At 58.9% G+C, this 107,634-nt stretch carries 123 protein-coding genes, 2 tRNA genes and 1 pseudogene (1 of these 126 only partly in view); 70 read left to right on the top strand and 56 right to left on the bottom strand.

Going from position 1 to position 107,634, the window contains the following annotated elements:
- Together HBJ59_RS24150 and HBJ59_RS24145 are read right to left on the bottom strand one after the other, a co-directional pair.
- Positions 1–1,447, bottom strand: the start of a protein-coding gene (locus HBJ59_RS24150) for a membrane-targeted effector domain-containing toxin (protein WP_256670886.1). It extends 1,871 nt beyond the left edge of the window; 1,447 of the gene's 3,318 nt are visible here — the first part of the coding sequence; the start codon lies at positions 1,445–1,447; its stop codon lies beyond the left edge, outside the window.
- A gap of 147 nt (positions 1,448–1,594) precedes the next feature.
- Positions 1,595–1,732: a hypothetical protein gene (locus HBJ59_RS24145; RefSeq protein ID WP_010171564.1), complete on the bottom strand. Its 138-nt coding sequence runs from the start codon at positions 1,730–1,732 to the stop codon at positions 1,595–1,597.
- A gap of 174 nt (positions 1,733–1,906) precedes the next feature.
- Here HBJ59_RS24145 and HBJ59_RS24140 point away from each other — a divergent pair, with 174 nt between their 5' ends.
- Positions 1,907–2,101, top strand: coding sequence for a hypothetical protein (locus HBJ59_RS24140; RefSeq protein WP_003207574.1), 195 nt, complete (start codon positions 1,907–1,909; stop codon positions 2,099–2,101).
- 1 nt (position 2,102) lies between these two features.
- On the opposite strand, the gene HBJ59_RS24135 is transcribed toward HBJ59_RS24140, so the two are convergent.
- The gene (locus tag HBJ59_RS24135; protein WP_076013904.1) at positions 2,103–2,480 is read right to left on the bottom strand and encodes a fe2+ zn2+ uptake regulation protein; all 378 of its coding nucleotides are present in this window, start codon (positions 2,478–2,480) and stop codon (positions 2,103–2,105) included.
- Between the two features lie 242 nt (positions 2,481–2,722).
- Here HBJ59_RS24135 and HBJ59_RS24130 point away from each other — a divergent pair, with 242 nt between their 5' ends.
- From HBJ59_RS24130 to HBJ59_RS24120, 3 genes and pseudogenes are all read left to right on the top strand, one after another.
- A complete protein-coding gene (locus HBJ59_RS24130; RefSeq protein ID WP_167664972.1) occupies positions 2,723–5,020 on the top strand; it encodes an acylase in 2,298 nt (765 codons plus the stop codon).
- A 214-nt stretch (positions 5,021–5,234) separates the two neighbouring features.
- Positions 5,235–5,308, top strand: a tRNA-Cys gene (locus HBJ59_RS24125).
- Between the two features lie 85 nt (positions 5,309–5,393).
- A pseudogene (locus HBJ59_RS24120) lies at positions 5,394–5,744 on the top strand (DNA adenine methylase); the annotation flags it as partial.
- A 6-nt stretch (positions 5,745–5,750) separates the two neighbouring features.
- Here HBJ59_RS24120 and HBJ59_RS24115 read toward each other — a convergent pair.
- Positions 5,751–6,452, bottom strand: coding sequence for an SOS response-associated peptidase family protein (locus tag HBJ59_RS24115; RefSeq protein ID WP_167664971.1), 702 nt, complete (start codon positions 6,450–6,452; stop codon positions 5,751–5,753).
- A 99-nt stretch (positions 6,453–6,551) separates the two neighbouring features.
- On the opposite strand from HBJ59_RS24115, the gene HBJ59_RS24110 reads away from it, so the two are divergent.
- The gene (locus HBJ59_RS24110; RefSeq protein ID WP_167664970.1) at positions 6,552–6,977 is read left to right on the top strand and encodes a LexA family transcriptional regulator; all 426 of its coding nucleotides are present in this window, start codon (positions 6,552–6,554) and stop codon (positions 6,975–6,977) included.
- The gene (gene umuC, locus HBJ59_RS24105) at positions 6,970–8,247 is read left to right on the top strand and encodes a translesion error-prone DNA polymerase V subunit UmuC (protein WP_167664969.1); all 1,278 of its coding nucleotides are present in this window, start codon (positions 6,970–6,972) and stop codon (positions 8,245–8,247) included. Before HBJ59_RS24110 ends, umuC begins: the two co-directional genes overlap by 8 nt.
- A gap of 93 nt (positions 8,248–8,340) precedes the next feature.
- Here the strand turns inward: umuC and HBJ59_RS24100 are convergent, their stop codons facing one another.
- Entirely contained in the window at positions 8,341–9,381 is a 1,041-nt protein-coding gene (locus HBJ59_RS24100; protein ID WP_167664968.1) for a hypothetical protein, read from the bottom strand.
- 70 nt (positions 9,382–9,451) lie between these two features.
- Between HBJ59_RS24100 and HBJ59_RS24095 the strand changes: the two genes are divergently transcribed.
- Positions 9,452–10,147, top strand: a complete 696-nt coding sequence (locus HBJ59_RS24095) for a hypothetical protein (protein ID WP_167664903.1) — start codon at positions 9,452–9,454, stop codon at positions 10,145–10,147.
- A 141-nt stretch (positions 10,148–10,288) separates the two neighbouring features.
- Here the strand turns inward: HBJ59_RS24095 and HBJ59_RS24090 are convergent, their stop codons facing one another.
- Positions 10,289–11,299: a hypothetical protein gene (locus HBJ59_RS24090; RefSeq protein WP_167664967.1), complete on the bottom strand. Its 1,011-nt coding sequence runs from the start codon at positions 11,297–11,299 to the stop codon at positions 10,289–10,291.
- A gap of 436 nt (positions 11,300–11,735) precedes the next feature.
- Positions 11,736–12,203, bottom strand: coding sequence for a hypothetical protein (locus tag HBJ59_RS24085; protein ID WP_167664966.1), 468 nt, complete (start codon positions 12,201–12,203; stop codon positions 11,736–11,738).
- A gap of 663 nt (positions 12,204–12,866) precedes the next feature.
- Between HBJ59_RS24085 and HBJ59_RS24080 the strand changes: the two genes are divergently transcribed.
- Positions 12,867–13,355 carry a DUF6030 family protein gene (locus HBJ59_RS24080; RefSeq protein ID WP_167664965.1) on the top strand — a complete coding sequence of 163 codons (489 nt, stop codon included), beginning with the start codon at positions 12,867–12,869 and terminating at the stop codon, positions 13,353–13,355.
- A gap of 91 nt (positions 13,356–13,446) precedes the next feature.
- On the opposite strand, the gene HBJ59_RS24075 is transcribed toward HBJ59_RS24080, so the two are convergent.
- The gene (locus tag HBJ59_RS24075) at positions 13,447–13,752 is read right to left on the bottom strand and encodes a DUF6124 family protein (RefSeq protein WP_178124286.1); all 306 of its coding nucleotides are present in this window, start codon (positions 13,750–13,752) and stop codon (positions 13,447–13,449) included.
- A gap of 376 nt (positions 13,753–14,128) precedes the next feature.
- Positions 14,129–15,061, bottom strand: a complete 933-nt coding sequence (locus HBJ59_RS24070) for an alpha/beta fold hydrolase (protein WP_256670885.1) — start codon at positions 15,059–15,061, stop codon at positions 14,129–14,131.
- Between the two features lie 186 nt (positions 15,062–15,247).
- On the opposite strand from HBJ59_RS24070, the gene HBJ59_RS24065 reads away from it, so the two are divergent.
- Positions 15,248–16,192 (top strand): GlxA family transcriptional regulator, encoded by a 945-nt coding sequence (locus HBJ59_RS24065; protein WP_076013954.1) that lies wholly within the window; start codon positions 15,248–15,250, stop codon positions 16,190–16,192.
- Between the two features lie 54 nt (positions 16,193–16,246).
- On the opposite strand, the gene HBJ59_RS24060 is transcribed toward HBJ59_RS24065, so the two are convergent.
- The 3 genes from HBJ59_RS24060 to HBJ59_RS24050 form a co-directional block, all read right to left on the bottom strand.
- Positions 16,247–16,651: a DUF1090 family protein gene (locus HBJ59_RS24060; protein WP_167664964.1), complete on the bottom strand. Its 405-nt coding sequence runs from the start codon at positions 16,649–16,651 to the stop codon at positions 16,247–16,249.
- 225 nt (positions 16,652–16,876) lie between these two features.
- Positions 16,877–17,104, bottom strand: a complete 228-nt coding sequence (locus HBJ59_RS24055) for a hypothetical protein (protein ID WP_076013956.1) — start codon at positions 17,102–17,104, stop codon at positions 16,877–16,879.
- Positions 17,105–17,199: 95 nt separating this feature from the next.
- Positions 17,200–18,156 (bottom strand): glycoside hydrolase family 6 protein, encoded by a 957-nt coding sequence (locus tag HBJ59_RS24050; RefSeq protein ID WP_167664963.1) that lies wholly within the window; start codon positions 18,154–18,156, stop codon positions 17,200–17,202.
- Between the two features lie 145 nt (positions 18,157–18,301).
- On the opposite strand from HBJ59_RS24050, the gene HBJ59_RS24045 reads away from it, so the two are divergent.
- Together HBJ59_RS24045 and HBJ59_RS24040 are read left to right on the top strand one after the other, a co-directional pair.
- Positions 18,302–18,820: a DUF1993 family protein gene (locus HBJ59_RS24045; RefSeq protein ID WP_167664962.1), complete on the top strand. Its 519-nt coding sequence runs from the start codon at positions 18,302–18,304 to the stop codon at positions 18,818–18,820.
- Positions 18,821–18,900: 80 nt separating this feature from the next.
- A complete protein-coding gene (locus HBJ59_RS24040) occupies positions 18,901–19,224 on the top strand; it encodes a helix-turn-helix domain-containing protein (protein WP_167664961.1) in 324 nt (107 codons plus the stop codon).
- Between the two features lie 34 nt (positions 19,225–19,258).
- Here the strand turns inward: HBJ59_RS24040 and HBJ59_RS24035 are convergent, their stop codons facing one another.
- Genes HBJ59_RS24035 through HBJ59_RS24025 form a run of 3 tightly spaced genes read right to left on the bottom strand, consistent with a single transcriptional unit; the run spans position 19,259 to position 22,966 of the window.
- Entirely contained in the window at positions 19,259–20,635 is a 1,377-nt protein-coding gene (locus HBJ59_RS24035) for a hypothetical protein (protein ID WP_167664960.1), read from the bottom strand.
- Between the two features lie 4 nt (positions 20,636–20,639).
- Positions 20,640–21,827, bottom strand: a complete 1,188-nt coding sequence (locus HBJ59_RS24030; protein ID WP_167664959.1) for a DUF6384 family protein — start codon at positions 21,825–21,827, stop codon at positions 20,640–20,642.
- Entirely contained in the window at positions 21,827–22,966 is a 1,140-nt protein-coding gene (locus HBJ59_RS24025) for a merozoite surface protein 3b (RefSeq protein ID WP_167664958.1), read from the bottom strand. The genes HBJ59_RS24030 and HBJ59_RS24025 overlap by 1 nt, the downstream gene beginning before the upstream one ends.
- 211 nt (positions 22,967–23,177) lie before the next feature.
- Between HBJ59_RS24025 and HBJ59_RS24020 the strand changes: the two genes are divergently transcribed.
- From HBJ59_RS24020 to HBJ59_RS24005, 4 genes are all read left to right on the top strand, one after another.
- The gene (locus HBJ59_RS24020) at positions 23,178–23,786 is read left to right on the top strand and encodes a LysE family translocator (protein ID WP_167664957.1); all 609 of its coding nucleotides are present in this window, start codon (positions 23,178–23,180) and stop codon (positions 23,784–23,786) included.
- 403 nt (positions 23,787–24,189) lie between these two features.
- A complete protein-coding gene (locus HBJ59_RS24015) occupies positions 24,190–24,477 on the top strand; it encodes a helix-turn-helix domain-containing protein (RefSeq protein ID WP_076013963.1) in 288 nt (95 codons plus the stop codon).
- Between the two features lie 354 nt (positions 24,478–24,831).
- Positions 24,832–24,918: transfer RNA gene (locus HBJ59_RS24010), tRNA-Leu, on the top strand.
- A gap of 176 nt (positions 24,919–25,094) precedes the next feature.
- Complete coding sequence (locus tag HBJ59_RS24005; RefSeq protein WP_076013964.1) at positions 25,095–25,742, top strand: hypothetical protein; 648 nt, start codon at positions 25,095–25,097, stop codon at positions 25,740–25,742.
- Positions 25,743–25,881: 139 nt separating this feature from the next.
- Here HBJ59_RS24005 and HBJ59_RS24000 read toward each other — a convergent pair whose 3' ends face one another.
- The gene (locus HBJ59_RS24000) at positions 25,882–26,223 is read right to left on the bottom strand and encodes an ASCH domain-containing protein (RefSeq protein ID WP_076013965.1); all 342 of its coding nucleotides are present in this window, start codon (positions 26,221–26,223) and stop codon (positions 25,882–25,884) included.
- Positions 26,224–26,395: 172 nt separating this feature from the next.
- Positions 26,396–26,827 (bottom strand): hypothetical protein, encoded by a 432-nt coding sequence (locus HBJ59_RS23995; protein WP_076013966.1) that lies wholly within the window; start codon positions 26,825–26,827, stop codon positions 26,396–26,398.
- Positions 26,828–27,106: 279 nt separating this feature from the next.
- On the opposite strand from HBJ59_RS23995, the gene HBJ59_RS23990 reads away from it, so the two are divergent.
- The gene (locus HBJ59_RS23990) at positions 27,107–28,132 is read left to right on the top strand and encodes an alpha/beta hydrolase (protein ID WP_167664956.1); all 1,026 of its coding nucleotides are present in this window, start codon (positions 27,107–27,109) and stop codon (positions 28,130–28,132) included.
- Here the strand turns inward: HBJ59_RS23990 and HBJ59_RS23985 are convergent.
- Positions 28,122–28,445: an adenylate cyclase gene (locus HBJ59_RS23985; RefSeq protein ID WP_167664955.1), complete on the bottom strand. Its 324-nt coding sequence runs from the start codon at positions 28,443–28,445 to the stop codon at positions 28,122–28,124. The genes HBJ59_RS23990 and HBJ59_RS23985 overlap by 11 nt on opposite strands.
- 238 nt (positions 28,446–28,683) lie before the next feature.
- Here HBJ59_RS23985 and HBJ59_RS23980 point away from each other — a divergent pair, with 238 nt between their 5' ends.
- The 5 genes from HBJ59_RS23980 to HBJ59_RS23960 all read left to right on the top strand — a co-directional run bounded on the left by HBJ59_RS23980 (position 28,684) and on the right by HBJ59_RS23960 (position 31,178).
- Positions 28,684–28,845, top strand: coding sequence for a hypothetical protein (locus HBJ59_RS23980; protein WP_167664954.1), 162 nt, complete (start codon positions 28,684–28,686; stop codon positions 28,843–28,845).
- A 5-nt stretch (positions 28,846–28,850) separates the two neighbouring features.
- On the top strand, positions 28,851–29,168 hold the full coding sequence (locus HBJ59_RS23975) for a hypothetical protein (RefSeq protein WP_167665023.1): 318 nt from the start codon (positions 28,851–28,853) through the stop codon (positions 29,166–29,168).
- Between the two features lie 105 nt (positions 29,169–29,273).
- A complete protein-coding gene (arr, locus tag HBJ59_RS23970) occupies positions 29,274–29,690 on the top strand; it encodes an NAD(+)--rifampin ADP-ribosyltransferase (RefSeq protein WP_167664953.1) in 417 nt (138 codons plus the stop codon).
- Positions 29,691–29,737: 47 nt separating this feature from the next.
- Positions 29,738–29,926, top strand: coding sequence for a DUF1737 domain-containing protein (locus HBJ59_RS23965; RefSeq protein ID WP_167664952.1), 189 nt, complete (start codon positions 29,738–29,740; stop codon positions 29,924–29,926).
- A 70-nt stretch (positions 29,927–29,996) separates the two neighbouring features.
- Positions 29,997–31,178 (top strand): MFS transporter, encoded by a 1,182-nt coding sequence (locus tag HBJ59_RS23960; RefSeq protein WP_167664951.1) that lies wholly within the window; start codon positions 29,997–29,999, stop codon positions 31,176–31,178.
- Positions 31,179–31,217: 39 nt separating this feature from the next.
- Here the strand turns inward: HBJ59_RS23960 and HBJ59_RS23955 are convergent, their stop codons facing one another.
- Genes HBJ59_RS23955 through HBJ59_RS23945 form a run of 3 tightly spaced genes read right to left on the bottom strand, consistent with a single transcriptional unit; the run spans position 31,218 to position 33,988 of the window.
- Complete coding sequence (locus tag HBJ59_RS23955; RefSeq protein WP_167664950.1) at positions 31,218–32,144, bottom strand: sugar ABC transporter substrate-binding protein; 927 nt, start codon at positions 32,142–32,144, stop codon at positions 31,218–31,220.
- A 36-nt stretch (positions 32,145–32,180) separates the two neighbouring features.
- A complete protein-coding gene (locus HBJ59_RS23950; RefSeq protein ID WP_076013970.1) occupies positions 32,181–32,969 on the bottom strand; it encodes a TIM barrel protein in 789 nt (262 codons plus the stop codon).
- Positions 32,966–33,988: a Gfo/Idh/MocA family oxidoreductase gene (locus HBJ59_RS23945; RefSeq protein WP_167664949.1), complete on the bottom strand. Its 1,023-nt coding sequence runs from the start codon at positions 33,986–33,988 to the stop codon at positions 32,966–32,968. Before HBJ59_RS23945 ends, HBJ59_RS23950 begins: the two co-directional genes overlap by 4 nt.
- Positions 33,989–34,186: 198 nt before the next feature.
- Between HBJ59_RS23945 and HBJ59_RS23940 the strand changes: the two genes are divergently transcribed.
- Positions 34,187–36,178 carry a sigma-54-dependent Fis family transcriptional regulator gene (locus HBJ59_RS23940; protein ID WP_167665022.1) on the top strand — a complete coding sequence of 664 codons (1,992 nt, stop codon included), beginning with the start codon at positions 34,187–34,189 and terminating at the stop codon, positions 36,176–36,178.
- Here HBJ59_RS23940 and HBJ59_RS23935 read toward each other — a convergent pair.
- Entirely contained in the window at positions 36,158–37,207 is a 1,050-nt protein-coding gene (locus HBJ59_RS23935; RefSeq protein WP_076013973.1) for a LacI family DNA-binding transcriptional regulator, read from the bottom strand. The two genes, HBJ59_RS23940 and HBJ59_RS23935, sit on opposite strands and share 21 nt — an antisense overlap.
- A gap of 183 nt (positions 37,208–37,390) precedes the next feature.
- Between HBJ59_RS23935 and HBJ59_RS23930 the strand changes: the two genes are divergently transcribed.
- The 6 genes from HBJ59_RS23930 to HBJ59_RS23905 all read left to right on the top strand — a co-directional run bounded on the left by HBJ59_RS23930 (position 37,391) and on the right by HBJ59_RS23905 (position 42,348).
- On the top strand, positions 37,391–38,491 hold the full coding sequence (locus tag HBJ59_RS23930; RefSeq protein WP_167664948.1) for a fatty acid desaturase family protein: 1,101 nt from the start codon (positions 37,391–37,393) through the stop codon (positions 38,489–38,491).
- Between the two features lie 38 nt (positions 38,492–38,529).
- Positions 38,530–38,850: a MocE family 2Fe-2S type ferredoxin gene (locus HBJ59_RS23925; protein ID WP_076013976.1), complete on the top strand. Its 321-nt coding sequence runs from the start codon at positions 38,530–38,532 to the stop codon at positions 38,848–38,850.
- 18 nt (positions 38,851–38,868) lie between these two features.
- Positions 38,869–40,110 (top strand): NAD(P)/FAD-dependent oxidoreductase, encoded by a 1,242-nt coding sequence (locus HBJ59_RS23920; protein WP_167664947.1) that lies wholly within the window; start codon positions 38,869–38,871, stop codon positions 40,108–40,110.
- Between the two features lies 1 nt (position 40,111).
- Positions 40,112–40,954, top strand: coding sequence for a sugar phosphate isomerase/epimerase (locus tag HBJ59_RS23915; RefSeq protein WP_076013978.1), 843 nt, complete (start codon positions 40,112–40,114; stop codon positions 40,952–40,954).
- Between the two features lie 175 nt (positions 40,955–41,129).
- On the top strand, positions 41,130–41,534 hold the full coding sequence (locus HBJ59_RS23910) for a TonB family protein (RefSeq protein WP_076013979.1): 405 nt from the start codon (positions 41,130–41,132) through the stop codon (positions 41,532–41,534).
- Positions 41,535–41,805: 271 nt separating this feature from the next.
- Positions 41,806–42,348, top strand: coding sequence for a hypothetical protein (locus HBJ59_RS23905; RefSeq protein WP_143503543.1), 543 nt, complete (start codon positions 41,806–41,808; stop codon positions 42,346–42,348).
- A 61-nt stretch (positions 42,349–42,409) separates the two neighbouring features.
- On the opposite strand, the gene HBJ59_RS23900 is transcribed toward HBJ59_RS23905, so the two are convergent.
- Positions 42,410–42,931: an N-acetyltransferase gene (locus tag HBJ59_RS23900; protein ID WP_167664946.1), complete on the bottom strand. Its 522-nt coding sequence runs from the start codon at positions 42,929–42,931 to the stop codon at positions 42,410–42,412.
- A 114-nt stretch (positions 42,932–43,045) separates the two neighbouring features.
- Here HBJ59_RS23900 and HBJ59_RS23895 point away from each other — a divergent pair, with 114 nt between their 5' ends.
- Positions 43,046–43,237: a hypothetical protein gene (locus HBJ59_RS23895; RefSeq protein WP_023658809.1), complete on the top strand. Its 192-nt coding sequence runs from the start codon at positions 43,046–43,048 to the stop codon at positions 43,235–43,237.
- 208 nt (positions 43,238–43,445) lie between these two features.
- Positions 43,446–44,081 carry a LysE family translocator gene (locus tag HBJ59_RS23890; RefSeq protein WP_076013982.1) on the top strand — a complete coding sequence of 212 codons (636 nt, stop codon included), beginning with the start codon at positions 43,446–43,448 and terminating at the stop codon, positions 44,079–44,081.
- A gap of 1 nt (position 44,082) precedes the next feature.
- On the opposite strand, the gene HBJ59_RS23885 is transcribed toward HBJ59_RS23890, so the two are convergent.
- On the bottom strand, positions 44,083–44,367 hold the full coding sequence (locus tag HBJ59_RS23885; RefSeq protein WP_167664945.1) for a hypothetical protein: 285 nt from the start codon (positions 44,365–44,367) through the stop codon (positions 44,083–44,085).
- Between the two features lie 233 nt (positions 44,368–44,600).
- On the opposite strand from HBJ59_RS23885, the gene HBJ59_RS23880 reads away from it, so the two are divergent.
- Positions 44,601–45,056 carry a GFA family protein gene (locus HBJ59_RS23880; RefSeq protein WP_167664944.1) on the top strand — a complete coding sequence of 152 codons (456 nt, stop codon included), beginning with the start codon at positions 44,601–44,603 and terminating at the stop codon, positions 45,054–45,056.
- A gap of 1 nt (position 45,057) precedes the next feature.
- Here HBJ59_RS23880 and HBJ59_RS23875 read toward each other — a convergent pair whose 3' ends face one another.
- Positions 45,058–45,585, bottom strand: a complete 528-nt coding sequence (locus HBJ59_RS23875; RefSeq protein WP_167664943.1) for a DinB family protein — start codon at positions 45,583–45,585, stop codon at positions 45,058–45,060.
- A 124-nt stretch (positions 45,586–45,709) separates the two neighbouring features.
- Between HBJ59_RS23875 and HBJ59_RS23870 the strand changes: the two genes are divergently transcribed.
- On the top strand, positions 45,710–46,429 hold the full coding sequence (locus tag HBJ59_RS23870) for a tellurite resistance TerB family protein (protein WP_167664942.1): 720 nt from the start codon (positions 45,710–45,712) through the stop codon (positions 46,427–46,429).
- 177 nt (positions 46,430–46,606) lie between these two features.
- Here HBJ59_RS23870 and HBJ59_RS23865 read toward each other — a convergent pair whose 3' ends face one another.
- The 6 genes from HBJ59_RS23865 to HBJ59_RS23845 form a co-directional block, all read right to left on the bottom strand.
- Complete coding sequence (locus HBJ59_RS23865; protein ID WP_167664941.1) at positions 46,607–47,410, bottom strand: hypothetical protein; 804 nt, start codon at positions 47,408–47,410, stop codon at positions 46,607–46,609.
- Between the two features lie 144 nt (positions 47,411–47,554).
- Positions 47,555–47,902 (bottom strand): DUF2493 domain-containing protein, encoded by a 348-nt coding sequence (locus HBJ59_RS23860; protein WP_010171459.1) that lies wholly within the window; start codon positions 47,900–47,902, stop codon positions 47,555–47,557.
- A gap of 31 nt (positions 47,903–47,933) precedes the next feature.
- The gene (locus HBJ59_RS23855) at positions 47,934–48,137 is read right to left on the bottom strand and encodes a hypothetical protein (RefSeq protein ID WP_256670884.1); all 204 of its coding nucleotides are present in this window, start codon (positions 48,135–48,137) and stop codon (positions 47,934–47,936) included.
- A gap of 138 nt (positions 48,138–48,275) precedes the next feature.
- Positions 48,276–50,990, bottom strand: a complete 2,715-nt coding sequence (gene mgtA / locus HBJ59_RS23850) for a magnesium-translocating P-type ATPase (protein ID WP_167664940.1) — start codon at positions 50,988–50,990, stop codon at positions 48,276–48,278.
- Between the two features lie 246 nt (positions 50,991–51,236).
- Complete coding sequence (locus tag HBJ59_RS31690; protein WP_256670883.1) at positions 51,237–51,530, bottom strand: hypothetical protein; 294 nt, start codon at positions 51,528–51,530, stop codon at positions 51,237–51,239.
- Between the two features lie 1,145 nt (positions 51,531–52,675).
- The gene (locus HBJ59_RS23845; RefSeq protein ID WP_167664939.1) at positions 52,676–53,287 is read right to left on the bottom strand and encodes an LpxA family transferase; all 612 of its coding nucleotides are present in this window, start codon (positions 53,285–53,287) and stop codon (positions 52,676–52,678) included.
- A 114-nt stretch (positions 53,288–53,401) separates the two neighbouring features.
- Here HBJ59_RS23845 and HBJ59_RS23840 point away from each other — a divergent pair, with 114 nt between their 5' ends.
- Both HBJ59_RS23840 and HBJ59_RS23835 read left to right on the top strand, forming a co-directional pair.
- Positions 53,402–54,367, top strand: a complete 966-nt coding sequence (locus HBJ59_RS23840; protein ID WP_167664938.1) for a threo-3-hydroxy-L-aspartate ammonia-lyase — start codon at positions 53,402–53,404, stop codon at positions 54,365–54,367.
- Positions 54,364–54,741, top strand: a complete 378-nt coding sequence (locus HBJ59_RS23835; RefSeq protein WP_167664937.1) for a RidA family protein — start codon at positions 54,364–54,366, stop codon at positions 54,739–54,741. Before HBJ59_RS23840 ends, HBJ59_RS23835 begins: the two co-directional genes overlap by 4 nt.
- A gap of 1 nt (position 54,742) precedes the next feature.
- Here HBJ59_RS23835 and HBJ59_RS23830 read toward each other — a convergent pair whose 3' ends face one another.
- Positions 54,743–55,369 (bottom strand): transcriptional regulator, encoded by a 627-nt coding sequence (locus HBJ59_RS23830; RefSeq protein WP_167664936.1) that lies wholly within the window; start codon positions 55,367–55,369, stop codon positions 54,743–54,745.
- Positions 55,370–56,295: 926 nt separating this feature from the next.
- On the opposite strand from HBJ59_RS23830, the gene HBJ59_RS23825 reads away from it, so the two are divergent.
- The 4 genes from HBJ59_RS23825 (at position 56,296) to HBJ59_RS23810 (ending at position 60,428) form a co-directional block, all read left to right on the top strand.
- On the top strand, positions 56,296–57,699 hold the full coding sequence (locus tag HBJ59_RS23825; RefSeq protein ID WP_167664935.1) for a sodium:solute symporter family protein: 1,404 nt from the start codon (positions 56,296–56,298) through the stop codon (positions 57,697–57,699).
- Between the two features lie 37 nt (positions 57,700–57,736).
- A complete protein-coding gene (locus tag HBJ59_RS23820) occupies positions 57,737–58,654 on the top strand; it encodes a pyridoxal-phosphate dependent enzyme (RefSeq protein WP_167664934.1) in 918 nt (305 codons plus the stop codon).
- A 125-nt stretch (positions 58,655–58,779) separates the two neighbouring features.
- Positions 58,780–60,207 carry a cytochrome-c oxidase, cbb3-type subunit I gene (gene ccoN / locus HBJ59_RS23815; protein ID WP_167664933.1) on the top strand — a complete coding sequence of 476 codons (1,428 nt, stop codon included), beginning with the start codon at positions 58,780–58,782 and terminating at the stop codon, positions 60,205–60,207.
- Positions 60,207–60,428: a cbb3-type cytochrome c oxidase subunit 3 gene (locus HBJ59_RS23810; protein WP_167664932.1), complete on the top strand. Its 222-nt coding sequence runs from the start codon at positions 60,207–60,209 to the stop codon at positions 60,426–60,428. The genes ccoN and HBJ59_RS23810 overlap by 1 nt, the downstream gene beginning before the upstream one ends.
- 110 nt (positions 60,429–60,538) lie before the next feature.
- On the opposite strand, the gene HBJ59_RS23805 is transcribed toward HBJ59_RS23810, so the two are convergent.
- On the bottom strand, positions 60,539–61,033 hold the full coding sequence (locus HBJ59_RS23805; RefSeq protein WP_076016168.1) for a hypothetical protein: 495 nt from the start codon (positions 61,031–61,033) through the stop codon (positions 60,539–60,541).
- 126 nt (positions 61,034–61,159) lie between these two features.
- Between HBJ59_RS23805 and HBJ59_RS23800 the strand changes: the two genes are divergently transcribed.
- A complete protein-coding gene (locus tag HBJ59_RS23800; protein WP_167664931.1) occupies positions 61,160–61,855 on the top strand; it encodes an aspartate/glutamate racemase family protein in 696 nt (231 codons plus the stop codon).
- Here HBJ59_RS23800 and HBJ59_RS23795 read toward each other — a convergent pair.
- The 5 genes from HBJ59_RS23795 to HBJ59_RS23775 all read right to left on the bottom strand — a co-directional run bounded on the left by HBJ59_RS23795 (position 61,852) and on the right by HBJ59_RS23775 (position 66,835).
- On the bottom strand, positions 61,852–62,364 hold the full coding sequence (locus HBJ59_RS23795; protein WP_167664930.1) for a GNAT family N-acetyltransferase: 513 nt from the start codon (positions 62,362–62,364) through the stop codon (positions 61,852–61,854). The two genes, HBJ59_RS23800 and HBJ59_RS23795, sit on opposite strands and share 4 nt — an antisense overlap.
- A gap of 37 nt (positions 62,365–62,401) precedes the next feature.
- Positions 62,402–63,121, bottom strand: a complete 720-nt coding sequence (locus HBJ59_RS23790) for a hypothetical protein (protein ID WP_167664929.1) — start codon at positions 63,119–63,121, stop codon at positions 62,402–62,404.
- Complete coding sequence (locus HBJ59_RS23785) at positions 63,118–64,392, bottom strand: AAA family ATPase (RefSeq protein ID WP_167664928.1); 1,275 nt, start codon at positions 64,390–64,392, stop codon at positions 63,118–63,120. Before HBJ59_RS23785 ends, HBJ59_RS23790 begins: the two co-directional genes overlap by 4 nt.
- A gap of 102 nt (positions 64,393–64,494) precedes the next feature.
- Positions 64,495–65,637, bottom strand: coding sequence for a glycerate kinase (locus tag HBJ59_RS23780; protein ID WP_167664927.1), 1,143 nt, complete (start codon positions 65,635–65,637; stop codon positions 64,495–64,497).
- A 91-nt stretch (positions 65,638–65,728) separates the two neighbouring features.
- Complete coding sequence (locus HBJ59_RS23775; protein WP_076016172.1) at positions 65,729–66,835, bottom strand: sugar diacid recognition domain-containing protein; 1,107 nt, start codon at positions 66,833–66,835, stop codon at positions 65,729–65,731.
- 159 nt (positions 66,836–66,994) lie between these two features.
- Between HBJ59_RS23775 and HBJ59_RS23770 the strand changes: the two genes are divergently transcribed.
- Positions 66,995–68,305 (top strand): MFS transporter, encoded by a 1,311-nt coding sequence (locus HBJ59_RS23770; protein WP_076016173.1) that lies wholly within the window; start codon positions 66,995–66,997, stop codon positions 68,303–68,305.
- 50 nt (positions 68,306–68,355) lie between these two features.
- Here HBJ59_RS23770 and HBJ59_RS23765 read toward each other — a convergent pair whose 3' ends face one another.
- The gene (locus HBJ59_RS23765) at positions 68,356–69,060 is read right to left on the bottom strand and encodes an SDR family oxidoreductase (protein ID WP_076016174.1); all 705 of its coding nucleotides are present in this window, start codon (positions 69,058–69,060) and stop codon (positions 68,356–68,358) included.
- A gap of 99 nt (positions 69,061–69,159) precedes the next feature.
- Between HBJ59_RS23765 and HBJ59_RS23760 the strand changes: the two genes are divergently transcribed.
- The 3 genes from HBJ59_RS23760 to rarD all read left to right on the top strand — a co-directional run bounded on the left by HBJ59_RS23760 (position 69,160) and on the right by rarD (position 72,234).
- Complete coding sequence (locus HBJ59_RS23760) at positions 69,160–70,062, top strand: LysR family transcriptional regulator (RefSeq protein WP_167664926.1); 903 nt, start codon at positions 69,160–69,162, stop codon at positions 70,060–70,062.
- 76 nt (positions 70,063–70,138) lie between these two features.
- The gene (locus HBJ59_RS23755; RefSeq protein ID WP_167664925.1) at positions 70,139–71,146 is read left to right on the top strand and encodes an aldo/keto reductase; all 1,008 of its coding nucleotides are present in this window, start codon (positions 70,139–70,141) and stop codon (positions 71,144–71,146) included.
- Between the two features lie 206 nt (positions 71,147–71,352).
- Complete coding sequence (gene rarD, locus HBJ59_RS23750; protein ID WP_167664924.1) at positions 71,353–72,234, top strand: EamA family transporter RarD; 882 nt, start codon at positions 71,353–71,355, stop codon at positions 72,232–72,234.
- Positions 72,235–72,294: 60 nt separating this feature from the next.
- On the opposite strand, the gene hppD is transcribed toward rarD, so the two are convergent.
- Both hppD and HBJ59_RS23740 read right to left on the bottom strand, forming a co-directional pair.
- Positions 72,295–73,371, bottom strand: coding sequence for a 4-hydroxyphenylpyruvate dioxygenase (gene hppD, locus HBJ59_RS23745; protein ID WP_167664923.1), 1,077 nt, complete (start codon positions 73,369–73,371; stop codon positions 72,295–72,297).
- 245 nt (positions 73,372–73,616) lie between these two features.
- Positions 73,617–74,540 carry a DMT family transporter gene (locus HBJ59_RS23740; protein WP_076016179.1) on the bottom strand — a complete coding sequence of 308 codons (924 nt, stop codon included), beginning with the start codon at positions 74,538–74,540 and terminating at the stop codon, positions 73,617–73,619.
- Positions 74,541–74,617: 77 nt separating this feature from the next.
- Between HBJ59_RS23740 and HBJ59_RS23735 the strand changes: the two genes are divergently transcribed.
- From HBJ59_RS23735 to HBJ59_RS23725, 3 genes are all read left to right on the top strand, one after another.
- Positions 74,618–75,490 (top strand): LysR family transcriptional regulator, encoded by an 873-nt coding sequence (locus HBJ59_RS23735; RefSeq protein ID WP_167664922.1) that lies wholly within the window; start codon positions 74,618–74,620, stop codon positions 75,488–75,490.
- Positions 75,491–75,601: 111 nt separating this feature from the next.
- Complete coding sequence (locus HBJ59_RS23730) at positions 75,602–77,146, top strand: EAL domain-containing protein (RefSeq protein ID WP_076016181.1); 1,545 nt, start codon at positions 75,602–75,604, stop codon at positions 77,144–77,146.
- Positions 77,147–77,342: 196 nt separating this feature from the next.
- On the top strand, positions 77,343–77,708 hold the full coding sequence (locus HBJ59_RS23725) for a histone-like nucleoid-structuring protein, MvaT/MvaU family (protein WP_076016182.1): 366 nt from the start codon (positions 77,343–77,345) through the stop codon (positions 77,706–77,708).
- A gap of 169 nt (positions 77,709–77,877) precedes the next feature.
- On the opposite strand, the gene HBJ59_RS23720 is transcribed toward HBJ59_RS23725, so the two are convergent.
- A complete protein-coding gene (locus tag HBJ59_RS23720; protein WP_076016183.1) occupies positions 77,878–78,414 on the bottom strand; it encodes a DUF4946 domain-containing protein in 537 nt (178 codons plus the stop codon).
- 194 nt (positions 78,415–78,608) lie between these two features.
- Here HBJ59_RS23720 and gloA point away from each other — a divergent pair, with 194 nt between their 5' ends.
- Positions 78,609–79,130, top strand: a complete 522-nt coding sequence (gene gloA / locus HBJ59_RS23715) for a lactoylglutathione lyase (protein WP_076016184.1) — start codon at positions 78,609–78,611, stop codon at positions 79,128–79,130.
- 51 nt (positions 79,131–79,181) lie between these two features.
- Here the strand turns inward: gloA and ahpF are convergent, their stop codons facing one another.
- From ahpF to HBJ59_RS23700, 3 genes are all read right to left on the bottom strand, one after another.
- Positions 79,182–80,735 (bottom strand): alkyl hydroperoxide reductase subunit F, encoded by a 1,554-nt coding sequence (gene ahpF, locus HBJ59_RS23710; protein ID WP_167664921.1) that lies wholly within the window; start codon positions 80,733–80,735, stop codon positions 79,182–79,184.
- 127 nt (positions 80,736–80,862) lie between these two features.
- Positions 80,863–81,426, bottom strand: coding sequence for an alkyl hydroperoxide reductase subunit C (gene ahpC, locus HBJ59_RS23705; RefSeq protein ID WP_003173835.1), 564 nt, complete (start codon positions 81,424–81,426; stop codon positions 80,863–80,865).
- A gap of 149 nt (positions 81,427–81,575) precedes the next feature.
- The gene (locus HBJ59_RS23700) at positions 81,576–82,502 is read right to left on the bottom strand and encodes a site-specific integrase (protein ID WP_167664920.1); all 927 of its coding nucleotides are present in this window, start codon (positions 82,500–82,502) and stop codon (positions 81,576–81,578) included.
- Between the two features lie 161 nt (positions 82,503–82,663).
- On the opposite strand from HBJ59_RS23700, the gene HBJ59_RS23695 reads away from it, so the two are divergent.
- Complete coding sequence (locus tag HBJ59_RS23695) at positions 82,664–83,671, top strand: DNA-binding protein (RefSeq protein WP_167664919.1); 1,008 nt, start codon at positions 82,664–82,666, stop codon at positions 83,669–83,671.
- On the opposite strand, the gene gorA is transcribed toward HBJ59_RS23695, so the two are convergent.
- Together gorA and galU are read right to left on the bottom strand one after the other, a co-directional pair.
- A complete protein-coding gene (gorA, locus tag HBJ59_RS23690) occupies positions 83,672–85,030 on the bottom strand; it encodes a glutathione-disulfide reductase (protein WP_076016188.1) in 1,359 nt (452 codons plus the stop codon).
- 103 nt (positions 85,031–85,133) lie between these two features.
- Positions 85,134–85,973: a UTP--glucose-1-phosphate uridylyltransferase GalU gene (gene galU / locus HBJ59_RS23685; protein ID WP_003212579.1), complete on the bottom strand. Its 840-nt coding sequence runs from the start codon at positions 85,971–85,973 to the stop codon at positions 85,134–85,136.
- Between the two features lie 307 nt (positions 85,974–86,280).
- Here galU and HBJ59_RS23680 point away from each other — a divergent pair, with 307 nt between their 5' ends.
- Both HBJ59_RS23680 and HBJ59_RS23675 read left to right on the top strand, forming a co-directional pair.
- The gene (locus tag HBJ59_RS23680) at positions 86,281–86,466 is read left to right on the top strand and encodes a hypothetical protein (protein WP_003212580.1); all 186 of its coding nucleotides are present in this window, start codon (positions 86,281–86,283) and stop codon (positions 86,464–86,466) included.
- 145 nt (positions 86,467–86,611) lie between these two features.
- Complete coding sequence (locus HBJ59_RS23675) at positions 86,612–86,896, top strand: hypothetical protein (protein ID WP_003212581.1); 285 nt, start codon at positions 86,612–86,614, stop codon at positions 86,894–86,896.
- Here the strand turns inward: HBJ59_RS23675 and HBJ59_RS23670 are convergent, their stop codons facing one another.
- The 4 genes from HBJ59_RS23670 to HBJ59_RS23655 form a co-directional block, all read right to left on the bottom strand.
- The gene (locus tag HBJ59_RS23670; RefSeq protein ID WP_003212582.1) at positions 86,897–87,127 is read right to left on the bottom strand and encodes a hypothetical protein; all 231 of its coding nucleotides are present in this window, start codon (positions 87,125–87,127) and stop codon (positions 86,897–86,899) included. It lies immediately after the preceding gene.
- Positions 87,128–87,190: 63 nt separating this feature from the next.
- On the bottom strand, positions 87,191–88,102 hold the full coding sequence (locus HBJ59_RS23665; protein ID WP_167664918.1) for a c-type cytochrome: 912 nt from the start codon (positions 88,100–88,102) through the stop codon (positions 87,191–87,193).
- Complete coding sequence (locus HBJ59_RS23660) at positions 88,099–88,749, bottom strand: cytochrome c (protein WP_167664917.1); 651 nt, start codon at positions 88,747–88,749, stop codon at positions 88,099–88,101. The genes HBJ59_RS23665 and HBJ59_RS23660 overlap by 4 nt, the downstream gene beginning before the upstream one ends.
- Before the next feature lie 197 nt (positions 88,750–88,946).
- Positions 88,947–89,297, bottom strand: a complete 351-nt coding sequence (locus HBJ59_RS23655; RefSeq protein ID WP_010171399.1) for a hypothetical protein — start codon at positions 89,295–89,297, stop codon at positions 88,947–88,949.
- A 213-nt stretch (positions 89,298–89,510) separates the two neighbouring features.
- Between HBJ59_RS23655 and HBJ59_RS23650 the strand changes: the two genes are divergently transcribed.
- The 5 genes from HBJ59_RS23650 to ada all read left to right on the top strand — a co-directional run bounded on the left by HBJ59_RS23650 (position 89,511) and on the right by ada (position 92,599).
- Positions 89,511–89,813 carry a DUF1883 domain-containing protein gene (locus tag HBJ59_RS23650; RefSeq protein WP_003212586.1) on the top strand — a complete coding sequence of 101 codons (303 nt, stop codon included), beginning with the start codon at positions 89,511–89,513 and terminating at the stop codon, positions 89,811–89,813.
- Positions 89,814–89,824: 11 nt separating this feature from the next.
- Positions 89,825–89,989, top strand: coding sequence for a hypothetical protein (locus tag HBJ59_RS23645; protein ID WP_167664902.1), 165 nt, complete (start codon positions 89,825–89,827; stop codon positions 89,987–89,989).
- Positions 89,990–90,071: 82 nt separating this feature from the next.
- Entirely contained in the window at positions 90,072–90,788 is a 717-nt protein-coding gene (locus HBJ59_RS23640) for a 2OG-Fe(II) oxygenase (RefSeq protein WP_167664916.1), read from the top strand.
- The gene (gene alkB, locus HBJ59_RS23635; protein ID WP_167664915.1) at positions 90,778–91,458 is read left to right on the top strand and encodes a DNA oxidative demethylase AlkB; all 681 of its coding nucleotides are present in this window, start codon (positions 90,778–90,780) and stop codon (positions 91,456–91,458) included. The genes HBJ59_RS23640 and alkB overlap by 11 nt, the downstream gene beginning before the upstream one ends.
- A gap of 76 nt (positions 91,459–91,534) precedes the next feature.
- On the top strand, positions 91,535–92,599 hold the full coding sequence (gene ada, locus HBJ59_RS23630) for a bifunctional DNA-binding transcriptional regulator/O6-methylguanine-DNA methyltransferase Ada (RefSeq protein WP_167664914.1): 1,065 nt from the start codon (positions 91,535–91,537) through the stop codon (positions 92,597–92,599).
- A gap of 6 nt (positions 92,600–92,605) precedes the next feature.
- Here ada and HBJ59_RS23625 read toward each other — a convergent pair whose 3' ends face one another.
- The gene (locus HBJ59_RS23625) at positions 92,606–93,190 is read right to left on the bottom strand and encodes an ABATE domain-containing protein (protein ID WP_076016194.1); all 585 of its coding nucleotides are present in this window, start codon (positions 93,188–93,190) and stop codon (positions 92,606–92,608) included.
- Between the two features lie 176 nt (positions 93,191–93,366).
- Here HBJ59_RS23625 and HBJ59_RS23620 point away from each other — a divergent pair, with 176 nt between their 5' ends.
- The 7 genes from HBJ59_RS23620 (at position 93,367) to HBJ59_RS23590 (ending at position 99,956) form a co-directional block, all read left to right on the top strand.
- Complete coding sequence (locus HBJ59_RS23620) at positions 93,367–94,245, top strand: alpha/beta fold hydrolase (RefSeq protein WP_167664913.1); 879 nt, start codon at positions 93,367–93,369, stop codon at positions 94,243–94,245.
- A 110-nt stretch (positions 94,246–94,355) separates the two neighbouring features.
- Complete coding sequence (locus HBJ59_RS23615) at positions 94,356–95,420, top strand: nitronate monooxygenase family protein (RefSeq protein ID WP_167664912.1); 1,065 nt, start codon at positions 94,356–94,358, stop codon at positions 95,418–95,420.
- Between the two features lie 128 nt (positions 95,421–95,548).
- On the top strand, positions 95,549–96,316 hold the full coding sequence (gene modA / locus HBJ59_RS23610; protein ID WP_076016197.1) for a molybdate ABC transporter substrate-binding protein: 768 nt from the start codon (positions 95,549–95,551) through the stop codon (positions 96,314–96,316).
- Positions 96,317–96,997 carry a molybdate ABC transporter permease subunit gene (modB, locus tag HBJ59_RS23605; RefSeq protein WP_076016198.1) on the top strand — a complete coding sequence of 227 codons (681 nt, stop codon included), beginning with the start codon at positions 96,317–96,319 and terminating at the stop codon, positions 96,995–96,997.
- The gene (gene modC, locus HBJ59_RS23600) at positions 96,997–98,082 is read left to right on the top strand and encodes a molybdenum ABC transporter ATP-binding protein (RefSeq protein WP_178124285.1); all 1,086 of its coding nucleotides are present in this window, start codon (positions 96,997–96,999) and stop codon (positions 98,080–98,082) included. The genes modB and modC overlap by 1 nt, the downstream gene beginning before the upstream one ends.
- Before the next feature lie 63 nt (positions 98,083–98,145).
- The gene (locus tag HBJ59_RS23595; protein ID WP_167664910.1) at positions 98,146–99,174 is read left to right on the top strand and encodes a DNA topoisomerase IB; all 1,029 of its coding nucleotides are present in this window, start codon (positions 98,146–98,148) and stop codon (positions 99,172–99,174) included.
- 77 nt (positions 99,175–99,251) lie between these two features.
- Positions 99,252–99,956, top strand: coding sequence for a YoaK family protein (locus tag HBJ59_RS23590; RefSeq protein WP_167664909.1), 705 nt, complete (start codon positions 99,252–99,254; stop codon positions 99,954–99,956).
- 141 nt (positions 99,957–100,097) lie between these two features.
- On the opposite strand, the gene HBJ59_RS23585 is transcribed toward HBJ59_RS23590, so the two are convergent.
- Positions 100,098–100,451, bottom strand: coding sequence for a hypothetical protein (locus HBJ59_RS23585; RefSeq protein WP_003212599.1), 354 nt, complete (start codon positions 100,449–100,451; stop codon positions 100,098–100,100).
- A 109-nt stretch (positions 100,452–100,560) separates the two neighbouring features.
- Here HBJ59_RS23585 and HBJ59_RS23580 point away from each other — a divergent pair, with 109 nt between their 5' ends.
- A complete protein-coding gene (locus tag HBJ59_RS23580; RefSeq protein ID WP_076016201.1) occupies positions 100,561–100,830 on the top strand; it encodes a hypothetical protein in 270 nt (89 codons plus the stop codon).
- A gap of 79 nt (positions 100,831–100,909) precedes the next feature.
- Positions 100,910–101,125: a hypothetical protein gene (locus HBJ59_RS23575; protein ID WP_076016202.1), complete on the top strand. Its 216-nt coding sequence runs from the start codon at positions 100,910–100,912 to the stop codon at positions 101,123–101,125.
- A 245-nt stretch (positions 101,126–101,370) separates the two neighbouring features.
- Here HBJ59_RS23575 and HBJ59_RS23570 read toward each other — a convergent pair whose 3' ends face one another.
- The 3 genes from HBJ59_RS23570 to HBJ59_RS23560 form a co-directional block, all read right to left on the bottom strand.
- Positions 101,371–101,682, bottom strand: coding sequence for an AzlD domain-containing protein (locus HBJ59_RS23570; RefSeq protein ID WP_063030469.1), 312 nt, complete (start codon positions 101,680–101,682; stop codon positions 101,371–101,373).
- Positions 101,679–102,374, bottom strand: coding sequence for an AzlC family ABC transporter permease (locus tag HBJ59_RS23565; protein ID WP_076016203.1), 696 nt, complete (start codon positions 102,372–102,374; stop codon positions 101,679–101,681). Before HBJ59_RS23565 ends, HBJ59_RS23570 begins: the two co-directional genes overlap by 4 nt.
- Positions 102,375–102,446: 72 nt before the next feature.
- Entirely contained in the window at positions 102,447–102,662 is a 216-nt protein-coding gene (locus HBJ59_RS23560; RefSeq protein WP_003212603.1) for a hypothetical protein, read from the bottom strand.
- A 177-nt stretch (positions 102,663–102,839) separates the two neighbouring features.
- Between HBJ59_RS23560 and HBJ59_RS23555 the strand changes: the two genes are divergently transcribed.
- From HBJ59_RS23555 to HBJ59_RS23530, 6 genes are all read left to right on the top strand, one after another.
- Entirely contained in the window at positions 102,840–103,196 is a 357-nt protein-coding gene (locus tag HBJ59_RS23555; protein ID WP_167664908.1) for a metalloregulator ArsR/SmtB family transcription factor, read from the top strand.
- Between the two features lie 18 nt (positions 103,197–103,214).
- Entirely contained in the window at positions 103,215–104,498 is a 1,284-nt protein-coding gene (locus HBJ59_RS23550; protein ID WP_167664907.1) for an arsenic transporter, read from the top strand.
- Between the two features lie 13 nt (positions 104,499–104,511).
- A complete protein-coding gene (locus HBJ59_RS23545; protein WP_076016205.1) occupies positions 104,512–104,982 on the top strand; it encodes an arsenate reductase ArsC in 471 nt (156 codons plus the stop codon).
- A 12-nt stretch (positions 104,983–104,994) separates the two neighbouring features.
- The gene (gene arsH, locus HBJ59_RS23540) at positions 104,995–105,675 is read left to right on the top strand and encodes an arsenical resistance protein ArsH (protein ID WP_167664906.1); all 681 of its coding nucleotides are present in this window, start codon (positions 104,995–104,997) and stop codon (positions 105,673–105,675) included.
- 51 nt (positions 105,676–105,726) lie between these two features.
- The gene (locus HBJ59_RS23535) at positions 105,727–106,518 is read left to right on the top strand and encodes an AraC family transcriptional regulator (protein WP_178124284.1); all 792 of its coding nucleotides are present in this window, start codon (positions 105,727–105,729) and stop codon (positions 106,516–106,518) included.
- 170 nt (positions 106,519–106,688) lie between these two features.
- On the top strand, positions 106,689–107,300 hold the full coding sequence (locus HBJ59_RS23530) for a LysE family transporter (RefSeq protein WP_167664904.1): 612 nt from the start codon (positions 106,689–106,691) through the stop codon (positions 107,298–107,300).
- Positions 107,301–107,634: the final 334 nt, after the last annotated feature.

The raw sequence follows: 107,634 nt of genomic DNA, 5'->3' as shown, positions 1-107,634 counted from the left end.
AGTTGTTTTTGTCATCCGGTGGAAGGTTGGCCAGGGCATTCAAGGTGGAATATTTTTTGACGGTTTTGTAGTCGCTTATGGTCTGGCTGATGGCGTTGTCAAAGGTGTCGGGGACTTTAAAGTGCGGCCCTTGGGTAAACGCTGCAAACGCATCAAGGTCGACGCCTTGCGATCCAGGCTTGAGCGCCCACTCGGATGCGTTTATTTTTTCGCCCTGCATGGTCAGGTCCAGCATGGAATAAGGACCACGAGTGGGGATCATCTTGTTGGCGGTTTTGTTGGGCTTGAGAAGCACCTTCTCTTCAAAGGGCACGCCTTTTCCGAATTTTTCCTTGAGCAAGTCCAGCGCTTGCTGCTGGCGGGTGGGCAGCGGGGCGTCAAGCAGGCTGGAGGCGTGTTTGAGTTTTTCCAACTGATGATTGAAGGCATCCATCGCTGTATCGATGTCCGCTTTTTCGTAAAGCGCAACGTCTTTCGCCTCAAGCACACCGTTGACGATGGCCCAATCCAACAGAGCGGCTGTCTTGGCCGACTCGGGAGCGGCGCGGCTGGCGTCGGCGGTAATCATGACTTCGGCAAAGCTCATGTTCGCCACCCTGCCGGGAGACTCGGCTTCGATGGCCGCCGCCGCGATGCACAGGTTGGCCCAAGCCTGGCTGCCGTACACCACGCTGTCGGGAATATCCTTGATCAAAAATTGTGGCGCTGTCCGCATCAGCAGCAGGTGGGCGCCAAGCGTGGCGTAAGGGGATGACGCTTTGCCGGTGTCGCTCAGGTGCTGGCGCAGGCCGGCGACAATCGACGAGACGGGTTTGCCCCAATGCTGTTTTTGTGTCAGGTCAAAACCGGCTACTTGATTGCGATGAGGTTGGGCTATGGACTCCTGATCCAGGTCCAGGTTGATGGCTGCGAGTACGTAATCACTCACACTGCTATCGGTCGAAATGCCCTCCAGCTTGATCTGCAAGGCCTCTCCCAATGCCTGGCCACGGTGGGAGCCGATAAGGGCTTCCAGTGATTTGACCGGGTCGATCGAGGCGTCGTTGGGGAGCGGCAGGTTACTGTTCAGAAACTCCAGCAGCCCTCCCTGCCGGCTGACTTGCGCAGAACCCGGAGCGTTATCGGCATGTTCTATGGCGGCTGCCAGCAACGCGTTCTGCTGACTCGTGCTCAGGGGCAGGGGCCAAGACAAGCCACCGCCCAGGTTTCCCCATGGATGAGGTTGTGAGCGTGCCGGCGTCTGCCAGTTTTTTCGGTCGCCCAGGGTGGTTTTCAGCGCTCTCGGGGCATCAGGATTCGGTGGCTCAGCTGCAGGATCCTCATGGTCCGTTGCGCTTTGTAATATTTCATCGGGGTATGACGGGATAACGGGGAGTGGTATCGGAGGAGGGGGAGGTGGCGGATAGATAGTGGAGGAAAGAACGGAGTTACTGACTATTGAGGTCATCGTGAACACCTTCAGGCACGCTCATTCAGGAATGCGCCTTTCAGGAAAACCTCCCTGCTTCCTGGACGCTCTTCCTGAGTGTCGGAAACAGGGGTGGCGGCTCCGCCTGGACAGTGTTCAAGTTGTCAGAAAATGTACGAATGACGATCAGCGATGGTAATACCCTGGTCCGCCGTCGTAGTAGCGATGGTCATGCCAACCGCCACCGCCGTGGGGGAAAATAATGCAGCCGCTCATGCTCAACATGATCAACAAGGGAATCAGCAGTGTGATTCGACGAAGCATTTCAAAATCCTCTAGGGTACTCACAGGTTCAATCAGGCGTTGGGCAAGCCAAAGTTTTTCATCGCCTGTAACATGAGACCCCGCCGACCCCATTCCATCCCCGCCAATGGGTATGTGCTTGGTGTGGTAGTCGATACAAAGTGGATACAATTTTTTTAGCTTCAGGACCCCGTCATGACCCAAAAGCAACGTTTGAAATACTCGATTCTGATTTCCCTGCTGGTGCTGGGGACGATGTTTGGCCTGTCCTACTTGCAGAACAATGGCGTCATCAGCGAAAAAACGTTCCAGTACATCGCCATTGCCGTAGCGGTGACGGTGGTGGTGATCAACGGCGTGATGCGCCGCAAGGTCAAGCCCAACCTTTGAGTCAGGCCCGGCTTTCCAGGACTTTGGCAGCCTGCTCGTGCAGGCTGTAGCTTTTGTCGGTGTTGAGGGTGATCACGCCCTCGGCGCACAGGCGCTTGAGCACCTCGCGTACGCTTAGAAACGACAGCGGGATGCCCAGCTCCAGCAAGTGGCTGTGCACGCCGCGCACGCCGAGGGTGCGCTGGTTATCGGCCGCAGTCAGCAGCGCGTCGATGACCTTCAGCCGAATCAGGCTGGTGCGCAGGCCGAAACACTTGAGCAAATGACGAATGCGCTGGTTGCCATGCTCCGGCGCCTTGCCGAACGCCTGGTTGCCGGTGCTGAAACCTCCGTCATGCATGGATGAGTGTCCTTCCGTGGGCGGTTGCGGGTTGTACATGCAAAAACTCCTTATCAGAGCCTGATCAGGAAAATGATGGCGCTCTTAGTTAATAAGACGTACGAGCAGCCGAAATCATGAAGCGCGGGATGTAGAAATTTTGTCGGTAACATCCTGGAGACATACCGACATGTCCGAATAAACATCTGCGGCTGCTAAATTATTCCCGGTTTTTACGTCTTAACTGAGGTGTTGGCGAAGCTGTCCCTCGTCACGGTGTTTAATTTGGCTGTGGAGTCTGCGTGATTATTTCCAACGGGTTGTTCAGAGTGTGCGTGGCTGGGGCGTTGCTGGGGCTGAGTGTTTCGGCCACGGCGCGGGTGCAGGAGCAACAGACCACCGCGGAGATTCGGCGTACCAGCTTTGGTGTCCCGCATATCCGGGCCAACGATGAGCGTGGGCTGGGTTATGGCATTGGTTACGCCTATGCCCAGGACAATCTGTGCCTGTTGGCCAATGAGGTGGTGACCGTCAACGGCGAGCGCGCCAGGTACTTTGGCCCTGAGCAGGCGACCCAGGAAGGGCGTAATAACCTGACCAACGACGTGTTCTTCAACTGGCTGAACACACCCGATGCCGTTGCGGCGTTCTGGAAGGCGCAACCCCCGGCGATGCAGCAGCGCATTGAAGGGTATGTTGCCGGCTATAACCGTTATCTCAAGGAACGCACGGCCCAAGGCTTGCCTGCACAGTGCCAGGCCGCGTGGGTACGGCCGATCACGGCCGAGGACCTGGTCAAGGTAACCCGCCGGTTACTGGTGGAAGGTGGCGTCGGGCAGTTTGCCGAAGCGGTGGTGGGCGCCACGCCGCCCAATGCCGTGGCTCAGGTGGATGCCAAGGCATTTGAGGTCGCAGCCGCCAATCAGCAACGTTTTGCCCTGGATCGCGGCAGCAACGCCGTCGCCGTCGGCCGCGACCGTTCGTTCAACGGCCGCGGCATGTTGCTGGCCAACCCGCATTTTCCGTGGATTGGCGGCATGCGTTTCTACGAGATGCACCTGACCATTCCCGGCCAGCTGGATGTAATGGGCGCCGCCTTGCCGGGCCTGCCGGTGATCAACATCGGCTTTAACCAGCACGTGGCCTGGACACACACCGTTGATACGTCCAAGCACTTCACCCTGTACCGCCTGACCCTGGACCCGAAAGACCCGACCCGCTACCTGCTGGACGGCAAATCCCTGCCCATGGAAAAAACCAGCATCAACGTGCAGGTCAAAGCCGCCGACGGCAGCACCAAGGAAAAGTCCCGCACGGTCTACAGCTCGCAGTTCGGCCCGGTGGTGCAATGGCCCGGCAAGCTGGACTGGGACAACAAATATGCCTTCAGCCTGCGGGACGCCAACCTGGGCAACGACCGCGTTCTGCAACAGTGGTACGCGATGAACCGCGCCGCCAACCTCAAGGAGCTGCAAGACTCGGTGCACACCCTGCAAGGTATCCCGTGGGTCAACACCCTGGCGGCGGACGATCAGGGACAGAGCCTGTACATGAACCTGTCGGTGGTACCGAACGTCAGCGCGAAAAAACTCGCGCAGTGCAGCGACCCCCGGGTTGGCCTGCAATTCATCATGCTCGACGGCTCCCGCAGCGCCTGCGCCTGGGACGTGGACCCGCGTGCCGCCCAGGCCGGGATCTTCCCGGCCGATCAACTGCCGCAACTGCAGCGCACCGACTACGTGCAGCACTCCAATGACTCGGCGTGGATGGCCAACCCCAAGGCGCCGCTGACCGGATTCTCGCCGGTGATCAGCCAGGAGAAAATCGGCCTGGGCCCACGTGCCCGTTTCGCTTTGCAGCGCTTGCAGGAACTCGACAAGCAGCCGATCAAGGCCGCCGACTTGCAGAACATGGTCATGGACAACCAGGTGTATCTCGCCAGCCAAGTCATGCCGGACCTGCTCAAGTACTGCGCGGGTGCCGACGCCGCCGTGAAATCCGTGTGCGACAGCCTCAAAAACTGGGACCAACGCGCCAACCTCGACAGCGGCCTGGGCCTGGTGCACTTCATCAACCTGGCGGAGCAACTGGCGCAAGCGCCCGACGCATGGAAGGTGGGTTTCAACCCGGCACAACCATTGACCACGCCGCGTGGATTGGCGATTGAACGCGCAGGCGTGGCCAAGGCGCTGCATGAAGCGATGCTCGCCTCAGCCGCCGACGTAGCCAAACGCGGGCTGACCGCCGACAGCCGCTGGGGTGACATCCAGGTCTCGGGCCAAACCCCGATCCATGGCGGCCCGCAAGAGCTCGGCGTGTACAACGCCATGCAAAGCGTGCCAAGGGCTGACGGCAAGCGCGAAGTCGTCAGTGGCAGCAGCTACTTGCAGATCGTGACCTTCGACGAGAAGGGCCCCAATGCCGAAGGCGTGCTGGCGTTCTCCCTGTCCAGCGACCCGGCGTCGAAATACTACAAGGACCAGACCCAGGCCTTTTCCGAGAAAAAACTCAGCCCGTTGCCGTTTACCGAACAGCAGATCAAGGCAGACCCGCAGTACCAATTGCAGGTTATCCGTGACAAGGAAGAAGCCGGGCGGTAGGGTAGCCCACCGGGAAACGATGCCCCTTGAGAGAATATTTTTTGAAATCAAGGGGTTGCAAGCCCTGGCAAATGAGTACATAATTGCGCCCATCGAACGCACTGAAGCATTAAAAACTTCAATGTTTTCAATGAGATAGAGTAGAGGCAAGCTTCACATAGCCCACTCAAGTTTGTATGCGGTGAATGTCGGTTGTAAGGCATTGATCGTTTGAGGCCGAGTAGCAAAATGGTTATGCAGCGGATTGCAAATCCGCCTACGCCGGTTCGATTCCGACCTCGGCCTCCACTCTTAGAAACCCCGTAGATTAGCGTCTACGGGGTTTTTTATTGGCTGGGATTTAGCAAGTGTTCCGCAACGCTACGTGATTTTGATCGAAGGCACCTACGTTGAAAACGTGGGCTGGCTTGATTGCACCGAGCGCTACGTCCGTCCCCATATCCTCCACTACATGGATCCGCCTTGCTGGCAGATGGCCGGTTATGGCGTAGATTTTCCCTTTGAGAATTACGAACGCATGGCCGACTTCATGCGGCGCTGCAAAGGGAAGGTGATGGTCAGCGTCAATGACCATCCTGACATTCGACGTGCTTTCGAGAGCTTTCATTTTGAGACCGTGGACATTCGGTACTGCAATCAAAATCAGCGGCAGGGTAAGGCCGAGGTTAGCGGCGAACTTGTGATCATGAACTGGGAGCCGGCGGCGTTAGGGGGGCTGTTCTGACGCTCGTTAAGAGTCCTCCGGCGGCAAGGGTAGCAGTAAGTTAGCTCCCTGATTTTTCACGTTACCAACAGCTTTACTTACCGCATACCACTCAAAGTCATCAACAGGCTGACAGCATTCCTTCGCTATTTCCTCGGCGCGACCCGGAGTAAGGCTGGGGTCAATCCATTCCCTGGCATGCTCGGGGGGCAGCACCAACGGCTTGCGGTCGTGGATATCTACCATTCCCTGGTCACTGACGGCGGTGATGATTACGAATCCGTCGCCATCATGGGGATCCAGGCCGGGGTGAACCTGTGCGAGTGCGCCAAAGAACATCGGTTTCTGACTCTTCAGGCGAATGAAGTAGGGCTGCTTTTTCTTCGGATCGCCCGGGTCTTTGACCCACTCATACCACCCTTCACTCGGGACCAGAGCTCGGCCATTCGGCCAAAGCTGTTTGAAGAACTTTCCCGTGGTGACCGTTTCTACGCGTGCGTTAATTGGGTCAGGGCGCTTGCTTTTGGCCCAGAACGGCGCCCATCCCCATTTGACTGCATCAATATGCAGTCCATCCTCTGCGGCGTGCAGCAACTGCACCCGCGTCGACGGAGCGACGTTGTAGCGATCAATGGGCTGAGCGTCGTAACCGCTGAACAGCTCTATCTGCGGGCTCAGTTCTTCGATGAAGATCGCCATCCCCTCGTACTGCACGAATCGCCCGCACATACGCACCTCCCGTCTGTCGAAATCCCCTACAGATAAATTGACCGTAAGCGTCCTACAAAGTTAACTGTACATTCGTACAGTATTTGCAAAGGCAGCATCATGAGCTTCACCATTTTAGGTCCCATTGCTGAGGTAGGCGCGAAGCTGCCTTTGTGCTCTTTCCAGGTTCCGGCCGGCTTCCCTTCGCCGGCAGCGGACCACATTGAGCAGCACATCTCATTGGATGAGGTTCTGAATATCCGTGCGCCGCATGTGTACTTGGTAGCAATCACAGGAGAAAGCATGCAGGGGGTTGGGATCTTCGACGGTGACCTCGCGGTGGTGGATCGCGCCATTGAGCCGGCCCATGGGCATGTGGTGGTGGCGCTGTTGAACAATGAGCCCGTCTGCAAGCGCCTTTGCAAGCGCGGCCGGGAGGTGGTTCTGCTATCAGAAAACCCCAAATATCCGGCGCGCTACGTTCTTGAAGGCGACGAGCTGTCAATCTGGGGCGTGATCACCAGCACAGTGCGCAGCCATGTCTAAGCAAGAGCCGACCTTTGCGCTGATCGACTGCAACAGCTTCTATGCCAGTTGCGAACGGGTATTCCGGCCAGACCTGGCGAAGGTGCCCATCGTGGTACTGAGCAACAACGATGGCTGTGTTATCGCCCGTAGCTACGATGCCAAGCCCTTCATCAAGATGGGCGAGCCGTATTTCCAGATCAAGCACAAGCTCAAGCAGCACGGCATTGTCCCGTTCTCCTCAAATTACGCGCTGTACGGCGACATGAGCGAGCGCGTAATGAGTCTGATTGAGGCGATGGTGCCGGCAGTTGAGGTGTATAGCATTGACGAGGCATTCGCTGATCTGACCGGTATAAGCGGGCTTGATGCTTTGGGCCGACAGATTCGTGCCCAGGTGCTTCGCTGCACAGGCATCCCTGTCGGAGTAGGTATCGCTCACACTAAGACTCTCGCTAAGTTGGCAAACCACACCGCGAAGCGCCTGCAGTCCCAAACCGGCGGGGTGGTCAATATCACCGATCCGGTTAAGCGTGACTGGGTGCTGCGCAATACGGATGTGGCAGAGGTGTGGGGTGTTGGCCGCAAAATGAAACTCCATCTCGGAGCCTTGGGCATCAAGTCGGCCATGGACCTCGCTAAGGCGGATCCGTGGACGCTCCGGAAGAGGTTCAGCGTTGTGATCGAGAAGACCGCCAGGGAGCTGGGCGGCACGTCCTGTCTGGAGTTAGACGAACCCGATCCTCCAAAGCAGGAGATTTGCTGCAGCCGAATGTTTGGCAAGCGGCTGACGGAGCTGACTCCGATCAAGGAGGCGGTGGCCACCTACATGATGCGAGCCTCCGAGAAGCTTCGCGTTCAGAACTCGCTGTGCAAGAAGGTGCGCGTGTGCATCCGTACTGGCATGTTTAACCCGGAGGAAGCGAAGTACGCGAACGGTGTGGTGGTGGATATGCCGTATCCCACTGACGACGTGCGCTTGCTCACTCAAGCAGCGGTTGGTGCGCTAGATCGCATATTTCGGCCAGGCTTTAAGTACAGTAAGGCAGAGGTTATGTTGCTCAATCTTTGCCAGCCAGGTGAGTACACTGATGATTTGTTCGCTACGTCTCAGCCGGTTGAGGCAACGCGGGTGATGAACGTCCTGGACCAGATTAACGAACGATGGGGCCGAGGAACTCTGCGTTCGGCCAGTGTACCGGTTGACCCGGATTGGGGGATGCGCCGAGATATGATGAGCCAGAGCTATACGACCAAAGTTGATCAGCTTTGGAGCGTTGAATGCAAATAGTTTGGTAAAGTAGGATCGTTTACTCTCTCAGGATCAATCGCTTTGATTTGATCAGTACCTGCGCAGATATCGAGATCTTACCTGATAAGGATTTCACAGAGGTCTATTGTCAATAACGTTGATGGTTATAATTTTAGTTCGAACGTCTAGAAATTCGTATATTGCTCGTCCTTTTTTGATCATTCCAATATCCGACGAATAAAGAGTGTCAGCGAAGGATGCTAATGCCACGTGGTTTGCATCACTAGTCGCAGAGGTAAAGCGACGGTTAAGCTTTAAGTCGCTGTCGTTAAAGTAGCCAATTACGTTTAATACATTATATGCAGAGATTATTTTGCTTGATGTGGGTATGCAGCCATTCAAGTTAGACGGGATGTAATTTATTCCTAAGAAATCTTCAATTGAAAAATTGCGCCCTTTATATCCATCAAGATCTTTGTGAAGGCTCCAAATTTTTTCAATTATTTTTGGGCCTTTAACGTTGTTTAGCTCTAGCGGTCCTATGCCAACCTTGGCTCTATAAGTATTTATCATTGAGGCGTTATCGTCTCTTTGATAGTTCAACATCATTTTGGTGGAAAGCTCTTGTATCGTTTTCTGGTGCTGGAGGGTTCTCGATATGTAGTTATTGAGCTTAGTTAATTGCTCGCTCGTAAGCGTGTCGGTATTCGACTTTTTTTGCATTAGCTCTTCTAAAATCATTATGAAGTCGGAGCTTTGTTGTTGGTCCAATTCTTCAATGCTCGGCAGAGATTTGTCTCCATGGAATTTTCTCAGAGTGTTATTGGTTGCGGTATAGATTTTGTCAATAATGTGTAGTTGTTCACATAATCTGGCGTACTGCTCAAAGGGATCTGCATCTGAAATAATCGCATCATTAGTACTTTGATGGTTTTCATCTACGAAAATTTTGAAGTGCATTGCGTTCAATTTTTTTAGTTTATTTAAGAAGTCATTCTCTTTTCCTTTACTTCGCTTGATTTCTCTAAGCGTTTCATCGGAGTACACTACTTGTTGTTCTTCGAAGATTTTCTCGAATGCGGATGTTTCGGGGTGGCGTAAAAAATAGTTTAAGATATTGTGATCTAAGTATGCGGTTGGTTTCCCCGTATAGTTATGTTTTGGTTTGATCATAATGAGCCCTAGGGTATGAGTTTATGGTACCTTAAGACTAGCACCTTAGGCTTACGACAAGGAAAGTCTGATGTTTCGAATGCTTGTGTTTTTGGTTGCGACCTTTGGGGCGGTTGCCAATGTGCACGCGGACAACGTTTCTCCGTGGGAGCCAGACCAAGATATTGAATTGTTTTACACTGAGTACTGCTCAGCACCAAATCTCGAAAAGCACTTCTTCCCATCGCTGGATCCGAAACAGTTGGCAGGAATTACACGACTCATTTCAGAGGTCTTGTGGGCTGACATATCGGAGGACTTAGTAGGGCGTCAAGGTGCTTCCACAAAGGTTGTTGACCGACTACGGGCGTTGGGGCACCCAGTGGCCCCTGCCTTCACAGACGTGCTCCATCAGGCTACTCAAGAACCTATGCGCAGCAAATACGTGTTTGCATACAACGCGAATGTGGACCAGCGAGATTACGCCATTGAAGCTTTTGGAAAATTGGGAAAGAGTGATGCTCAGTTAGGGGGGGCGATGGTCGCCGTGTTTGAGTGTCGTATCATTCGCAATGTGAAAACCATGGATCCGTTTGTGGCCCGGCGGGTGGGTCAGATTAAGGCTATATCACTCCCTAAAACTGCGACACGCTTGAACAACGTGAGCTCCGGTAACGGCTACTCGGAACGCGACTGCAGTTGCGGTGGAGGAAATTTTTGTTATGGGCCCCGGGGTGGGCATTACTGCATTACATCGGGTGGGAAAAAGGCTTATGTGAAGCACTAATAGAGCTGCAATAGTTTTCATGTCGCCCATCATCAGTATTGAATGAGCCTGGCATTATTTCTGGCCTATCGGGTGCATACCACTCATAGCTGACTGTCGATTCGTTCAGGTCTAGTGAATAAATAAATAATACTGAAGTTACTATGTTAATTGCATTCTTGTGATATCAATTGAGAGCCTATATCGAATTGGTAATGCCGAATTTATTTCGTCCTCAGGGATCTCTTGGATGAAAAAAGGAAATTTCTTGGAGATACGATGCATCAGAAGATGTATGAACATGCCCTCAGTAATTTCACGGACAAAATCTACAATTGCGACCACCTCTTCCCCGATGGGACGAGGCTCGGCTATACCTTGTCCTTTTAAGTACCATGATGGTTTTTGTATCTGACCATTCGGAAGGACCCGGAAATTTTCAACTACGGTTTTTGTTATTTTGGGGTGCTCGTGAAAGTTGCGCAGTTCAATCAAGTAGCGCACCCCTGCTGAGTTATCACGTACAAATGACAAAATAGGTGATGTCTCTCCTAGTACATCCGCTAGGCTCTGAGAGAGGTGATCAAAGTTAGAATCTATTTTCCTAAGCTGTAAAAATATCGCTGGTAATTCGCACACCAGCTTGATGGCTCTATTTATTTGTACTAAAAATGTTCCGCAATCAAGTTCTAAATCATCAACCTGGGGAAAGGGATTTAGGCCGCGGCCGTGATTATCTCTGGATATGCCATGCTCAGTGATTTTTATGATGATTTCATCAATGCGGCTAGAAAGTCTCGTAGCCAGTGTTTCGCATGCAAGCAGCAATTCTTTGCAGCCGTGCAAATGCAAGACCACTGCTGCTTTATCGAGATCTTCGTCGAACATTGCGGAGTCAAGCATCTCCCGGGCTTGTAAAAGTACACGGGCTACTGTCTGGTTGCTAGATCCCACATCGGCTACTGGGGAAACCACCCAAGGCGCGTCTGGATTCGTCTGGTCGGGATCAATTGATTCAGGCGACTGAACTCGAAAGGTTTTGTCTTGCTTGTAAATTTCCAAGAACGAGCCGCAGGAGCACATTGTTGTGATTGGCCCAGTTCCTTCTTGCAGCTCCATTGATCCCGCTGCGTTTCGAGAAGGTTTTGTCTTTGTGCGCGGTGTTTCGCTCATCGATAGCCCCACGAATAGACGTCAATTGATGGATAGCTGTATCTCCTCTATTTCAGTAGATACATTTAGGGTCGATTCCCGCTCACTGCACTCTATCACTTGGGTCTGCTTCTGGCTGAAAACGACCCGTCAGTAGGTTTGATATCGCCCATCATTAGGCTTGCCTGACGCGACCGAGAATTCTGGGCGTAGAGGCAGGTTGGTTAAGAGGTGATTGCTTGGCTCATCGTACTGCTTGGGCAGGCGGGAACCTAGACCGTCGCATGGGGCAAAAATGGGGCAAACCATGGGCCAATCTATGCCATTCAATGCCAAATATGCATTTATGCAATCTGCTATGAGTGAGTGACGCAGCCAGCAACCACGGGCCTTTCTCTTAAAATCTTCCACATACCCCTACACAATCGGGGTGTGCTTTGCCGCATGGTAGCGCGATTCATTTTTTGAGTATTGTGCATGAGCCAGCGTAAGAGTGAATGGCTTCAGACTCATGGTTATAGCCGTAGTAGCGTTGCTTGGTCCAGTCGATATAGAAGAATCCGGTTCCCATTTGACCACGTAGTATCAGGAAACCACTGCTGTCCGCCAATCCAGGATCTGAGTACAAATAAATGTCTCGCTGAATGTTTACGAAGTCTTTTGAGTAAGCTGTCTTTTCTTTGAAATTGTAAAAATTCTGCCCCTCCCCATACGAGTAGCTAGTTCGGCTGCCACTCTGGGTGATAGTGACCTTGCCACCATACTCGAACAAATGAGCTGCAGATCCTGGAAGGTCGAGTGTCTCAATGCCTGCGCGGTAGTGCTCATCGGGAGTACAGAGTATCAGCGCCGGAAGCGGTGAAGTCGCCGCGCTTGCGTCGATGCAGAGGGCAAAAAACGCTGAAATAGTGATGCGGCATTTCACTGTATGGGTCCTCACTGAAAGCTCTCGTTCTCGGGCAGGGCTTACCTCGGTTCTAGGCTTTGACATTAGCGCACCTTGAGCCTCGCTTTGACTGGTCCATCATGTTTGTCCTGAGGGATAGCAGGTTCAGCAAAGCAATGATTGCTTAATATTTGCTACAAGAACTGCGTTCAAGGGAAAAGCGACTAGAGAAATCAGACCATGAGCAGAGCCCTACGTCCAATCCATCATCGAATTGATTGAGCTGGCCGGGTACTTGGGTGTGTTGAGCTGGAAGCTTGTCCAGCGACGACTACTGTTAGGTTCTGAACCTCTAAGGGTCGTAATTCAATTCCGCAATCAAAATTAGGACTCGCGCCGGCCGGGCGCTCCAGTCTTCCTAGATACTCTCGCTTGCGGAATTTAACTGCCTCTAACTTATTGAAAAATATGAATATTTTATAGGGATTGCAAATCCGCCTACGCCGGTTCGATTCCGACCTCGGCCTCCACTCTTAGAAACCCCGTAGATTAACGTCTACGGGGTTTTTTATTGGCTGGGATTCCATGGGAATACCTCGGCGGGGACTTACAGGATGGTTTTTTTGAGAGAAACAGAGTATTCGTTTCGGGCCGGAATGACGCCGGATCTCAAAGTGCCTCACAGGGATGGAGACTAAAAAGATGCTTAAAATTACTGTTCTGCCGTTATTACTGGTTTTTTCGGTGACATGTTTTGCGGATTTAAAGCAATCGTCCCCGGAAAATGTATGTGCGTTCCTTTCTGACTCGGGGCTGAAGGGTCGAAAGTGGACTGATTACGGTGATGGTACATCGGGATGCGCCAGCAATTACAAGGACATCGGCGGCGGGGCTCCGCTGGCCAATAACTTGGCTTATTACGCGACAGGGAGCGGCTCGACGGTTGATCAGGTAAAGCTCGTGTTGAATTTCAACCAGCCCAAATCACCCGGTGCCTCAATACAAGCGCTCGGAAAAGCGGCGGAGAAGCTTGCACCGAAAGCGCTTGGAGCGCCGCTGCCAGCCTCAATCAAGAAGGCCATCGTGCTTGGTCAGCCGGAAACGGTAGAGGTCGGGACTGGAACAGTGGAAGTACTTCGGGACGAGTGGCCGACCGGAAAGGGCTATGAGGTTCATGTGGTGATGAAGTGACGGAGCAGGCTGCCGATTTGATGAGGGGTAAAGCGGGTAAAGGGGACTGATTTATTTTATTTCAAGTAGTTCAGCCCCCATGCTTGTTGTGTTAGCGCGGTTTTAAACAATCCAACGCCTGATCTGCCAACGTTCTAGCCATGTCTATCAAGTGAACGGTGGAACACGCCATGCCCCGGTTTTCACCAGTAGATCCCTGCACAGATCCTTCAGCCGTTGCGGCTGCACAGCGTAGCAATTCAGAGATTTGGGCGATTGCGTCTTCAAAGCTGACGTCTTGGTGAACGGTAAATATTGGGTGGGAGGCGGGATCGGGTCGGAGGTGGTGAGTTAAGGCGCGATCAAAGGCTTCGCGGTCCCGGGTGGTACGAGGTGGGTCTGGAACGATTTTGTCCATGCATAAGCTCCTACTGGTGGTGAGCCATCCTGGTGTCGGTCTCACTCGACAAAAGGTGGCAGCTATGTGCAGGGTGAGAATACCGGACAGTAGGACTCCGGCCAGACCGAAGTCTGCCCGCACACAGCCGCCATAGAGCATGCTACAGACGGTAGTGGCGCTTGGCGCCTACTGGTTCCGGATTCTCACACCCGATCGCTGATGTGCAGCGACGGAGCGAAGACTAGCCAGTGATTCCAGCGGGCACAAGGCCGAAAGATTCTCTAGGAAACGTCCCGCAAGTTAAAGCGATTTGCCTTGCCGGCCCTTAAAAAACCGAGAAGATTTTAAACAGTGGACGCGATTTTTATTGGGCTTGGAAAAGTGTCGGCACTGACTATTTACCGCCGGTAATCCGCGCCATAAACAGTCGCGTCAGGCTGGCAATCTGTTCAGTTTTCTCATCCAGTGCGAAATGCCCCGCATCCAGAACATGAACCTCTGCACCCGGCACATCATCCTTGTAACGCATGGCCCCTGGCAGAATGAACGACGGGTCGTATTTCCCCCACATGACCAGCATGGGCGGCTGATTGTCTTTCAACCATTGCTGCCATTTTGGGTAAGAGGCGACGTTGTTTTGGTAGTCCAGCAATAACGCCGACTGTATCGCCCGCTGGCCCGGGCGGGACAATGCGGCAAATTCGTCGTCCCAGGCATCAGGGTTGTAACGCTCGGGATGAGGGCTGGTGCCCAAGTGGCGCTGCTTCGTGCTTTCGTATCCGATGAACGCATCGACTTGCTCGGGGTGTCCGGAAGGGGCCTTCCAATACTTGGCAATGTTCGCCCACTTGGCTCCCAGGCCTTCGTTATAGGCGTTGGCATTCTGGATGATGATGCCGTGCAGTTTTTGCGGCGCATTGAGGATCATCCGGAAGCCTATCGGGCCGCCGTAGTCCTGCATGAACAGGGTGTACTCATCGATGCGCAATTGCGTGAGCAGCTTGCTCATGGTGTCGGCCAGATGGTCAAACGTGTAGGTGTAGGTCGCCACAGAGGGGGCGTCGCTTCTGCCGAACCCAGGGTAGTCAGGTGCGATCACGTGATACCGATCAGCAAGCAGCGGTATCAACGAGTCCCACATGCGCGACGAAGAAGGGTAGCCATGGAGCAGCACAAGGGTCGGCGCGCCTTTGGGGCCGGCCTCACGATAGAAAACCTTCACGCCTTCCACGCTGGTCCAGTGATAGCCAGTGGACTCGGTGGTATAGGGGATGGAGGGCACCGGTTCGGCAGCGTACGTCGGTTCGGTCATCGAGAGCGTCGTCATAAGTGCTCCTAGGGTGCAAAAGGTCGCGATGTTCATTGAGGCCTGGGCTCTGATTTGCGCATTTCCCGGCGAAATGCAGCTGGGATCAGAGTGGACGTATCCGAGAATGGGCACCATTGGCCCAATGACCATTTTTCATTAGAATCGGGCCAATCTTGATCAGGCCAGCCTCCGTGAAAAAAAAGTGTGAGCGTTGCAGTCATCGCGTTTAACCGCATCAGCCCCTTTCACCTGTCCGTGCCCTGCCTGGTGTTTGGTAAAGATCGCAGAGTGGGGGATTCGCCTTGGTTCGATCTGGTGGTCTGTGCAGGCGAGGAGGGCGTGCTGGTTACCAACGCCGGTTTCGCCATCCATTGCGAGCATGGTCTGGATCAGGTGGCCGGGGCCGATATCGTGATTGTCCCAAGCTGGAGGGACGTCGCCGAAACGCCGCCGGCTGCACTCCTCGAAACGCTTCAGGCCGCTCATGCAAGAGGCGCACTGGTCGTCGGCCTGTGTCTGGGGGCGTTCGTACTCGCTCATGCAGGTCTGCTGAGCGACAAGCGGGCAACCACGCACTGGGCTTGGGCGGCGCATCTGGCGCGAGATTTCCCTCGCATCGAAGTAGACCCCAAAGTGCTCTATGTCGAGGTTGAGCAAATCCTGACCTCGGCGGGCGTGGCCGCGGGCCTCGATTGCTGCATCCATATCGTCAGGCGCATTTATGGGCGGGGAGTTGCCAACGCATTGGCGCGACAGCTGCTTGTTTCCCCACATCGCGACGGCGGCCAGGCTCAGTTCATCAGTCAGCCTGTTCCGCAAGGCGCAAGCGACCAGCGCCTCGGCCAGTTGCTGGATTGGCTTCGGGCAAACCTGGGCCAACCTTTGTCAATCGATCAAGTCGCGACGAGGCTGGCGATGAGTCGGCGTAGTTTCACCCGGCACTTCAAGCAACTCACCGGCTCGACGTTTGGGAAGTGGCTTACGAACGAGCGAATCAAGGCAGCCCAATTGCAGCTCGAAACAACCGACCACAGCATTGAGACGATCGCGGGCTCCTGCGGGTTTGGTACAAGCTTGTCGTTACGTCAGCACTTTTTCTCGATCGTGGGCGTGAGCCCAACAACGTACCGAAAGGCTTATCAACGATAGGCTTGGCAGAAGAAAGGCCCGCAATCACGGGCCTTTCTCACAGGGCGTTCCAACCTATTTGAACAGGCCGCCAATCGCGTTGATCGCATCCGCAGCCTTGTTCACGGTTTGCTGGTGTTGGGGGTTGGTGCTCACTTGCGCCTGAGCGTTGTAAGTGCTGTTGCTGCAACTTTTGTTGGTTTGTGTCAGTGCCGCCTGGAACGCGGTCGCGCGCAAGGTATCGCCCTTGGCATTGGCCGCGTTGATATTCGTCTGCAGGTCGCGGATCTGTTGCTGGCAGGAGGCGTTATTGGCGCTGACGGTGCTGTTGCTGTTGCTGTTGCTGTTGCTGTTGCTGTTGCTGGCGCCACCCAGGGCAGATGACAGGGCGCCCGTGAGGGCTGACAGGTCGGCGGCTTGGGCGGTGAGGGTAAACAGGCTGAACAGGGCGGCGGCGGGTGCGAGTTTGGAAAGGCGCATGGCAAACCTCAATGTTTTATTGCCTGCGCAGTTCCGGGAGCCCGAGCAAGCGCAGAACAATATCCATATAGAGGTGAGCGCTCGGGTGAAGCGAAATATATTTGGTCAATTTTTGACCTTCAACAGCGGAGCTCCATAAGTGTGAGTTGTTTCACGTTGTTTCTTAGACGTTGATGGGTGTTACAGCGGTGTTTACTTGAAAGGATGCAAAATGAGGCAGCTACCTCACTTGGCGCAGTGCACACCCGATAGCCGCACCAGCAGCGTCAAAGCAACGATTGCCCAGCCAAAGTTGAGCGCAACAAACATCCATTCAGGTGGAGTTGCACTCAGGAAAATCATCGAGGTAATCGTTAAAAAAACCATCAAAAACCCAAGCGTAAGCCAGAACCAGCGATTCGCCTGGCGCGGACATCCCTCGATCTTCAACGGGTTGTCTTCAGGGAGCGTCATGTTCGTTCGGCCTCGGTAACGTGATGCTTCCTTGCCGGTGTTGAGCTCAAGATGGCCATCCTGAGCAATGGGGCAGCGCGATGCAAGGGGCGCTCTTAGTTCCCATCCATCAGGCGCATCGCCAGTTCGGGGCTGAACGTGCCTGCCGCCGGGCCGCCGTGACAATCGGTTTTTGTTGAAGACGCCCCGTCCGAGTTGCCCGGAAGTTTGATCCATAGGGCAACCAACTGCGGTGAAAGCACTTGGGGTGTCATACCGATCCTGCGACCCGTGGGGTTGCACCAGTCACCAGGCGTTGCGCCGTTGCCGTTGCGGCTGGTGTCTACCGCGATGGCTTTTGTATAGGTGTACTCGCTTAACAGCCTGGCATTGATCGCGTCACCGTAACTGCGCACCTGGGCGAGGGTGTAGAAGTTGGCGATATTCAGGGCAAACCCGCGGGCCTCTTTCACACCGGCTGCATTCAACGCCTCAGCCATGGCGCCTGGGGATTTCCAGCCTGGATTGCCGGCGTCCAGATATACATCCGTATGGGGCGAGCGCTGCTTGAGCCCCGAGACGGCGTAATTGATCAGCTGCAGCCGCTCGGAGCGCTTGTCCTTGTCCAGGCACTGCATATCGGCCAGCGCATCCGGTTCCAGAATGACCACCGCAGATTTGTCTCCAATACCGTTGATCAGTTGGTCTACCCAGGCCCGGTATGCTGTTGCATTCGGCGCACCGCCTGCAGACGCGCCGCCGCTGCAGTCGCGATGGGGCAAGTTGTAGGCCACCAGGATCGGCGTTTTATCCGCGCCGGCAGCGGCCGATACGTAACGATTGACTCGATCCGGGAGCGTGCCCGCAGCCTGGCTGGTGCGGGTCAGCCACAGGGCACTGGGCACCTCGGCAATGGTTGAGCGGATCCTTGCGGTGGCAGGCGTATCGGGGTGCTGCTGGACCCACTGTGCGGCAGTTGACTGCGGGTTGACGTAGAACCCATCGCTCGCCTGGGCAGCAGGCAACATCGACAGGCTGATAAAGCCGGCGGCAAGGGTAGCGATCTTTAGCACGCTCTACACCAGTAAGAGGGGCGGGTGGCCAAGGTAAGTCGGCTCGCCGCCGACGTCACGTGAAGCTGTATGAAGCTTGCCGGGTAGCCGCGTAGGCCGTGGCCATGGCATGCTCCCGCGCTCAGCATCCAGTCAAGGAAGAACGATGTCGATTTATGCAATCACCGTCCCCTGCTTTGCGCAGATGTTGCGGTCGCTCCAGGGGCTTTTGTCCAAAGGCGAAGCGCACGCCAGCGAGTTGGCCTATGACTCGCAAAACCTGCTGGACGCGCGGCTGGCGCCGGACATGCACACCCTCGCAACGCAGATCCGGTTTGCGTGCACCCAGGCCCAGGAATCGGTCCAGCGTCTCACCCATCAACCGCTGCCGGTCCTGAGCACACCCGTGACCTTGAGCGAGACGCATGGTTTGATCGAGCAAACTCTGCAAGCCCTCGCCTCGGCAGATCGCGAACTCATCGACAGCAGCGAGCGTACTATCTCGATAGCGCTTCCCGACGGCACTGTTTTCGACATGACTGCCCACGAATACGCGGTCAATTGGGCCATTCCCCAGTTCTATTTCCACCTGATGACCGCCTACAACATCCTTCGCCATAACGGTGCGCCGCTCGGCAAGGCCGATTACGTGCCGCATATGTTCGCCTTCGTGCGCGCGCAATAAGCAGCCACCCGAATGAATGGACCCCGGTTCTGCACATAAGCGTATGGTGGGTGTTAAACGCGCTTATTGAGGTACCCACCATGGACGATCTGCTCGGCACCCGCCTGAAAGAAGAACGCAAGGTCCTGGGGCTCTCCCAACAGGAGTTCGGCGCGATTGGCGGTGTCGCTGCGAATGCCCAGGTGCATTACGAGAGCGGTGCTCGACTGCCCAAATCCGATTACCTGATAGCCATCCGGCGCAAAGGCGTGGACATACTTTACGTGCTGACGGGGGAGCGGGCGGTTATCAATCTGGACACGCTCAGCGACAAGGAAACGTTGATCATCAACCACTACCGCACGCTGGACGGGATGGATCAGGATGCGATTGCGCAGATCACTTCCTCGTTGTCTGACAGCTAGCAACGAGGAAGTCCCGGATTTGCTTTGCGCCAGGCTAGAAGCTGTCGGTCGTCCTGAAGTTGCCGCCGCCTGTACTGCCTGACGACGAAAAGCTGACCGTGTTGTTATTGCTGTTGCTGTCGACGGTGATGACGCCGTAGCTGATAGGGCTGATCGATGCGCTGACATAGCCCCGCGTCGCGCCGGCGGCTACTTGGCTGCGGCGCACGATTTTAAGGCCTCGGCCAAGCACATCCACCACTTGCCCAAGTGTCACGTCCTGCGTCATGTAGCCGGCTACCAGTCGCTCGAAGTCTGTCGACAGGTCAAAGTAAACATCGCGACCGGTAAAGTCATCGGTGCGAACTCTACGCTCCAGGTCTTTGGCGCGCTGGTAGTCGCTCTTATACAGCTTGATTGCATCCTCGGCCTCCGCCAACTTCTGTAACACCATTACCAAGCGCAGATGCGAAGTTTGCAGTCGCTCCACGATCAGGTCGTCAGCCGCGTCCGGAGTCTGGCTGGCGAGGTCAATCAATTCGCCGATGCTGCGGGTTTTCAATTGGTCAGTGAGCAACTGCCGAGCACGCTGGTACTGCGGGTCTTCGTTGCGCAAGTAGCTACCGAGTTTTTCCTGGATAGCATTAGCCTGGCGCTTGGCGTTGTCGATCACCTTTTGCAGGGCGTCGAGCTCGGGTTGTATTGAGGCCTGCCCGAGTTGGTCTCGTGCCTGAGTCAGTTGCGCATCGACACTTGTGCTCAGGTTGCTGATCAGGGCGGCGCGTTCTGTCTGCAAGGCTTCGTTTCGCTCATCAAGGGCGATCAGGCTAAGCTCGTTTTTGCGGTTGGCGAGGTAATTCACCTTGGTGGCCAGCCAGTTGTCCATCCAACGGTTTAGACGGTTTCGCCGGTATTGGTCGGTGCCGAAAGCGTGCCCGCGCAGGTAGACGTAGACCAGGTTCGTATCATAGCCACGGCGCTTCAGCGCGCACTCCTGGCGCAGTTCCTCATAACCGCTGATGTGTTCGCGGTGGGCGGCTTGGGCCAGGTCCAGTTGCTCGACCTGCCGCGCATAGTCCGGGTTCAGCTCCAGAGATAGCCGGGCTTGTTGGTCAAGAGAGTCGGCTCGTGCTTGCAGCTTTTCCTTGTCTGCCAGCGCACGGGCCACGTCGTGCTCTGCCTCACGCAGCTCCCGGTGGAGCAAGTCCTGAGACTGTTGGCGCATTTTCAGGGCGGAGGCGACTTGCTCGTTCTGCGTGTCGCCCAGTTGCAGGTGCAGGGCGGCGATGTGGCCCAGGCGCAGGGTCAGATCCTGCTCCAGCGCCAGTTGCTCGCCGAGCAGTTCAGACAGTTGTCGCTCGGCCGTGCGAATCCTCAGCTCGGCGTTGCGGGAGTTACGTTCGGTGATGCCGATCAGGGTGTCAGGCGTCATGTCTTCACCACTCCAATATCGTTTCGAGCGGGTCGGTGGTCCGTTGGCTCAAATAGGTGACTTCCATCCTGCCGGCCGGCTTGCGGCCGATCACGCGGTGGGTCAGGTGGCCGTCGTCGAGTTTGTCGGCCTTGACCTTCAGGTATTCGGCCTGCGGCACCCGCACAGCGAACTGGCTGGCCCAGGCGCCGGTGCCGGTCTCAGTGCTGACGGTGGGCAGCAGCACCGGCCTGTCCGACAGGTCGACGGCTTCGACAACCAAATACCAGCTCTTGCCCTGGGTCGAACCAGGATTGGAATTACACAGCGCCTTGTCGTAGCAGCGCTCGACACCAGACGGTGTGCCGGGCCGGTCGACAACCCGGATGGTTACCTCCTTGGGGATCAGTTCGGTGTTGGCACGCAGTGCCCTGAGTTGGCCGCCGGCTTTTTCGATCTCGAATTTCCCGATGAGGTCTTTGATCATGACCAATTCGGCCTGCATGCCAAGCGTCGCTTTGCTGTCGGAGGCGGGCAGGTGAATATCGGCGACCTTGCGGGTCAACTCGTTGAGCTGGTCGGTCATCGGCTGGACCGCCTTGACCTTGGCCAAAAACGCTTCCAGCACGCCAATCTGTTCGTTGGCGTAATCGACCCCCGAGGTATCGACCATGGCCAAGGCATGTTCGGCCTTGGTGTTCAGGCGGGGCAGGGCACTGAACAGATCGCTGCCCTCAAGATAGGCCGGATCCTGTTGCACGGCGCTCAGACGAGCCTTCAGGTTGGCGATGTCTGACTGTTTTTGTGCCGCGTTCGTCTCAACGGCGATGGCTGCTCGTTGAGCCTCTTGGATTTCGTGCCTGGCGACCATCACCCGGCTGCATTGCACCACCAGCAAGGTGACCGCGATGAGCTGAATGACGAGTATCCCGCGATGGCGCTTGAGCAGTACCTTGCTCCAGAAACGGTCAAGCACACCCAGCTCCGGTGCCTCGAACACCAGGCGTTTGGAAAAGAATTCGCGCACGCCTTGGTCGATCTGCGCTTCGCTAAACTTGATGCCGTTGTTCTGGTAATACTCACGGATGCGCGCCGCCACTTCGGCACGGCGTTGGGGCAGGCTCAGGTCCTTTTCCACGGCCATCTGCTGGTGGCGCAGTTGATCCACCAGCGCCATCGCGCCGAGTTGCTCGGAGAGGAGAATGTCGCTCATCAAGCGGCCTTGGTCAGCAATGCGGCGAACTTGCGCTTGGCCTCTTCGACGGCTTCGGCGATGTCACGGGACGCGTTGCTGGATTCAGCGCGGTAGGTTTCCGTCAGGCCGTGCATGTCCGTCTGGAAACTCAGGGTGGCGTCGGCCAGGGCGCGCACCGAGTCGACCTTGATCGTGGTGCCGTAGCTGGCCTGGACCGCCGCTTCCAGTTGCGTGTTGCCGGTGCTGCCCAGGGCTTCAAGGCCCTTGCTGATGCCGTCGGTGGTGGCATTCAGCGTGTTGGTGGCTTCGGCCAGGCCGCTGTTGCTGGTGAACGACACGGCGAGGCCGGTTAACACCACTTCGTTGGTGGAGAAAAACGAGACCATGCGCTGGTACTGGCGCTCCTTGATCACATGCACCTGGTTGATCCGGGCGAAGACCATTTCGGCCGTGTTGTAGCCAACCTTGAGGTCATCGGCGATGTCCTTGACGATCTGATAGCGCTTGTCTTCGTCCTGCAGGGCGCGTACAGCTTCGTCGCGGCGCAGCTCCAGGGCCGCGCGCTCGGCCGGCGCCAGTGTTTCGGCAGCCGTGACTTGGGCGTTGGCCTCGTTCAAGGCCTGGGTCCGCTGCTCCAGCACCTGGCCGGCCATGGCGAGCACTTGCTGGGCATCGACCTCGGCGGCTTTCATGGCCATGCGGAAGTCCAGGTAGGCCTCCAGAATCACGGTTTCCCGCGCGATCTGGTCATTGGCCGACTTGCACACCTGCAGGTATTTTTCACGGATCTCGCTGAAGCGGCTGGGGATCGAGCCACGACGCAGGTTCATCCAGCTCAGCTTGAGTTTTTCCAGCGTGTCCAGGCGCCCGTCATCCATCCAGCCGGCCATGGCAGCGGCGTCTTCGCGGATCGAGGTGAAGCTCTGGGTGATGTCCATGAAGCGTGTGGAGATATCCATGCCGGTGATCTGTTCGCGAACCACGCTGTTGAAGGTGGTCGACTGTTGCAGCACGGCAGCGATAGCGGTGACTTTGGCGGTGTCGTACTGGGCCACGCGGTCCAGCAATACCAGGACCGGTGCATCTGGAACCGGCTGCAGAAGATTGATGCCCAGGGTCCGCAGGCCAGTCAGCGCGCGGTCGAGGTAGTTGCTCATCGAGTGTCCTTTCAGGATGTGTTCAGCACAGGGTGCAGATAGGTGCACAAGTATACCGATCAATGAAGGCAAACCAATGGCAGTTTGGTGGGAAGGCGCTTGTTGGCAGGCCTGACGAAGTGTATGCCTTTATCTGCCTGTAGCTGTACGGGGCGCAGGCTGGCGCAACGTTCTACTGTCACGGCCACAGTACTCGTTCGGATGTCGCGCCATGCTTATGTCTTCAAGCCTGTTGTCAGCCTTTGCGCTGTTCGCCTTTGTCTCCTCGATCACCCCTGGCCCGAATAACACCATGTTGCTGGCGTCCGGGGTGAACTTCGGTTTTGTCCGCTCGATTCCCCATGCATTGGGCATCAGCATTGGCTTCATGTTGTTGGTGATCGCCGTGGGCTTGGGCCTGGGGGAAGTGTTCAAGGCGTTGCCGTGGGCTTACACCGTATTGCGCTATGTGGGGGCGGCGTATTTGCTGTACCTGGCGTGGAAGATTGCAACCTCCAGTGCGATATCCGATGACACCGATGACAAGCGCAAACCCATGACCTTTCTCGGCGCTGCGGCGTTTCAGTGGGTCAACCCCAAGGCCTGGGTCATGGCGTTGGGCGCGATCACCACCTACACGCCTGCCGACGGTTATGTCACCAACGTGCTGTTGATTGCTGCGGTGTTTGCCCTGGTGAACCTGCCCAGCGTTTGTGTGTGGGCCGGCTGCGGTAGCGGCTTGCGCAATGTGTTGCGCGAGCCGCGCTGGTTGCGGCTGTTCAACTGGTCGATGGCGGGATTGTTGGTGCTGTCTTTGTATCCGATGTTTTTTGCCGGCTGAAGCTCCCTCTGACGTCAGGCGAGGGGGCGTCAGCAGGCCAGGGATCCTAGACCGGTGAGATGGTGGCAAGCAGACCAATCGCGATGGTCAGCGCAAGAAAACCGAACAGGAAAAATGCCATCTTAGCCATAAGGCCTCCGAAATGAACGGGCCGGCAGGACGGTTCCTGCCGGGCTCCACGGGCGTGTCGGGAGTGGGTGTATTGTCAGGGCAGGACGGTTTTCGATACAGGGTCAGATGCACAAGAAAAAAGCGTATCAGATGCTCCCTAACGTCGCAGGTGCCGGAGAACAGGGGGATGCTGGTTTTCGGGGATCAGGCAATAAATAGCGGGTCAGTTCGGTCAAGGAACTAACCTTTTGTGCGGAGTATCGTATTCACCATCCCACACAGGAGGTTTTTCATGAGCATTGGGGCGAGGTTAAAGGCAGAACGTGCCAGGCTTGGCTATTCTCAAGCGGCGCTGGGCAAGGTCGGAGGCGTTGAGACCAATGCTCAGGGGCGTTATGAAAACGGTGTGCGTTTTCCACGGGCAGATTACCTGGCGGCCATTGCCAAGGTCGGTGTCGACGTGTTGTTTGTCATCACCGGCAACCGGGCGGAAAATGGCAACGCCGATTCAGCCAAAGCGGCCGAAGCACTGGACAGCGCCACGGAGTGCCTGGAGAAGGCAAAAGAGTTGATTCACTGAAGCGGTTTGCATCGGGGCGAGTAGGCAAATGGGCAAAACGTTGGCTGCGCTGTCGTTTTTGATGACCCTGGTTTGGGTTTCAGTGGTCATTGCGGTAATGACTTATTTTTCCTGATGCACCTGGGGACGCGTGCGGTGGGGGCCGAAGCGGCCTGCGCTGCTATTGCCCACCACCGCGGCCGAAATCTGTAGATCACTGATCTGGCGAGCTTTTTTGTTTGCCGGGGTGCAGCTTGTTTGTTTGAAAAAGCCCGCGCTCGACCTTGCATCGAGGGGGCTGGATCTATATATTCCCTAGCCTGCTGCAACGCTCAAGGGCTGTTCAAGCTGCTTGGCTCGCTGTATAGCGCTACCGCCCGAATGGCGAAACTGGTAGACGCATGGGACTTAAAATCCCCCGCTCGTAAGGGCGTGCCGGTTCGATTCCGGCTTCGGGCACCACAATATTCAAGGACTTGCGTGATTTATCAGGCAGGTCCTTTTTTGTTTCCGCTCCGCAATTTCAACTGTTGCTCCGCAACTCACTTAGTTGGCGGATGCCCAGTCAGGCTTTTTACTGAGTGTTTTTAGTCTGGTTCGTACACGATGGATCTTAGGTAAACTCAAGGATGTAGTAGATGCGTAATACCTGGTTGCTGCTCTTTGTTTCGTCCATCGCCCTTGCTGGTTGTGGCGGGATCCCCTCTGTTCCCTATGTCGATCCACCTCAGGCCGACAATACGGCCCGAGTTCGTGTGATCACCAATTCCAATGTGTTTGGCGACAGTGTCACTGGCAGCTGTGCCCCGGATACTCGCCACAAAATGGCTGTAGCTGGTCGCTTCTCAGAGGATGGACAGCCGAGCATTAACTACCCTCAGTACCCACTTAAGCCGGCCGATCTTGGAATGCCGGGAAGGGTTTCACCCAAGCTTCAGCAGTACATCGGAGCCGTTCGGATGGCCGAAGGCTTGTACACCGAGATTGTGGCTGAGTACCGCGTTAAAACAGATGCACCCTTTCAGGTTGCGACATTAGGTGCGTCGGCCGGCAGCTACGGCAGCACTTACGCTGTGTGCCCAGGCCAGGCGAAAGTATTCAAACTGGAGCCCGGAAAAGACTACGAGGTTCTGGTGGGCCTCGGCAGCGCGCCCAACGCGGATGGAAATGCGGTGATTATGTGCGTGTTTGGCGTAGTCGAGCTTATGTCTATTCCTAATCTACCGATTGCATGGCCGAAAAAACTCACGGGCACGGAGTCGCCCCAGAAGCTTTGCAAGGGCTAAGTAGCACAGCTCATATTTTTTACTTGGTTGCCATATCTAAGCCCAGCGCGATTGCTGGGCTTTTTCGTTTTTGGCTATCCATCTCGGCAAGAGCGAGCGGGCATTGAAGATCTTGGCGCTATTGCTTGGAAGCACGCTCTCAAGAGCCTGAGGCAATCCGAATCTTTGTCTGCTCAGGTGTTTCATGCTCAACCACCTGAACCGTGTCCGATAGCTGAATGAGGGGATAGTGCTCGCGCATCCCCTCGAGCATCACCCTTGGTGGCCATTCGTCCTGCATACCGCAGAAAGCAGCGGCTTCGTTTAAAGGCATGTACGTGCAACGAGTAACCCACACGACGGTTGTCTTGCTCGGGTCGTCCTCACATTCGTAGCGCAAATAGCCTGGCTCTATATGCAGTTCGCCCATGCGGATCGTTGACCTCTTGCTGCCTTTGAGCAACTCAGGGAAAAGTCGAGGCACAATCCGCAACGTTTGCATGCACGAATCCTTAGAAAACACACATAAAAGGGAGTAATTGCCAGAGTCTTCCATGAGCCCTTTCTTTGATGCTTCCATTGCGATCTGAGCGCGTCACCGTAGCAGAGTAGGGCGCTCGCCAGAAATAAGAAGCCCGGCGCTGGGCCGGGCTTCGAGGTAATTGCGTCAGAAACTAACGATGCTTGTTCTTGTGTTTATGCTTGTTTTTGCCATTGTGCTTCTTGCCATCAGATCGATGATTGCTCTCATCGTCCGCCAGGTTGTTTCCTAGCGCGCCACCCGCGGCGCCGCCGAGACCTGCACCGATCGTCGAGCCAGTGGCGCCGCCGAGGCGATTACCAATAAGTGACCCGCCAGCCGATCCGACACCGCCACCTATCGCGGCTTCCGCTCTGTTGCCTCTTTGAGCGCCGACAGCACTGCCGGCAGCACCACCTACGCCTGCGCCTACTGCCGCGCCCGTCGAGCCGCCGAGCTGTTGACCTACGATATTGCCAAGTGCACCACCAACGCCGCCTCCAAGAGCGGCTGTGCCATCTCCGGCTGCCATCGCGCCTTGCGAAATGAGGACACCCAGAACCAGGGCGGGTAGTGTCATTTTCATTTTTTGAACCTCTATGGGTTGTCAGCAGGCGCTCACGGTTTAAAGCACGCCTGGCATTAGGACTAGAGTGAAAGTTTGAAGTTCTCTAAGGGCAGTGCCCGCAGGCGAATGGTTGTAACAAGATATGCCGTGTTGGGTCTGGCTGCAGATGGCAGGTACAGGACTGACAATGACGGGAAGCTGGCAAGCATCATAGGGATCGTTACGCTAGGGTTCAGATTCAGCGGTGATTCTGCCGACATGGCGCTTATGTCGGCCGGCCTAGCATGAGGAGATCCTATGTCCACTTCCAAGCTCCCTTCACGGGTTTTCAGCACGCCCCGTCACACGACGCATTATGTAGAGCAGGGGCCTGCCGACGGCCCATTGATGATGTTCCTGCACGGTTGGCCTGAGCTCAGTTTGATCTGGCGTGCGCAGATGGAAGCGTTCGCAGCTAAAGGCTGGCACTGCGTCGCACCCGACATGCGCGGTTATGGTGGCTCCTCTGCGCCAGCCACCATCGATGCTTACACGATTGAAAACATCGTGACAGACATGGCAGAACTTCATGACCATCTCGGCGCAATACCCGCAATCTGGGTAGGCCACGATTGGGGCAGCGTTGTGGCGGGTGAATTGGTCGCTCATGAACCTCAGCGCAGCCGCGGCGTGGTGCTGATTTCGGTCCCGTATTTCCCTTCCACGAACGCGTTGCCGACGCTGGTCCCGCTGGTTGACCGAGGGATTTATCCGGCGGACCAGTATCCAGACGGTCAATGGGACTATTACCGCTACTACAACACGCACTTTGCGTCCGCCGTCGCTGATCTTGATGCGGACAAAGCCGCGTCACTGGCGTCGATTTATCGGCGAGGCGACCCTGCGGGCATCGGCAAGGTTGCATCCAATGCCGAAGTGACCAGGAAAGGCGGGCGGTTTGGCGAAGCGCACCGGGCTCCACCCACCCGGCCAGACCCCGCGCTCTGGCCCGAGGCGGACTTTGCTGCACTGGTGCGGACGTTCGAAGAGCGGGGCTTCCGCGCGCCCTGCGCGTGGTACCTGAACGACGATGCCAATATCGAGTACGCCCACCGAGCGCCCAATGGTGGACGCCTGTCATTGCCCGTACTGTTTGTGAACGGCGATTACGACCAGATGAATACCATCAAGGGCAATCAACTGGGCGATCCAATGCGTGCGGCCTGCGCAGATCTCAGCGTTACGAGCGTGTCTGGCGGGCACTGGCTTCCGGTGGAGTGCAAGACAGAACTCGTAGTGGCCATAAGTACCTGGCTAGAAAGTAGAACGCTCTCTATACCTTAGTCAGCGAGCCTTCGAGTCGGTACAAGTCGAGGGTGGGAGTTGTGTAGAAAGAGAGCGATGTCTGTGCCGCGAAGTCGTCGATATGAACGACGGTCGCACCATCAGCTTCTTGCCAGGTGATCACGAAAGCGGTGGGCGAGATAGCCTTCCATTCGTAGTTGACCTCTCCTTTAGCGCCTTTGAGATCGCCGCCGATAATTTCATAGCTGAGGCTTTGGCCGTCTTCCGCATAAATATTGAGCGCAGTTAGACCGTCGTAACGCACTTCGAACGTTTTTCCGGCGAAGGGTGGTTTGGTAGCTGAAGTCGACATGAGGCAGGATCTTCCGGAGAGTGGTGATCGCGCATCATGTGCCTGTCCAGTGCTCCCTAAACAGTCGGGTAAACACAAAACATATTTGACGTACACGCACGAACGTTACGACTTTCGAAGTCTTTAGGCATGCTCAGCGTTCGGCTGTGCGGGTTGTTCGCAATGGCTGACGGAACGTATGATCGGAACGAGCCCCTTATTTGGGCGCTGAGACTCACACCCTTTGAAGGACATGAGCATGGAAAAGCACTTCGGTAATTCAGGCCTGTTCAAGGCTGCTTCGTATCACTGCAACACGCTCCTGAGCAGCGGCATTGCGCGCTGGGAGCTGAAAAATATTGCGTTGAATACGAAGGAGTTTTTGATATGTCCAAAGAACTACTCGGAGTTTCTGCTCTAGGGTTGATGGTGCTCGGTGAGTTTTGTGCAATCTACAGTGAGGTGGTAACCGCCAAGCTTGCCCAAACAGGGAATGGTTCATGGGAAGGGTTCGTCCTTCCCGTTGTGGTTATGTGTTTTGCCGGGCTTTGCCTGCTGGGTGCGTATTGGCTGGGGTACATGGCTGTCGGTGATATCTGGATCGTCACCGTGGTCTCAGTCACCTCTTTGTTGCTGCTTGAGCCAGTGGTGGTCTGGTCTCTGTTTCATGAAGCACCAGGACGTGGCGCACTCATCGGGTTCGTCCTGGGAGCCTTGGGTATGCTTTCCACTGTATTGCTTTAACTCAGCCCTCTGGCCCGGTGATCAAACGCCGGGCAGTTCACCGCCGCTGGGTTCCGTGCAACTCTCATTATTGATTTTGTCATTCATCCACGGAGCAGACAGCCCATGTCAAACACCGCTGGCATGTTTACCCGTCAGTTTTTTCACGGCACCCGGGCTGATCTGGAACCGGGCGATCTGATCCGCGTCGGCTACCCATCCAACTTCACAGAAGGTAAACCACTGTCGTGGGTCTACTTCGCGGGCACCCTGGATGCCGCCATCTGGGGGGCTGAGCTGGCACTCGGCAGTGAGCGGGAACGGATTTATGTTGTGGAGCCAACGGGGTCAATCATGGATGATCCCAATGTGACGGATAAGAAGTTTCCCGGTAATCCCACGCTGTCCTATCGCTCCGCCGATCCGTTGCGGGTCGTCGCTGAAGTGACGAAGTGGCAAGGGCATCCGCCTGAGCGGTTGCAGCAGATGAAGGACAACCTCGCGCGCTTGAAGGCCGAGGGTCGCGATGTGATCATCGACTGATATAGATTGCCCAGTGGTTTTCTTTAACTATTCCAGCAGGTGCCCCCATGCAGAGTTCTCCTCCTGAAGGCTTACCCACCTATCGGATTCTGACAGGCAAGGACGATGCCTCCTTCTGTCACCGAGTCTCTGAAGCCCTTGCTCTGGGCTACCAGCTTTATGGTTCGCCAGCGGCAACATTTAACGGCGAATACGTTGTCGTGGCACAGGCCGTCGTTTGGAATCCCGATAACTAGCCGGTCTCAGTGAGCGACGCGCGAGGTGGAGTCACGACGACTCAGCCATGAACAGGGAAGGACATTGCCGGTGATCAACTCAGCCTTGCGGATATGGTGTGCAGTCAGTGTGTTGTGCATCGCCTCGTTTACCATGGTGACTTCCGAGTTCGCCCCCATCGGTTTGCTGTCGCAAATATCTGCCGACCTGAATCAAGCCCCGTCTACCGTCGGGCTGACCGTAACCCTATACGCGTGGATCGGGGCGGCCAGCGGCTTGTTATCCAACTGGTTGAACCGCCGGGTTCCCCGCAAGGCGCTGCTGATTGCGTTGATGTTGATACTGGCCTTATCAAACGGCCTGGCAGCGTTGTCCCCTGAATTTTCCTCTCTGCTCGGTGCCCGCGCCGTCGGCGCGTTGGCCCATGGCGTGTTCTGGGCCATCGTGGCAGCCACCGCCGCGCATATTGTGCCGTCGCACCGCGTGGGACTGGCCACCTCGATTGTGCTGGGCGGCATCACGATCGCCACGGTCATGGGCGTACCGCTGATTAATCTGGTAGGCCAATACGATGGTTGGCGCACGGCCTTTATGTGCCTGGCCGTGATGTGTGTCGCCTGCGCCGGTGCGATCGCCCTGGTGCTGCCTTCAATGCATATTCCCTCGCTGGCCAAAGGTCTGGGGTTTGCGGTGGTGCTGCGGCGCAAGGACCTCTTGATCACCTACGTCATCACCGGCCTGACCGCCGCCGCGCATTTTGGCGCCTACACCTTTGTCGAACCGTTTATAGGCCAGGTACCCGGCATTACTTCGTATTGGATTGCTGTATTGCTGTTTGCTTTCGGCGCCGCCGGTTTTCTGGGCAACCTGCTGAGTGCGCTGTTTATTGATCGCTACTTGAAGGCGTTCATTTTGCTGGCGCTGGTTGCGATGGCATTGGCGTTGGTGACCTTGGGCATCTACGGTCCGCTACTGGGGCTCGCGCCCGTGGTGACGTTACTGGTGATCTGGGGCGTGGCCATTTCCGCTTTGTTTACCGGCCTGCAGACGTGGGTCTTGAGGATCGCCGGAGATCACATGGTACCGGCGACCGCCCTCCATACTGCCGTGCTGAACAGTGCGATCGGGCTGGGTGTGATTGTCGGAGGGAGCGTGCTGGACGTGGCCGGGTTCAAGGGGGCGATGCTGTCGGCCAGCGTGGTGATTGTTCCGGCTATTGTCCTGATGATAACCGTGGGGTTGCGTGCCCGCGCAGAGCCGGTTTTTTCGTGAGCGCCGCTGATCCCCAGCCGGGATCAGCGGCGGTCGGGGCTACTTGTAGTGCTGTTCAAACATGGCAACCTGCTCCGGTTTGATCAACTGAAACGGCACCCACACATCCGTCTCGACCGCTTCGCCCTTGATCATTTTGATGGCTGCTTGCACGGCAGCAGTGGCTTGGGCCTTGGGGTCTTGAAAGACTGAGGCAACCAGCATCCCGCGCTTGATCGCGGCGAGCCCGTCGGGCAAGCCGTCGATACCGACGATGGCGATATCGCCTTTGGCTTTTCCCGCTTGCTGCAACGCCATCGCAGCTCCAATGGCCATCTCGTCGTTGTTGGCCACGATGGCATCGAAGTGAGTCCCCGCCAGCAACCAGTTGCTGGTCAGGTCCATGCTTTTGCTGCGCTGCCATTCAGCCGATTGCTGTTCCACGATCTTGATATCGGGATAATCCTTGAGCACCTGTTTAACCCCTTCGGTACGGTCATGGGTGGCGTTTTGCGCCAGGTCACCCATGATAATTGCGAGCGTCCCTTTGCCCTGGAGCTTCTCGGCGAGGTAGCGCATCTGCAATTGCCCGGCCTCAATATCATTGGACGCCACCGTCACCACGCCTTTGGGCAATACGCGCTCGTCCGGGTGGCGGTTGACGTAGACCAGCGGCGTATTCGCCTCGACAGCGGCGCGGGTCATGTTGGCAGTGGCGGCGGTGTCCACCGGCAAGACGATGACCGCATCGACTTTCTGATTGATAAACCCCTGGACCTGATTGAGCTGGCGCACCACGTCGCCCTGGGCGTCTTCGAACTGGATCTGGACATTCTCCTGTTTGGCCGCATCTTCCAGGCCGCTGCGCACGTAGGTCATGAAATTGTCGTCAACCCTGGCAATGCTGACGCCTACGCGATAGCTGGCGGCGGCCCATTGGCTGAAGAGGAGTAACAGCGTGGCGAAAAGCAATGTCCTGCGACGCATGATGGTGTTCCTTTTATTGTTATGAGTTGAAAGGCATCAAGACAAGGTGAAGGCTTGCCGGAAGCGTGCCAGTGCCGCCTCGCTGTCGCCACTGGCCCAGCCCTCAAGACCCACGACACCGGTGTATCCCAGGTTGTACAAAGCGCTGGCAATGGCGGGATAGTGGATCTCACCCGTGCCGGGCTCCTTGCGGCCAGGCACGTCCGCCACCTGGATTTCACCGATGGCGCTGCCGGCGCGCTGGATCAGTTCGATCAGGTTTCCTTCGCCGATCTGCGCGTGATAGAGGTCGAGGTTCATCTTCAGATGGGGGCTGCCCACTGCTTCGATCAGCGCCAGGGTGTCGTCGGCGCGAGCGAAGGGGGTGCCGGGATGGTCCACCTCGGTGTTGAGGTTTTCCAGCAGGAAAACCCGCCCGGCGTCTTCGCCCAGGCGCGCGATTTTTTCCAGGGTCTTGCAGGCGCTCAACCACATGCGCCCGGTGGTGCGAGCCACCGGCTTGACCGGCAAACCCCGGTCACCCAGGCCGGTGCCATGCAGGTTGAGGCTTGGGCAATTGAGCTGGGCGGCGATGGCCAAGGATTCCCGGGCGCTGTCGAGCAGTTGCGCAATCTCCTCGGGGTCGGTCAGGTTGCCCGAGATGTAGCCCGTCATTGAGGTGAAGTCTGCGCCGGTGGCGGCCAGTGCCGGGATGTCCTTGGTCGTCCAGCCCCAGATTTCGGCGCTGAACCCCAGCGCATGGATCCGTTTGACACGCTCGGTGAAGGGCAGGTCGAGGAAGACCATTTCGGCACTGACCGCCAGCTTGAAGGGTACGAAGCTCATGAGCGACCGCCTTGCACACTTACGATTTTGCCTTGCTGGAAAGACTCGATGCACGCGCGGGCGATGGCCAGTGCGGCGCGGGCATCTTCGCCGCTGGCGAGAGGCTTCTCGCCGCTGCGCAGGCAACCCACAAAGTGGTTGAGCTCGGCCACGTAGGCGTCACGCAGCAGGTCGGTGTCCAGGCGCTGGGTGTCAGCCTGGATGCCGCCGGCAACGTAGCGAACCAGGTCAGAGTCATGGACGCCGCCCATGGTCAGCATGCCCGCGCTGCCGAACACTTCCCCGCGAACATCGTAGCCGTACACCGCCTGGAAGTTCGCTTCAGCTGTAGCGATGGCTCCGTTGTCGAAGCGGATCGTGACCACCGCGGTGTCCAGGAAACCTTTGCTTTTGTAGTCCGGTGCAATCAACGCATCGGCCATGACAAACACATCGACGGCTTCGGCGCCGGGGTTCAGGTAGCGCAGGGTGTCGAAGTCATGGATCAGGGTTTCGAGGAAGATCACCCATTGCGGTGAGGCGGCGGGATTGTTCAGTGCCGGATCCCGTGTCAGCGAGCGCAGCAACTGTGGCGTTCCGATACGGCCTGCGACTACATCCAGGTGAGCCGTGCGAAAACTTTTGGCGAAGCGGCGGTTGAAGCCCACTTGAAGCGTCACCTGGGCATCGGCAGCGGCGGCGATGGCGCGGTCGGCTTCTTCGAGGGTAATGGCCATGGGCTTTTCGCAAAATACCCCTTTGCCGGCGCGGGCGGCGCTGATCACCAATTCGGCATGGCTGCGGGCCGGAGCGGCGATCAGTACGCCGTCGATGTCCGGGTCATCGAGCAGTTGCTGGGGATCGGTGTAGACCCGTTGTACGCCCAGCTCTGACGCCAGGCGCGCAGCTTGGCCGGGTGTCGGGTCGGCAATGGCGGCCAGGCAGGCACCGGGGATATGCCGGGCGGCTGTCAGGCCATGGAAGCTACCCATGCGGCCGGCGCCGATGAGACCGAGGCGGATGGTCTTGGATGTACTCATGAAATGACTCCTTTTTATTGTTGTACCGCAGGGATCTTCTGCTGGTACAGACTAGGAGCAAGGGTTGTGCCAATATTTAAACCATTGATATGTAAGAGATTAATGAGAGTTTATTCAAATTAGTGTTCATTCAGATGACATGTCTATACTGACATGTCAAAAATATGAACACAGGAGCAGCCCGTGATCCCACAGCCTATGGCCTTCAGCGAGCAAGACCTCGACTACATCACTGCACTTGGCCCGGCGCAATTGAGCGAGGGACCGATTGCTCAACTGGAACAGGCGTGGGATGCGTGCCTGAAGGGGCTTGTTGATCGACCTGCCGGGGTGAGACAGGTGATCTGGGATTCATGGCAGCGCAGCGTCAGCGCCGGCATCGACCCTGCCGACGGCGACTACCGGTTTGTCGCCCCTGATGAGCTCACCGCGACGCTGGCCGCCAATCGTGTGTTGATCGCGGCGGCAGCGCAGGTCATGCGTGGATTGCTGGCCTACAACCCCAGGGGTCATATCAACCTCACGGACGCTCACGGCACGACCCTGTATTTTTGCGGCCTGGACCTCACGCCCGTGGGCAGCCGGTTGCTGGAATCGGTGCAGGGCACCAACTGCACGGGGCTGGCGTTGGCCGAAGACCGGTTGGTGTACGTGCTGGCCGAAGAGAATTTTGGGCTTGGCCTGCGCCAACGGCGCATGCATTGCGCCGCCGCACCCATCAGGGATGGCCTGGGCCGCACCCTGGCGATGCTGACGCTGACCGCAGAGCCAGGCTGGTTTCACTTTCATACCCTGGGCACCGTTCAGGCAGCGGCTGAAGCGGTCTCGCGGCAGATGGCGCTCCAGGCGTTGCTGGAAGAACAGCAAACCGTGCTGGAAGTGCTCAACGAAGGCCTTGTGGTGCTGGATGAACGCGGCTGCATCAAGGCGCTCAACCGCTATGCCCGGCAACTGTTTCGAGTAGGCCGGGACCTGCTGGGCAGTCCGTTCCAGCGTCTGGGGCAGAGTGAACTGACCGATGAGATTCTGCTGCGTGGCGGGGAGGGGCTGCGGGACCTGGATTGCACCTTCGAGCTGCACGATCGCAGTCACCTGGCCTGCCTGGTGTCGGTGTGCCCGCTGGAGCAGGGGGGGCGGGTTGTTTCGTTGCGCGAGAACCGGCGCATCCGGGAAATTACCCGGCGGATCATCGGCACCCAGGCCAGCTACACCTTCGATACGATTCAGGGCAGCTCCCGAGCGATTCAGGATGCGTTGCACCTGGGGAGGATCGCCAGTCGCAGCGATTCGACGACGTTGGTCCTGGGGGAAAGCGGCACCGGCAAGGAGCTGTTTGCCCAGGCGATCCACAACGCCAGTGACCGGTGCAATGGGCCGTTTGTGGCGGTCAATTGCGGAGCCATTCCGCGCGACCTGGTGCAGAGTGAGTTGTTCGGGCACGTTGAAGGCGCCTTCACCGGATCGGCCCGCGGCGGATCGGCCGGCAAGTTCGAACTGGCCGATGGCGGCACGATCTTCCTTGATGAAATCGGCGACATGTCATTCGACGCTCAGGTCAGTCTGTTGCGGGTCTTGCAAGAAGGCGAGGTGACGCGAGTCGGCGCGAAGCAGTCCCGGCAGGTGAATGTGCGCATCATTGCCGCGACCCATCGAAACCTGAGCCAGGCGGTGGCCGATGGCGCGTTTCGCGAGGACCTCTACTACCGGCTCAACGTATTGAATCTGACAGTGCCGCCGCTGCGGATGCGACGCGAGGATATACCGCTGCTGGCGCGCCACTTCCTCAGCCGTTGCGCCCGCTCGCTACGTAAATCGGTGCAGGGTATCTCGCCTGAGGCGTTGGATATTCTGTCGGCGTATCACTGGCCAGGCAACGTTCGCGAACTGGAAAACGCCATTGAGCGGGCGACCAACCTGGCGATGAGCGAACAGCTTTTGCCGGGTGACCTGCCGTTGGAAATCAAGACGCGACAGCAGACGTTTATTTCGGGACCTGTGCCCGAGCCTCGTGCGTCGCTGGATCTCGGTGCCCATGAAATGAACGCGATCATTGCCGCCCTCAAAGGCACTCGCGGCAACATACGGCTGGCCGCGCAGCAACTCAACGTGTCCCGTGGCGGGCTGTACAACAAGATGAACCGGTTCGGACTGAGTGCCGATACGTTTCGCTCAGGGACGGGCGTTCTCTGAGGTCATGATCTGCAAGGGAATGTAGTGGCGATGCCTGGCTGGATCGAAGTCTGGCGATGTCTGCAACTCGATCAGCAAGTCGACGATGGCGGTGCCCAGCAGTCGCGGCTGGGAATCGATGATCAGGCTGATCAGACCCTCGGCCAGGGCCTGGCGCGACAGCTCGGTTGACTCTTGGAGAATGCAACACAGTGAGGGCCGTTTCGGCAGCTGTGACAGGGCGCTGATGACGCCGTCGCCGCCACCGCCGACCACGCACAAAGCGCGTAAGTCTTCATGGCGGGCCAACAGTTCCAGGGTTGCTTCTTCGGTGATGTCGCAATTGTCCAGGTTGATTACCGCTTCCAGCAATCGCAGCCCTGGGGCGTGCTCCGCCAGGTAACTGCGCAATCCCTCGACCCGCGCCTGATGCCCCAGGAAGCGGTGCCCACCGAGCAGCACACCGATGCTGCCCTTGCGAGCGCTGGCGGTGTGTGCCACCAGCCAGCCCATCGTGCGCCCGACCTCATGATTGTCCTGGCCGACGTAAGGTTCTTGGGCCTCTTCATGAATGTCCGAGAGCAAGGCGATCACCGGCACCCCCGCATCCCTGATCTGGGCAATGGCGGCATTGATCAGTGGGTGCGCAAAGCTGACCACCGCCAGGCCGTCGCACTGCACCGCCAATTGTTCTATCTGGGCAATGATGGCGGTGGGGGAGCGGTCAAAAACGTAGTCGAATTGAACGCTCAGGTTGGTGCCCGACTGGCGCTGCGCCGCCTCGGAGATGGCGGCGGCGACGTTGCCATAGAACGCCTGCGCGGTACCGAGCAAAAGAATGCCGAAGCGGTAGCTGGGACGTCGTTCACGGATCCGCTGGCCGATCAGCCGGGCGGCAAAATAACCGACGGCTTCGGCGGCCTGGAATACCTGCTCGGCGGTGGCCGGGTTGACCGGCGCCCTTGCGTTAAGTACCCGGTCTACGGTGGCGACACTCAAGCCGGCATGCGCGGCAACGGTGGCAATGGTTGGGCGTTTATTATCGTTCATGGCGGGCCCCGTGAGCGTCTTGATAGAAAACTATCAAGCTTCAATGGGGCTGGATGATAGCTTGATAGGGAATGTATTCAAGGGGTTGAGGCCAATCAATGGGCTCTCTATCTTTTCTCTCAACGATGTGACCTCGCATCGAAGCAAGTGCCTGAAACCACCCAGCTTGCGGAGAACAATAAAATGTCTGAACACCACGCAGCCTATGAAAAAACCGGTAATGCCGCGCCTCGGGATTATCGTCTGACCGGCCCTGAAGCCGCCCGCGCGCTGCAAAAAGGCCTGGCCTCGGCCAACTGGTATCAATCGCCTATCCCGCGTAAGCGCCTGAAAGAACTGATGCAACGCCGTGATGGCCCTGCGTTGGTGGATACCGCTCTCTGGTTGCTGGCATTGGTGGTCACCGGGTTCGGTGGCTATTGGTTCTGGGGCTCCTGGGCCTGTGTACCGTTCTTCCTTGCCTACGGTTTGCTGTATGGCACCGCCTCCAATGCCCGGTGGCATGAGACGGGTCATGGCACGGCGTTCAAGACCCGTTGGCTGAATGATGCGATCTACCAGGTGTCGAGCTTCATGTTCATGTTCGAACCCCATGTATGGCGCTGGAGTCACGCCCGGCACCACACTGACACCATCATCGTCGGGCGTGATCCGGAGATCGTCGAGCCGCGTCCGCCGAGCCTGGTGAACATGGTGCTGAGCCTGTTCAGGATGCCCTATGTGTTCACGACGATGTGGTCGGTCTGCCGGCACGCAACAGGGCGGATTGCTGAAGAGGAGAGTACGTTTATCCCGGAATCAGAATGGCCGAAAATTTTCACGGCGGCGCGTATCTGGCTGGTGATCTACGGGCTGACGGTGGCTGCCGCACTCTACTGGCAGAGCTGGTTGCCGCTGATGTTCATCGGCCTGCCAACCCTTTATGGCGGCTGGCTGTCGTACCTGTTCGGCCTGACGCAGCACGTCGGCCTGGCCGAGGACGTACTGGATCACCGCAGCAACTGCCGCACCATCTACATGAATCCGCTGCTGCGTTTTCTGTACCTCAACATGAACTATCACCTCGAGCACCACATGTACCCGATGGTGCCGTTCCACGCCCTGGCGCAGTTGCATGAAGAAATTCGTGATGACTGCCCGCCGCCCTACAACGGCTTGTTCGAGGCCCTGAAGGAAATCTTTCCGGTCATCTGGAAGCAGCGTAAGGACCCGACGTATTTCATCCGCCGCCCTCTGCCCCAGCGCGCAGAGCCGGCCGCCACCACTCAGGCAGAGCTGGCCTGACTGCTTTGTGTTTTACCCCTGACAAGAGAGAAACCGCCATGACCGATCAATGGATCGATGTCTGTGCCGTGGGCGATATAGACGAAGAAGACGTCATTCGTTTTGACCATGGCCAGCACACTTACGCTGTCTATCGCTCTGCCGAGGACCAGTTTTTCGCGACGGCGGGCCTTTGCACCCACGAATCCATCCACCTTGCCGATGGCCTGGTGATGGACCATGTGATCGAGTGCCCCAAGCATAATGGGCGGTTCGACTACCGCTCAGGTAAAGCATTAGGGGCGCCGGTATGCGTCAACCTTAAGACCTATCCGGTCCGTGTCGAGGCGGGGCGGGTCCTGCTCGCGATTGCCGTTTAACTGCCTGGAGGCTGTGCCATGAACCTTGCTGATGCTCCACTGGTTATCGTGGGGGCCGGACACGCCGGCGGCCGCGCGGCGCTGACCTTGCGCGCCGAAGGCTATCGCGGTCGCCTGGTCCTGATCGGTGACGAGCCCCATGCGCCCTACGAACGTCCGCCCCTGTCCAAGGGCTTGCTGCAGGGCACTGTTGAACTGGCGAATTGCAACGTGTGCGACCATGCGCAGCTCGCCGAGTTGGGCATCGAACACCTGACCGGCAAGCCGGTGACAGGCCTCGACCCACAGCAGCACCGCCTGCGATTTGCCGATGGCAGCGGGTTGCAGTACGCCCGCCTGTTGCTGGCGACCGGGGGCAGGGCACGACGCTTACCCGATGTGCCGGCGCATCTGGCCAATGTGTTTTATCTGCGAACCCATGATGAGGCGTTGGCATTGCGTGCGTCGCTGCAGCCGGGTACGCGTCTGGTGATCATCGGCGGTGGCTTTATCGGGCTTGAAGTCGCCGCCTCCGCCCATGCCTTGGGTTGTGCGGTGACGGTGCTGGAAGCCGGGTCACGGCTGGCGGGCCGAGTCCTGCCGGAACGCGCGTCCGGTGCCCTGTTGGAGCTGCATCGCAAGCAGGGCGTGGACGTTCGCTTGAACGTAGCCATCGAAGCGGTGCAGGGCGACCTGTGTGCAGCGTCGGTGCGGTTGGTCGGCGGTGAGGTGTTGGCGTGCGACCTGCTCGTCGTCGGTATCGGCATGCAACCCAATATCGAGCTGGCAACGGCTGCCGGGCTTGATGTAGGGCATGGCATTCGTGTCGATGCGCAGTTGCGCACCAGTGAGCCGGACATCTTTGCCGCAGGCGATGTCTGTGAGTTCCGGCTGCACCCTCAAGGCGCTTTCCAGCGGCAGGAAACCTGGCGCAACGCGGAAACCCAGGGCCGTCACGCCGCCTTGAACCTGCTGGGTGGTGAATTACCCTTCGAGGGGATTTCGGGGTTCTGGTCCGATCAGTACGACTGGGGGCTGCAAACCGTGGGAGTGATCAGCCACACAGAACCCTCGGCGAGCCGGGCAATGCCGGGGGGCGGGTTCCTGCTGTTCTACCTCAATGCCGATCAACATCTGCAAGGGGCTTTTGGTTGGGGGCAGGGCAATAGCATCGCCAAGGACATCAAGCTGTGCGAACGCCTGATCGCCAATCGCGGCCCGCTGTCGGTGCGCGACTTGGGAGATGCCGGGGTGCCGCTCAAACACCTGTTGAGGAGCTGACATGCGTGACTTCCTGGTATTCCAGTCGCTGTGGTCGATGCAAGATCACCGAGGCCAGTGCGATCTCCCAATTGAAGCGCAGCTTGAGAAAATTGCCGGCGCAGGCTTCGACGGGGTCACCGACCATTTCTGGCTTGCCCCACAGGCCAAGCGGTTGCATGCCGCCGCCAACGCCCAGGGCTTGCATATCGAGGGGCAGGTGTTTCCGCAAACTGTGGACGATCTGGCAGAGGCGCTCGACGCTGTCGCCCGCTATGGTTGTCATCACCTTACGCTTCAGGCAGACGTGCGGCCGCGTACGCTGTCCCAAGCGATGACACTGATCGAAGGCTGGCAGCGTTTGGCCGAACAGGTGGACTTTCCAATCCTGTTGGAAACCCATCGTTATCGCCTCACCAGTGACCTGCTGTTCACCCTCGACCTGCTGGCTGCAATGCCCGACCTCAAACTACTGGCCGACCTGTCTCACTATGTCGTAGGGCGCGAACTGCCGGCGCCGGCCATGGAGGAAGACGATGAGCACATTCACACCATCTTGCGCCACAGTTGGGGGTTTCACGGCCGGGTGGCCAACGGCGAGCAGGTTCAGGTGCCCTTGAGCTTCGATCAACACCGCCCTTGGCTGGAGCGATTCCTGGGCTGGTGGCGTTACGGGATCGAAGATTGGCTGGCCCGTGCGCATACGCCTGCCAGCCTATCGTTCACCTGCGAGCTCGGCCCGCCACCGTATGCCATTACCGGCGCGGACGGGCGCGATATCACTGATCGCTGGGCTGAAGCATTGATGCTCAAGGAACTGATGCGCGATGTCTGGAAAGACTGCCTGGCAAAGTCGTTGCTGTGAGCGTGCTCAGGCTCACAGCGGCACACGGGCAGCCTTGAATTGGCGCAGTACAAAGCTCGACTTCGAATGGCGCAACCCGGGACGCTACCTTGGTTAACGCGTTAAACTAATCAGCTAAACAGCGTCGGATGATTAGCCTCACTTCGCACACCAAAACGTCAACGGAACTGCGTTTATGAAATACAGCTGGATCGCACTTGTCTTACTGCTTTGCGCCTGCACGAGCGGCCCCAACCACCAGGAGCAAATGGTAGAGAAGCGCTTATGGGAATATCAGTTGCTCACTCACCTCAACCACTTCAAGTCCTATCCCGAAGAAGCTCGCCTGCAAAGGCTGACCGGCATGGTCAGGGTGGCCTTTGTCGTCGACGCCAAAGGCAACCTGATACGCCACAAAATTGTCAGCCACACGGGCTCGGATCTGTTTGTCGGGGCTGTGGAGGCATTGATTCCGGCGGCATCGCCAGTGCCTGCGCCCCCGCCCTCCATGCTGCGTAAAGGTGAAATTGAAGTGGTGGCGCCCTTTGTATTCTGCATCGAGCAGGGCGCTTGCACCGGCTCACCGCCGCAGCGAATTTAGCGAAAACCGGTGGGCAAATGACAGGCAAAGAAAAGCCCGCGATGGGGAGCGCGGGCTTAAAGGTTTTTACCAGGAGCTGAGATGACCATAGGCGCCTGGGTGTGAAAGGTGTGTGAAAGGACAGCACATCGCACCGTCAGTTGGATATTTCGAGCCCCGGCGTTTGCCGGGGTTTTTTCGTATACGGCGTCGCAACTTCTCACGGGAACAAGTGTTCAAAAATGCAGTCATAGCGATGTGCCATCTCGGCAGATCAGAAAGGAATCAATTGATGTCTATCGTGGGTAAAGCTTCGTTCGCTGTTGTCGCTTCGTTGTTGATCGGTGCAATGGCCCCGTCAGTTCTGGCGGCGAGTCCGGCGCGGTGGGGGGAATTCGGTGCGTCGGTCGGTAACAAACTCACCGCGAGCAGTTCGGGCGCAGGTGGCGAATATTTCCTGCACCCGTCGGACATTTCGGTAGGTGACATTCAGGACATGCGCGACTTGCTCAAGCGCAATGACAGCGAAATTCAAAGCCTGGAAAGCAAGCTGGACGGCCAGGCTCGCGCCCTTGAAGATCTGAAGAAAAACACTGGCTCAAGTTCCAGCTCCAGTGACGGCCAGCTGTCCGAGCTCAAGCGCACCGTATCCGATCAGAAAAACACCATCGACAAACTCAAGAGCGAGATTGAAGACCTGAAGCGCAATTCAAGTTCCAGCTCAAACTCCAGCTCCAGCGAACTGTCCAGCCTCAAAAGCACCGTCAGTGATCAGAAGCGCAGCCTTGAAGACCTCAAGCGCAGTGTCGACAACCTCAGCAGCAAGGTGAAGTAAAAGCGCATCAGCCGTGTTGCCGCTGAAAGCCTGGCCAAGAGGTCTATCGTTACTGCGCCTTTTACCGGGCCAAACGGTGGGACATGACCACCATCGGGATCGCTGTGATGTCGGTGCTGAATGGGATCTCTGCCAGGCGTTCAAACCCGCAGCGCTGATAAAACCGTTGGGCGCTTTCATTGGTTTTGAGTACTTCTAGCCACAGCAGCGGTTGTTGGTGGGTGTGTGCAAGCTGAAGCACATGGTCCAACAACTGCTGCCCGTGGCCTTTGCCGGCCTCGGACTTCAGGAAGTAGATTTTTTGCAGCTCTGCGCCGGTTTCATCGCTGCTTGGGATCGCCCGGTTCCAGTTGACTTTGGCGAACCCGACGGCGCGTGCCTGCTCATCCCGGGCGAGTAACCAGCAATGCGCTGCGGGACGCTCAAGGGTGTCTTGCAGCGATTCTGGAGAGAAGTCCTTATCCAGGAAATCCTGCATGCCCGCCGGGCTCCAGATGGCCGAGAAATGCTCGGTGTAGGTCTCGATGCCAATGTCACGCAGCACTGCACAATCGCTGACCGTCGCCTGTTTGATGCTGATCATCTTCCCTGCTCCATGAGTGCACGCCTGTGCGACGCCCGGTAGGTTACACCGCTTTACCCGGGTGTATGGTAGACCGGGCAAACACCTGGATTATCTCTGGAGAGAGAGGTGACTATGAGCACGCCCATGCTGAACAAACTGCATCTCAACGGCTATGACATCGTGCAGGTCAACAGTGGCCCGTGGCGGGTCTGTACCAAGGCTGACCGCCTGGCATCCTTCGGCTCCCGGGAGCAGGCACTGGCCTATGCCGCTGCACTGCCGGGATACAAGGCGCGGTCGAGGCCGGTAGCCAACGATGCTTGAACCCTCAACAGCCTCGGTCAGTCCGGGGCTTTTTATTGGGTCTCGCTTGAGCAATACATAAACGGTGGCGAGGGAGCTTGCTCCCGCTGGAGTGCGAAGCGCTCCCAGGATTTTGGGGCCGCTGCGCAGCCCAACGGGAGCAAGCTCCCTCGCCACACAGCGGATATTTTGGGATGATTCGCAGCTGATTAGCCCGTAGGAACCTGTCATGTCCCTGGCAACTTTATTTCTGTTCGTCATGATGAGCGCCGCGATTATCGCGATTCCCGGTCCGACGGTTTTGCTGGCCCTGCAAAACGGTTCGCGCCACGGTTTGCAGGCGGCGTTCTGGGGCATGGCCGGAGCGGTGTTGGCGGACGCGTTGCTGGTAACGGCGGTGGCCTGCGGCCTGGGGCTGTTGCTGGCGGCCAGCGAAGGGTTGTTTCAGGCGCTGAAATGGATGGGTTCGGCGTACCTCATCTGGATCGGTTGGCAGATGCTGCGCGCACCCCAAGCCGCGCTACCGACCGTGGGCGAAGGTGAGGACACTGGCACTCGCACTGCGAGTATTTTCACCCGCAGCTTCCTCGTGGCGATTTCCAATCCCAAGGCGTTGTTGTTCATGTCGGCGTTCCTGCCGCAATTCGTCGACAGCACCCAGGCGCAACTGCCGCAGTACGCGTGCCTGTTGCTGGCGCTGTGTGTGCTGAACGTCAGCATCATGATGTTCTATGCGGTGTGTGGGGCGCGCCTGCTCAGTCGCCTGCGGCCCGCACACTTGCAGCGCTTCAACCGTGGGGCGGGTGGTTTGCTGGTGACAATGGGCGTGCTGTTGGCCGCCTATCGTCGTGCTCCGGCTGCTTGAGCTAGACGAATGGCTGGCCGCTGAAACCGCGTGGCAGGCGCTGACGGCCTGGCAGGTCAGTCAGGCGCTGTGTCCAGGCGCTGCGCCAATCACCGGCGACATGTTCCGCTTTTGATCTGCGTGCAGCACGTCGGGCGGCGTTGCGTTGGGTGCGGCGGGCTTCCTTGAAGGCTTCGGTGTTACGGCAGGTACGGCATTTGACCCGCTTCAGCTCGGTGCTGGAAGGGAGGTTATTGCCGTGATGACCGCAGGCGAGGTGGCCGGCGACTTTGAAGTGAATGACCATGTAAGCGTCTCCTTCTGGGGGGATGCGTCGCATCGGCAAGCTGTTGATGCGCGCGGGCAGGGCGGGCAGCCATTGGCTGACTTTCACCGCTCTGTCTTTTATGACAGTTCGCTGCCCCATGCGTTCGTTTGAGGGTATTTCGCGACCGACGACACCCATAGCGCCTGCTGCTATTCGTGAGGCACTCGCTCGTTTACTCTCCAGGCACACACACAATGTGAATGGAGTGGAAGATGAGTCATCAAGAGTCCCAGGAAGGCGGCTGCCGTTGTGATCGGGTGCGGTTTATCGTGACCGAAAAACCGCTGATTACCATGGCGTGTCATTGCACCGGTTGCCAGAAGATGTCGTCCAGCGCGTTCTCCCTGAGCGCGCTGATCCCCGCCAGTGGATTTACCATCACCCAGGGCAACCCGGTGATCGGCGGGTTGCATGGCGTAGACCGCCATTACTGCTGCCCGCACTGCATGAGTTGGATGTTCTCCCGCCCGAATGGCGTCGAGGACCTGATCAACTTGCGGCCCACCATGTTTGATGATGTCAGCGGTTATGTGCCGTTTATTGAAACCTGGACCAGCGAAAAGCTGCCGTGGGCGTCTACGCCGGCGCAGCACAGCTTTGCGCAGCTCCCGGAGCGGGAGGATTTTCCCGCGCTGATTCAGGCGTACGCCGAATACAGCGCCGGTTGAACTAATCCATCAGCGCCAGCAGGTCGGTGTCGCCCACGTCGCGCCCGGCCTGGGTCAGCAGCGTGGTCACCTGGCCCCGGTGGTGGGTCTGGTGATTGAAGAAGTGCACGAGTAACGCATGAAAGTTCTTGTGCATGGCCGTACCTGCCATGTTGCGGTAGGCCAGTGGCTGATCCAGCTCCGGCTCGCTGATGGATTGCGTCCAGTCGATGATGATCTGGTCGAGCCAGGCGCGATGGGCCGACAGTTCACGGATATTGGCGAAGGCCAGTTGATCCAGGCGTGGCGGCAATGCCAAAGCGCTTAATGGCGCCAGCGCGGCAAAGCCTGCCGGATGTTCGGCGAAACGCTTGAGCCAGACGCGGTCACCCAGGGCGAGGTGGTTCAGCGTGCCAAGGATCGAGCCGAAGAACGCACCACGGTCGGCAATCAGATCCGCGTCGCTCAGGCCGCCGGCCGCCTCGTACACCTTGCGGTTCATCCACTGGTTGTAGGTCGCCATCAAGGCAATCTGCTCGGTACGGGTCACGTGGGGCTTCCTCGATAGGCGGGTGGCACCATCATAAAGCGCGCCTGTCGGGCGGTCATGGTGTTCTGGCGCAGCCGGTCTATTGTTGTTGATCTGGAACTCTGCGCCCTGGGAGGGTGACACCATGAATACCGGCGATCTACTGGAACAATTGCTGCGCGCGGGCCAAGGCTCTACGAGTCAACAGGGCGGCTCTGCCCCCGCGTCTCAGGGCGGGCTGGGTGGCTTGGGCGGGCTGCTTGGCGGTTTGCTGGGCGGCGGCGGTGCTTCGGCTTCAGGCGGTGGCGGCCTCGGTGGTTTGCTCGGTGGACTGGGAGGCATGCTCGGCGGCACCCGCACCGCGCCGCAAGGGCGCACGGGCGGCACCAACTACGCGGCGCTGGCGTCCCTGGGCATGATGGCGTTCCAGGCGTATCAGGCCTGGCAGCGGCAACAGGCGTCGGCACCGCAGGAGGCGTTGCAGACGGTTGACCAGCTGTCTGGCGCGCAGGTCGAAGAACACAGCCACGCCGTGCTGCGCGCATTGATCGCGGCGGCCAAGGCGGATGGCGAGATTGATGAGCGCGAGCAGCAGATGATCTCGGCCGAAATCGGCAAGCACACCGATGATCCACAATTGCAGACGTGGCTGGATGCCGAGGTGGCCAAGCCGCTGAATGCGGCGGATTTTGCCGAGTTTGCCGGGGACCCGGCGGTGGCGGCCGAGGTGTACCTGGTCAGTGTGCTGCTGGTGGATGACCAGCAGGACGCGGAGCGCAGTTACCTGGATGAACTGGCGGGGCAGTTGAAGATTGATCCTGCGTTGCAGGTGCATCTGGAGCAGCAGGCCAAGGGACAGGTTTAAATCGCTATTTACTGTCATACCAAATATGTGGCGAGGGAGCTTGCTCCCGTTGGGCTGCGCAGCAGCCCCAAAACAATCGACCGTGTGCTTTCAGATAGAAATCGGTCGTAGGTTTTAGGGCCGCTTCGCGCCCCAGCGGGAGCAAGCTCCCTCGCCACAGGTTGATCATCGTCTGGGTTAGAACCGCAGCGTGGCCCCCGTCGTGAGCCACTGATGTTGATCCCCGATCAAACTGCGCCCCACCACCAGGTCCACATCCACATTCTTGCCGATGTGTACCCTCGGCCCCGCCTGCCACGCCTGGTCGCCACCTTGCTGGCCGTAACGTTCGGCGATCAGCGTCAGCGAATCCATCACGCTGTATTCAAACCCGGTGCCCCAGGTCGGCCGATGAGTCTGGTCGCCGTCGTTATAGGCATGGCTCCAACCCGCGTTGAAGTTCAGCCGCAGGGCCTCCAGCGGTTGCCAGGTAAACGGTACATTCAAGTCCGCGCCATCAAACGAATGTTGACGGTTCAGCGCGTAATGCACGCCGGCAGACGCGGCCAGTTCCAGGCCCAGGTCTTCCCGGGCCCACAACTGGGCCTTGAGCTGCGGATTGACCTGGGTTTCCCCGTCGCCATCATGGTTGGCTCGCGACACGGCGGCGGTCCACTGCAACCAGGGAATGGCGGTAGAGGTGCAAGCCGGCGCCAGGGTTTCGTTGTGGGTGGAGCCGTCGTGCCGATTGGCGGTGAACCAGGCGTCGACATTGCATTCGCCCGGGGCATTGATCGCGCCATCATCGACCACGTAGGAGCCGCCGGCCGCGTTGGCATTCGACATCAGGCTGAGCACCAGCACGATGCCCGCCGTCACGCCGACGAAGATCAGGTTGCGCCGCACCGCGCGTCGCTTGGAGGCGGGCAGGGGATGGAAGGTAAGGTGGGTGGTGCGGTTGCGGTATTTAGCGAAACCGTCAGGGGTGTGTTTCTTGTACATGGTGAACCTCGATCAACAGCCGGAGGCGTGTCCCGACCGGACTTGGCAGGGACGCGCCGTGATTCAAATAGAAAAAGGTGTGCAACGGGGTGCGGCTACAACTGGGTTCTTCTTTCATGTCTGGATGCTCCAATAAGGGTTGATTCAGCTGTCTACAGTCAGCACATGGATGCCACAGGCCTTGGCCTGGCTCACCAGTTCCGAGGTGTCATCGCCGCCGGGCAGCGCGATGATCACGTCGGGGCGACTGTCGGTGAGCATGAACTGGTTACGGTGACGTTCGGCTTGCTTGCCATGGCGTTGCCAGTTGGGTGGGTAACGCACCACATCCACTCCCGTTTCCCGTGCCCAGTCCTCCACGTCACTGCCCAGGAACTGACTGCCGCCGTGGATCAACACCTGCACCGGGCGCAGGCGGTGATAGGCGTCCAGCACCTGGCGAGACATTTTTGTATCGGCGTAATGACGACCTGCACAGATCAAGACGCGCATGGTGATGTTTCCTTGTATTGCGTATTGCCATTTATCGACGCGGACGCAGCAAGCGGATGCACGTGCTGTTCAAGCTGCTGGAAAAGCCCAGCATGAAGCGCATTTCCACGGCGCTGAGCAGGTTGCGCGCGTAAAGCCGCACGCCCAGCACCATCACCGTCTTGGCGGCTTGGGCGAGGGCGAACACCAATACGGCGCGTGTGGCGTTGTCGAGGTAGCTCATGAGTGTTTTCATCGCCTCTCTCCATCAAAGGCTGCGGTTACTGTAGGAGCGAGCTTGCTCGCGAAAAACCCGAGAGCACCGCGTTTAGCCAGGACACCCGCGTTATCGTTAACGACCTTCGCAAGCAAGCTCGCTCCTACAGAGAGCCGATCAGTACCACTGCTTGAAGCGGCGGATGTAAATGGTTTTCATCAGTTGTGCCACGCAGCAGTAGGCAACCAGGGTGCCCACCAGCCATGGGAAGTACGCCAGTGGCAGCGGCTCCAGGCCGACCATCGCACCCAGCGGCGAGAACGGTACGTAGATGCCCAGCGCGATCACGATGCAGGTCATCATCATCACCGGCCATGCGGCGTTGCTCTGGAAGAACGGGATCTTGCGGGTGCGCAGCATATGCACCACCAAGGTTTGCGAGAGCAGCCCCTCGATGAACCAGCCGGACTGGAACAGGGTCTGCATTTCCACGCTGTTGGCCGAGAACACGTACCACATCAGGGCAAAGGTGGTCATGTCGAAGATCGACGAGGTCGGCCCGATCCAGAGCATGAAGCGGCCAATGTTTTTCGCATCCCACTTGCGTGGCTTGGCCAGGTATTCCTTGTCCATCTTGTCCCACGGCAAGGCCAGCTGGGAGATGTCGTACATCAGGTTCTGCAGCAGCAGGTGGATCGACAGCATCGGCAGGAACGGAATGAACGCACTGGCCACCAGCACCGAGAACACGTTGCCGAAGTTGGAGCTGGCGGTCATGTTCAGGTACTTCATGATATTGCCGAAGGTCTCGCGGCCTTTCAGCACGCCTTCTTCCAGCACCATCAGGCTCTTTTCCAGCAGGATGATGTCGGCGGATTCCTTGGCAATGTCCGTCGCGCTGTCCACCGAGATACCTACGTCGGCATCCCGCAGGGCCGGTGCATCGTTGATGCCGTCGCCGAGGAAACCCACGGTGTGGCCGTTGGACTGCAAGGTCTTCAGTACCCGCGACTTCTGCAGCGGCGTCAGCTTGGCGAAGACTGTGCGTTCCTCAACCCGCAGCTTGAGGGTGGCGTCGTCCATTGCTTCGATTTCTGTCCCGAGCAACGGTACGCCAGGCTCCAGGCCGACTTGACGGCAGATCTTGCTGGTAACGATGGCGTTGTCGCCGGTGAGCACTTTGACTGCCACGCCGATCTCGCGCAGGGCGGCGATCGCCGGGCCCGCGGTTTCCTTTGGTGGATCGAGGAAGGTCAGGAAACCACGGATCACCAGGTTGCGTTCATCGGTCGTGGTGTACTGCTTGCGTGCGACGGCCTTGGGAATGTTGCGGGTGGCCAGGACCAGCACCCGGAAGCCGTCTTCGTTGTAGTCCTGGGCAATCGCCAGCAACTCGTTGCGACGACGATCATCCAGCTCGACGGCAACATCGCCTTCCATCACGTGCGTGGAAATGCTCAGCATCTCCTCGACTGCGCCCTTGCACACCAGCAGGTGATCGTTTTGCGCGTCCTTGACCACAATCGACAGGCGACGGCGGATAAAGTCGAACGGCAGTTCATCCACCTTGCTGTAGGCGAACGGCACCTGGAACTTCGGATTCTGCTCCGAGAACTGGACGACCGCCTGATCCATCAGGTTCTTCATGCCGCTCTGGTGATGGCTGTTGAGCCAGGCCAGGGTCAGCACCGAGTCATCACGTGTGCCGAAGGCGTTGACGTGGTGCTCGAGGATGATCTTGTCCTGGGTCAGGGTGCCGGTCTTGTCGGTGCACAGCACGTCCATCGAACCGAAGTTCTGGATCGCGTTGAGACGCTTGACCACCACCTTGCGCTTGGCCATGGCGGTAGCGCCCTTGGCCAGGTTGGCGCTGACGATCATCGGCAGCATTTCCGGGGTCAGGCCTACTGCGACCGCCAGGGCGAACAGCAAGGCATCGCTCCAGTCACCCTTGGAGAAACCGTTGAGGAAGAACACGATCGGCGTCATCACCAGCATGAAGCGAATCAACAGCCAACTGACGCTGTTCACCCCACGGTCAAACGCGGTTTGCACCCGGGAGCCGACAATCGCCTTGGCCAGGGAGCCAAAGTAAGTGCGCGGGCCGGTGGCAACCACCACGGCTTGCGCCCGGCCACTGACGACGTTGGTGCCCATGAAGCAGATGTTCGGCAAGTCCAGCAGGTTGCCTTGGTCCGCTGCCATTGAGGTGGCGGATTTTTGCGTGACGTCCCCGAGGGTGTCGTACTTCTCCACCGGCAAGGCTTCACCGGTGAGCACGGCCTGGCTGATGAACAGGTCGCGGGACTCGATCAGGCGGATGTCGGCCGGGATCATGTCGCCGGCAGACAGCTGCACGATATCGCCCGCCACCAGGTCGCGCATCGGCACTTCCCGCAGGGTCGGCTTGGAGCCTACTTGCTCGCGGCGCAACACGGTGGCGGTGGTGCGCACCATGGCCTTCAAGGCCTCGGCGGACTTGGCCGAACGGTGTTCCTGCCAGAACCGCAGCAGGCTGCTGAGCATGACCATGGTCATGATAATGATGACTTTGGTCAGGTCGGCTTCTTCACCGTCCTGCAGTGGCAGCCAGTAGTCAGTGACGAAGCTGATGGCGCCGAGGGTCAGCAGCACATAGATGAACGGGTTGTTCAGTGCCTGGAGGAATTGCACGATGGCGTGAGGCGGCTTGTCGTGGGCCACCTCGTTGTAGCCTTCACGTTGCAGGCGAGCAGAGGCATCCAGCTCGGTCAGGCCATCCTTGGTTGCCCGGACATTGGCGAGGGTTGCCGAGAGGCCATTCTGGGCTTCGCGGGCAGCGCGCATCGACAGCTTGGTGTCGGTGTCCGTGCCGTTTTTCTTGTGCAGTTTCGGGTTTTTTACTGCGCTCATTGTGTGTACTCCTGTCGCCAATTTTTCGACAAAACATACCCGGTACTTACCTGATGACAGGCGAGCGAAAGCATGCCGAGTCGCTGACTGCGCGATCGGTTTAAATAAAGTGTTGGGTAACTTTCTACAGGCCCGCTAACAGCGCGTTAGTTAACTAGCGCGCAGCGGGCTACTACTGGCTTCGTCCATAGAGAACTCCAGCTAAACAATTAACGGATAATCAGGAAGTTGCTGTTTCCAGCCGGCTTACGCCGCGCGAGCGTCCACGTAGAGGCTCAGCATCAGGCTCGCTTGCGCGACCAGGCTGGAAACGTCCCGTCTCTGTGGGTCTTGAGGGTCGGCGTGGTCCCATTGCTGGACCAGGTGGCCGGTGGTAGGGCAGATATGCCAGTGCGCCCGGGGAGCGGGGCACACGCGGGGGGAGGAGGTAACAAAGGCGCTGCGGGTAGGGGAAAAGCCTACGGGCTCGCGGCACAATTTGGCACGCAGGGCCGCGGCCAGCGTGCGCAGATCAGGCAAAACAATCAGTTGAAAGGTCATAACACACCTCGGGACCGGACTGGCATCCGGTGAGGCAGTTACGTTGGAGCGTCAGGCTCTAGCGCAGCTTACTCGGCCGGAAAGGCGAGTCCCGTCATTTTTTCTGGGTTTGGCGCCCGATTTGCCGCATTCACGGTGATCGGACAGCGACTAGATACTGTGTCCATTGGCTTCTTTTGTGAGGTTGAAAAATGGCCCTGAGTTGCAGGCACGGGGAATTTACTCAGGCAGTTGCCGGATGTCAACGGTTAATGACTTAATTTGTTACTGGTTCAGAGTTTGTTCAGATAGATGGTGGGGAAGTTGCAGTGGTAAGTGTGGTTATTGATAAATGATCTGTGTGTGGTGGATAGGTGGGGGGACATATCCGTTATTTAGGTGATTTTTGATATGGGTTCCGCTCTTACAGCGGCTCACTTTTGAAAAGCGCAAAAGTAAGCAAAACGCTCTTGCCCCACCACTCGGCACCTCGCTTGGGCTCGGTGTGCCCTCACTCCGGCTTTGGAGCGTGGGCCGCCGCGATGGGCCATCCTTGGCCCAGCGCGGCTAACCCGGCGTCCTGCCGGGTTACCCACGCTCCAAAGCCTGCGTTCGGCCAGCGTGGTTTAACGGGGCGCCTAAGATCAAGATCAAAAGCAGATCAACAGCACAGCGGCCTACCGGCCGGCTTGAGTGTGGTGAAGCAACAGCAACAGCAAGATCAGAAGCTAACGCGGGCACGGTCCAAATGTGGGAGCGGGCTTGCTCGCGAAGGTCGTTAACGATGACGATGGCATCCTGATTCAACGCGGCGTTCTCAGGTTTTTCGCGAGCAAGCTCGCTCCTACAGGAAAGCAGCTCTGCTTTTGCTTTTAACACTCAAGCCGGCCTGTAGGCCGCTGTGCTCTTGCTTTTGATCTGCTTGTGATCTTGATCTGCGGGCCCCGTCAACCACGATGGCCGCAAGCAGGCACGGTGGAGCGGCCCGCGGAGCCGAGCCGGAGTGCGGGCATGCCGAGCCTAGGCGAGGCACCGAGTGGTGGGGTAAAGACCTTTTGGTTACTTTTGGCTGGGCCGGCATTCCGGGCGTTTGCCAAAAGTGACCCGCTGTAAGAGCGGAACCATAAGCCGCCGTTACCGCAGCAACGGATATGTACCCCCACCCCCTACTCCTCACAATCAAAAACCTCCCCCCGCCTGACCACACTCCCCGCCGCAAGCACCGCCCCCGGTGCCAACACCCCATTGGCACCCACCCGACACTGATCCCCCAACAACGCGCCAAACTTGTCACAACCAGTACCCTGCAACTGCCCGTCAACGCGCACCTGCACCTGCTTGTCGTCACGCTCGTTCCGGTAATTGGCGACGATGCTCCCAGCCTCCAGATTAACCCCGCGCCCCAGCACCGAATCACCGACAAAATTGAAGTGCGCCAACTTGCTGCCGCTGAAAACAAAGGATGTCTTGAGCTCTGCGCCAGGCCCAAAAATGCAATATTCATCCACCCAGCAACCACCCCTAAGGTAAGCACCGGCAGCGATAAAACAGTGAGCACCAACAATCAGCGGCGCTTTTAAAACAGCACCTACTTCAACGATCGCCGTCCGGTGCACGGCAATCTCGTCATGAATTTCATAATCTTCGTCAGACAGCCCCGCCAGCAATTGGCGAACCACGCCAGGCGCCTGGGTAACCAGTTCCCAAGGCGCCAGATCAGCCCAGGGCGCCAGCGGAGAACGAGAAAAATCAGCGATGTAATCGGTGAGTCGAATCAACGTCGAGCCCTCTACAGATCAGAGAAGTCCGAAACGCTAGCATGAAACATGACTTTACAGTTTGTACAGATATGGATATTTTATCCAGATAACAACCTTCGAGAGATCCCTTCCATGCAATCGTCTTCGTACCATGACGTGATCAACGCCGCCGAACGCCTGGAGGGCTTCGCCAACCGCACGCCGGTGTACACCTCTCGCACCCTCGATGCCGAGACCGGCGCCCAGGTGTTTATCAAGTGCGAAAACCTGCAACGCACCGGTTCGTTCAAGTTTCGTGGGGCGTTCAATGCGCTTTCACGGTTTGACGAGGCACAGCGCAAGGCCGGGGTAGTGGCATTTTCCTCGGGTAATCATGCGCAAGGCATCGCGCTGGCCGCCCGTTTGTTGCAGATGCCGGCAACCATCGTGATGCCCACCGACGCCCCCGCCGCCAAGGTCGCCGCTACCCGGGAATATGGCGCAAGGGTGGTGTTCTACGACCGCATCACCGAAGACCGCGAGCAGATCGGTCGCACTCTGGCCGAGCAACACGGCATGACCCTGATCCCTTCCTACGACCACCCGGACGTGCTGGCCGGCCAGGGCACCGCCGCCAAGGAGCTGCTGGAATTTACCGGCCCACTCGACGCCTTGTTCGTCGGCCTGGGCGGTGGCGGCATGCTCTCCGGCACCGCCTTGGCCACCCGTGCGTTGTCGCCCGATTGCCTGTTGTACGGGGTCGAGCCCGAAGCCGGGAATGACGGCCAGCGTTCATTCCAGAGCGGCAGCATCGTGCACATCGACACACCCGCTACCATCGCCGATGGCGCCCAGACCCAGCACTTGGGCCACCACACCTTTCCGATCATTCGCGAGAGCGTGACCGATATCCTCACCGTCTCGGATGCCGAGTTGGTGGCCTCGATGAAGTTCTTAATGCAGCGCATGAAAATGGTCGTGGAACCCACCGGCTGCCTTGGTCTGGCGGCCCTGCGAAACCTCAAGCATCAGTTCCGGGGCCAACGCGTGGGCATTATCGTGACCGGCGGCAACGTCGACCTCCAAACCTATGCGACGCTGCTGAGCACTCCACAATGAACATCATCCACACCCCCACAGCCTCGGTGCCTGCCGGGCACTACGCCCAGGCCGTGAGTCATCAGGGCACGCTGTACATCTCCGGGCAATTGCCGGTGAGCCCCGATGGGCGTCACAACCTTGAGGCGTCGTTTGCCGAACAGGCCCAAGTGGCCCTGGACAATCTGTTGGCGATCTTGAAGGCGGCAGGCGGCTCGCCCGCAGACCTGGTGAAAGTCACCGTGTATGTGGTGGGCGTGAAGCACTGGCCTGAATTTGACGGCCTGTACGCCGCTGCGCTGGGGGAGCACCGCCCGGCCCGCGCGGTGGTGCCGGTGCCGGAATTGCACCACGGCTACCTGATTGAAATCGAAGCCGTGGCGCGTTCGGCGTAGGTCATTTGGCGTAGGTGTAGACCGCCGCCCGTGAGACCCCGAGGTGCGAGGCAACGGTTTCCATGGCACGTCGAATGTCCATCACGCCCGCCTCTTTCAGCTCTTGCATCAACAAGCGCCGGTCGGCAGCCTTGAGGGCACGCGGGGTGGTCGCCAGGCGTGCGGCGAACTGGTCGATGCGCGCACGAATGGTATCTGCACCGGACGGGTCGAGCGACTCGGCGGGCCGGTCGCCGCTGACCGAGCCGAATTGTTCCAGCATGCCCTGCAGGCCCCGGAACAGCGAGAGGTCAACGTTCATGCACAAGGCTGCCACGTACTTGCCGGTGGAGTCCTTGATGCCGATGGAGGTGCTCTTGACCTGGCGGCCGTCGGCGAACTGGTTTTGGTAGTTGGCGATCACCTGCGGGTAATCGGGATCGGCGATCCGCGCCAGGCCCAGCTCGGTGGCGGGGTCACCCGGTTGACGCCCGGAGAGGTTGTTGTGGATGGCCATGATTGCGTGCTGGGGGTCGCGCAGGTCGTGGAGTACGACCTCGCAAAACGGGCTGAAGGTCTTGCTCAGGCCTTCGGCAATCTGTTCGAGTTGGCTGATCAAGGCCGCTTGTTCGGGAGTGTGCTTTTTCATTCAGACAACATATCCAGTAGTGGATAGACCGTCAATTTGGCCTTTTTGGAGTGTGCGGGGGATATACCGGAAGCCTTGCTGAGGTGTGGGGTTGGTCGGGGGGTATATCCGTTATTTGGGTGATGGCTTGTATGGGTTCCGCTCTTACAGCGGCTCACTTTTGAAAAGCGCAAAAGTAAGCAAAACGCTCTTGCCCCACCACTCGGCACCTCGCTAATGCTCGGTGTGCCCTCACTCCGGCTTTGGAGCGTGGGCCGCCGCGATGGGCCATCCATGGCCCAGCGCGGCTAACCCGGCGTCCTGCCGGGTTACCCACGCTCCAAAGCCTGCGTTCGGCCAGCGTGGTTTAACGGGGCGCCTAAGATCAAGATCACAAGCAGATCAAGAGCACAGCGGCCTACAGGCCGGCTTGAGTGTGGTGAAGCAACAGCAAAATCAGAAGCTAAAGCGGGCACGGTCCAAATGTGGGAGCGGGCTTGCTCGCGAAGGTCGTTAACGATGACGCTGGCATTCTGGATGAACGCGGCGGTCTCAGGTTTTTCGCGAGCAAGCTCGCTCCTACAGAAAAGCAGCTTTGCTTTCGCTTTTACCACTCAAGCCGGCCTGTACGCCGCTGTGCTCTCGCTTTTGATTTTGATCTGCGGGCCCCGTCAACCACATGGCCGGAGTGCGGGCATGCCGAGCCTGGGCGAGGCACCGAGTGGTGGGGCAAAGACCTTTTGGTTACTTTTGGCTGGGCCGGCATTCCGGGCGTTTGCCAAAAGTGACTCGCTGTAAGAGCGAAACCATAGGTGGCCGTTACCTAAATAACGGATATATACCCATACCAAAAGAGTATCAAACCATACCAACCCGATATTAGACGAAAGCAAACACGCCAGAGGAAACTACCCACAATTACAAAAATACCTAAAGAGTATAAAAAAATGCCCACCCACTCCTCCTGGATCGTGCTGTCCATCACTGGCATTTACATGCTGAGCCTGGCACTGATCAGCTACGGCGTTCGCCGTCATTCCCGCAGCGCCAACAACTACACCACCGGCGGTGGCCACTTCCCGGCGTTCCTGATCGGCTTCCTGATGCTCTCGGAATTTATCGGCACCGCAGTCAGCATCGGCACCGCCCAAACCGGTTTCAAGGTAGGCATCTCCGCCGCCTGGAACCTGTTCGCCCTGGCCCTCGGCTTCGTACTCTTCGCCTGGCTACTGGCCCGCAAGTACAAAGACCTGGGCGACAACACCATCTCCGGCGTACTCGCACGCAACTACGGCCAACGCACTCGCTTCGCCACATCGATCATCACCATCTTTGCCCTGGAAATCGTCGCCGTCTCGATCTACGCCAGCGGCGGCGCCGTATTAGCCAGCGTAATGCAAGTGGACCGAACCCTGGCGATCGTGATCGTCGGCGTGGTCTCGGTGGCGTACGTCAGCATCGGCGGCATGCGCTCGGTGATCTACACCAACTTCGTCCACGCTGCCTTGAAATACCTCGGCGTTGGCCTGGCCCTGTGGTTCGGCTTGAAGCAAGTGGGCGGCATCGGCCAGTTGCAGGCGCAATTGCCGGCCAGCATGTTTGACTGGACCACCGTCGGCTGGGGCCAGATCATCGCCTGGATGATCGCCGGTATAGGCTCGATCTTTTCCACCCAATACGTAATCCAGGCGGTGAACACCGTCAGCCATGCGGGCAAGGCCCAGCGGGCGTGTTTCTACGTGGCGGTGCTGATGGTGCCGTTCGGCATCGGCGCGGCATTGATCGGGATGTGCAGCGCGGTGTTGTTCCCCAACGTCGATTCGCTGCAAGCCTTCCCGACCCTGATCGCCAGCATGGACCAACTGACTGCCGGGCTGGTAGTCGCAGGCCTGGCCGGCTCGCTGTTCGGCACCATCTCGGCAGTGAGCATGGGCTCGGCAACGTTGTTGCTGCGGGACTTCTACGAGCCGTGGTTCAACCCGGAAAAAAGCGACGCCAAGTCCCTGCGCTTCGTGCGCCTGGCGACCATCGCCGTCGGCCTGTTGCCGATTGCCCTGGCGCTGACGTCGGACAAGGTGCTGATGATCGCCTTCCTCGGCAAGGCATTGCGCGCGTCCCTGGCGGTGCTGGTGTTGATGGTGTTCTACGCACCGAAATTCGGCACGGCGACGGGTGCGTTCCTGAGCATCATTGCCTCGTTGCTGGCGACAGTGGGCTGGTTTCTCGCCGGTAATCCGTGGGGCATCGACAACGCTTACATTGCCTTGTTTACGCCGCTGATCATCATGGGCATCAGCCATGTGACAGGCCGCAAGACACCGGCTGAACCGCTGGTGCCGGCCACCCGCTGAGGTAGGATGGCAGCCCAACCAATAAGGAAGTTGTGAAATGCTGCCGATTCGCACCCCGTTGCTCCTGCACCCCGGCCTGTCCAGCGCTACCCGACGCATCTGGCTGAAGCTTGAGAACCTGCAACCCTGCGGCTCGTTCAAGTTGCGCGGGATGACCACCCTGTGTGCCTACGCGGCCAGCCAGGGCAAGACCACCGTGGTGTGCCCCTCCGGCGGCAATGCAGGGTTGGCGACGGCCTTTGCGGCGCGGGGCCTGGGATTACAGGCGCGAATCGTGGTGCCCTCCACCACCCCCGAAGCGACCCGCGCGCGCATCCGCCAGGCCGGGGCCGAGGTGGTGGTGCACGGTGATCTGTGGGACCAATCCAACGAGCTGGCGCTGCAATTTTCCGAAGCACCGGACGCGTTGTATGTGCCGGCCTTTGATCACCCGTTGTTGTGGGAAGGTCACAGCAGCATGATCGACGAGATTCTCGAAGACTGCCCTCAGGTAGGCGCCATCGTAACCTCCGTGGGCGGCGGTGGATTGCTCGCAGGTGTATTGACAGGGCTGGAACGCCATGGGCGATTCGACTGCAAAGTGATTGCGTGCGAAACGGCAGGCGCAGCTTCGTTTGCGGCGGCTGTGGAGGCTGGAAAACCGGTGCGCCTGGCGAAGATCGATACCGTGGCCAAGTCGTTGGCCGCGACCCAGGTGGCGGCGTGGCCGGTTGAGCATATCGGCAGGTTTGCCCATCAGTGCGTGGTGTTGAGCGATGCCGAAGCGATGATGGGCGTGGCGCGGTATGCCGATGATCTCAGGCAGTTGGTGGAACCGGCGTGCGGGGTTTCGTTGGCCGTGGCTTATTTGGAGCATGCCGCGATTGCAGGGGTTGAGGATGTGGTGGTGATTGTGTGCGGCGGGGTGAGTATCAGCGCGGAAACCGTCGGGCAGTGGCAGAAAACGATTTCTTGACGGGGGTAACCGGCGAAAAACGCAGGTGAGTGGCTGATCCGTATTAATGACCCGGGTCTGAGTCTGTATTGTTCTGCCCATACTTCCTACAGTGCCGCCCACTTGGAACCGTGGGAGGACTAAGCATGCAACCACCATCAACCGCACAGGCCTACAACTACAAGGTCGTGCGTCAATTCGTCATTGCAACCATCGTTTGGGGCGTGGTCGGCATGGCCATGGGCGTGTGGATCGCCTCGCAACTGGTCTGGCCGGAAATGAACCTCGACCTGCCCTGGACCACCTTCGGCCGCCTGCGCCCGCTGCACACCAGCCTGGTGATTTTCGGCTTTGCCGGCAGCGCGCAATTCGCCGCCAGCTACTACGCAGTACAGCGCACCTGCCAGGTACGGCTGTACTCGGACAAGCTTGCCGCCTTCACCTTCTGGGGCTGGCAGTCGGTGATCGTGATCATGTTGGTCAGCCTGCCGCTGGGCTACACCACCACCAAGGAATACGCCGAAATCGAGTTCACCGGCGCGGTGTGGATGACCGTGGTATGGGTGGCCTATGCCATCGTGTTTTTCACCACCGTAGTACAGCGCAAAACCCAGCATATCTATGTCGGCAACTGGTTTTTCGGTGCGTTCATCGTGGTGATCGCGATGCTGCACGTGGTCAATCACCTATCGATCCCGGTGGACTGGTTCAAGTCCTACCCGGTGTATTCCGGCGCCACCGACGCCATGGTGCAGTGGTGGTACGGGCACAACGCGGTCGGCTTCTTCCTGACTACTGGTTTTCTGGGGATGATGTATTACTTCGTGCCCAAGCAAGTCGGGCGGCCGGTGTATTCCTATCGCCTGTCCATCGTGCACTTCTGGGCGCTGATCACCCTGTACATCTGGGCCGGCCCGCACCACCTGCACTACACCGCGCTGCCGGACTGGGCGCAGTCCCTGGGCATGGCGATGTCGCTGATCCTGCTGGCGCCGAGCTGGGGCGGGATGATCAACGGCATGATGACGCTTTCAGGGGCCTGGCATAAATTGCGCACCGACCCGATCCTGCGCTTCCTGGTGCTGTCGCTGGCGTTCTACGGCATGTCGACGTTTGAAGGGCCGATGATGGCGATCAAGACCGTCAACGCCCTGTCCCACTACACCGACTGGACCATCGGCCACGTCCACGCCGGGGCCTTGGGCTGGGTGGCGATGATCACGTTTGGCTCGCTGTACCACATGATCCCGAAAATCTTCGGGCGCGCGCAGATGCACAGCGTGGGACTGATCAATATGCACTTCTGGCTGGCGACCATCGGCACGGTGCTGTACATCGCGTCGATGTGGGTCAACGGCATCACGCAGGGCTTGATGTGGCGGGCGGTGAACGATGACGGCACCCTCACCTACTCCTTTGTGGAAGCCTTGCAGGCCAGCCATCCGGGGTTTGTGGTGCGCTTTGTCGGCGGGGTGTTCTTCCTCAGCGGCATGTTGCTGATGGCGTACAACACCTGGCGCACGGTGCGCGTGGCGGACCTGAAGGTGGCGCAGCTTGACGCGCAGATCGCCTGATGTGGGAGATAGCGCTGAACCTGGCAGCGGTGATCGGCCTGTATGGCGCGGTGGAGTATTGCTTGCGGGGCCAATCGAAGGAGAGCCTGGATGAAGCCAGCCTGATGCCGTTTGCCGATGACCCGGAAGTGGCGCGGCGGGTGGAGTTGGCCACGGGCAAGCGGGTCAACGCGGTGGCGCCTGAGGAAACAAAGCAGGACTGGGGCAATATAGATATCTGATTGTGGGAGCGGGCTTGCTCGCGAAAGCGGTGGTTCAGTCAACATATACAGCGACTGACACACCGCTTTCGCGAGCAAGCCCGCTCCCACACAAGCACCACATTGAGCGACTAGCCGCGTTCGCGGGGAATCAGACTCTGCAACTGCAACGCCAGGAAGTTGGCATCGAAGCCAAAGGTGTCCGGGTCTTTCAGGCCGTTGGTTTTCTTCCACAACCAGTCGTTTTTCCCCGGCAGCAACACCAGGGAAATGCTGCCGTAGCGGGCAGCGGTCAAGCCCATCACCGACAACGAAATCAAACCACCAACGCCCATCACATCCGGCACGAACTCCACCGGTTTGCCGGCGATATGGATGGTCAGTTTCTCGGTCTTGAAGGTGGAAGTCTCCACCGGCACGCTGGGGCCGGAAGCCACGTACGCCTCGCGCTGCACTTCCAGCAAGCCGACAGTCTTTACCGGCTCCAGCCACTGCTCGATCTGGCCGAACAACTCGCCGATCTTCTGCGCCCAATGGGCCGACTGCACTTCGAACTGCTGCTTCTTGTGGGCTTCGCTGTCGGCGTAATGACGAAGCATCTCGCCCAGTTGTTGTACATCGTCCATTGCCGTGTTCCTTGGGTGACCCATGTTGCGAGCCTTGATCATGGCAGATGCCGCACGCTGGCGTATGACTAAAGCGCAGCGCTTGGGTAATGTGGTGCCCTCGCCCGTCCAATTCAGGAGCATCGCATGCGCACCATCGGCCTTATCGGCGGCATGAGCTGGGAGTCCAGCGCCGAGTATTACCGCATCATCAACCAACGCGTGCGCGACCAGCTCGGGCCCCTGCGTTCGGCACAACTGTTGATGTACAGCGTCGACTTCGGCCCGGTGGAGCGGGCCCAGCACGCCGGGCGCTGGGATGACGCGGCGCTGATCCTCGAAGACGCCGCCCGCCGCCTGCAAGCCGGTGGCGCCGAATGCATCGTGCTGTGTACCAACACCATGCACCTGGTGGCGCCGCGCATTGAGGCGGCGGTGTCGATACCGTTTCTGCATATTGCAGACGCCGCCGGCGCGGCGGCCGTGGAAGCCGGCACCCTGACCGTGGGCCTGCTGGGCACCGCATTTACCATGGAGCAGGAATTTCTCAAGTCACGCCTGGCCGGCCAGGGGCTGACCGTGCTGGTACCGGACGCGGAAGAGCGCCAGGCCGTGCACCGGATCATCTATGAAGAGTTGTGTGTCGGGGTGATCAGCGACGCATCGCGTGAAGTGTACCAACGGGTGATCGAGTCCCTGGCGGCGCGTGGCGCCCAGGCCATTATCCTTGGCTGCACGGAAATCAGTCTGTTGATCAAGCCGCAGCACAGCGACCTGCCACTGCTGGACACCACCGAGCTGCATGCGCAGGCTGCGGTGGCGTTTGCCTTGCAGGACGACTAGGCAGGCTGGCGAATGCGCGCCATGGTCAGGGTGTCGACGAATGCGCCGTCACGCACGGCGTAATCCCGCAGCCGGCCTTCGGTCTCGAAGCCGAACTTGTGGTACAGGCGGTGAGCAGCTTCGTTGTCGGCATACACCGTCAGTTCCACCCGGTGCAGGTTCATCCAGTTATCCGCCACCTCCAGCGCCGCGCTCAACAGCCGGGAGCCCACGCCCTTGCCCTGCCAGGCGGTGGCCACGCCCATGCCGAAGGAACCGACGTGGCTTTGGCGCACACGCAAATACTGCTCAAGCCCGAGCTGGCCGATCACCTCGCCAGCATGCAGAGCCACCAGCTGTAGCCGCCGTTCGTTGTCCTGCACCAGGCGTTTGCGCCAGGCCTCGACCGACTGGAAAGGCATTTGCAGCACCTGACGGCAGACAGCCGGGTCGTTGTAGAGCGCAGCGACGCCGTCAAGGTGGGCCTCGGTGAAGCGCGTGATAACGATTTTGGGTTCAGGTGTGTGCATGGTGTTTCATCCTTGGAACAACGGTTGGATAAATAGATTAGCGTCGTTGCTGCCCGCGCATTCGGGCGGCGCGTTTCTCAAGACGCTCGGCGTGTAGCTCGGCCTGTTGTTTCAGCGCTTGGCAATATTCAGGGAGGCATTGGTGAGCGTCAGGGGTACTGACTTCGACAGCGAGGCGCCTGGCCGTCGCCGCAGATATGTCGTTGCCGCGTGGCTTGAGGCTACCTTTGATGACCGCCGCGCGGCTATTTACCAATGTCGGATGGTTAAGTTTCAGCACATCAACAGTGGCAATACCTTCAGGTGTCAGCCCTTCGACCGACCCATCGCTGGAAAACCGAAAATGGCGCTCTGCATTGGCAAGCAGAGGCGAAACAAATGGCTTTTGATACGGGTCGTAGGCCTTTTTCTCTACTGCACCGTACCCGCAGGCCGTATCTGTTTGGCTGGGCGGAAAACAGGCCAGCATGTTGCTGTAGGCGATACTTTTATCCTTGTGTGCTTCCTGCGGCAGGATGTGTTCGATATGACAGCTGAACACCATCTGCTGCCCCTGCGCCTGGCACTCGCCAGCAGTTTTCAGACGCCGCAGGGTGTACGCACACAAGTGGGACTGCTCCAGCACCAGTGCTTTACGAACAGGCTCGCCGGGGAAGCTGCTGCCTTTCCCGTAAAACAGGTTCTGTGGGGTGTCTTTGTTTGCAATTCGCCAGTCAATCAACTCGCGTGGTTCTGCGCCTTTTCTGATTGACCTCACGCCTCGCCCTCTTCAGTCCACCTCAGGGAATCGATGCTGGCCTGGACTTCAAGGATGTCAGGAATATCACCGACTTTTTTACGCAGCTGTTCGAGTTTGGCCTCGGCGGCGTCCAGTTCATCACCATCCAGGTCGCGGTGGATTTTCTTGAGTTGCAGACTGACTTCCTGATTCTGCGCATAACCGCCCATCAATTCCTCTACAACTTCACCGCTTCGAAGCCCCAGCGAGCGCTCGGGATGCCCGATGTACTTGCCATCCTTGAGCAGCATGATTGCATTGGCCGGGAGCTCACCCAGTATTTGCGGGGAGTGAGTGGTGATGATGAACTGGCAGTTAGGGAATGTTTTTTCAAGTTTGGCAACAACGGTACGCTGCCAGCCTGGGTGGAGGTGTAAGTCCAGCTCATCGATGAGGACAACACCCTTCCCATTCAGAGGGTCTGCAACCTCGCGATTGAGCAAGGTCAGCCTGCGAGCCAAATCTCCGACCATCGCCAGAAGGCACTTTTCACCATCCGAAAGCTGCAAAACATTGAACTCAAGGTTTCCTTTCAGAACCGTCATTCTTAGAGCAGGCTTGCGACGAACCCTGACATCCTTGAACCCGGTGAATGTTTCAATTGCTCTGCGGACAGCAGAAAGCTCAGGGTCGCGATAACCTGGAATATCTCGGCTATTTTCGTTTTCAAGGTCTTCCTGATTGCGAAACCAGATAAAGAACCTCTTGAAATCGGCGCCCCCGTGGCCCAGCGAATCGTCATACCCCTCTGCAATGGCATTGATCAAGCGTTCACGGACACGCAAGGGCACATCTAAAACGGCTCGATGGACGTCGTAGTAAACGGCTAAAGGCAACTCAACTGCCATGCCCCCGATAAGTTCATAGTTGAACGCGCTCGCCTCGACGGAACTCGCAGCCTTGTTCAGCTTGAGCAGATCACTGCTTTGCTCTTTAGGGTGTTTTCCTGACCGCCGGTTTAAGGCAATCGCCCAATCGACGTCGCCATGATCAGGAAGCTCGGCGATAACCTGCAAACGCGTGTAATCCGCTCCAACTTTAATATCGTCTCTAGATATCGCCCTGGATTTAGAGGCCTGATCAATAATCCGGGACGTCAAATTCGACAACGTAATCGCCAAAGCATCCAAAATCGAAGACTTACCCACCCCATTCACGCCCACCAAAGCGACAGTCTTCTTGCCCTCGAAATCAAGCTCGATGTGCTCGATGCCACGGAAATTGACGAGAGTAAAACGCTTGATCTGCATGATCGGCTTCCAACGTGTCCGGCCGGAGGGGCCAGTCTTCAAAGTAAGCAACGATCATAGTAATTATCGACAGCCCTGTCACGGCGCAGTCGGTTGTCTCTATCAATCCCGTCGCGCGGCCAATCTCCAGACCCGGGCAATGTCCGAGGCGCGCTCGCGCAACAGGCGAGGCGCCTCGCTGCAGGCCTGTTCCAGGGTCATTGGTCCCGACGGCAAGGCGAACGCGGCATCCACACCGTGGGCGTACATCTGCTCATAGCCCTCACCCAACGTGCCGGCGATCACGATCACCGGCACGTTGTGCTGTTTGGCGATCCGCGCGACGCCAAACGGGGTTTTGCCCCGCAGAGTCTGGGCGTCGAAGCGGCCTTCGCCGGTGATCACAAGGTCAGCGCCACGCACCGCTTTTTCGAGGCCTACCAACTCGGCGACCACTTCAACACCTGCACGAAACTGCGCGCCAAGGAACGCCTTGGCGGCGAACCCCAAGCCACCGGCGGCGCCGCTGCCGGGTTCGTCGCGCACATCGTTGGGCAATACCTTGGCGCAGTGATCGGCGAAATGGCCAAGAGCGGCATCCAGTTGTTCGACTTGCTGGGGATTGGCGCCTTTTTGCGGGCCGAAAATCGCCGAAGCACCGTGGGGACCGCACAGCGGGTTGTTCACGTCGGCGGCGATTTCGAAGCGTACTTCTTTCAGGCGTTGGTCCAGTTGCTCAAGGCTGATGCGCGACAACTTGGCCAGCGCCAGGCCGCCCAGGGGCAATGCTGCCTCTTCGGCATCAAGCAATTGCACACCGAGAGCCAGCATCGCCCCCGCGCCGCCATCGTTGGTGGCGCTACCGCCAATGGCCAGGATGATGCGTTGGGCGCCGGCATCCAGGGCGGCGCGGATCAGCTCGCCAGTGCCGAAGGTACTGCTGGAACACGCATCTCGCTGACCCGGTGGCACGAGTTGCAGACCGCTGGCCTCGGCCATTTCGATGATTGCGGTGTGGCTCTCGGCCAACCAGCCCCAATGCGCGTCGACACTGTCACCCAATGGCCCTTGCACACGGTTGGTGCGCAACTCGCCCTGGCAGGCGGCGAGTACCGACTCCACCGTGCCCTCACCACCGTCCGCCATCGGGCACTTGATCAGCTCGGCGTCGGGCCACACGCTGGCCAACCCCTCGGCAATGGCATTCGCCACGCCTTCAGCACTCAGGCTGTCCTTGAACGAGTCGGGGGCGATGATGATTTTCATGGGCTTTCTCCGGTTTTTATAACGCCCATGCTGCCAGTTGGCACCGGCAATAACGCCTGTCCATTGCACAAGAGTGGCTGGGGTTTGTTGTTCATTTGGACAAAGCCTGCGGCAGTAGCTGCACGCCCAGGTACAACGCGAGCATGCCGTCGAGGGTCAACGGGTCGACGCCGCTCAGTTCGGCGATGCGCTCCATGCGATAGCGCAGGCTGTTGCGGTGGATGCCCAGGGCGTCGGCGCAGGCCTGGCTTTGGCCGTCGTGATCGCACCAACTGCGCAGGGTTGCCTGCAACTGGCCGTTACTGTCCTTGGCCAGTACCTTGCGCAACGGGTTGAGCAGTTCGTCGAGGGCGTCGTCGTTGCGGTGGCGCCAGAGCATCACCGGCAGGCGGTAGCGATTGAGGGTCAGCAGCCGCGATTCGGGCAGCACATCGCGGCCATAGGCAAGCAGATCACCGACTCGCCGGTAGCAACGGCGCAGCCCGGGCAGGCCGTCTGCTTGCCCGCCGACGGCAACCCGCAGGATGTTCCAGCCCAGGCCGTCGAGTTTTTCCAGCAGGCGCGGGTTGTCGACTTGCACCGACGCCGGTCGGCACCACAGCAGGGAAAACTGTGCGGAGCTGACGCACCAACTGTCCGGGTAGCGCGAGGTCAGCCAGGCGCTCAAGGCTTCCGCCGACTGGCCGCTGCCCAGTTCAAACAGGTACGGCGTACGTGCCATCTGCGGTTTGAGGCCCAGTTGCTGCGCTTCATCCACCAGCCGTGGCGAGTCGCCGGTCTCGGCCAGCAGCAGCGCCAGCAGGTCATCGCAACGCTGCCGGCGCCATTGCTGCTCGGCTTGCTGGTGACGCTGGCTGACCAGCATTTCGGCGGTCATGCGCACCAGTTGCGCATAGGTGCGCAGCAGCTCCGGCTCGCCGGTAATGCCCAGCACGCCGATCAGGCGCTGATCGTGCAACAGCGGCAGGTTGATCCCGGGCTGCACGCCCTTGAGGTGCTTGGCGGTCTGGCTGTCGATCTCCACCACGCGTACATTCGCCAGCACCAGCTGTGCGCCTTCATGGCGAGTGTTGATGCGCTCGGGTTCGCCGCTGCCCAGGATCAGGCCCTGGCTGTCCATGACATTGACGTTATAGGGCAGGATCGCCATGGTGCGATTGACGATATCCTGCGCCAAGTCATGATCCAGCTCGAACATGGGGCTAAATTCCTGGAAAGTGGGTTGTTCATAGGCACAGCGCAAATGGCGCCTGACTGTGCGCGAGCACAAAGACATCAACCCTTGAGGTGGCCGAGACTCATTGGGCGATCAACGTTACCCTCGCATCGCGAAAAATCATAATAAAGAGAGACTGCCATGTCACAGAGCGCCGCTGTTACCCAGGCCACCGATGACGATAAAAACGCCGTATACAAGCGCATTACCCTGCGCCTGATCCCCTTCATTTTCATCTGCTACCTGTTCAACTACCTCGACCGCGTCAACGTCGGCTTTGCCAAGTTGCAAATGCTCGACGCCTTGAAGTTCAGCGAGACCGTGTACGGCCTTGGTGCCGGGATCTTCTTTATCGGCTATGTGCTGTGCGGCGTGCCAAGCAACCTGGCGTTGACCAAATTCGGTCCACGGCGCTGGATTGCGCTGATGATGATCGTCTGGGGCACCTTGTCCACCTGCCTGCTGTTCGTCACCACACCGACCCATTTCTACGGCTTGCGCCTGCTGACCGGCGCTGCTGAAGCCGGGTTCTTCCCGGGCGTGGTGCTGTACCTCTCGCAGTGGTTCCCGACCTTCCGCCGTGGGCGGATCATGGCGCTGTTCATGTCGGCGATTCCGGTGTCCGGCCTGCTCGGCAGCCCGTTCTCCGGCTGGATCCTCAACCACTTTGCCGCCGGCCAAGGCGGGCTTGCGGGCTGGCAGTGGATGTTCCTGCTGCAAGGTGTACCGACGGTGATCCTCGGCGCCCTCGCCTACTTCCTGCTCAGCGACAGCTTCGCCAACGCCAAGTGGCTCACGCCCCATGAGCGTGCCGTGCTGGAAGCCGACCAGGCGACCGACCTGGCCAACAAGCCGAAAACCACCAGCGACTCGCTGCTGGAAGTGTTCAAGAATCCGGCCATCTGGGCATTCGGCCTGATCTACTTTTGCATCCAGAGTGGTGTGTACGCCATCAACTTCTGGCTGCCGTCGATCATCAAGAACATGGGTTTCAGCGATAACCTGGTGATTGGCTGGCTCAGTGCGATTCCGTACCTGCTGGCGGCGGTGTTCATGTTGCTGGTGGGCCGCTCTGCCGACCTGCGCAAAGAGCGTCGCTGGCACCTGGTGGTGCCGATGCTGATGGGCGCGATCGGGCTGGTGATTGCGGTGAACTTTGCGACCACGCCGGCGATTGCGATTCTCGGCCTGACCATCGCCACCATGGGCGCCCTCACCGGCCTGCCGATGTTCTGGCCGGTGCCCACCGCCATGCTCAGCGCAGGTGCTGCGGCGGGTGGCCTGGCGTTGATCAACTCCATGGGCCAGATGGCGGGTTTCCTCAGCCCGTACATCGTCGGGTTTGTGAAGGATGCCACCGGGTCTACGGACCTGGCGCTGTACTTGCTGGCGGCGGTGATTGTCGCGGGCAGCGTGCTGGCGTTGCGGATGACGCGCACCTTGAAGGTGTAACACCGTCAGTGTGGGGGCGAGCTGGCTCGCTCCCACAGTCTGATGTCTGTTTACAACAAACCACCGCCGTCGACGTCAATCACGCTTCCCGTGACAAACCCGTTCTCCATCGCCAGCACATACCCGGCCGCCACTTCTTCAGCCTGCCCCACTCGCCCCACCGGCAACGCCCCGCCCGCCTTGGCAAACATCGCCAGCCGCTGCTCCTCGGACAACCCGGCATACGCCTCGGTGTCGATCACGCCTGGACTGACCACATTCACCCGACGTGGCGCCAGCTCCTTGGCCAACTGTTTGCCCAGCGCTTCAGTGGCCGCGTTGATCCCGGTCTTGATGAATTGCCCTGCCACGGTTTTGCGCCCCAGTTGACCCGAGGTCAGCGTGATGCTGCCGCGCTCGTCGAGAAAAGGCAGAGCCGACTGGATCGCCCGCAGCGAACCCCAGAGCTTCACGTTGAAGTTGTCTTGCGCCAGGTTCAGGTCCGTCTCGATCAAGGTCTTGGCCTGTACCGCAGGGCCTGCGGTGTAGACCAGATGATCAAACGGCCCCACTGTTTCGAACAACCGCTGCAACGAGACCGCGTCGGTCACGTCTACCTGCTCGCTGCGCACACCGTTCTCCACGGTTGAAGACAAGCGCCGCCCCGCCAGCACCACGTGGGCTCCGCGTGCCACAGCCTGCTTGGCCACGGCCGCACCAATGCCGCTGCTACCGCCGATGACGATGATGGTTTTGCCGCTGAGGGGAGAAGTCATGAAGAACTACCTGGCTGATAAATGAGGTTTCATCTTCCCAGCTTGGCAATCGCTGAAAAATCCCGGTAAAACGACAAGATCTTTAAAGGATTTTTACAGATGAGCTCAATCCTCGACCTTGAAGTGTTTGTGCGCACCGCCGACACCGGCAGCTTGTCGGCGGCCGCCCGCAGCTTGAGCCTGACCCCAGCTGCAGCCAGTATTGCCCTCAAGCGCCTGGAAACCCGCCTGGGCATTCGGCTGCTGGCGCGCTCCACTCGCAGCATGCGTCTGACCGAGGAAGGCCGGCGCTACCTCGACAGCGTGCGCGTGGCCCTGGAGGCGTTGTCCGAAGGCGAACAAGCGATCAAGCAGCAAGGCCAGAGCCTCAGTGGTTTGCTGCAATTGGCCGCGCCCTCGGACTTCGGGCGCAATGTGCTGCTGGGCTGGCTGGATGAGTTCAAGCTCGAACACCCGAACGTTCGCCTCCAATTACTGCTCAACGACAGCAATGCCGACCTGTTCCGCGAAACCGTCGACATCGCCCTGCGCTTCGGCGTACCACGGGACTCCAGTCTGGTGGCGCTGCCGGTGGTGCCCGATCACCAGCGCGTGGCCTGCGCCAGCCCCGACTACCTCGCGCGCCACGGTACCCCACGCATCCCCCAGGATCTGGCGCAACACAGCACGCTGCGCTACATGCGCCAGGGTCGCGCGAACAACACCTGGTACTTTCGCCAAGGCGAGCTGCTGCAGGAAGTCGAGGTCAGCGGCGACTACCTGAGCGATGACGGCGAGATTGTCCGGCGCTGGGCATTGGCCGGCCATGGCATTGCTTATAAAGCGCGACTGGATATAGCCCGCGACATCAAGGCCGGGCGCCTGGTGCCGTTGCTCACCGATTGGCAAGGCGAGCCGACGCCGTTCAACCTGATGTGCCCGCATCGGCTGCAAGTGTCGGAACGGGTCAAGGTACTGCACCGCTTCCTGCAACTGCGTTGCGCCGAACTATTACCGCAATAACCGTCCCAGGGCTTGTTCCAGAGCCTTGCTGTCTGGTATTGGATAGGGACTGTCTCCCCCTTATGAGGTGTTCACGATGATTTACCGCACACTGGGCCAGTCCGGGTTGAAGGTCAGCGCACTGACCCTGGGCAGCATGATGTTTGGCGAGCAGACCAACACCGAGGACTCGCTGCGCATCATCGACAAGGCCTGGGATCAAGGCATCAACTTTATCGACACCGCCGACGTCTACACCGGCGGGCGCTCCGAAGAAATCGTCGGTGAAGCCATCGCCCGCCAACGTCAGGATTGGGTGTTGGCCTCGAAGGTCGGCATCGGCCCGGTGGATGGCCTGCCGAACCGCAGCGGGCTGAGCCGCAAGCGGATTTTCAATGCCCTGGAAGCCAGCCTGACGCGCCTCGACACCGATTACCTGGACATCTATTACCTGCACCGTGAAGACCACAACACGCCGCTGGAAGTCACGGTGTCGGCGATTGGCGATTTGATCCGCGAGGGCAAGATCCGCCATTGGGGCCTGTCCAACTACCGCGGCTGGCGTATCGCTGAAGTGATCCGCGTGGCCGAGCGCCTGGGTGTGGACAAGCCGATCATCAGCCAACCGCTGTACAACATCGTCAACCGCCAGGCCGAGGCGGAGCAGATCACCGCGGCCGCCGCCTATGGCTTGGGCGTGGTGCCCTACAGCCCGCTGGCCCGTGGCGTGCTCAGTGGCAAATATGCGCCGGACGTAACGCCTGAAGCCGGCAGCCGCGCCGGGCGCCAGGACAAGCGCATCCTGGAAACAGAATGGCGCGTTGAATCCCTGCGCATCGCCCAGCAGATCCAGCAATACACCCAGGGCCGTGGCGTGGGGATTGTCGAGTTTGCGATTGCCTGGGTGCTGAACAACTCGGCGGTCAGCTCGGCAATTGTCGGGCCGCGCACCGAGGCGCAGTGGGATGCCTACACCGGTGCGCTGGAGGTGAAGATCACGGCAGAAGATGAGGCATTCATTGATTCGCTGGTTACCCCGGGCCATGCGTCGACGCCAGGGTTTAATGACGTAAGCCACTTTGTCTCGGGACGCATTGCCCGATAGCCGAGCGGCATACACCTGACTTGTGGTGAGGGGGCTTGCCCCCCGTTGGAGTGCGCAGCGCTCCCGCTTTTCTGGGGCAGCTTCGCAGCCCAACGGGGGACAAGCCCCCTCGCCACGAAACAGAGCAAACATCTCACCTTAAAAGCACTATATTCCCTCCCTGAAATCTCCCTTCTTGTGTATGAATCGGTTTTCGCGAGGACAGTGTGTCTAAAGGTGTTGTGTTATCGGTCTCGGCCTCGGTGTTGTTTGCCGTGATGTATTACTTCACGTCGCTGCTGACGCCCTTGAGCGGCCTGGAGATTTTCGGCTGGCGGATGTTGCTGACAGCGCCTTGCATGACCGTGTTCATGATCGTCAGCGGCGAGTGGCGGCGGGTGTGGGAACTGGTTCGGCGGGTGGCGGCCAAACCTGGGTTGATCTTCGGGCTGCTGGTGTCTTCAGCCTTACTCGGGGTGCAGTTGTGGCTGTTCATGTGGGCACCGCTCAATGGGCGCAGCCTGGATGTTTCGCTGGGGTATTTCCTGCTGCCATTGACGATGGTGCTGACCGGGCGCCTGGTGTACGGCGATCAATTGTCACGCCTGCAAAAGATCGCAGTGTTTTTTGCCGGCATCGGCGTGCTGAACGAGTTGTATCAGGTAGGTGGTTTCTCCTGGGCCACGTTAGTGGTGATCCTCGGTTACCCGATCTACTTCATCGTGCGCAAACGTCTGAAGACCGACCACCTGGGCGGGTTGTGGCTCGACATGGCGCTGATGTTGCCGGTGGCGTTGTGGTTCGTGCAAAGCGGCGAACAGGGGTTTGCCGTGCTCGATGCGCACAAGGGCTTGTATGCCTTGATCCCGATGCTGGGCGTGATCAGTGCCTCGGCGCTGGTGTGCTACATCATTGCCAGCCGCTTGTTGGCGTTCAGCCTGTTCGGGCTGCTCAGCTATGTGGAGCCGGTGCTGTTGCTCGGGGTCGCCTTGTTGCTGGGAGAAAGCATCAAGGCGGGGGAATGGCTGACCTATCTGCCGATCTGGCTGGCGGTGATGGTGCTGGTATACGAAGGTTTCAAGCACCTGGTTCGCCAGCGCAAGGCCTGATTCCAGGCGAAAAAAAACCCGGTCGCGGATACCTACGACCGGGCTTTTCTACATCAACGATCAGTCAGCGGTGAGCACACCACGACGCACCTGGTCGCGCTCGATAGATTCGAACAGGGCCTTGAAGTTACCTTCGCCGAAACCGTCATCACCCTTGCGCTGGATGAATTCGAAGAACACCGGGCCCATCAGGGTTTCCGAGAAGATCTGCAGCAGCAGGCGCTTGTCCCCCGCCACCGACGAACCGTCCAGCAGGATGCCCCGTGCTTGCAACTGGTCCACCGGCTCGCCGTGGTTTGGCAGGCGGCCTTCGAGCATTTCGTAGTAGGTGTCTGGCGGCGCGGTCATGAAGCGCATGCCGATCTTCTTCAACGCGTCCCAGGTCTTGACCAGGTCATCGGTGAGGAAGGCTACGTGCTGGATGCCCTCGCCGTTGAACTGCATCAGGAACTCTTCGATCTGCCCGGCGCCCTTGGACGACTCTTCGTTCAGCGGGATGCGGATCATGCCGTCCGGGGCGCTCATGGCCTTGGAGGTCAGGCCGGTGTATTCGCCCTTGATATCGAAGTAGCGCGCTTCACGGAAGTTGAACAGCTTCTCGTAGAAGTTCGCCCAGTAGGCCATGCGGCCGCGGTACACGTTGTGGGTCAGGTGGTCGATGACTTTGAGGCCGGCGCCCACCGGGTTGCGCTCAACGCCTTCGAGGTACACAAAGTCGATGTCATAGATCGAGCTGCCTTCGCCGAAGCGGTCGATCAGGTACAGCGGCGCGCCGCCAATGCCCTTGATCGCCGGCAGGTTCAGCTCCATCGGGCCGGTTTCGATATGGATCGGCTGGGCGCCCAGTTCCAGTGCCCGGTTGTAGGCCTGTTGCGAGTCTTTCACGCGAAACGCCATGCCGCACACCGACGGGCCGTGTTCGGCCGCAAAGTAGGAGGCGATGCTGTTGGGTTCGTTGTTAAGGATCAGGTTGATCTCGCCCTGACGGAACAGGTCCACGTTCTTGGAACGGTGGGTCGCGACTTTGGTGAAGCCCATGATCTCGAAGATCGGCTCCAGGGTGCCCGGGGTTGGCGATGCGAATTCGATGAATTCAAAGCCCATCAGGCCCATTGGGTTTTCGTATAGGTCTGCCATTTTCGGTGCCTCATCATTCTTGTAATTACAAATGTTTATTTGCGAGCAAGGATGAGGTCAGCGGGTGGCGCACAGGAGATACCCCGCACGCTGCGGGCGAGGAAGTCACCAAAGATGAGGGGGGACCCGAGTAGCTTCATGGTTGCATCAGTCTCTTACGGGCGAGGCTTGCGTTAGCGCAAGTCCTTATTCTTGTATGCGTAAATCGATTCTACACAGCGTAACCGCGTTTGTCCGTACTCTTATCAAATCCCCATTGCCCTGGCCCGCGCAAGGGGTTTGTTGCACAGGTAGATGCCCAGCAGGATCACTGCCCCGCCCAGCAGCATCGGCACGGTCAGTTGCTCGCCGAGCAGCATTGCACCGCAAATCACCGCGGTCAGCGGATTGAGCGCGATGAACACGCCCGCGCGGGTGGCGCCGATGCGGCGCAGGCCATCGTAGTAGCCGATGTAGGCCAGTGCCGAACCCAGCACGCCGAGGTACAACAAGCTCAGCAGTTGCGGCAGATCAATGCTGCTCACTGCGGCGACCGTCAATTGTCCGGCTAACAGCGTGGTGATCGTCAGCATCAGCGTGCCCAACAGGATCGACCAAGTCACGGTTTGCAAAGGCCCAAGGCTTTGGTTGAGGCCGCGGGAAAACAACGAGTACACGCCCCACCCCACCACACAGCCAAAGATCAGCAGGTCACCGACCCACGCATCTGCCGTGCCCTGTAGCAACTGCGGGTTGCGACTGACGATCACCAGCCCGGCGCCGCTCAGGCACAAGGCGATTCCCAGCAGCTTCAGCGACCCCAGCCGCTCCTTGAACAGCAGCCACGAGGCCAGGCCAATCACTGCCGGATTCAGTGCGACGATCAACGACGCCCGGGACGCATTGATGTAATGCAGGCCGTAGAAAAAGCACAGGTTGTAGAAAAAAATCCCGAAGAACCCGAGCACGGTCAATTGCCCCAGTTGCGCGGAGGTCGGGCGCACCAGGCGAAGGCGCGCCACAGCCATGAACACCAGCAGCGCCAGGCTTGCCAGCACAAAGCGCAGAGTCGCCGCCAACAACGGGTCCAGGCCTGCAGCCAGATAGCGGCCGGCCACGAAGGTGCCGCCCCAAATCATGGTCACGGCCGCCAATTTCAAATACGTGAGACGGTCAGAGGTTGGGGTCATCAGATTTCTACTCAAAAAACACAGGATTGGCTTATTGTTTGGCTAATCCCTTGTCATCGTAAAATGAGTAAATGCTCATGACCCTTACCCAACTGGAAATCTTCTCCCTGGTGGCCGAGTTGCAAGGTTTCACCACTGCCGCCAATCGCCTGGGCATCAGCCAGTCGGCGGTGTCCCATGCGATCAAATCCCTGGAGCAGGAATTGGGGGTGGAGTTGATCCGCCGCCATCAGTCCCAGGTGGAACTCAGTGATATCGGTCAACAGTTGTTGCTGCGCGCCCGGGCCATGCTCGGCCTGGCCAACACCCTGCAACAGGAAGCCGCCGATGCCCGCGGGATGAAACGCGGCACGCTGCGCATTGGTTCGTTTGGGCCGACTTCATCGATTCGTCTGTTGCCGAAGATTTTGCAACGCTTTCGCGAGTTGCATCCGGGCATTGAGGTGCACGTCGACGAAGGCCCGGATCGGCAGGTGATGCAGTGGCTGGAAGAACGGCGCGTCGACGTGGGGTTTGTGGTGCTGCCTGAAGAGCGCTTCGATACGCTCCCGTTGATCGAGGATCAGTTGGTCGCACTGTTGCCAGCGGGACATCACCTGGGCGCGCAATCGAGCGTCAGCCTCAAGGCGCTGTGCGGCGAGCCCTTTATCCTGACCCAGGCGGGTTCGTCCGAACTGGTCTCAAGGCTGTTCGTCGGCGCCGGGCTGCAGCCGGATGTGCGTTACCGCTGCTCACAACTGCTCAGTACCCTGGACACCGTGCGCCGGGGTGACGGCGTGACCATTGTCGCCGAGTCGTCACTGCCTGAATCCACCGAGCCGGACTACCTGATCAAACCGCTCAAACCAGCCGTGAAACGCCAGGTGGGGCTGGCGGTTCTGGATCGACGGCAATCCTCGCCGGCGACCCTGGCGTTTATTGAACTGGCCACACGCTTGCAGCTTGATTGAGCATGCAGGGTCGCGTGCCGCCATCTATCATGGCCAATACCAAAACGCTTTGTTGGACGTCCCGACCGCATTTGAGCGTCTTATTGCCCCTTCCCGCTACAGGCCGCGCAAATGCCACTGACCGTCAAAGGCCCACGAAAAGCCACCACTCGCCACCTGATCACCCTGTTGAGTGGCGCGCTGCCGATTCTGCTGGGTGTGCTGATCCTGTACTGGCAAGCCGGGCGCACGCTGGAGCACAGCACCGCGCAAACCGCTCAGGAAGCCGTGCGCCAGTTTGACCTGATGCTCGACAACACCGCCCTCGCCGCCCAGGCCCTGCTGCCCCTGGCCGGGCATGAATGTGATAACCCGACACAATTGGCGCTACGGGAACAAGTCACCCGCCGGCCTTTTGTGCGCGCCACGACCTTGTCCTGGCAGAGAAACATTTATTGCAGCTCGTTGTTCGGCGGCAATTATCTGTCGCCGGTCAACCCGGAGGACTACGTCGACGGCCGCCTCTGGCTGATGAAAGGCAACCCGGTCACACCCGACACGGCCTTGCTGGTGTATCGCCTCACCGAGGGCGACCGGGGTGCCTTTGCCTCCGTTGATGGCTATCACTTGACCAACGCCTTGCGCCTGATCAGCCGATATACCGACCTGGTGTTGCAGGTGGGGCCCAACTGGCTGGCGTCGGATGGCAAGGTCCACAGCACAGCATTGCCGACATTTGCCCTCGCGCACCATCATCTCGACTCCAAGCGCTATACCTACAGCGTGGAAGCCGGGATGCCGGAGGGCGAAACCTGGCGCTACATGCAGGCGCGGTATCCTGCACTGTTCGTTCTTGTAGTGTTTTTCGGCGTATTGGCAGGCATCCTCGCCCACTGGCTGCAAAAGCGCTCATCGGCACCGACCCTTGAGCTGCAACGTGCCCTGGGTGCCAATGAATTCGTGCCCTATTACCAGCCGGTGGTGCGCGGCGGCGACATTCGCCAGTGGGCCGGCTGTGAAGTGCTGATGCGCTGGAATCACCCCAAGGAAGGCCTGGTGCGCCCGGACCTGTTTATTCCCCTGGCCGAGCATTCGGGCCTGATCGTGCCAATGACTCGCGCCTTGATGCGTCAGACGGCTGCGCAGCTGGCGCCCCACGCAGAGCAACTCGCTGAGGGGTTTCACGTCGGGATCAACATCACCGCCCGCCATTGTCACGACCTGAAACTGGTGGAGGACTGCCGGGAATTCCTCGGCGCCTTCCCGCCAGGCAAGGTGATTCTGGTACTGGAATTGACCGAGCGCGAGTTGATCGAACCCACGGATATCACCCACCAGCTGTTCCAGGCGCTGCACGAAATGGGGGTAATGATTGCGATCGACGACTTCGGCACCGGCCACTCGAGCCTGGGTTATTTGCGCAACTTCAATGTCGATTACTTGAAAATAGATCAGAGCTTCGTCGCGATGATCGGTGTTGATGCACTCTCGCGGCATATACTCGACAGCATCATTGAATTGTCCGCCAAGCTCGACCTGGGCATGGTTGCCGAAGGCGTCGAAACACCAGAACAATGTGAATATCTTGCCGCCCAAGGTGTTGATTTCTTGCAGGGCTACCTCTTTGGCAAGCCTGTACCTTGTGCTGAATTCATTAGATTCCTGAACAGCCATTGAATAGCCATCCAGTTCAACGGAAATATTGTTATTTATACAAAAGACATGATTTACTCAAGGCTGATTAACTACTACAATTTTTCCTGCCTGTGCAGAATTGGCAGGAAGGCCACTTTCGTTGAGTTGCCTTAAGGCTCTTGGCTTATCGCTTTGTTTGCAGTAGATATCAGCCAAATACACTATTGGAGTATAGATTTTGTCCAGACTCGCCGAATTTCGCGCAGCAGAAAAAGCCCTTCAAGAACAGCTTGCCCAGCTGGAATCCCTGAAGAACGACGCTGGCTTGAAGAAAGAAATCGAATTCGAAGAAAAGCTGCAAGGGCTGATGAAAACCTACGGCAAAAGCCTGCGCGACATCATCTCCATCCTGGATCCTAACGCGGGCAAGTCCGGCGCTTCCGTCGCCACCGCACCAAAACAGCGCCGTGCACGTGTGGTCAAGGTTTACCACAACCCGCACACTGGCGAACTGATCGAAACCAAGGGCGGCAACCACCGCGGCCTGAAGGCATGGAAAGAACAATACGGCGCGGCCACTGTAGATTCCTGGCTTCGTGGCTAATGCTTTGCAGCTAGTACAAACGCACTAAGACAAGCCCTGCACATGCAGGGCTTCTTCGTTTACAACCATCGATATTGAAACAAAATCAGACGCTGGCACTTTCAAAAACGAACTTTAAAAAACATTTCACTTTGTTCAATTCGAATAATCCCGACCTGGCCTAGAGCACTCAAAGTTTAAGGCTGTCGCGCACCGAACTGACTTCATCCTTGCTTGACTCGTAAGCTGCGGCCTGGCCTGCGAATGAAAAAACATAGGCCTTATCGGTATCGACCGCCCCCACCAACGTTTGCGACAGCACATGCCGACCGTTCTCGGTGATTACACAGGTAGTTTCCAAAGCCTCAAGCCGACTCAATGTTGTGGGGTGCATCTTGGTGCACACACTTTGATAACCGCCTTGGGCAAAGTCTTTCTGGATGGATTTACGCATTTCCAGCAACACACCTTGCAGATTGACCGTATGCCCCGCTTCAATCGGAGTACCCGTCAACTCCATGACCATCAAGGTCGCGCCATTTTCATCATTCTTGATTGCACGCTGGCGGGACACTGCCGACGGCTGCGCCGCCGCCTGATCGTCGGGCACTACCTCCTCCACTTGCCAGCCGCTGGGCCAATGAATTTCCGGGTCAGCCGCCCATACGGCGTTGCTGCCCAACACTAGGCCCAGGGTCATTAACAGCGGTGCGCGTAATCCGATCATTGCAAAAAACACTCAAGGTTCAAGCGACAAAGTTTGGGCCTCTGCACCCGCTGCTCGCAAGGGCTGCGTGACCTTTTTCATTTGGCGCAACCGGCAGGGCTGCGTATCATGGGCCGGCTGCACGGATGCCAGCCGCAAGCCAAGGGATCGCTCGAACTAGAGCTACGTTTGCCCCATTCTTCTCTGGAGGGCCCATGAGCCTGCACGAACTGAACACATTCCCGGGCGTAACCGCCCAACCTGACACCGCCACCACGAACTTCGTGTTCAACCACACCATGTTGCGGGTCAAGGACATCACCAAGTCGCTGGATTTCTACACCCGCGTACTGGGTTTTTCCCTGGTTGAAAAACGTGACTTCCCGGAAGCCGAATTCAGCCTGTACTTCCTGGCCCTGGTGGACAAGGCCCAGATCCCGGCCGACGCTGCCGCACGCACCCAGTGGATGAAGTCGATTCCGGGCATCCTCGAACTGACCCACAACCACGGCACCGAAAACGACCCGGACTTTGCCTACCACAATGGCAACACCGACCCGCGTGGCTTTGGCCATATCTGCATCTCGGTACCGGATATTGTGGCTGCCTGCGCGCGCTTTGAAGAGCTGGGCTGCGACTTCCAGAAGCGTTTGAGTGATGGCCGCATGAAAAGCCTGGCCTTTGTGAAAGACCCGGATGCGTACTGGGTTGAAATCATTCAGCCAACGCCGCTGTAATAAAAAAACCCCATGATCACTCATGGGGTTTTTCGTTTCAGAGCCGGCAGCTTAGCTGCGGATCAGGTGATCGAAAGCACTCAGGGAAGCCTTGGCGCCCTCGCCCACGGCGATCACGATCTGCTTGTATGGCACGGTGGTGACGTCGCCAGCTGCGAAGATACCTGGCAGTGAAGTCTCGCCACGGGCATCGACAATGATCTCGCCACGGGGCGACAACTCGACGGTGCCTTTGAGCCAGTCGGTGTTAGGCAGCAAGCCGATCTGGACAAAGATACCTTCCAGGTCAACGGTCTTGAACTCGCCACTGTCACGGTCCTTGTAAGCCAGGCCGGTAACCTTCTGACCGTCACCTTTGACTTCGCTGGTGAGCGCACTGGTGATCACGTCAACGTTGGGCAGGCTGTACAGCTTGCGCTGCAATACCGCATCGGCGCGCAGTTTGCTGTCGAATTCCAGCAAGGTCACGTGGCTGACAATACCAGCCAGGTCGATGGCCGCTTCAACGCCGGAGTTACCGCCGCCGATCACCGCCACGCGCTTGCCCTTGAACAACGGACCGTCGCAGTGCGGGCAGAAGCACACGCCTTTGGCCTTGTATTCCTGTTCACCCGGCACACCCATTTCACGCCAGCGGGCGCCAGTCGCAAGGATCACCGTCTTGGACTTGAGGGTCGCACCGCTTTCGAAACGGATTTCGTGCAGCTCACCCGCGTTCTTCGCCGGGATCAGCGCGCTGGCACGCTGCAGGTTCATGATGTCCACGTCGTATTGCTTGACGTGTTCTTCCAGGGCACTGGCCAGTTTCGGCCCTTCGGTTTCCTGCACCGAGATAAAGTTCTCGATCGCCATGGTGTCCAGTACCTGGCCACCAAAACGCTCAGCAGCAACGCCGGTACGAATGCCTTTACGGGCAGCGTAGATCGCTGCAGCTGCGCCGGCTGGGCCACCGCCGACGACCAGCACATCAAAGGCTCCTTTGGCGCTGATTTTCTCGGCTTGTTTCTCGATGCCGCTGGTGTCGAGCTTGGCGAGGATCTCTTCCAGGCCCATGCGGCCCTGGCCGAAGTTCACACCGTTCAGGTAAACGCTAGGCACGGCCATGATCTGACGATCATCGACTTCGGCCTGGAACAACGCACCGTCGATTGCGACGTGGCGGATGCTCGGGTTCAGTACCGCCATCAGGTTCAGCGCCTGGACCACGTCCGGGCAGTTCTGGCACGACAGCGAGAAGTAAGTCTCGAAGCTGAACTCGCCTTTAAGGGCCCGAATCTGTTCAATCACTTCGACACTGGCCTTCGATGGGTGGCCGCCGACTTGCAGCAGCGCCAGCACCAGCGAAGTGAATTCATGGCCCATTGGGATGCCGGCGAAACGCAGGCTGATATCGGCACCCGGGCGATTAATGGAGAACGAAGGCTTGCGCGCGTCGTTGCCATCGCTTTGCAGGGTAATCAGCGTGGAAAGGCTGGCTACGTCCTGCAACAAGGCGAGCATTTCCTGGGATTTCGCACCGTCGTCGAGGGAGGCGACGATCTCGATCGGCTGGGTGACCCGTTCCAGGTATGACTTCAACTGAGCTTTAAGATTGGCGTCCAACATACGGGCGATTTCCTATTAATTCGGTTTATTGCAGACAAAAAAACGCCCGAGCGAAACTCGCCCGGGCGTTTTGAGGGCGGATGCAGCTTACTTAAGTGCGGTAACCCGCCCTTGGTACTTCACAGGCTTAGATCTTGCCGACCAGGTCCAGGGACGGAGCCAGAGTGGCCTCGCCTTCTTTCCACTTGGCTGGGCACACTTCACCTGGGTGAGCAGCAACGTACTGAGCAGCCTTGATTTTGCGCAGCAACTCGGAAGCGTCACGGCCAACGCCGCCATCGTTCAGTTCAACGATTTTGATCTGGCCTTCCGGGTTGATCACGAAGGTGCCACGGTCTGCCAGGCCAGCTTCTTCGATCAGTACGTCGAAGTTGCGGGAGATGGTCAGGGTCGGGTCGCCGATCATGGTGTACTGGATTTTGCCGATGGCTGGCGAAGTGTTGTGCCAGGCAGCATGGGCAAAGTGGGTGTCGGTAGAAACACTGTAGATTTCGACGCCCAGTTTCTGGAATTCGGCGTAGTTGTCAGCCAGGTCTTCCAGTTCGGTTGGGCAGACGAAGGTGAAGTCGGCTGGGTAGAAGAAGACGACAGACCATTTGCCTTTCAGGTCAGCATCAGTCACGTCTACGAAGTTGCCGTTTTTGTAGGCGGTAGCTTTGAACGGTTTTACTTGGCTGTTGATGATAGGCATCGTTGACTCTCCGTCAGGTTTGTAGAAGGGCTTAGTAAGTTGATGGGGTGAATCCTACCCACTCTCCCGGCCGATGGCTCATTGGCAAACCTGATGCTGACGATTGGTTTTCACTATCAAGAGACTGTATTAATAGAAGAAACCTTCAATCACTCGAGGGATGCGCGGGTCATGCCTAGAAAGGGCGTCGCTTCAACATAGCGCATGGCAGATTTCATGTCTTTCCAGCCGACGTAAGTCATCAACGACTTCAAGTCCCAGCCACTGCGATGGGCCCAGGTGGCAAAGCCCCGGCGCAGTGAGTGGCTGGTGTATTGATCCGCTGCAATGCCGGCGCGCTCCAGGGCCTGGCGCAATAGCGGGATCACGCTGTTGGGGTGCAAGCCCTCCTCGCCCAGGTTGCCCCAGCGGTCTATGCCGCGAAATACCGGGCCGCGCACCAGCGCCGAAGCACTGAGCCACTCGCTGTAGGCCTGCACCGGGCACAGGCGCAATAACGCCGGCGTCTGGTAAGTGCGGCCAAGATTTTCTCGGTCGCTTTTACTGCGCGGCAAATACAGGGTAATGCCCGAGCCGGGCACTGCTTGCACGTGCTCGATGTTCAACCGACACAGCTCATCGCTACGAAACCCGCGCCAGAAACCCAGCAGGATCAATGCCGCGTCACGTTTGGCACGCAGCCAGCGGGGATGATCTTCTGCGCTTCGGGCGTCGCGGCCTTCCTGTTCGAGAAACTGAATCACCTGCTCAAGATGCTGGAGCTGCAATGGCTCGGCCTGCTTTTCCTGAGCCGGGTGCACGGCGCGAATCCCTTTCAGCACTTTGCGCACCACCGGCGCCTTGGTTGGGTCGGGAAAACCCTGACTGGTATGCCACTGGGCCAATGCCGACAAGCGCAGCTTCAACGTATTGACCGACAACACGCCCGCATGGGCCACCAGGTAGCGCGCCACGCTGTCGCTGGTCGCCGGCAGGAAACCACCCCAACTCACCTCGAAATGCTCGATCGCCGCGCGATAACTGCGGCGGGTGTTATCGCGGGTGGCCGCATTCAGATAACGGTCCAGTTCACTCATATCTGTACTGCCATGGGGCGTTGTCCACTTCAAAACCTTGATCACACGGGATAATACGCCAATATCCCATCTGTTAAATCATCAATTTCAGGCTAAATATAATCATGATATAGTACGTATATACATACTACGTACCACAGTACTAAATCGACGGAGACTCCATGGCTCGCGGCGGCATCAATAAAGCAGTAGTTCAAACGGCACGCTTGGCGATCCTCGCCCGCGGCGAAAACCCGAGCATCGATGCAGTACGCATCGAGATGGGCAATACCGGCTCGAAAACCACGATTCACCGCTATTTGAAGGAGCTGGACGAAAGCGAAACCCGCCAGACCATCACCGAAGCCCCCATCGACGACGAGCTCGGCGAACTGGTAGCGCGGCTGGCCCAGCGCCTGAAGGAGAAGGCCCAGGAGCCTATCGACCTGGCCCTGGCGCAGTTCCAGCAGCAGAAAGCCGCCCTGCTCGCCCAGGTCGAGGAACTGGAAGCCACCCACAGTCAGCTCAAGCAGCAGTTCGATATCCAGGCAGCCGCTTTGGCCGAAGAAAGTGCCTCCCTGCAAAGCACACGCTCCAGCCTGCAAACCGAGCAAACCCGCAACGCCGGGCTGAGCCAGGCGTGCAGCGATTACGAACTGCGGATCAACGACAAGGACGAGCAGATACGCTCACTGGAAGAGAAGCACTTGCACGCCCGGGATGCCCTGGAGCATTACCGCAACGCAATCAAGGATCAGCGCGAGCAGGAACAGCGTCGCCACGAAGGCCAACTGCAGCAGGTACAGGCCGAGCTGCGTCAGGCTCAGCAGAGCGCGATGGTGCGCCAGGACGAGATCACCCAGCTGCATCGCGATAACGAGCGCCTGCTGATTGAACATCGAGTGACCGTAAAGGAATTGAGCGCACTGCAGGAACAGGCCCGCCAGGACCGCGATCAGCAGCGCCAGCTAAGCGAACAGGTGAACGTGATCGACAGCGAGCGCACCCTGTTGCAGGAACGCTTGCGGGTTGCACTGCTGGAGAGTCAGACGCGCCAGGAAGCGCTGGCCGAACATCAGCAGACCAACAAAACCCTGGAGCTGGACCTGGTCAAAGCCCAGGCAAGTATCGAGGCGCTGCGCCTGGCGTCCGTCGTTGCGACGGCGCCAGAGGCAACTACCGACGGTTGATTACTGCGCCACCGGCGTGCGCATGGTGACGAATTCTTCCGCCGCCGTAGGGTGCACGCCGATGGTTTCGTCGAAATGCTGCTTGGTCGCGCCCGCCTTGAGCGCGATCGCCAGGCCCTGCACGATCTCCCCGGCGTCGGGGCCGACCATGTGACAACCCAGGACCTTGTCGGTCTCGGCGTCGACCACCAGCTTCATCAGGGTCTTTTCCTGGCACTCGGTCAGGGTCAGCTTCATAGGCCGGAAGCGGCTTTCAAAAACCTGCACCTTGTGACCGTCTGCACGGGCTTGCTCTTCGCTCAGGCCCACGGTGCCGATGTTTGGCAGGCTGAACACCGCTGTCGGGATCATCGCGTAATCCACCGGGCGATATTGCTCAGGCTTGAACAGGCGGCGCGCCACGGCCATGCCTTCAGCCAACGCTACCGGCGTCAGTTGCACACGACCGATCACATCGCCAATCGCCAGGATCGACGGTTCGGCAGTCTGGTACAGATCATCCACTTCGACAAAGCCGCGCTTGTCCAACTTGACGCCGGTGTTTTCCAGCCCCAGGTTATCGAGCATCGGGCGCCGGCCGGTGGCGTAGAACACGCAATCGGTTTCCAGCACGCGGCCGTCTTTCAAGGTGGCTTTCAGGCTACCGTCGGCCTGCTTGTCGATGCGCTCGATGTCGGCATTGAATTGCAGATCCAGGCCACGCTTGGTCAGCTCTTCCTTCAAGTGCGTGCGCACCGAACCGTCAAAACCGCGCAGGAACAGGTCGCCGCGATACAGCAGAGAGGTCTTTGCGCCCAGACCATGGAAAATCCCGGCAAACTCGACAGCGATGTAACCACCGCCGACCACCAGCACACGCTTGGGCAACTCTTTGAGGAAGAACGCCTCATTGGAGCCAATGGCGTGCTCGCGCCCCGGGATTTCCGGGATCTGCGGCCAGCCACCGGTGGCCACCAGAATGTGCTTGGCGGTGAAGCGCTCACCGTTGATTTCCACCTGATGCGGGTCTACCAACCGCGCATGGCCTTCATGCAGGGTCACGCCGCTGTTGACCAGCAGGTTACGGTAGATGCCATTGAGGCGGTTGATCTCGCGATCCTTGTTGGCGATCAGGGTCGCCCAATCGAAGTTCGCTTCACCCAGGGACCAGCCAAACCCGCTGGCCTGCTCGAAGTCTTCGGCGAAATGCGCGCCGTACACCAGCAGCTTCTTCGGCACACAGCCCACGTTCACGCAGGTACCACCCAGGTAGCGGCTTTCAGCCACTGCCACCTTGGCGCCAAAACCTGCGGCGAATCGTGCAGCGCGCACACCGCCGGAACCGGCGCCAATTACATAAAGGTCAAAATCGTAGGCCATTTCACTCTCCTCGGCAGGACAACAGCATACCTGCTTACATGGGGCCGAAAAACGAAAAAGCCACCCGAAGGTGGCTTTCCCAGATCAAGCAGGCAACCGTGAATCAGTAAGCCTTGCCAGTCTTGTAGAAGTGCTCGTAGCAGAAGTTGGTTGCTTCGATGTAGCCTTCAGCGCCACCGCAGTCAAAACGACGACCTTTGAACTTGTAGGCAATCACGCAACCGTCTTTTGCCTGTTTCAGCAGGGCGTCGGTGATCTGGATCTCGCCACCCTTGCCCGGCTCGGTTTCTTCGATCAGCTTGAAGATGTCCGGAGTCAGGATGTAGCGACCGATGATCGCCAGGTTCGACGGAGCATCTTCCGGCGCCGGTTTTTCAACCATGTCACGTACGCGGATCAGGCCATCACCGATATCGTCGCCAGCGATCACGCCATACTTGTTGGTTTCCTGAGGATCAACCTCTTGAACCGCGACGATGGTGCAACGGTACTTCTGGTACAGCTTGACCATCTGGGTCAGGACGCCGTCGCCTTCCAGGTTTACACACAGGTCATCCGCCAGTACCACGGCGAAAGGTTCGTCACCGATCAGCGGGCGACCGGTCAGGATCGCGTGGCCCAGGCCTTTCATTTGGGTCTGACGGGTGTAGGAGAACGAGCACTCGTCGAGCAGTTTACGAATGCCGACCAGGTATTTTTCCTTGTCGGTGCCCTTGATCTGGTTTTCCAGCTCGTAGCTGATGTCGAAGTGGTCTTCCAGGGCGCGTTTGCCACGGCCGGTCACGATCGAGATTTCGTTCAGGCCGGCATCCAGTGCTTCTTCCACGCCGTACTGGATCAGTGGCTTGTTCACCACCGGCAGCATTTCTTTGGGCATGGCCTTGGTCGCTGGCAGGAAGCGAGTGCCGTAACCGGCTGCTGGGAACAAGCATTTCTTGATCATATGAGTCCTTACAAAGGGCTGTGCGTACGAAATTCGGCGCAGTCTAATCAGGCCGCAGTCACCTTACAATGGGTCCTGCTGGCGCCGCGATGTCAACATAGAGAAAAAAAGTCGGCGTAAGTTCCGCCAGCATTCAATCCAGTGCCTTCGCCGCTGTTAGAAATCGTCGGCTTGCGCCCGTCATTCAAAGGGCTTAAACCTTTTTAGCACGCTTTATGCCGATCGGCACTGAACTGCAACAACTTGCGCCGCCCCAGGCCGTTTGGCGCTATCATTACCGCCTTGAACCAGACAACGAGATTGATAGATGTCAGAACCAAAAGGCGTGAACGGCTACCTGATCACCAAGCGAGCGGATGGCTGGCACCTGATCAACTTCCACGGCGACAGCGTTGCCGGGGCATTCGCGACCGAAGCTCAAGCCTGCGCCGTGGCCGAAGTGTTCGTAGATGAAGCCGGCCACGCGTCGAGCAAACGTCCCAAGACCAAGTAATACCCGCAGTAGTGCCAATCAAGCCTCGTTTAACGGGGCTTTTTTGTGTTTGTCTGTACCTTGATGGCGGTTCGCTATAATCTCGCCTGAAACGCCCCACGACAGTGTCAGCGCTTCCCTCCAACACCCTAATGACGACTCCTACATGAACAAGATCCTGGCACTGATTGCGGTACTGGCGCTTACCGGTGGCTGCACCACCACTTCCGACACCGTGCTGAAAAATGGCGAACAAGGCCTGGCGATCGATTGCTCCGGCGAAGCCAACTCCTGGGCCAGTTGCTATGAAAAGGCTGATGCGTCCTGCGCGGGCACCGGTTACCGGATTGTCGGCACCGAAGGCACACCGGCCCTGAAAGAAAGCGACAAGACCCTGGGCAAGGATGTCGGCAACTACAAGACCCGCAGCGTGACGGTAGTTTGCAAATAATTACATGTGAATTTCGGCGAACTTGATGCCCAGGCCGCGAATGGTCTCGATCAAGTCGTCCAGGCGAGAAAAGGATTCGACTTCATCCTGGTCATCCACCAGGAAATAGCTGCGACCGCCGCTCTTTTTGAAGAACACGATCCACTCGCCGGTATCCGCGGGATTTTGAATCACATGGGTCGCAGAAATATGCCCCCCTGCATGTTGTTCTCTGACTTGCTCACGCTTCATGAATAAGTTTCCGAAAAGACAATGCCGCTGATTCAGCGGCATTTTTTGTGGGTTACCGACAGTTTAACGGATGCCTTGGCCAATCAGCACGCCATCCACCGTTTGCCCGTAAAGATTGACGCCGTCATTGGCGTGGAACTTCACCCGGGTTTTCTCCACGGAGCCTTCCACCAGGCGCGGGTCCTGAGGTCGCTCGTGGCGGTTGACGTAGGCCGCCACGTCCCAGGCTTGCTGGTCGCTCAGGCTGCCGCCCTTGCCCAGGGGCATGTTGTGCTTGATGAAGGACGCTGCCGTATTGATACGGTGCATCCCAGCGCCCCAGTTGTAGGAGTCTTTACCCCACAGCGGCGGCATCACGTAACTGTCACCGACTTTCTGGCCCTGGCCTTCGGCGCCATGGCACACCGCGCATTGGCCTTTATAGACCTCTGCGCCCTGGGCCAGGTCGTAACCCTTGGCGGGTGCCGGCACCTCCGGATAACCCCGCCCTGGCAGCTCGACGCCCAACGGGGCCTTGCTCGCCAGCCAGTAGGCATACACCGACAGCGCGGTGATTTCCGGGCTGTCTGCGGTCGGTGGCGTGCCGCCATTCATGCTGAACTGGAAACAGCCCTGCAAACGCTCGGCGAAGGTGTTGACCTTGTCGTTCTTTTTTCGATACGCCGGGTACATCGGGTAGGCGCCCCACAGCGGCGCGGAATTGGCCAGGCGGCCCTGGTCCAGGTGGCAATTGCTGCAATTGAGGCCATTGCCGACAAATTGCGGCGCCAGGCGCTTGGTGTCGACAAACAGAGCGTAGCCCTGCTTCACCAGCTTGCCGTAGGCGTTGTCCGGCAGCTCGCTCTCTTGCGGCGGCTGGAACTGCGCGGCGGCCGTCGGACTGGCGGTTGGCTGCAACTGTGACTGATCTTCCATGGTGATGGTGGCGGCATGGACAGGCACACTGGCGAGGGTTGCCAATAAGAGAAGCTTCATGGCTTGGCCTCCTGGCCACTCAACGACGCAAAATAGGTGGCCACGGTCTGCACTTCTTCAGCACTGAGGGATTTGGCGATATGGCCCATCAAATCATTCGGATCGTTATGGCGCGTGCCACTGCGCCAGGCGTTCAGTTGCGCCGCCAGATAGGCGGCGGATTGCCCGGCCAAGGGCGGAAATGCGTCGCCGACGCCCACACCGGCCGGTCCATGACAACTGACGCAGGCCGGAATCTGGCGCTCCCACGCGCCTTGCAGGGCGATCTTTTGTGCCGCCTCGGTTGGCATCTCGCTGCGGTGGATCAGGACAGGCGCAGGCGCAGGCATCGCCGCCAGCTGCTGGGTCACAGCGCTGATTTCCTCTTCCGTCAGGGCGTTTGCCAGCGGTTGCATCACCGGGCTGTTACGGGCGCCGCTTTTAAAATCCTGCAGTTGCTTGCGCAAATAGCCTGCTGGCAACCCGGCCAAGCGCGGAAAGCCCGCCGCTGCCAGCCCGAGGCCATCCGCCCCATGGCAAGCCACACACGGCGCGGCCCCGGGCTGCGAGCCACCCTGTGTAAATACGTTTTTTCCCTCCAGCGCATGAGCATTGCCCAGTATCAGCAGCAGCGCGCTACCCATCAGTACTCGTTCCAGAGACATCATCACGACTCCATTTTTATAGTTATATGCTTAGGCGAATTAGGCATAAGCCTACAAATGGTAGGGTAATGATCCGACAGCTACAACACCCTTAGCCGAAGGAAAAGGACTACAAACCGAAAATCTCACACAAAAAAAACCGACACTGCAACGGCAGGTCGGGTTTTTTGATCGGATTCGAAAGTGGCGGGCCTACAGACTCAGCCGGAAATGCATGCTTCCCCGGCAGCCTTCACGTCCCCCGGACGAATAGGCACATTGGACATGCTCTCGTAGAGCTTGATACTGCTACCGCTGGAACGCTCTTCAATCTCGAAGATAGCCGACGGATCGGCAGAAAACTTCTGCGGTACGATAACTTGAACACCCTCCTTGTGAGGCTCAATCTGCGACGGCCTGCGGGTTTTAGACAGTTTCTGGACCACACACGCCGCGTATTCCTGCGGTTTTTTCCCGGAGATCACTGCCAACGTCGGTGGGGTCTGCTTGATATCCGCCACCGAAGCACATCCACCCAACGCCAAGGCCAGAACCAACACACTCCACTTCATACTAAAAACCTCCGATAAAGACCCTACGACAGCGAAGAAGGTATTTTTCTCCCGCCCACGTAGGATTTATCCCTGATAACTCGGTAAATAACTGTTTTAAATTGTCGAAGTCGTCGACGACGGTCCGATAATAAACGTGCTGGGGCTGATAAACTCCATCTTATCCTACGTATCGTTCTGATTTTTCAGAAAAAGCCCTTCTGGAGACACCTCATGAAATTCATCCACCAACGCGAACACCTTAATGAAGGAGACATTGTCGTCATTGAATGCTCGCAAACCTGCAACATCCGCCTGATGAGCGACGCGAACTTTCGCAGCTTCAAGAACGGTGGCCGCCACACTTACCACGGCGGCGCATTCGACAAGTTCCCGGCAAAAATCACCGCGCCGAGCACCGGGTTCTGGAACATCACCCTGGACGTGGTGACCCGCCGCGCCATCAGCGTGACCAAGAAGCCGACCTTGTCCCACAAGATCCGCATCGTGCGCCGCACCAATTCGAAACTGAGCTGACAGGAATGCCCGTGACTACCACCAAATATGTGATCAAGTACAAACTCAACGGTGAACGCCGCTTCGAGTTCGCCCAACTGCAAGCAGGCAGCGTTGAGGAAGCCAAGGAAGCCCTGGCGAAAATGCACGATGCCAGCGACGAAATCACCGATATCAATGTGAGCAAAGCTCTGTAATTCGAGCGCAAGCATCGGAGTGTCGTAACGCTGGCGACTTCCTAGACTGGCAGCCTTTATCCGCTGCCACAGGAACTCGTCAATGCCATCTACCTCACTGCAAGAGCGCCTGGCCAAGCTGGACTGGCGCGCGATCGAGCGCGACCTCGATCAACAGGGCAACACATTGATTCCGGCCTTGCTGGGCCCGCAGGAATGTGCGGAGCTCAGTGGACACTACACGCAGCACGCACGGTTTCGCTCCCATGTGCTGATGGCCAGGCACGGCTTTGGTCGGGGCGAGTACAAGTATTTCCGCTATCCGCTGCCCACCCGGGTCAGCGAGTTGCGCGAGCAGCTGTATCAGTACCTGGTCCCCCAGGCCAATCGCTGGAACGAACAGATGAACCTGCCGATCACCTACCCGGCACACCATGCTGACTTCATTGCCCGTTGCCACGCTGCGGGACAACAGCGCCCTACCCCGTTATTGCTGCAATACGGCCCCGGCGACTACAACTGCCTGCACCAGGATCTGTACGGCGAACATGTATTTCCCTTACAAGTTGCCATCCTGCTGTCGCAGCCGGGAGAGGACTTTCGTGGCGGCGAACTGGTGCTGACCGAACAGCGGCCACGCATGCAATCCCGGGCCCAGGTCGTACCGCTGAACAGGGGCGACGCTGTGATCTTCGCGGTCAACCAGCGACCCATGCCCAGCGTGAGAGGGTTTCATCGGGTGACCTTGCGCCATGGGGTCAGTGTTCTGCACAGTGGTACGCGGCATACATTGGGAGTGATTTTTCACGATGCGCAGTAAGACCGATCCCGGAGCAACTGCCGATTTGTTTGCCGACGAGGCCTTGCAACAGCCCCCGGGACGCGAACAAATCGGTGAACAATCCTACGTTCTCAGAGGCTACGCCCTGCCCTGGGTCGAACGTTTGCTGCCGGAACTGCGGCGCGTACTGGCTCAATCGCCGTTCCGGCAAATGGTCACGCCGGGCGGCTTTACCATGTCGGCCGCCTTGAGCAGTTGCGGTGAACTGGGTTGGACAACCGATCCCGCCGGCTATCGCTACTCTGCGATTGACCCCAACAACCAGCAACCCTGGCCAGCCATGCCCGAGGCGCTACGCCAATTGGCGCTCATGGCGGCGGCAGACGCGGGTTTCGAGGATTTCGAACCGGATGCCTGCCTGATCAACCGCTATGTGCCAGGCGCGAAAATGTCCCTGCATCAGGACAAGAACGAGCGCCGCTATGCCGCTCCAGTGGTGTCCGTGTCACTGGGTTTGCCGGCGATTTTTCTGTTCGGCGGCCATGAGCGCAGCGACAAGCCACAAAAAGTCTCGCTGTTCCATGGTGATGTGGTGGTATGGGGCGGCGTCGATCGCCTGCGCTTTCACGGCGTGATGCCGATCAAGCCAGGCACACATCCGGTCATGGGCCCGCAGCGCATCAACCTGACATTTCGCACGGCCGGATGAATTTGACCGCAAGCATCGGAGTGTTGCGAATGCCTCAGGGGACTAACCTGGCATTCTTCAACCAGGAGCCACCGCCATGACCGCGCGCTACGCCATCGAACAAGACCCACGCTGGGCCGCCATCGTCGCCCGCGACGCCAAGGCCGACTTGACCTTCGTCTATGGCGTGAAAACCACCGGCGTTTACTGCCGCCCCAGCAGCTCCGCGCGCCGGCCGCTCCCGCAGAACGTCGAGTTCTTCGACACCCCGCAACAGGCCGAAGCCGCGGGCTACCGGCCCAACAAGCGCTATTCGGGAGACCAGACCCAGGTGGCCGCACGACACGCGCAACTGGTGGCAGCCGCCTGCCGACACATCGAACAGGCCGAAACCCTGCCAGCCCTTGAAGACCTGGCCACCCTCGCCGGCTTGAGTCCGTTTCATTTCCATCGGGTGTTCAAGGCGGTGACCGGCCTCACACCCAAGCGCTACGCCAGCGCCCATCGCTCGCGCAAAGTACGCGACGGGCTCAAGGACCAGCATTCGGTGACCGATGCGCTGTACGACGCCGGCTTCAATTCCAACAGCCGTTTTTATGAGGCCGCTGACCAGTTGCTCGGCATGAAGCCTGGCGACTACAAAGCAGGCGGCACCAACACGGATATTCGGTTTGCCGTCGGCCAATGCTCGTTGGGCGCAATTCTGGTGGCGCAAAGCAATCGCGGTGTGTGCGCGATTCTGCTGGGGGATGACCCGGACAAACTGGTGCGTGACCTGCAGGACCAGTTTCCCCGCGCCAATCTGCTGGGCGCCGATCACGACTTCGAACAACTGATCGCCCAAGTGGTGGGCTTCATCGAGGCGCCGGCCCTGGGCCTGAACTTGCCCCTGGATCTGCGTGGCACTGCGTTTCAGGAGCGGGTGTGGCAGGCCTTGCGGGAAATCCCGGTGGGTTGCACTGCCAGCTACGCCGAGATTGCCCAGCGCATCGGCGCACCGACTGCCTATCGCGCCGTGGCCCAGGCGTGTGGTGCCAACAACCTGGCCGTGGCGATTCCTTGTCATCGGGTGGTGCGCAGCAATGGCGACCTTTCGGGTTATCGCTGGGGCGTTGAGCGCAAACGGCAGTTGCTCGAGCGCGAAAGCCCGGCAGAATCCTGAAGAACGCTACAAGAGCTTGCGCTTGCGAAACTCGGCCACCTTATGCCGATTGCCACACAGCGCCATGCTGCACCAGCGGCGCTTGTGGCCCTTGGTCCGGTCGTAGAACCACAGCACGCACTCGGGATGCTCGCAGGTGCGGATCAGCCCGAAATCCCCTTCCACCAGCAACATCGCCGCCGCTTCGGCAATCGGCGCCAGGAATTGCTCGGCGGTTTGCTGTTTGCGCTGGCGCTCCAGGCGCACCTCGCCCGGCGCCGGCCAAGCCAGTTGCGGATGGCTGACCGCCTTGCGCAAAAATGCATTCAGCGCAGCAGGATCACCCTGCTGCCCAGCCTTGCGCTGTTCCAGCAACAGCCGGATCACTTCCCGCAGTCCCTGCGCCGCGCCCAGCAAAGCGCCCTCCTCGAATACCGGCACCGCGCCCTCCTCGCACCAGCCCAGTCGCACCAGCCAGCGCTCGACATCGGTATCGCCTTGCCAGAATTCAAACGGCACACCGTCGACATTCGCCCGGGTATTGAGCATGTCCAACACCGGATGATCGGCCAAAACGTAGGGCTCCAGCGGGGATGGTGTGATGACGGTCATGGCGAATCCTCTTCAAGTCCGCGACATCGTAACCGCTGATAACGCTTTTGGATAGTTACTAAACTTACTGCAAAGTAACCTATTAAATTAATTTGACAGGTTACTTTTTCAAGCGCAGCCTGCGAAACCAGTAACCCAAAAAACTATTTTATCCAGTTACAAAGAGGATTCCGATCATGTCGATTTCAGCCCCGGTTGTTCGCTACCAGCACCTCGATGCCGATGGCGTGCGCGTGTTCTACCGCGAAGCTGGCGACCCGTCTGCACCCGTGCTGTTGCTGCTGCACGGGTTTCCCAGCTCGTCCCATATGTACCGCGATTTGATCCCATTGCTCGCCACCCGCTACCGGGTCATCGCCCCCGACCTGCCGGGCTTCGGCTTCACCGAAGTGCCTGCCGAACGTCATTACCACTACAGCTTCGACAACCTGGCGATTACCGTCGGCCATTTCGCCGACGCCCTGCAGCTCAGCCGCTATGCCCTCTATGTGTTCGACTACGGCGCGCCGGTGGGCCTGCGCCTGGCGGTGGCACACCCGGAACGGGTCAGCGCGTTGATATCGCAAAACGGCAATGCCTACCTGGAAGGTTTGGGTGACGCCTGGGATCCGATCCGGGCCTATTGGGCCGAACCAAGCCAAGCCAATCGCGAGGTGATTCGCAACGCGGTCATCAGCCTGGAAGGCACGCGCTATCAGTACCTGCACGGCGTCCCGCAGCCCGAACTGGTTGCGCCTGAGTCCTACATGCTCGACGTGCTCCTGATGCAGCGTCCCGGCAATGACGAAATCCAGTTGGACCTGTTCCTCGACTACCGCAACAACCTAACGCTGTACCCGGCGTTCCAGGCGTTTTTCAAGGCCACGCAAGTGCCGGCGCTGGTGATCTGGGGCCAGAACGATCCGTTCTTTATCCCGCCGGGCGCCCATGCCTATAAAGCCGATAACGCCAACGCCGTGGTGGAATTGCTCGACACCGGCCACTTCGCCCTGGAAACCCACGCCGCACATATTGCCCAGCGGATTCATGCAGTACTGGGCCACGCCATCGACTGATGCCCGCCCATGAAACACTGGATTCGTCCAGTGAATAAAACAGACTGGCCTGGTGCTGCATGGCCCTGCTAAAACGACGGCACAGCATCCCACCGTTGGAGAAGCGTCCCATGAGCACCTGGCCAGACACCCGAATTCTTGACCTGCTGGGCATTGAGTTGCCGATCATCCAGGCGCCCATGGCGAATGCCACGAGTACCGCCATGGTGATTGCCGCCAACCAGGCCGGCGCCCTCGGTTCGATGCCGGCGGCAACCCTGAGCATCGAGCAGTTACGCGAAGCACTCACCACCATTCGCCAGGCCAGCTCGCGGCCGCTGAACGTGAATTTCTTCTGCCATCAGCCGCCGGCGCCAGACGCTGATCGCGACCTTCAGTGGAAGAACCTGCTGGAAACCTACTACCACCAACTGGGCGCCGACTTTGATGCACCGACGCCCGTCTCCAACCGTGCACCGTTCAACGACGCCGCCTGCAAAGTGGTGGAAGAATTCCGTCCGGAAATCGTGAGTTTTCACTTCGGCCTGCCGGAAAAATCCCTGCTGGACCGGGTCAAGGCCACCGGGGCGAAAATACTGTCGTCGGCCACCACCGTGGAAGAGGCCATCTGGCTGGAACAGCACGGCTGCGACGCAATCATCGCCATGGGTTCGGAAGCCGGCGGCCATCGCGGGATGTTCCTCAGCGACGATTTGAATAGCCAAATTGGCACCATGGCGCTGGTGCCGCAGATCGTCGACGCCGTAAAGGTGCCGGTGATCGCAGCCGGCGGCATCGGGGATGCACGGGGCATCGTCGCGGCCTTCGCCCTCGGCGCGTCGGCGGTGCAGATCGGCACGGCGTACCTGTTTACCCCCGAGGCCACCGTGTCGAAGTCACACCACCACGCCTTGCGCAATGCCCAGGCCAGTGAAACCGCGCTGACCAACCTGTTCACCGGGCGCCCGGCGCGCGGCATCATCAACCGAGTGATGCGTGAATTGGGCGCGATCAACCCGACAGCGCCTGCGTTTCCGTTGTCTGGCGGTGCATTGATGCCACTGAAAGCCAAGGATGAAGCCGGCTTCAGTAACTTGTGGTCGGGCCAGGCGCTGCGCCTTGGCAAGGACATCTCCACCTATGACCTGACGCTGGAGCTGGCCGCGCAGACCCTGGAAAAACTCGGCCGACGCTGAACCTGAACTCCCGGGACAACTTTGCGCTGTACCGGCAGTGGCCAACCGCTATATATTCCCATACATAGCGGTACGCCCTTCTGCCTGTAAAAAGCCGCAAAGTCGGTAATCCCCCAAGGAGCTTCTTGATGATGATTCGCGCCTCACGCCTGGCCCCCACGGCCCTCGCCACCCTGATCGCCGCGTTTGCCTTCTCCTCGGCGTACGCCGATGAAGTCCAGGTGGCGGTGGCGGCCAACTTCACCGCACCCATCCAGGCGATTGCCGCTGACTTTGAAAAAGACACCGGCCACAAGCTGGTCGCCGCCTACGGTGCCACCGGCCAGTTCTACACCCAGATCAAGAACGGCGCGCCGTTTGAAGTGTTCCTCAGCGCCGACGACACCACCCCGCAGAAACTCGAAGCCGAAGGTGACACCGTCAAGGGCTCGCGCTTCACCTACGCGGTAGGCACCCTGGCGCTGTGGTCCGCCAAGGAAGGCTACGTGGATGCCAAGGGCGAAGTGTTGAAGAAAAATGAATTCAAGCACCTGTCCATCGCCAACCCGAAAGCCGCGCCTTATGGCCTGGCTGCCACCCAAGTGCTGGCGAAGGAAGGCCTGGCCGAGAAGGTCAAGGACAAGATCGTAGAAGGCCAGAACATCACCCAGGCCTATCAGTTCGTGTCCACCGGCAACGCTGAGCTGGGCTTTGTAGCGCTGTCGCAGATCTACAAGGACGGCAAGGTCACCAGCGGTTCGGCCTGGATCGTGCCGTCGTCGATGCATGACCCGATCAAACAAGACGCGGTAATCCTCAACAAGGGCAAGGACAGCGCCGCCGCCAAGGCCCTGGTTGAATACCTCAAAGGTCCGAAAGCCGCCGCGGTGATCAAGTCTTACGGGTACGAACTGTAAATGCCGCTGTCGAGTGCCGATTTTTCCGCGATCTGGTTGACCGTGAAGCTGGCGTCTCTGACCACGGTGATCCTGCTGATCATCGGCACTCCGATCGCCCTGTGGCTGTCGCGCACCCGTTCGTGGTGGCGCGGCCCCATCGGTGCGGTGGTGGCCTTGCCGTTGGTGTTACCACCCACGGTGATCGGCTTCTACCTGCTGTTGACCATGGGCCCCAATGGCTACTTCGGCCAGTTCACCCAATGGCTGGGCCTGGGCACACTGACCTTCAGCTTCGCCGGGCTGGTGATTGGTTCGGTGATCTATTCCATGCCGTTTGTGGTGCAGCCGTTGCAAAACGCCTTCTCCGCCATCGGCACTCGACCGCTGGAAGTGGCCGCTACGTTGCGGGCCAATCCCTGGGATACATTTTTCACGGTGATCCTGCCCCTGGCGCGCCCGGGGTTTATCACGGCATCGATTCTCGGTTTTGCCCACACCGTCGGCGAGTTCGGCGTGGTGCTGATGATCGGCGGCAATATTCCAGACAAGACCCGGGTGGTCTCGGTGCAGATCTACGATCACGTCGAAGCCATGGAATACGCCCAGGCCCACTGGCTGGCCGGCTCGATGGTGGTGTTTTCTTTCCTGGTATTGCTGGCGCTCTACTCCAGCCGTAAAACCAAAGCGGGCTGGAGCTGATGTCGATGATCGAGGTGCGCCTGCAACTGAAGTATTCCGGGTTTGCCCTGGACGTTGACCTGCAACTGCCCGGTCGCGGGGTGACGGCGCTGTACGGTCATTCCGGCTCCGGCAAGACCACCTGCCTGCGCTGCATCGCTGGGCTGGAAAGGGCCGAAGAGGGCTTCGTGCAGATCAACGACGAAGTCTGGCAAGACAGCCGCAAAGGGCTGTTCGTGCCACCCTACAAGCGTGCCCTGGGCTATGTGTTTCAAGAAGCCAGCCTGTTCCCGCATTTGTCGGTACTGGCCAACCTGGAATTCGGCCTCAAGCGCATCCCGCGCCAACGGCGCCGCGTGGAGCTGGACCAGGCCACCGAGCTGCTGGGCATCGGCCACCTGCTGGACCGCCATCCGCAGCATCTTTCCGGCGGTGAACGCCAGCGCATCGGTATCGCCCGTGCCCTGCTCACCAGCCCGAGCCTGTTGCTGATGGACGAACCGCTGGCGGCGCTGGACAACAAACGCAAAAGCGAAATCCTGCCGTACCTCGAACGCCTGCACGACGAGCTGGAGATTCCCGTGCTGTACGTCAGCCATGCCCAGGACGAAGTGGCGCGCCTGGCTGATCACATCGTGTTGCTCAGCGACGGCAAGGCCCTGGCCAGCGGCCCCATCGGCGAAACCCTGGCCCGGCTGGACCTGCCCATGGCCTTGGGCGACGACGCCGGCGTGGTGATCAACGGAACGGTCTGCGCCTACGACGCCCACTACCAGTTGCTGACCCTGCAACTGCCCGCGAGCCAATTACAGATGCGCGTGGCCCATGCACCGCTGGCGTTGGGCAAACCGTTGCGCTTCAAGATCCAGGCGCGAGACGTCAGCCTCAGCCTGCAGGCCGAGGAACACAGCAGCATCCTCAATCGCCTGCCGGTGACGGTGACCCAGGAGATTCCCGCGGACAACGCAGCCCATGTGCTGGTGAGCCTGGATGCGGCCGGCACGCCGCTGCTGGCGCGCATCACCCGTTACTCACGGGACCAGTTGCAACTGCATCCCGGCCAGACGTTGTGGGCGCAAATCAAGGCGGTGGCGGTACTGGCCTGAATCCATTGGCACGACCGCAGAACCCTGCGGTCAATCAGAAATACCTGCCAAGGAATTTGCGCCATGCCCGATCCTGCGTTGCTTGCCGACCTGCCCCGCGACCTGCATTACGTCGACGATACCCAGCCCGGGATCTCCCGCAAAAAGCTGCGGGGTAAATTCCAGTACTTCAAGGCCGACGGCACACGCATAACCGATGCCGACGAAATCAAGCGCATCAACGCCCTCGCAGTGCCGCCGGCGTATACCGATGTGTGGATCTGCGCCGACCCGCGCGGCCATCTGCAAGCCACCGGCCGTGATGCCCGGGGACGCAAGCAGTACCGTTATCACCAACGCTGGCGTGAGGTGCGTGACACCGACAAGTATTCCCGGCTGCAACAGTTCGGCAGCGCGTTGCCCAAGCTGCGCAAGCAGTTGGAAGCGCAGATCGCGGTGCCCGGGTTCAATCGGGAGAAGGTCTTGGCCACGGTGGTGATGCTGCTCGACGCCACGCTGATCCGCGTCGGCAACACTCAGTACGCTCGGGACAATCGCTCCTACGGCCTGACCACCCTGCGCACCCGCCATGTAGACATCAAGGGCAGCGAGATCCTGTTCCAGTTTCGCGGCAAGAGCGGCATCGAGCACCAGATCACCGTCAAGGACCGGCGCCTGGCCACGGTGATCAAACGTTGCCTGGAATTGCCGGGGCAGAACCTGTTCCAGTACCTGGACGAGAATGGCGAGCGCCATACCGTTAGTTCCACCGACGTGAACGCCTACCTGCACAGCCTCACCGGCGCGGATTTCACCGCCAAGGATTACCGTACATGGGCCGGCAGTGCCTTGGCGTTGGCGGTATTGCGCGAGCTTGAATGGCAGCCGGAATCCGACGCCAAGAAGCATGTGGTGGAGATGGTCAAGAACGTCGCCAAGCAACTGGGCAACACCCCGGCGGTGTGCCGCAAGTGCTATATCCACCCGGCCGTGCTGGAGCATTTCAGCCTGGGCGAGCTGGCAAAGCTGCCCAAGCCCCGGGTGCGCAAAGGCCTGAAAGCCGAGGAAGTGGGGCTGGCGATGTTTCTGGAGCAACTGGCAGAACGCCTGTGAGTGCCCCAAGTCATTGCAGCCGAACGCAAAGCGTCCTACGGTAGTGGCCGGATAATCTCACCGAGGAACCCGGCCCCATGCTGCCTTCATCCTTGAAGCCCTACACCAACGCCGCCTTGCTGCATCGCCACAAATGGCGCGGGCGTGTCGGGCTGATGCTGGTGGCCAGCCTTTCCGTGCTGGCGGGGATGACCGACGCCATCGGCTTCATGGCCAGCGGCGATTTTGTCTCGTTCATGAGCGGCAACACCACGCGCCTCGCCGTGGCGATCAGCGAAGGTGACCTGGGCCTCACCGCGCGCCTGACGTTGCTGGTGGCAACGTTCATCGCCGGTAATGCGTTGGGCGTGATGGTCAGCCGTATCAGCCGGCGCCATGCGCTGCCTTTGTTGCTGTGCATCGCCACGCTGCTGTGCGGTGCCGCGGCCTGGCCGTTCGACGATCAACTGCCGTCATTGCTGGCGGCGATCATCGCCATGGGCATGCTGAATGCTGCCGTCGAAGAGGTGAACGGATTACCGGTGGGGCTTACTTATGTCACGGGGGCGCTGTCGCGATTTGGTCGCGGGCTGGGCCGCTGGATGCTGGGTGAACGCCGCAATGGCTGGCGCGTGCAACTGATCCCCTGGGTCGGGATGTTTGCCGGTGCGGTGATCGGTGCATTGCTGGAACACCAGATGGGGATTCGTGCGCTGTTGGTCAGCGGGTTGCTGTCGGCGCTGTTGGGGCTGGTGTCGCTGAAGATTCCCCGGCGCTGGCACCTGGGGTATATGCCACGCTAGAACAGAGTTGCCCGCCCGACGTTCCGGCCTCGACGTCCCTGTACCGGTAAAGAGCCGTCACGCCGGGCGAGCAGGAAAATACTAAAACAATGCCCGCGAGGCTGTCCGCAGGGCATTTCTGAACTTTTCTAACGCAACGGATTACAGACAAGTCGCCAGCGCGGCGAGGCGGCGCTTGGCCGGATAGTCATCCTGGGCCGCGTAATAATTCACGCTGGCACCCGCGCCCGCGCTGCGCACGTCGACAAAGTAATCGCCTGCCGTGGTGTAGATGGTGAAGCCACCGGCCTGCGCAGGCTCCATGAAGCCACCGGCATCCACGCCGAACACCGCTTCGTCCTGCCAGCCGAACTGGATGCATTGGGCAACCACCAGCGGGGCCTTGTCCGAGGCCAGGGTTTTATAGGGCGTACCGGTACGCGCCTCTTTCATCTTCGAGCCCGCACAACCGGCCAGCGATGCCAGTACCAAAGCGCCAATTACCACCATCCGCATACCGAAGCTTCCTTGGAAAAAACGCGACTGTACCATTAGCAGGCGACACCGAATGATAATTGCGTCACCCTGCCGCCTACTTACGAACCCGCTTTTACCCGGAACCCCCATGACACCGAACGCCGAGCGCTACAACCCCTCCACCGACTACGCCGACAAGCTGATCAGCCGCATCGGCCAAACGCCTTCGTGGATCGCCAAACGCATCGGCGTGACCGACAAGCGCATCCGCTACATCCTGGACGGCGAGCGCACCGTCAAAGGCGAAAGCACCCCGATCCAGATGACCTACACCGAGCAATTTGCCCTGGAATGCCTGGCGGCGGAGGCGAAGGCCAACAAGCAGAAACCTGCAGGACCTGCACCCGAGGTGGCGTGAAAGGCAGTCATGGCATTATGATTGCACCGTTGGGCCTCACTGATGAGGCCCACGGGACACTACCTAGAAAGGAAGCCTCATGAAAGATTTCGTCATCGGCGTCAACAACACCGTTCTCTACATCGCGCTGGCTTTCCTGTGGCTTACAGGTCTGGTCGTGATGTTCAGCCAGAGCTTTCTGGCAGGCCTTGGCGCCCTGATTGGCGGCACATTGATTTGGTGCATCATTTCCGGCTTCTGGTTTGTGCAATCGGCGACTTACGACGAACTGCGCAAACTCAACGCAAAAAGCTGATGCAAAATCGCAGCCCGCTCGGGCTGCGCTCCTGAACACACGACGAACCGCCCCCTGTTTCCCCATCCGGGGAGAGAAAGCTGTCGCCAAACTGTCCGGAGAGTGAACTTTGTTTCACTGTGAAGGGAGACTTGGCCGCCTATAGTCGGCAGGCTCATTTTTAAGAAGTCTCCCTTCTAGCCCGCCCTCCCGCGGGCTTTTTTTTGCCTTGGTTTTGCGCCCCCCCCGTAGCAGGAGTTTGCTGTTCAGAGCAGCCAGCGGAACAGATAGAACAGCGCCATGCTCAGCAACACGGTGATCAGCACGCTGCGGGTCCAGAACATCAACGCCACGGCGCACACCCCGGCCAGCAGGTAAGGGTTGCTCACGCTCAGGTTGAGTTTGTGGTCGGCCAGAAAAATGATCGGCCCACAGATGGCGGTGAGCATCCCCGGTACGGCAAACCCGAGAAACTCCCGCGCCCCGCGATTGAGGCGCACCGGCAGGCGCGGCTCGATGAACAGGTAGCGGTTGAGAAACACGATCAAACCCATGCCAAAAATCATCACGAAGATCATCGCTGCCCTACTCCCAGGCGCTTGCAGGCAAACCCCGCGCTCATTCCCAATACACCGGAGACCACCACCGCCGATTCCCAATGCAGGTAGCTCAGCCACACCGAGCACAGCAACGACACGGCGACACAGACGATGGTTGGCACGTCGCGCACTACGGGGGTGATCAGGGCGATAAAGGTCGCGGCAATCGAGAACTCCAGGCCCAACTGGTCTAGCCCGGGAATGCTTTTGCCGAGCACGATGCCGGCGAAGGTGAATAGGTTCCAGATGATATAGAACGTCAGGCCGACACCCAGGGCGTACCAGCGGTTGAAGGTCTGGCGGTCATATTGACTGACCAGGGCGAAGAACTCGTCGGTCAGCAAAAAGCCCAGGCTCATGCGCCACCGTGGTTTGAGCGGCGACAGCGTGGGACGCATGTGCATGCCGTAGAGCAAATGCTGGGAGGTCAGCAGCAAGGTGGTCAGCAGGATCGAAATCAGACTGGCACCGCTCTTGACCATGCCGATGGCCACCAGCTGTGCAGCACCGGCAAACACGATAGTCGACAGCCCTTGGGCTTCCAGCGGCGTGAATTGGGCATCGATTGCAGTGGAACCGGCCAGCAGCCCCCAGGGCGCGCAGGCCAGGGACAATGGAATGATCGCAATCGCGCCACGGGAAAAGGCGTTCAGAGGCAGAGCGTTAGGCATACACAACAGGCTCATCGACAGTCAGTCGACAAGCATGCCAGCGGTATCAGGGATTGTCTTGAACGATCGTGCTCAAGCCAGTTTGACCGACACCCGCTCCACCGCGTCCCGGGCTTCGCGCAGTTCGTGGGCGTCCTGGTTGAGCCGGTGGATGGTATTGAGCAGGCGCTGGCGCAGCACTTCATCGCTGAGCTTTTCGACGGCGCGCATCAGGTCAAAGGCCGCGGTTTCGTTATTGTCCGCGACGGAATCGAGGGTCTTGCGCAGGTTGCGAGTGGCACGGGTCACACGTTTTCTTCCTTCATCACCAATGGGCAGGCACTTTAGGACATTTGTGTTTCAGTTTAATTTCAACCACTTGTCGTCGATTGCCAGGCCGTTGACGCAGGTCAATCGAAACAGGATTTGACCGATACATATGGAAATACGTATATTCGTATTTCCATATGTATAAGGCCGCTGACCATGTCAGATCTTTTCTCCCCACCCAACGTCTTCAAATGCCTGGCCGACGCCACTCGCGCACGGCTGACGTTATTGATCCTGCGTGAAGGCGAACTTTGCGTGTGCGAGTTGATCCATGCTCTGGACGACAGCCAGCCGAAAATCTCCCGCCACCTGGCGCAACTGCGCAGTTGCGGGTTGCTGCTGGACCGTCGCCAGGGCCAGTGGATTTATTACCGCCTCAACCCGGCCTTGCCGGCATGGGTAACGGCGGTGCTCGACACCACTCTGCAAGCCAACCAAGCCTGGTTAAACACAGACGCCCAGCGTCTGGACACCATGGGCGACCGACCACAACGGGCCAGCGCCTACTGCTGATCCTGCGGAGAGCTTTTCATGCTTGTAGCCGTTGCTATCTTCCTGTTCACCATCATCCTGGTCATCTGGCAGCCCAAGGGCCTGGGCGTAGGCTGGAGCGCCACAATGGGCGCGATCCTGGCCCTGGCCCTTGGCGTTATCAGCCTGGCGGACATCCCCGTGGTGTGGCACATCATCTGGAACGCCACCGGGACGTTCGTCGCACTGATCGTCATCAGCCTGTTGCTGGATGAAGCAGGCTTTTTTGCCTGGGCTGCCTTGCATGTAGCGCGCTGGGGCCGTGGACGCGGTCGGCGGTTGTTCGCGTATATGGTACTGCTGGGTGCGCTGGTGTCGGCCTTGTTCGCCAACGACGGCGCGGCACTGATCCTCACGCCCATCGTGATGTCGATGCTGTTGGCGCTGCGCTTCTCTCCGGCGGCGACCCTGGCGTTCGTCATGGGCGCCGGGTTTATCGCCGACACCGCGAGCCTGCCGCTGGTGGTCTCCAACCTGGTGAACATCGTTTCGGCCGACTACTTCAAGATCGGCTTCAACGAATACGCTGCCGTGATGGTGCCGGTGAACCTGGTAAGCGTCGCCGCGACCCTCGCCGTATTGCTATGGTTTTTCCGCCGTGACATTCCGCAAACCTACGACCCGGCCGACCTCGACGATCCCGCCAGCGCGATCCACGACCGCGCCACCTTCCGCGCCGGTTGGTGGGTGCTGGGCATTCTGCTGGTGGGCTGTTTTGCCCTGGAACCGCTGGGCATTCCCATCAGCGCGATTTCTGCCGCCTGCGCCATATTACTGCTGGTGATCGCCGCCAAGGGCCACAAAATCTCCACTCGCAAGGTGCTGAAGGAAGCGCCCTGGCAGATCGTGATTTTCTCCCTGGGCATGTACCTGGTGGTCTACGGCCTGCGTAACGCCGGGCTGACCGACTACCTCGCGACCTGGCTCGACACCTTCGCCGGCTACGGCGTGTGGGGCGCGGCATTGGGCACCGGCGTACTCACCGCCCTGCTGTCTTCGGCGATGAACAATCTGCCGACCGTGCTGATCGGAGCGCTTTCCATCGAGGCCAGCCACGCCGTGGGCGTGGTCAAGGACGCGATGATCTACGCCAACGTGATCGGCAGCGACCTCGGGCCGAAAATCACCCCTATCGGTAGCCTGGCCACCCTGCTTTGGCTACATATCCTGGCGCGCAAAGGCATCACCATCACCTGGGGTTACTACTTCAAGGTCGGCATTGTGCTGACCTTGCCGGTGCTGTTGATCACCCTCGCCGCCCTCGCCCTGCGCCTGAGTTTCTGACGGAGTCCGTTTGATGAAAGTCCTGTTCATGTGCACCGCCAACAGCTGCCGAAGCATTCTCTCGGAAGCCTTGTTCAACCATCTGGCGCCGGACGGTTTCCAAGCCATCAGCTCCGGGAGTTTCCCCAAGGGCCAGGTGCTGCCGCGCAGCCTGACCACGCTGAAGGCCGCTGGTATCAGCACCGAAGGTTTGTACAGCAAGGGCAACGATGCCTTTGAAGGCAGCCCGCCGGACTTCGTCATCACCGTGTGCGACAAGGCCGCCGGGGAAGCCTGCCCAGTGTATTTCGGCCCGGCCATCAAGGCGCATTGGGGGTTGGAAGACCCGTCTGATGTTCAAGGCGATGAAGCCCAGGTCGACGCCGCGTTCCGCGCCACCCTGGAAATCATTGAACGGCGCTGCCGGGCTTTTTTCGCGATCCCGTTCGCCAGCCTGAACCCCGTCGAACTCAAGGCCGAGCTTGATCGCATCGCCGCGCTGTAACCGGAGAGCCTGATGAGCACCCTGCCCAACCTGCATCAAAACCTGTCCACGCCTCAACAATTTGAACGACCGCCACGCATCCTGCTGCTCTATGGTTCCACTCGCCCGCGCTCGTTCAGCCGCCTGCTGGTGGAAGAAGCGGCGCGACTGTTGCGGCACTTTGGCGCCGAGACGCGCATCTTCAATCCATCGGGTTTGCCGCTGCCGGACGACGCTCCCAACGACCACCCCAAGGTCCAGGAACTGCTGGAACTGATGCAGTGGTCTGAAGGCCAGGTCTGGTGTTCGCCGGAGCGTCACGGCTCGATGTCGGCGGTGTTCAAGGCGCAACTCGACTGGGTGCCACTGGCACTCGGCGCAGTGCGCCCAACCCAGGGCAAAACCCTGGCAGTGATGCAGGTCTGCGGCGGCTCGCAGTCCTTCAACACCGTGAACCAACTGCGGGTGCTGGGGCGCTGGATGCGCATGTTCACCATCCCCAATCAATCGTCGGTGCCCAAGGCTTTTATGGAGTTCGACGATCAGGACCGCATGAAGCCGTCGGCACTCTACGACCGCGTGGTGGATGTGATGGAAGAGCTGGTGAAGTTCACCCTGCTGCTGCGTGATCGCCCGGACCTGGTGGACCGTTATTCGGAGCGCAAGGAGAGTAGCGAGGCGCTGTCGAAACGGGTCAATCAACGGTCGATCTGAAGGCCTTTTCCGGCGTATGCTCGCGGGCAAACGTCCCTGCGAGCCACCTCAATGAGTTCCATGCAGCACGCCTGGCTGGGCAACTACGAAGTCAGCAGCACCTCGTGCACCGGCCTGACGTTTGCCCGCCATAGCCATGATGAATGCGTGATCGGCGTCAACCTGCTCGGCGAGGAACAGGTGTGGCTGGACCGCCGCACGTTCGAGGCCGGCCCCGGCAGCATCACCTTGTACAACCCCGGGCAGATTCAGGGCGGCGGCGCGGCCGAGGGGCAGCCGTGGCGGTTTGTCAGCCTGTATGCGACTGCTGACCAATTGGCGGCTGACCTGGGCCTGGCGCATCTGGAGTTTGACCGTTCGCTGTGCTTCCAGCCAGAACTGGCGATGAAACTCGCCGGTGCGATTGAGGATTCGTTGAGTGCCGATCCACTGACCAGAGAGCTAAGTGAGGACGCCTTGGTGGTGCTGCTTGGTGAGGTGGTCAGTTGCAGCGGCGTGCGGTTGCCTGGCAGCACAACGGTGGGTCGCGGGACGGTGATCAAGGCCCAGGAATTGCTGGCTGAAAACCTGCATCAGGCCGTGGCACTCGATACCCTTGGTGACGAGTTGGGCCTGTCGAAATTCCATCTGCTGCGGGCCTTTCAGAAAGAAACCGGACTGAGTCCGCGCCAGTGGGCGATGCAACTGCGCACCCGGCGCGCCAAGGGGCTGTTGCGCTCAGGCATTGCTGCATCGCAGGTGGCCCACGCCCTGGGATTTGCTGACCAGAGCCATCTGAACCGGCATTTTCGTGCGGCCTACGGCATTACGCCGGGGCGCTATCAACGCGTGCTCAAGGGCTGAAAAGCGCAATCTGGTTCAAGACGACTTCCGCACCCTTCCCTAAAATGCCGGCATTCACTGTAGGAGCTGGCTTGCTTGCGAAAGTCGTTAACGATGACGTGGGAAGCCTGGTGCTCTGCGGTGTCTGTGATTTCTTCGCGAGCAAGCTCGCTCCTACATGGGTATTGCGCATGTTGACGATCTTTTTTTCGGCGCTGGTGTTTGGGTTTGTGTTTTGCCTGTCGCCGGGGGCGGTGCTGGCGGAAACCCTGCGCCGTGGGTTGTTGCACGGGTTTACGCCTGCGTTGTTGGTGCAGATTGGCTCGCTGGTGGGTGATGCTGTGTGGGCGGTGGTTGGGCTGACGGGCATGGCGTTGTTGATCCAGCATGAGTCGGTGCGGGTACCGCTGACGGCGGTGTGCGGGTTCTATCTGGCGTGGCTCGGGGTGCGCAGCCTGATGGATGCCTGGCGCCTGCCGGCAGCCGAAAGTGCGCCGGCCAGGTCCGGGCAGAATGCGCTGATGGTGGGTGCGGCGATTTCTCTGGCCAACCCGAAGAACATTGTCTATTGGGGGGCCTTGGGCAGCGCGCTGTCGGGGATAGTTGGGGCGACGCCGAGCCATGGGCAGACGTTGATGTTTTTTGCGGGATTCATGTTGGCTTCGGTGCTTTCGTGCTTTTTGATTGCAGCGTTGGTCAACCTGCTGCGGCGGAATGCTTCGCCTACGTGGCAAAGGGTTAGCTATGGTGCTTGCGGTGTGGTGCTGCTGTATTTGGCGATTTTGGCGTTGCGGGCGGTTTGAGGGGTGATTGGGTACATATCCGTTATTTAGGTAACGGCCGCCTATGGTTCCGCTCTTACAGCGGGTCACTTTTGGCAAACACCCGGAATGCCGGCCCAGCCAAAAGTAACCAAAAGGTCTTTGCCCCACCACTCGGTGCCTCGCCTGGGCTCGGCATGCCCGCACTCCGGCTCGGCTCCGCGGGCCGCCGCGACGGGCCATCCATGGCCCGGCGCGGCTAAATCGGCTTCCCTGCCGATTTACCCGCTCCACCGTGCCTGCTTGCGGCCATCGTGGTTGACGGGGCCCGCAGATCAAGATCACAAGCAGATCAAAAGCAAGAGCACAGCGGCCT

The sequence above is a fragment of the Pseudomonas sp. AN3A02 genome (genome assembly GCF_011765255.1).
GTDB lineage: Bacteria > Pseudomonadota > Gammaproteobacteria > Pseudomonadales > Pseudomonadaceae > Aquipseudomonas.
This window is presented reverse-complemented; position numbering and strand designations above follow the sequence as displayed.

What these genes read in the sequence shown, in the direction of transcription:
- HBJ59_RS24145 (WP_010171564.1), bottom strand. Translation starts at nt 1,732, where the DNA reads ATGCTTCGTCGAATCACACTGCTGATTCCCTTGTTGATCATGTTGAGC.
- HBJ59_RS24140 (WP_003207574.1), top strand. Translation starts at nt 1,907, where the DNA reads ATGACCCAAAAGCAACGTTTGAAATACTCGATTCTGATTTCCCTGCTG.
- HBJ59_RS24135 (WP_076013904.1), bottom strand. Translation starts at nt 2,480, where the DNA reads ATGTACAACCCGCAACCGCCCACGGAAGGACACTCATCCATGCATGAC.
- HBJ59_RS24115 (WP_167664971.1), bottom strand. Translation starts at nt 6,452, where the DNA reads ATGTGCGGGCGATTCGTGCAGTACGAGGGGATGGCGATCTTCATCGAA.
- HBJ59_RS24110 (WP_167664970.1), top strand. Translation starts at nt 6,552, where the DNA reads ATGAGCTTCACCATTTTAGGTCCCATTGCTGAGGTAGGCGCGAAGCTG.
- umuC (WP_167664969.1), top strand. Translation starts at nt 6,970, where the DNA reads ATGTCTAAGCAAGAGCCGACCTTTGCGCTGATCGACTGCAACAGCTTC.
- HBJ59_RS24100 (WP_167664968.1), bottom strand. Translation starts at nt 9,381, where the DNA reads ATGATCAAACCAAAACATAACTATACGGGGAAACCAACCGCATACTTA.
- HBJ59_RS24095 (WP_167664903.1), top strand. Translation starts at nt 9,452, where the DNA reads ATGTTTCGAATGCTTGTGTTTTTGGTTGCGACCTTTGGGGCGGTTGCC.
- HBJ59_RS24090 (WP_167664967.1), bottom strand. Translation starts at nt 11,299, where the DNA reads ATGAGCGAAACACCGCGCACAAAGACAAAACCTTCTCGAAACGCAGCG.
- HBJ59_RS24080 (WP_167664965.1), top strand. Translation starts at nt 12,867, where the DNA reads ATGCTTAAAATTACTGTTCTGCCGTTATTACTGGTTTTTTCGGTGACA.
- HBJ59_RS24075 (WP_178124286.1), bottom strand. Translation starts at nt 13,752, where the DNA reads ATGGACAAAATCGTTCCAGACCCACCTCGTACCACCCGGGACCGCGAA.
- HBJ59_RS24070 (WP_256670885.1), bottom strand. Translation starts at nt 15,061, where the DNA reads ATGACGACGCTCTCGATGACCGAACCGACGTACGCTGCCGAACCGGTG.
- HBJ59_RS24060 (WP_167664964.1), bottom strand. Translation starts at nt 16,651, where the DNA reads ATGCGCCTTTCCAAACTCGCACCCGCCGCCGCCCTGTTCAGCCTGTTT.
- HBJ59_RS24055 (WP_076013956.1), bottom strand. Translation starts at nt 17,104, where the DNA reads ATGACGCTCCCTGAAGACAACCCGTTGAAGATCGAGGGATGTCCGCGC.
- HBJ59_RS24045 (WP_167664962.1), top strand. Translation starts at nt 18,302, where the DNA reads ATGTCGATTTATGCAATCACCGTCCCCTGCTTTGCGCAGATGTTGCGG.
- HBJ59_RS24040 (WP_167664961.1), top strand. Translation starts at nt 18,901, where the DNA reads ATGGACGATCTGCTCGGCACCCGCCTGAAAGAAGAACGCAAGGTCCTG.
- HBJ59_RS24035 (WP_167664960.1), bottom strand. Translation starts at nt 20,635, where the DNA reads ATGACGCCTGACACCCTGATCGGCATCACCGAACGTAACTCCCGCAAC.
- HBJ59_RS24030 (WP_167664959.1), bottom strand. Translation starts at nt 21,827, where the DNA reads ATGAGCGACATTCTCCTCTCCGAGCAACTCGGCGCGATGGCGCTGGTG.
- HBJ59_RS24025 (WP_167664958.1), bottom strand. Translation starts at nt 22,966, where the DNA reads ATGAGCAACTACCTCGACCGCGCGCTGACTGGCCTGCGGACCCTGGGC.
- HBJ59_RS24020 (WP_167664957.1), top strand. Translation starts at nt 23,178, where the DNA reads ATGCTTATGTCTTCAAGCCTGTTGTCAGCCTTTGCGCTGTTCGCCTTT.
- HBJ59_RS24015 (WP_076013963.1), top strand. Translation starts at nt 24,190, where the DNA reads ATGAGCATTGGGGCGAGGTTAAAGGCAGAACGTGCCAGGCTTGGCTAT.
- HBJ59_RS24005 (WP_076013964.1), top strand. Translation starts at nt 25,095, where the DNA reads ATGCGTAATACCTGGTTGCTGCTCTTTGTTTCGTCCATCGCCCTTGCT.
- HBJ59_RS24000 (WP_076013965.1), bottom strand. Translation starts at nt 26,223, where the DNA reads ATGCAAACGTTGCGGATTGTGCCTCGACTTTTCCCTGAGTTGCTCAAA.
- HBJ59_RS23995 (WP_076013966.1), bottom strand. Translation starts at nt 26,827, where the DNA reads ATGAAAATGACACTACCCGCCCTGGTTCTGGGTGTCCTCATTTCGCAA.
- HBJ59_RS23990 (WP_167664956.1), top strand. Translation starts at nt 27,107, where the DNA reads ATGTCCACTTCCAAGCTCCCTTCACGGGTTTTCAGCACGCCCCGTCAC.
- HBJ59_RS23985 (WP_167664955.1), bottom strand. Translation starts at nt 28,445, where the DNA reads ATGTCGACTTCAGCTACCAAACCACCCTTCGCCGGAAAAACGTTCGAA.
- HBJ59_RS23980 (WP_167664954.1), top strand. Translation starts at nt 28,684, where the DNA reads ATGGAAAAGCACTTCGGTAATTCAGGCCTGTTCAAGGCTGCTTCGTAT.
- HBJ59_RS23975 (WP_167665023.1), top strand. Translation starts at nt 28,851, where the DNA reads ATGGTGCTCGGTGAGTTTTGTGCAATCTACAGTGAGGTGGTAACCGCC.
- arr (WP_167664953.1), top strand. Translation starts at nt 29,274, where the DNA reads ATGTCAAACACCGCTGGCATGTTTACCCGTCAGTTTTTTCACGGCACC.
- HBJ59_RS23965 (WP_167664952.1), top strand. Translation starts at nt 29,738, where the DNA reads ATGCAGAGTTCTCCTCCTGAAGGCTTACCCACCTATCGGATTCTGACA.
- HBJ59_RS23955 (WP_167664950.1), bottom strand. Translation starts at nt 32,144, where the DNA reads ATGCGTCGCAGGACATTGCTTTTCGCCACGCTGTTACTCCTCTTCAGC.
- HBJ59_RS23950 (WP_076013970.1), bottom strand. Translation starts at nt 32,969, where the DNA reads ATGAGCTTCGTACCCTTCAAGCTGGCGGTCAGTGCCGAAATGGTCTTC.
- HBJ59_RS23945 (WP_167664949.1), bottom strand. Translation starts at nt 33,988, where the DNA reads ATGAGTACATCCAAGACCATCCGCCTCGGTCTCATCGGCGCCGGCCGC.
- HBJ59_RS23940 (WP_167665022.1), top strand. Translation starts at nt 34,187, where the DNA reads ATGGCCTTCAGCGAGCAAGACCTCGACTACATCACTGCACTTGGCCCG.
- HBJ59_RS23935 (WP_076013973.1), bottom strand. Translation starts at nt 37,207, where the DNA reads ATGAACGATAATAAACGCCCAACCATTGCCACCGTTGCCGCGCATGCC.
- HBJ59_RS23930 (WP_167664948.1), top strand. Translation starts at nt 37,391, where the DNA reads ATGTCTGAACACCACGCAGCCTATGAAAAAACCGGTAATGCCGCGCCT.
- HBJ59_RS23925 (WP_076013976.1), top strand. Translation starts at nt 38,530, where the DNA reads ATGACCGATCAATGGATCGATGTCTGTGCCGTGGGCGATATAGACGAA.
- HBJ59_RS23920 (WP_167664947.1), top strand. Translation starts at nt 38,869, where the DNA reads ATGAACCTTGCTGATGCTCCACTGGTTATCGTGGGGGCCGGACACGCC.
- HBJ59_RS23915 (WP_076013978.1), top strand. Translation starts at nt 40,112, where the DNA reads ATGCGTGACTTCCTGGTATTCCAGTCGCTGTGGTCGATGCAAGATCAC.
- HBJ59_RS23910 (WP_076013979.1), top strand. Translation starts at nt 41,130, where the DNA reads ATGAAATACAGCTGGATCGCACTTGTCTTACTGCTTTGCGCCTGCACG.
- HBJ59_RS23905 (WP_143503543.1), top strand. Translation starts at nt 41,806, where the DNA reads ATGTCTATCGTGGGTAAAGCTTCGTTCGCTGTTGTCGCTTCGTTGTTG.
- HBJ59_RS23900 (WP_167664946.1), bottom strand. Translation starts at nt 42,931, where the DNA reads ATGATCAGCATCAAACAGGCGACGGTCAGCGATTGTGCAGTGCTGCGT.
- HBJ59_RS23895 (WP_023658809.1), top strand. Translation starts at nt 43,046, where the DNA reads ATGAGCACGCCCATGCTGAACAAACTGCATCTCAACGGCTATGACATC.
- HBJ59_RS23890 (WP_076013982.1), top strand. Translation starts at nt 43,446, where the DNA reads ATGTCCCTGGCAACTTTATTTCTGTTCGTCATGATGAGCGCCGCGATT.
- HBJ59_RS23885 (WP_167664945.1), bottom strand. Translation starts at nt 44,367, where the DNA reads ATGGTCATTCACTTCAAAGTCGCCGGCCACCTCGCCTGCGGTCATCAC.
- HBJ59_RS23880 (WP_167664944.1), top strand. Translation starts at nt 44,601, where the DNA reads ATGAGTCATCAAGAGTCCCAGGAAGGCGGCTGCCGTTGTGATCGGGTG.
- HBJ59_RS23870 (WP_167664942.1), top strand. Translation starts at nt 45,710, where the DNA reads ATGAATACCGGCGATCTACTGGAACAATTGCTGCGCGCGGGCCAAGGC.
- HBJ59_RS23865 (WP_167664941.1), bottom strand. Translation starts at nt 47,410, where the DNA reads ATGTACAAGAAACACACCCCTGACGGTTTCGCTAAATACCGCAACCGC.
- HBJ59_RS23860 (WP_010171459.1), bottom strand. Translation starts at nt 47,902, where the DNA reads ATGCGCGTCTTGATCTGTGCAGGTCGTCATTACGCCGATACAAAAATG.
- HBJ59_RS23855 (WP_256670884.1), bottom strand. Translation starts at nt 48,137, where the DNA reads ATGAAAACACTCATGAGCTACCTCGACAACGCCACACGCGCCGTATTG.
- mgtA (WP_167664940.1), bottom strand. Translation starts at nt 50,990, where the DNA reads ATGAGCGCAGTAAAAAACCCGAAACTGCACAAGAAAAACGGCACGGAC.
- HBJ59_RS31690 (WP_256670883.1), bottom strand. Translation starts at nt 51,530, where the DNA reads ATGACCTTTCAACTGATTGTTTTGCCTGATCTGCGCACGCTGGCCGCG.
- HBJ59_RS23840 (WP_167664938.1), top strand. Translation starts at nt 53,402, where the DNA reads ATGCAATCGTCTTCGTACCATGACGTGATCAACGCCGCCGAACGCCTG.
- HBJ59_RS23835 (WP_167664937.1), top strand. Translation starts at nt 54,364, where the DNA reads ATGAACATCATCCACACCCCCACAGCCTCGGTGCCTGCCGGGCACTAC.
- HBJ59_RS23830 (WP_167664936.1), bottom strand. Translation starts at nt 55,369, where the DNA reads ATGAAAAAGCACACTCCCGAACAAGCGGCCTTGATCAGCCAACTCGAA.
- HBJ59_RS23825 (WP_167664935.1), top strand. Translation starts at nt 56,296, where the DNA reads ATGCCCACCCACTCCTCCTGGATCGTGCTGTCCATCACTGGCATTTAC.
- HBJ59_RS23820 (WP_167664934.1), top strand. Translation starts at nt 57,737, where the DNA reads ATGCTGCCGATTCGCACCCCGTTGCTCCTGCACCCCGGCCTGTCCAGC.
- ccoN (WP_167664933.1), top strand. Translation starts at nt 58,780, where the DNA reads ATGCAACCACCATCAACCGCACAGGCCTACAACTACAAGGTCGTGCGT.
- HBJ59_RS23810 (WP_167664932.1), top strand. Translation starts at nt 60,207, where the DNA reads ATGTGGGAGATAGCGCTGAACCTGGCAGCGGTGATCGGCCTGTATGGC.
- HBJ59_RS23805 (WP_076016168.1), bottom strand. Translation starts at nt 61,033, where the DNA reads ATGGACGATGTACAACAACTGGGCGAGATGCTTCGTCATTACGCCGAC.
- HBJ59_RS23800 (WP_167664931.1), top strand. Translation starts at nt 61,160, where the DNA reads ATGCGCACCATCGGCCTTATCGGCGGCATGAGCTGGGAGTCCAGCGCC.
- HBJ59_RS23795 (WP_167664930.1), bottom strand. Translation starts at nt 62,364, where the DNA reads ATGCACACACCTGAACCCAAAATCGTTATCACGCGCTTCACCGAGGCC.
- HBJ59_RS23785 (WP_167664928.1), bottom strand. Translation starts at nt 64,392, where the DNA reads ATGCAGATCAAGCGTTTTACTCTCGTCAATTTCCGTGGCATCGAGCAC.
- HBJ59_RS23780 (WP_167664927.1), bottom strand. Translation starts at nt 65,637, where the DNA reads ATGAAAATCATCATCGCCCCCGACTCGTTCAAGGACAGCCTGAGTGCT.
- HBJ59_RS23775 (WP_076016172.1), bottom strand. Translation starts at nt 66,835, where the DNA reads ATGTTCGAGCTGGATCATGACTTGGCGCAGGATATCGTCAATCGCACC.
- HBJ59_RS23770 (WP_076016173.1), top strand. Translation starts at nt 66,995, where the DNA reads ATGTCACAGAGCGCCGCTGTTACCCAGGCCACCGATGACGATAAAAAC.
- HBJ59_RS23765 (WP_076016174.1), bottom strand. Translation starts at nt 69,060, where the DNA reads ATGACTTCTCCCCTCAGCGGCAAAACCATCATCGTCATCGGCGGTAGC.
- HBJ59_RS23760 (WP_167664926.1), top strand. Translation starts at nt 69,160, where the DNA reads ATGAGCTCAATCCTCGACCTTGAAGTGTTTGTGCGCACCGCCGACACC.
- HBJ59_RS23755 (WP_167664925.1), top strand. Translation starts at nt 70,139, where the DNA reads ATGATTTACCGCACACTGGGCCAGTCCGGGTTGAAGGTCAGCGCACTG.
- hppD (WP_167664923.1), bottom strand. Translation starts at nt 73,371, where the DNA reads ATGGCAGACCTATACGAAAACCCAATGGGCCTGATGGGCTTTGAATTC.
- HBJ59_RS23740 (WP_076016179.1), bottom strand. Translation starts at nt 74,540, where the DNA reads ATGACCCCAACCTCTGACCGTCTCACGTATTTGAAATTGGCGGCCGTG.
- HBJ59_RS23735 (WP_167664922.1), top strand. Translation starts at nt 74,618, where the DNA reads ATGACCCTTACCCAACTGGAAATCTTCTCCCTGGTGGCCGAGTTGCAA.
- HBJ59_RS23730 (WP_076016181.1), top strand. Translation starts at nt 75,602, where the DNA reads ATGCCACTGACCGTCAAAGGCCCACGAAAAGCCACCACTCGCCACCTG.
- HBJ59_RS23720 (WP_076016183.1), bottom strand. Translation starts at nt 78,414, where the DNA reads ATGATCGGATTACGCGCACCGCTGTTAATGACCCTGGGCCTAGTGTTG.
- gloA (WP_076016184.1), top strand. Translation starts at nt 78,609, where the DNA reads ATGAGCCTGCACGAACTGAACACATTCCCGGGCGTAACCGCCCAACCT.
- ahpF (WP_167664921.1), bottom strand. Translation starts at nt 80,735, where the DNA reads ATGTTGGACGCCAATCTTAAAGCTCAGTTGAAGTCATACCTGGAACGG.
- ahpC (WP_003173835.1), bottom strand. Translation starts at nt 81,426, where the DNA reads ATGCCTATCATCAACAGCCAAGTAAAACCGTTCAAAGCTACCGCCTAC.
- HBJ59_RS23700 (WP_167664920.1), bottom strand. Translation starts at nt 82,502, where the DNA reads ATGAGTGAACTGGACCGTTATCTGAATGCGGCCACCCGCGATAACACC.
- HBJ59_RS23695 (WP_167664919.1), top strand. Translation starts at nt 82,664, where the DNA reads ATGGCTCGCGGCGGCATCAATAAAGCAGTAGTTCAAACGGCACGCTTG.
- gorA (WP_076016188.1), bottom strand. Translation starts at nt 85,030, where the DNA reads ATGGCCTACGATTTTGACCTTTATGTAATTGGCGCCGGTTCCGGCGGT.
- galU (WP_003212579.1), bottom strand. Translation starts at nt 85,973, where the DNA reads ATGATCAAGAAATGCTTGTTCCCAGCAGCCGGTTACGGCACTCGCTTC.
- HBJ59_RS23680 (WP_003212580.1), top strand. Translation starts at nt 86,281, where the DNA reads ATGTCAGAACCAAAAGGCGTGAACGGCTACCTGATCACCAAGCGAGCG.
- HBJ59_RS23675 (WP_003212581.1), top strand. Translation starts at nt 86,612, where the DNA reads ATGAACAAGATCCTGGCACTGATTGCGGTACTGGCGCTTACCGGTGGC.
- HBJ59_RS23670 (WP_003212582.1), bottom strand. Translation starts at nt 87,127, where the DNA reads ATGAAGCGTGAGCAAGTCAGAGAACAACATGCAGGGGGGCATATTTCT.
- HBJ59_RS23665 (WP_167664918.1), bottom strand. Translation starts at nt 88,102, where the DNA reads ATGAAGCTTCTCTTATTGGCAACCCTCGCCAGTGTGCCTGTCCATGCC.
- HBJ59_RS23660 (WP_167664917.1), bottom strand. Translation starts at nt 88,749, where the DNA reads ATGATGTCTCTGGAACGAGTACTGATGGGTAGCGCGCTGCTGCTGATA.
- HBJ59_RS23655 (WP_010171399.1), bottom strand. Translation starts at nt 89,297, where the DNA reads ATGAAGTGGAGTGTGTTGGTTCTGGCCTTGGCGTTGGGTGGATGTGCT.
- HBJ59_RS23650 (WP_003212586.1), top strand. Translation starts at nt 89,511, where the DNA reads ATGAAATTCATCCACCAACGCGAACACCTTAATGAAGGAGACATTGTC.
- HBJ59_RS23640 (WP_167664916.1), top strand. Translation starts at nt 90,072, where the DNA reads ATGCCATCTACCTCACTGCAAGAGCGCCTGGCCAAGCTGGACTGGCGC.
- alkB (WP_167664915.1), top strand. Translation starts at nt 90,778, where the DNA reads ATGCGCAGTAAGACCGATCCCGGAGCAACTGCCGATTTGTTTGCCGAC.
- ada (WP_167664914.1), top strand. Translation starts at nt 91,535, where the DNA reads ATGACCGCGCGCTACGCCATCGAACAAGACCCACGCTGGGCCGCCATC.
- HBJ59_RS23625 (WP_076016194.1), bottom strand. Translation starts at nt 93,190, where the DNA reads ATGACCGTCATCACACCATCCCCGCTGGAGCCCTACGTTTTGGCCGAT.
- HBJ59_RS23620 (WP_167664913.1), top strand. Translation starts at nt 93,367, where the DNA reads ATGTCGATTTCAGCCCCGGTTGTTCGCTACCAGCACCTCGATGCCGAT.
- HBJ59_RS23615 (WP_167664912.1), top strand. Translation starts at nt 94,356, where the DNA reads ATGAGCACCTGGCCAGACACCCGAATTCTTGACCTGCTGGGCATTGAG.
- modA (WP_076016197.1), top strand. Translation starts at nt 95,549, where the DNA reads ATGATGATTCGCGCCTCACGCCTGGCCCCCACGGCCCTCGCCACCCTG.
- modB (WP_076016198.1), top strand. Translation starts at nt 96,317, where the DNA reads ATGCCGCTGTCGAGTGCCGATTTTTCCGCGATCTGGTTGACCGTGAAG.
- modC (WP_178124285.1), top strand. Translation starts at nt 96,997, where the DNA reads ATGTCGATGATCGAGGTGCGCCTGCAACTGAAGTATTCCGGGTTTGCC.
- HBJ59_RS23595 (WP_167664910.1), top strand. Translation starts at nt 98,146, where the DNA reads ATGCCCGATCCTGCGTTGCTTGCCGACCTGCCCCGCGACCTGCATTAC.
- HBJ59_RS23590 (WP_167664909.1), top strand. Translation starts at nt 99,252, where the DNA reads ATGCTGCCTTCATCCTTGAAGCCCTACACCAACGCCGCCTTGCTGCAT.
- HBJ59_RS23585 (WP_003212599.1), bottom strand. Translation starts at nt 100,451, where the DNA reads ATGCGGATGGTGGTAATTGGCGCTTTGGTACTGGCATCGCTGGCCGGT.
- HBJ59_RS23580 (WP_076016201.1), top strand. Translation starts at nt 100,561, where the DNA reads ATGACACCGAACGCCGAGCGCTACAACCCCTCCACCGACTACGCCGAC.
- HBJ59_RS23575 (WP_076016202.1), top strand. Translation starts at nt 100,910, where the DNA reads ATGAAAGATTTCGTCATCGGCGTCAACAACACCGTTCTCTACATCGCG.
- HBJ59_RS23570 (WP_063030469.1), bottom strand. Translation starts at nt 101,682, where the DNA reads ATGATCTTCGTGATGATTTTTGGCATGGGTTTGATCGTGTTTCTCAAC.
- HBJ59_RS23565 (WP_076016203.1), bottom strand. Translation starts at nt 102,374, where the DNA reads ATGCCTAACGCTCTGCCTCTGAACGCCTTTTCCCGTGGCGCGATTGCG.
- HBJ59_RS23555 (WP_167664908.1), top strand. Translation starts at nt 102,840, where the DNA reads ATGTCAGATCTTTTCTCCCCACCCAACGTCTTCAAATGCCTGGCCGAC.
- HBJ59_RS23550 (WP_167664907.1), top strand. Translation starts at nt 103,215, where the DNA reads ATGCTTGTAGCCGTTGCTATCTTCCTGTTCACCATCATCCTGGTCATC.
- HBJ59_RS23545 (WP_076016205.1), top strand. Translation starts at nt 104,512, where the DNA reads ATGAAAGTCCTGTTCATGTGCACCGCCAACAGCTGCCGAAGCATTCTC.
- arsH (WP_167664906.1), top strand. Translation starts at nt 104,995, where the DNA reads ATGAGCACCCTGCCCAACCTGCATCAAAACCTGTCCACGCCTCAACAA.
- HBJ59_RS23535 (WP_178124284.1), top strand. Translation starts at nt 105,727, where the DNA reads ATGAGTTCCATGCAGCACGCCTGGCTGGGCAACTACGAAGTCAGCAGC.
- HBJ59_RS23530 (WP_167664904.1), top strand. Translation starts at nt 106,689, where the DNA reads ATGTTGACGATCTTTTTTTCGGCGCTGGTGTTTGGGTTTGTGTTTTGC.